The organism is Candidatus Pseudothioglobus sp. uisw_142, from assembly GCF_059512465.1.
This window is the reverse complement of record NZ_CM183452.1, coordinates 230,687-346,029: the sequence shown is the minus strand read 5'-3', so window position 1 is coordinate 346,029 and position 115,343 is coordinate 230,687. Positions and strand designations below refer to the sequence as shown.

The window sequence follows — 115,343 nt, the reverse complement described above, 5'->3', positions numbered from 1 at the left end:
CTTTTGAAGAGTTCTTCTTAAAATCAGATTTTGACTCCGACTTGCCCCTAAAGAGACTGAAAGTTTTTTTTGTCAACGAAATTAGTTTAATATTTTTTTTTCGAATAAGCTCAAGAAAAGCTCCTACAAAAGAAAAACTAACAAAAATATCATTTTTTACAATGCATTTTTTTAAAGTTTCTGACCTTACAAGATTCCAGCTACATCTGAGTTTAACATGATTATATTTTTTTTTCTTTAACTCAGCCAAATACATCAAATCATCAAAGCTTCCAACTGACCTTTGAATAATATCTTTAATTAAAATACGGTACTTAATTACTTCGACAGTATCTTTTAGGTTGGCATCTTTGTGTGCAAAAACTTCCCAATACAGGCTCTCAGACCATTCTGCTTTTCTATGAAAGAAAATAGAGAAATCATAATTACTTAATTTGCTATAGTTATGGCATCTATATTTACCTAAATTAGTTGGTTTATTCGAATTAGAGAATATTAATACCTCATAACCAAGAAATCTATGCATACTCAGAATAAATCTTTCAAATAAACCTTGATCAAATTCTGAAATTAATAATTTTTTATTTGAATAACTCATATGATATGAAATCAATTCAAGTCATCTTCAGAGCCAGATACTCTTCTTTTAGTAGCAGCATTACTAAAAACAAACTCTTTATTCATTCTGAATATAAGTGAAAAAATAATTCCAAAAAAAGAGGAATATAGTTATTGATTGTATTAGATTTAGGATTCATTTTGGCACTAATAATCTATTTACTTCTTTGATGAAATTCTATAGTAATTTTTAATCCTCTCTTTAAAGAAATTTTTGGACTCCAGTTAAGTAATTTATTTGCTTTTGAAATATCTGCATATAGCTTCATATTTTCTTCAATTCTATAGGGAATTTGACCAAATTTAGGAAATCCAGTTCCAATAATTTTCTGAATTAAACTCACAACTTCTTTCACTAAAACTGGCTTACCAGATGCAATATTTATAACCTCTCCATAAGCATTGTTATTGTTAAATGAAGAAAAAATGGCACTTACAAAATCGCTTACATAACAGAAATCCCTCAATTGTCCACCTTGTGAAACTGGAAATTCATTATCTGCTAAACATCCATTTATAATTTGAGGGATAAACCTCCCCTTATCTTGACCTGGACCATATACTAGGAAAGGACGCAGAATAACTGCTGGGAAGTTTTCTGTTCTATTTAACATTTGTAATAAATATGTTGCTGAAGTTTTTGCAGCAGAATATGGAGAAATAGGCAATTCTCTTTGATTTTCAGTTTGAGGCGCATTATTAGAGCCATACTCATCACTACTTCCAATTTGGATAAAACTTTTTAGTCCATTATGATTTGTACATTTAATTAGATTATATAAACCCATAAAGTGAACATCAAAAATTTTACCACCCTCTTTTGAAAAGCTAGAATGGTTTATGTATCCACCTAAATTGACAACATGATTAAAAAACTTGTTATGAAGAACATCTGAGAGCATTTTTAAATTAGTAATATCAGCAAACAAAAACTCAACATCCAAATTATTTTGATTTAACTTATTATTATTTAAGGAAAGAATTGTTACTTCATAGCCTCGAGAATATGCTTCATTAGCCAAATAAGAGCCTATAAATCCAGTACCTCCAACAACAAGAAGTTTTTTATTGGATTCCATTCAAGTTTTCCATGGCGCATCATTCGATTTCCAAAGTGACTCAAGATAATCACGATCCCTCTTAGTGTCCATACACTGCCAAAAACCATTATGTTGAAAAGACATGAGTTCTCCCATCTGAGACGCTCTCTCAAGAGGAGATTGCTCGAGAATAGTTGAGTCATCATCAATTAACTCAAAGAATTCAGGCTCAATTACAAAATATCCTCCATTTATCCAACCTTGAGATGTTTGAGGTTTTTCTTTAAACGAAGTCACTATATCACCATCTAGACTTAACTCTCCAAAGCGCGCACCAGGATGAACTGCTGAAACCGTCACCATCTTTCCATGGTTTTTATGAAACTTAATTAATAAATTAATATCTATATCTGCCAAGCCATCGCCATATGTGAGAAGGAAAGATTCATTACCAATATAGTCCTTCATTCTTTTGACTCTTCCTCCAGTCATTGAATTTAGCCCTGTATTGACGAGTGTAACATTCCAATCAATATTATCTTGGTTATGTTCTGTGATATTACCACTGGACAAATCAACTGTAAAATCAGAATTCAGAGTTTTATAGTTCAAAAAGAAATCTTTTATAATTTCAGCTTTGTATCCTAAGGCAACATAAAAATCATTATGATTAAAGCTAGCATAAGTATTCATAATATGCCATAAAATTGGTTTCCCACCAACTGTTACCATCGGTTTAGGTATAGATTTAGTATATTCACTTAATCGAGTTCCATAACCACCAGCCAAAATTATTACTTTCATATATTTTTTTCCCAATCAAAAAATATTTTTTCTATTTCCAATCTATCTACCTCTTTTGGATTATGCTCTATATTAGCAATGTTAAGCAAAGTTGAAGTATCCACAGAAAGTCCTTGAAAACCAAGCCAAATCATTGGTGGTATTGTTAACCTACAATAATTATTTCTCGAAATAATAATCTCTTGAAATTGCCTTAAGCCATTTCTATCATCAAATAAAACAAACTTTATTTCCCCTATTGGGACAACTATATTAAGAGTCATCTCCTTATGCCTCTTCCAAGCCTTAATTGAACCATTATGAACTTGGGAAAAATAAGCCTCACCAAATCCTGCAAACCCTATACTAGTTTCTTTCATTGCATGCATTACAAATCCACCAGGCGTATCAATCAAATTTAAAGGAGAAACAATAACACCTTTAATCATCTTTACTCCAAGAGAGATTCATTGATTTAGCTGATTTAATATATGATTGGACTTGACTAGATGAAAAGTCGAGCATTGATCGGTTTTTATTTTTATAGAACTCTACATACCAATCAACAGTCATTTTAACTGTCTCCTCAAAATTTAGAACAGAATGCCACTCTAAATCAAACAAAGCTTTATCACAATTTAACTTTAATAAGCCTGCTTCAGGGATATGCAAACTATTATCAGAAACATCATTCCATTTAACTTTATCCCAATATTTTGACATTTCATCAATTAATTTACTTACTGGATAGTTTTGATAGGATGAAGGGCCAAAATTATAGGCCTCTCCATGATTCTGATTACTCTTATATAAGTTTTCAGCTAAACATAAATATCCACTTAATGGTTCAAGAACATGTTGCCATGGTCTTGTAGCATGGGGGCTACGAATATCAACAGTTTGGCTTTTTGCCGATGCTTGCATACAATCTGGAACTATTCGATCAATCGCCCAATCACCACCACCTATAACATTTCCAGCACGTGTGATACCAACCCTAACATTTGAGTCTTGATTGTTAAAAAATGAATCTACATAACACCTAATCGCAAGTTCAGCCATACCTTTAGAAGCACTATATGGATCTTTTCCACCTAGTGGATCAGTCTCTCGATAACCCCATACCCACTCAACATTATCATATGCCTTATCACTGGTAATCATAATTGCAACGACATCTTTGTCTAAAGATCTCAAAGAATCGAGAAGATTAGCTGAGCCCAGTGCATTGATCGAAAAAGTTTCTAGAGGATTCAAGTATGAGTTTCGGACCAAAGCTTGTGCTGCCAAATGAAAAACAAAATCAGGCTGAATTCTTTGAACTAATCTAGAAAGTGATTCTGCATCTCGAACATCAAACCTGTGATCCTCAATATGACTTGATAAATTTGTTTCGATATAGTGAGATGGATTGGATGGAATATCCAATGAGACACCATAAATTTTGGCACCCAATTGATTTAGCCAAATTGAAAGCCAAGTCCCTTTAAAACCAGTATGGCCAGTTACTAAGATTTTTTTTCCTTTGAAACTCTTAAAAACTTGCATTTTCTTTAACTATTTTTTTAACTTTATTAGAATCAATATTGAGCCATTTACGCCATCTAGGTAGACTTGAATCAAGATAAAAGTAATTTTTATCTTGATCTGAGCCATTTTTATTTAGAGTATTGATGGCTTTAGCAAGACTCTTCGGATTGGTCACAAAGTATACACCTTTGAAATTTCTCAATGGACTCACATTTAAAGTTTTTCCATCTAAAAATGAAATAACTGGAAGATCTGCACAATAAGCTTCAACAGCAGTTGCTGTTACCAAACTAGTATAAACTATATCACTAATTTTCATCAATTCTTGAATTGGCTTGTAGGACAACTCACCACGTATACTTGGAAAATCCTTCATATCTATTGGACACGCTGGATGAGGTTTAATAATAAAACGAAATGATTGATCAATATCTGACATTGCTGTTGAAAGCAAATTAAACTGTTTATTTGTATTTTTTCTAAGATAATCTCCAGCTACAAGAACGACTTTTTCTTTAGTTCTTTTAAGCTCTTTTTTATTTTGACTTGCTAAAAAATTAGAAAGATAAAGAAAACGTAATGACTCCACTTCAATCAAATCTAATTTAGGATAACCACCAGATAAATACATTTGCTTAGATATATCACCATTTACTCCAACAAAATTTGGGAGCGGAATATTATTTGGACTTTTATTTTTATAACTTCGTTGATCAAGAAAATATCTCAAATCCCAATAATTAACTGCTGCATGTGGAAAGCCAATTAAATTCTTCTGATGCCCGGCTGATTGCCAAGCAGAAATAAAACCCAACTCCCATGATATATTTTCTTGCAAATAACAACCTCTTTTCTGCCTAGGTAACTCATACATTGCCTTTTCAAATAGATTAAAAAATAAAAGGTTACTTGTAGCAGGAATCCCCGTCATTGAGTCTTTGCAATCCTTATAGAATAATGGCCAGAGATAGCCACTTGTTAATTTAATATGACTTTTAACTAAACTATTTAATCTAAAGACCTTATAACAATCTCTTAAGGTGCTAGACACAACCTGAATGCTCAAAAATGATGCAAGCGTAACATGAACTTGATAACTTGGTTTTTTAGTATTAAGCTTTTGAATAAAAGCACGAGCTTTTTTTGCAGAAGGCAACACATTATCTTTTACGTATATATGAAGCCAATTTGAAGGATAAAGATTATCATCCAATAAATCAGTCAATGAAGTCCAATAGCGGCTTTCAAAACGACCTTCTTTCACTGCAAGTGGAACTAAATTAAAAAGGTAAGAAACAAATGTAGAAGTGGCATTTGTATTTCTCCATTCTTCAACACCAATACCTTTCAAAGCCCAATTAGAATATAGATAATGGATAAGCCATATAGGTGATTTAATAATATTTGGAAGCATTTGAAACAGATTTTTTATATTTTTTAAGTCAGACTTAGATGTTCGATTTATATGACATTCAAAGTCGACCTCTAATTTTTTAGCTAGTAAAGAAATTGATGTTGAGAGATCTTTATTAGAAGATATAAGCTTCAGTTTCTTATATTTCTTTGTTTTAAAAAAATGTTCCAAAGCCATTAATTTTATAATGTCATCAATTTGAGGTGATTTAGCATAATTATTTTTTTCTACAAAAAGAGTCATCCACCAAAAACTAAAGTTTTTACGAATTACCAATTTATCAATTATCCTTTGACCATTAACTTTTTTATTTCCAAGGTCATAAATTAGACTAAGATACTGATTCTTAAATCGCTCGGCATTTTCTTCGACTATTACAGGAAGAGAAAAAACACTGACTGACTCAGAATTTAAATAAATGCTCCAGTGCAATACATCGCATGAAGTATCTTCAGTTTTAGTCTCAAGATCAGATATAAGCAGTTCCAACTCAGAACTCATTGGGAGCTTTTATATTTAAGCTATTAATACTCATTCTTATTTGCAAAGACAATCTAAGGAGCTTGTGCGTTATCCAGACTATGAATTGCTGCCATACCCATCGCCAAAATTGCTTCTTCAGTGCTACCACCAATATGAGGTGTAACAATTACATTATCCATAAATGCAAAATCTGAATTTATAGGTGGCTCAACATTAAAAACATCAAGCGCTGCACCTGCAATCTTATTTTTAATTAATATTTGTTTCAAAGCATCTTCATCTATTAAGCCTCCTCTTGCAAGGTTAATTAAAATTGCATCCTTTTTCAGCATTAAAAGACGCTCTTTATTCAGAATATTAATAGTTGTTGTATCTAATGGTAAGTGGAGTGTTACTACATCAGATTGTTGCAGCAATTCTTCTAAATCAACTGGTCTTACATTATTTTTTTTGTAAAAATCTTGAAAATTTAAAATATCATGAACAAGAATATTACATTTAAAAGGTTTTAATAATTGAATTAAATCTTTCCCAACATGCCCACATCCAATAATACCAACTGTGCATTCTGACAATTGGCGACCTTTAACTTGATACCAATTACCATTTCTTACCTCGGCATTTGCAAATGCTACTCTATGAAGAAGATATATAGCAAATGAAATAACTAATTCAGAAACTGAGCGTTTATTTACACCTCCCTTCCATCCAAGTTTCACTTCAAATTTTTCCATTGCTTTTAAGTCAATCATATCTAACCCAACACCATACTTTCCAATCACTTTTAAATCGGGTAAGTTTGCTAAAATATTTTCATCAATAGTTTCTAGGGCAGTTATTGCTTTTTCATAGCCTTGCAAAAATTTAATAAGTGAGCTTCCCTTTAATGACAAACCTTCATCATTGAATTTAGCATCTGGATATCGTTTTATAACCTCATCACGAAGAATTGGATGCTTTGAAAAAGATCGAGAGGCAACAGCTAATGATTTCATTTTGCTTTTAATAATGACAGATTCAAAAGGTTATTACTAGCTATGACCTCTATTGGAAAATTATAATCTTGAATGCTATTGATAATGAATTCTCCTCCAGCTCCTTCAACTATTGCAATTCCAGCCGCTATATCCCAAATCATAATGTTTTTTTCATAGTATGCCTCAACTGAGCCTTGAGCTAGCTTGAGTAAAGATTGCGATGCAGAGCCTAACATTCTAACTTTATTGAAGCTTTCCATAATAAAAATCTGCTCTTGAATTGAAGTTGCATTAAAATCAAATCTAGATGGCAAACCTGTACACAAAACCCCTTTCTTTATATCTTTTATTAATGAAACATTTATCGGCACACCTGCAATAAAAGAACCAATATCTTTTCCACCCCAAGCTATTTCACAAGAAGGATATGATCCCAGTACCCAAAAATCGGTTTATTGCCGTCAAATAAAGCTACTGAAATAGAGCATTCATTAATACCTCGTAAAAAGTTTACAGTTCCATCAATTGGATCAATAATAAACCTTAAATTTGAGACATTTTTTGACTTCACTAGTCCAGTTTCTTCACTAATAATATCTAAGCCTGATATGGATAATTCATCTATCAATAGTTTCTCAATTATTAAATCAGCATCAGACTTTACTTCTCTTGGAACCTCAGTAGAAAATTTAAATTCTTTAACATTTTTTTTATCTAAGATAGATAATTTTTTAAGGCCTAGAGTAACTGCATTTTTTGATAATTCTAATAAATCCATACTAAATAAAATAATTATTTTTGATTATAGTATGAATAAATAATATGATCAAGAATCATATGGAGTATCCTCAACAAGTCCATATTCATTTTTTGGAGCATCTACATGAAAATTAATATCCGATAGTAATTTAAGCTTTCCACCATCAAAACCTGTAATACCTATGATCTTACATCCTAGATTTTGGGCATAGTCTACAGCTTTAATAATGTTTGGAGAGTCGCCACTACAAGAGATAGCAATAACTACATCTTTTGGCTTAATTAATCCTTTTAATTGCATAAAAAAAATATTTTCATAGCCAATATCATTTGCAATTGCCGTTACAACAGGACTATTATCTCCTAGGCTTAAAACATCAAAATTAATGATATCCCTTCTCCTAAGGCCTGATCCTAGGTCATTAACCATATGAGATGCAGTTGCAGAACTACCTCCATTTCCAATAATATAAATTCTTGATTTTTCGACTAAAGTTTGCTCAAGAGTATCAACAATATCACTTATGATATTAGGATTAATTTGATCTAAAATAATTTTTAGCCTATCTAGGTAATCTACTACAAAAGGTTTAATTTTCATATTCTAAAATTTCTAATTATTGATTAGGATTTTGAATGTCATACTTATCTCTCCAGTGTGAATCAGAATAATATATTTGAAAAACTAATTTCATTGTTTGAAGGGCATCGTCTGAGGTTCCACTGGCTATGCTCTTATCAGATACTATACAATTTACAAATTCATCAATCTCTGCACACCATGAAGGATCTTTATTGTATCTAGTTATGTGCTCCATGGGATCACCTAAATCATTATCTGGGTCAGCTTTCACAACTGTCAAAGTCTCAGCACCATAACTTTTAGTTCCAGATAATATCCCTCCTAAAATGACACTCCCTTTTTCAAGATTAATATCTAAATTAAACCTATGCCTCCATTGGGTGGCAGAGGAATGCATCATTGCAACAATCCCATTAGTAGTTTTCATTATAGCATAAGCATTATCCTCAACATTATATCCCCAATGTGTATTTGAAACGAAACTATGAATGTCTTCGAATTCTCCACAAAATAGTCTCATGAGATCAATCATATGTATACCCTGATCAAGAAGAACTCCACCACCAGATATTTCACGTTTAGTTCTCCAATCAGGCTGATTAAAGGTTATCAATTTAGCTTTACCATACACTCCACGAATATTAATTATCTTTCCTAATTCACCAGAATGAACTATTTTAAGAGCGTCTTTAACTGATAGGTGATAACGATGGTTAAAGCCATACATCAGCTTCAAATTTGGATTATTTTTTTCAACCTCTATCACTTTAACAATATCAGCTACATTTCTACCAGGAGGTTTTTCACAAAAGACATGAAGCCCTAGATTAAGTGCAGCAATGGTAACCTCAGGCGCAATATCATTTGTTAGGCATACAATTAGAATATCAAGATCCTCTTCAAGAAGCTTCCTATAGTTTTTGTAACCACGAATACCATCAACTATTGAAAATTCATCCAAAAATATTTGGTCACAAACTGCTACAATTTCTAAATATTTATTGTTATCAACACATTCTCTTCTTCGCTTACCAACTACACCATAGCCAGCTATACCTACCTTTAGTTTTTTAGAAATCATTTATGCCAAAAGCCCCGCAATAAGTCTCCAAACATGAAGTCATCCAAAGAGTTTTGAATATCAGAGACAACCTCATAGTCTAATTTCTTATCATTTATTCCAATTATTGTTGAAAGGTCTAGGCCATTTGTCTGAACTTTATGTAACTTTAGGCCTGACTGCTCATGAAGATCAACATACGCTTTATTTGAATATAATATGATATGTTGTTCTCCCTGTAATATTCTTAGAGGATCATTTCCAGTCTTTCTACAGTAGTCCACTAATAACGATTGAGAGTGAGGAACTTCTGAAACAAAAACACCAGAATTGTTTAATAATGAGTAGACTTTTTCCATGAATAATGATGGATTTGTCACATGTTCAATAACTCCCCAGGCCATAATTACATCAAACTTTTCATTTGATTTATAATTATAAAAGCTATCTTCAAATACATTAATATCTAATCCCTTTAGATGATCAATTGCAATAGGGTTTACTTCAATAGCCTCACATCTGTGACCATTATCTCTGAAAATAGATAGTACTTCTCCAATGCCTGCGCCAATATCTAAAATGCGTAAAGTTTCTTTCTGCTTTTGACTTACCAAATTTAAAGAGCTTATCACTTGTGAATATTTTGATTGCCCAATAAGTTCTTTTCGTTTATTAAAAAAAGGAATCATTGCCCTACTAAACATTTCAGAATAGTATTCATCAGAATACAATTCTTCCAAAGCTATATCATTTAATCTTGGACTTACATAAACACAATTACAATTTATACATGTATGATGCCAAAAGTTATTTAACTCAAAAGAATCTTTATTTTTTTTTGATTTGCAGTGAGGACAATCAACATCAACAACATATTCAGAGTTCAGAGTTCCATCTGAATTTTTATATCTTGAAAGAAGAATCTCCCAGCGTTTTTTTACATTGGCAAAGTTAGGTTTTACCTGCTCTGGAGTTGTAATATTATTTTTCATTTACTCTCCTTCTGAACCATGTAAACTGATGCATAAATATTATCTACTGGAGTAACTGCAGTCTTTGCTGGCTCCTGTGAGTATCCATAAAATGAAATTTTTTTTGCTCCATCACAAATTGATTTAATAATTTCTAAAGCCTCTCCTGAATTAATAAGATTATATGGAAGTACCTCTGAGTAGCCTTCATTACTTCCATTAATATTCATTGTAAAGTATGATTTATTCTTATCTTCAACTGTTTCTTGAGAGATTTCCCTTAAATCTAAAATTAAACTTGATTTAGTATGATTCCAGGCAACTTGAATAGTCTCTCTCCAAGACTCATGTAAATGAAGTATCCCTAAAACAAGCGACACATCAAAAATTCCAGTAACTTTTGAATAATCATTTTCTTTAACAATATGAAAAGTATGTTGTGGATATTTAGCTTTAGCCTTAGTTATCATATCCTCACTAATATCAACGCCTGTATAGGTAAAGTTTTTCAGATGCTCAGCAATAATACCTCCAAAACCGCCTTGTGCACATCCAATATCTAATATACTCATACCTTCTTTTAACTGGTCTTTTAAGAAAAACCATTCTGACGGATAAACATCTGACGTTGTTATACGGTGGCTATCAAAAAAACTCACGACATTAGGCTGATTCCATGATTCAGGATTATTGTTCATTATATTTTCTCCAATACGGGTCTTCTTTTATGTAGGCTTCTACTTTTTCAGCATCTTCAGGAGTATCGACTGCAAAAGAATCAACATAAGGGTAAATTGCCATCCTTTGCGTCAATCCATTATCATATAAACGATTACTATCACAAGCTTCAACTAACTCTAATGGTGATTCTGGAATTGAAGTAAATTTTTTTAAAAAACTCCATTGAAATCCAAAAATACCATAAATTCTTTTAGCATCTAGGTCTATTGTCCATTCTTTACAATATGGAATTGGGGCACGCGAAGTATATAGAATATCACCCTTAATATTATGAATAATTTTTAGCGTATTAGGGTCATAAAATTGCTCTTTATCATTAATTGGCATAGATAAAACAACCCCTTTTACATCTTGATCATCAATCATTGGCTTTACTGTTGCAGCAATCATATCTGGTCTAAGCATAGGTTCATCAGCCTGAACATTCAATACGATGTCATCCTCATTAACTTCAAAATCTATCTGTTCAATTGCTTCTGCAACCCTATCCAAAGCACGAACATGTTGATCAGATGTCATTACACATGGTATTTTTTTTGAGTCTGCAAATTCTTTAATTTCTTTATCGCAAGTAGCAACTATAAGTTCATCCCATTTTTCATACATATTTGCTCGGTGCCAAACATGCTCTAACATGGGCATGCCTGCAATATTATAAAGTGGCTTACCTGGAAACCGTCCAGAGCCCATACGGGCAGGAATTACACCAACAATTTTCCTCATTTTAACGTCCTGTATAAGTTAGAAATCTCTTCATTTATTTGCCCTAAGCGATATGATTCACCATCTTCACCAACTTTTTGCCAATTACTTTTTTCGTCTGAACGATAAAATGCATGTAATAATCGAATCGACTGAAGGCAGTCATAATAACTAACAGAATAAGAAGTTCCATTAGAAATTGAGGAATATATATCTTCGTACAACAATTTATGGCCCTCTCCATAAACACAATCAGAAAAATCTTCGCTGAATACTTCACAATCTTTAGGTTTTGGAGTGAATATTTGTAACTCGTTGACAGCTATACCTCCAATTTGAGCCAAACCTTTTGAACCAACAATAGAAATCGATGCTTCAAAATCATCAGGCCTGGCAGATGTTGTCACCTCAAGACTACCAACCGCATTATTTTCATATTTAAAACTAGAAACAATCGTATCCTCCACCTCAATCTCTGCACCTAATGTTCTCATAGTTGCATTTACCTGGCTTACCTCACCACCTAGGTATCTTAATAGGTCCACATGATGAATGCCTTGATTCGTTAAAGCACCTCCATCATGAGATAAAGTCCCTCTCCAGGGCGCCATATCATAATAGCGTTGAGGCCGACACCATCGAACACGAACACCAATTACTCTAATATTGCCTAACTCACCACTAATTAATGCTTTTTTAACACGCTTAACTGCAAGGTTATGTCTGTTTTGAAATATTGGGAAGATTTTCAAACCTAACTTTTCAGCAACTGAATAAGCCTCATTCAATTGAGATGGCTTCATAAATGTTGGTTTCTCAACAATAATATGTTTATTGTAAGTTTTCATTACATCCAAACTATGTTCAAAATGCATTCCAGATGGTGTAACAATTGCAACTATATCAATATCAATAACTTTTTTAAGCATTGTATGATAATTTGAGAATGCAGGAACCTTAAACTCGTCTCGATATTCATTGGCTTTTTTTATTTCTAAATCACAAACTGCTGCTAACTCAAGACCCTTAGTTTCTATAATAGCTCTACAATTATGCCCTGCAATTCTTCCACAGCCAATAACAGCAACTCTATAAACTTTCATTTTAATCTTGCTCCGTTTTTTTTATTACATTAGTAATAGACTCTATTATCGGCTTAAACTTTTCTTTAGTAGTTGTTGAAAATCGACTATAACCCTGTAAACAAGTATTATTGAAGTCTTTACGATAATAAACTTTTCCTTCTAAAATCTTATGAATATCTTCTGCATACTTTCCAAACCTTACATGTACAAAATTACCATAGCTTTCATAAGATGAAAGTCCTAATTCCTTCATAGAGTCCTGGAAAAAAATTTTACCTAAATTAATTCTATCTACAGATTTCAACATATCTTTTTCATGATCCATTAGTATTTCAATTGCCTTAGCAGAAACATTGCCTATCTCGTACATTGGTCTTTGTTTATGAAGTAAAGCTATTAACTCTTTATTTGCCAATGCATACCCTACTCTAAGGCCAGCTGCTCCCCATGCCTTGCTAAAACTTCTGACAACTACTAAATTCTCACACTCATAAATCCATGGTACAGCAGTCTCTTTATATAATGGATGATAAGCCTCATCTATAAGCATTAATGCCCCAATATTCGAAGCTGCATCAACAATTTTTCTTAGATCTAAATTGGAAAAAACTGTACCAGTAGGGCTATCAGGATTGGGCAAACAGACCATTTTTGGCTTTATTTCGTTGATTGCATTAATAACCCTATTAACTTGAAGAATAGGACCATCTTTAGATTTTTCATAATCTAGCCATTTGACTTTAGCACCATACACTTTCGAATAGACTTCATACATTGCAAAAGTAGGTCGGGATGCAATAATTCGATCTCCTGAATGAATGCAAGATTCAAAGCAAGCTCGAATAGCGCCATCAGAACCAGCAGTCAAAAGCACATTTTCTGGAAGCACTGCTGAAAATTTTGCAATTTTCCCATAAAGTATATCAAGCTCTGGATAGCTATATACAGCTTCAAATGAAATTTTTGACAAAGATTGTGAAACTATTTTATTCATTTCTGGATCAGCACACTCATTCTTATCCAGCCAATCCATATTAATCGATCTATGTTGTTGATTAATCCAGTTGGGTCGGTTTAAATCTTCACTTAAAATATCTTTTCGAATTATATTTAGGCGCTTAGACATAGAAACTTCTCAGATTCGATATATTTATTTTTCATAACTTTATATTTATTGGTATGTAATTTTCTATTGCTCTATGCTTTCATTCTCTGGTCTAAAGTTAATAAATTAGCAATTTATTTAACTCTAAAAAATCTTAACTTATAAATAACTCATCACCAAAAAGCTATAAAAAATTCTACTAGAAAAGCCAGGAGATTAAAAAAAATTAATGCTGCAATTATAATTTAATTAATGGTGCAAAAATCAAAAAAATCTTTTATAACATAAGAAATACTTAGAAGAAAATATACTTATCAAAAATTATATAACAATCATAATTGATGATGAAAATTTAGATTTTATTTATAAAACTACGAAATTCACTCAATGAACTATCGCTAACTCTTGAATATCTTTGACAGAATTTGAATCTTGCACTTTGAACCTGCTCAGAAAACCACCAAGAATCAATATTATCCCAAATTTCAGTAACTTTTTTTGCAGCGCTTTGAGGCGTCTTATGAAAAATACCAGCATCTTTAAGTAACTTAAAATATGGCATAGCATCTTGATCTAATTCCCAATATTTCTCGTCCCAAAAGATAATTGTTGGCATGTTCCATGAAAGAGTCTCAAGATAACTTGTTGCATTATATGTTGAAATACAAATCCTCGAATTCTTTAATAATTTTCTGATTGATTTATCCCCTGAATCTATTTTAATATCTGAAAATTCATTTTCCCATCGAAGCTTCTGATCCCATCCATTATCATTTTTTGCAAGTCTAACCAATATCTTTTGTTGCATTAAATGTGGAAGAGCCCTTATAAAATTAAACTGATCAGTGAAATATGAAATTAATTGACTTGAAATTGGAGCTGCATATAGATGGTAACTATAACGTGGTATTGTTAAACCAACCATGATAGCATCACCTTTTGGATTATATTTTAATTTATTGTTTAGGAGCTTTATATTTGCAAATGGCTTAATTTTAGAATTATTTGGATTGCTCCAGCCCCAAGAAAGAAAGTTATCTGAAATTTTAATCTGATGTTCTTCGAAAAAAGCAAATTTTGTCAAACCAAAATGACCCCCATGTTGTCCAATGATGAGTGACACATTATTTTCAGTTTTTTTGCAGCCCAAGCTTTAAATACTTCATCACCTAAATATGCATTACTAGTAAAGATAGCTTTAGGATTTACAGGCCATTTTAAATTATTAATATTTTGACCTAATAATGCATATCCCTCCAAGTAGGATATAGGTAAATGCTGAGGAATAAGCTGACAGGCAATTTTAATAAACTGATCTTCTGAGTTAATTCCCTCCATAACCCAATTTCTTTTATTCAAATCAACCTCTGGATAATCTATTTTTGGGCTAAACCATAATGAAGGAAATTGATTTAATTGAAGCTGTAATTTAAACTGAGTTAATAAAGGAATGTAGGATGAAATAAAAAAGTAGTCTTCCTTTCTTGTTAATAAGCTACTTAATTTAGATAGTAAAATTTTTAATTTATCTTTTAATTTACTATAAAAAGGTTTTTTGTTAGTCAATGAAGAATCACTTAACTCGACATTAACAGAATTAATATTCATTTTATTTTCAGAAATATTTTGAATTAACTGACCAAAAATAACCTCATTCCATTTGTCATCAATAAATAAACTTTCAAAGTCTTTCATATCTTCAGCAATAACGCTAGGATTGTTAGTTAAAATATAGCATGAATCAATATCAAATTCTTCAAAAGAAAGATTTAACGAACTCCAACGATCAAATAAGGCTTGCGTAAAATAACCGAGCCATGGTCCAATTAAAATTCTCCAATATCGTATTGAATAGTTTTTTTTATGAATTCTATTAAGTTGTTTCGATAAATCATTAAGAAGTACTTCATGAAGTTCTTGTAAGTAACTGTAATCATTTATTAATTTTTTCCTGTCATCCCAGTGATACTTTAATGTTTCTGAATCTAACTTAATCCAACTCTTCTTTCTAGAAAAACGCTTACACCATTCACCAAGAAAAAGAATGGGCTTATTTTTGGGCCATGTTCGCTCATCAGCTGTTGAAACGAGACAATATCTTTTAATCATAAAATTTCAAAATAAATTATTATTTATATTAGTAATACTAGTTATGCATTGAAAACTGTTAAGAATTTTAAATAAGGTATTAGTAGTAATTTTCATATTATATTTTGATAAATATTTTCATAGTGATTTAATAAATCATTTTATATTCTCAGGCTATTTTATTATGGATTAGATACTCCAAGGATTATCGTGTCAGTCTTACCAACTTGAGCTAACAATCTTTCATATTCAAAATTGAGCTCATCACTATCCAAATAGCTCCAGAGTTTATGACCTCCAGGCTTTCCTTTTGCCATCCAATACAAATGATTTGATATTGGATATCTTTGAATATGTTTTATCCAATTAAGCTTAAGTCCTGACTGTTTAACAAATTCAGTCATTGTTTTTTTATTAAATAGAAATAGATGCTGGGACCAATAGCTAAAATTTTGGAAGTCATTATTTTCATAAAGTGTAAGAAGTGCATCATTACTATTTGGAACCTCAATAATTATTTCACCCTGATCAGTTAGAAGTTTAGACAACTCTAGAATCACTCTTTTGGGATCTGGAAGATGTTCGAATACATGAAATGAAGTTATTACATCGTATCTTAATCCTTCTTTTTGTGCTTTTAAAATATTAGAAAAGACTTTAAGGCCACGTTCTTTAAATGAAGACTGTAAAGCAATTTCCAGTTCAACGCCTAAAGCTTTTTTAGCAGATTGTTTAGCTATTTCTATAAAACCACCTGCACCACAGCCAAAGTCAAGTAGTGCTTATTCTTAATTTTATCCTTAACAAATTTATAACGTCGATCATCATCTTCCTTGCATTCTTTAAGCCATTTTTTAATGTTTATTTCTTCTTCATGCATTCCAGATCCCTCATAATGTCCGTCTCTTATATGATTAGATGATGATAGATAAACAAGCTCACAATCTATGCATTCCAATATATCAATACTTGAATCATCGCGAACAGATCCAGATCGTTTAAAAAAATTTTCGCTATTACACAAATAACAACTCATATGAATCATCCTATATATTATTAATTCGTCTATTAAAAAAATAATCTTGCTAAGAAGCAATCTTAAAAAAATATTCACTAATAGCAGTCAAACAGCAATTATAAGTTTATTGGAACTTTTGAAACTCCTTATGGTGCACTATTATCTATGAATGTTAATTAATGATGCTTTATAATTGAAATAAAAAAATCTTTAGAGAATAATGCACAACAATATAAATTTCAATCATAAAACTATCCTAATAACAGGAGGTGCTGGTTTTATTGGAAGTAATCTTGCTTTTTATTTTCAAAAAAACTTCCCTGAATCGAAAATTATTATTTATGACTGTTTTAGGAGTGGTGAAACTTTTCCTAATGGAAATTTAAAAAGTTTTGGGCATTTCAAAAATTTGATTAACTTTAAGGGTGAAGTAATATGTGGAAATATTAATAATAGAAATGACCTAGACTTACTAAATGATTACAAGATTGATTACATTTTTCATCAAGCTGCAATTTCAGATACGCGTGTTTATGATCAAGAAATAGTCATCAAAACTAATGTGAACTCATTTATTGATTTATTAGAAATTGCGAAAAAAAATCATGCAATAATGGTTTATGCTAGTTCTGCAGCAACTTATGGCAACCAACCCTCGCCTCAAACGGTTGGTAAAGAATGCCCAGAAAACCCTTATGCCTTTAGTAAATATTTAATGGATCAAATTGCCTATCGATATATAACTGAAAATGCTGAAATGATAATTGTAGGTTTAAAATACTTTAATGTATATGGGTCACGTGAGTTTTACAAAGGTAAGACTTCATCACTAATAATTCAAATTGGGCATCAAATTTTGGACGGTAAAGCACCAAGGTTATTTGAAAGGTCAGATAAAATTTTTCGTGACTTTATTAATATTGAAGATGTTATTCAAGCAAATATTAAAGCTTGTAAACCAAAAGAAAATGGCATATATAATGTAGGTACTGGAATCCCAAGAACCTTCCAAGATATCTCTGATATCTTACAAAAAGAATTAGATACTGATTTAGGTAATGAATATATACCTAATCCATATAACGACTATCAAGTTCATACCCAAGCTAATATTATCAAAACACAAGTAAATCTTGGTTTCAGGCCAGCTGTGACTTTGGAACAAGGAATTAAAACATATATCCCCGAAATTAAAATCCTTCATGGCGAGTATTCTTCGTGATTCATTTAAAAGGTAAATCGCCAAATATACTAGTTATTGGTGATCTGATAGTTGATCAATATTTATGGGGCTCCTGTGAACGTATTTCACCTGAAGCACCTGTTCAGGTTGTCAATATCAATAACGAAAGTATATTGCTTGGTGGTGCAGGCAATGTAATAAACAATCTTCAGGCTCTTGGCGCTCGGGTAGAAATGATAAGTGTAGTTGGTGAGTGTGATATTTCTAATGAGCTCACAGGATTATTAGATGATATTGGTGTTGAAACTAAATATCTAATTAAACAACATGATCGGATTACCTCAAAAAAAAGCAGGGTTATTGCATCACAACAACAGGTCATGAGATACGATAGAGAAGGATCTGACGAAATCAGTAATAAATCTCAAAAAGAAATTTTAAATACCTTTAAAAATATTCTTAAAGATTTCGATATTATCTTATTATCAGATTATGGCAAAGGAGTTTTAACCAAAGAATTAACTAAATCTTTAATTTCTATTGCCAATGATATTGGTAAAAAAGTCTTAATTGATCCAAAAGGCTCAGATTATTCCAAGTATAAAGGGGCTTTTCTGCTTACCCCCAATATAAAAGAAGCTAGTGAAGCTACTAGAATACACATTAGTAATACTGCTAGTCTTACTGAAGCCATAATGCATTTAAAAGTTAAATGTGATTTAACTATTTCACTTATCACACTGAGTGACAAGGGAGTGGCTGTTTTCGATGATAAGTTTCGAATTCACCCTGCTTATACAAGAGAAGTTTTTGATGTCACTGGTGCAGGAGATACAGTTCTAGCATCCCTAGGATTTGCATTAGCCTGTGATTTAAATATCGATGAAGCAATAGAGTTTTCAAACAGTGCCGCAGGTGTCGTTGTTGGAAAGATTGGAAGTTCTACAGCAACTATAGATGAAATTATAGAGTATGAATTAAGCAATAATAAAACTGACGGAAAAAAACGCATTAAAACTACTTCTGAGGTAATTAAAATATGTGAAGAGCTAAAAAATAGAGGGAAAAGAATTGTATTCACAAATGGGTGCTTTGACCTCCTTCATGCTGGACATGTAAGGTATCTTGAAACTGCTAAAGATTTTGGAGATATTTTAATAATTGGACTCAATTCTGACAGATCAGTAACTGAACTTAAGGGGCTAACACGCCCTATTAATACAGAACAAGATAGAGCATACTTATTGTCAGCGCTGGCTGCAGTTGACTATGTCGTAATCTTTGATGAAGATACTCCCTTCAAATTAATAAAATCAATTAAACCTCATATTTTAGTTAAAGGAGGAGACTATAAAGGCAAAAAAGTAATAGGGGAGGAATTTGCTGATGAATTAAAATTAGTTGATTTTGTAGATGGCAAAAGCTCATCTCAGACTATTAATATAATTCAAAAAAACATTTAACTATGAATTTTATCAAATATCCTATAGATTTAAATATTCCAAAAGAACATGAGATTTTAATGGCAAAAAAAAATACTCTAGAGTCTCACTTTTTCAAACAAAATTGAATAAAAAAATATACCTTATCCGCTCAAATTCTACAAAATTTGGTGGAGCTGAAAATTATCTTTATAAGACTATCAAATGCTCTTAAAAGTAAAAAATTAGACCATGAAATAATTCACTCTGTTTTTCCAAAGTTCATCCCATCATGGGCTAGAGCATTATTATTTAATATGCAAGTAAGTTTTTCAAAAAAAGAAAAATTTTACTACTCTTTGGATCGTATAACTTGTCCAGACCTATATAGAGCTGGTGATGGGGTTCATAAAGTATTTATATCTATTGAAAAAAAATCAAAACTAAACTTACTTCATTCAGTTTATTTATATTTAGAGCGTAATTGCTTTAATAATTCTAAATATATAATTGCTAATTCGAATATGGTTAAAAAGCAAATTATAGATACTTATGATGTTAACTCTAATAAGATTAAAGTTATATACAATGGCATTGAATTAAAAAATCTCAATTATCCAAAATCTTTTAACAAGCTCTCTAAAGAATTCTCAATTAAGGAGAGTCACCCAGTTTTAATTTATGTGGGAAATGGATTTAAAAGAAAAGGTGTAGAAGAATTTTTAAAAATTTTTTCCAAACTTAAAACAAAACATATTAAAGCTTTCATAATTGGAAAAGATAAAAATATCAAATACTATAAAAAATTATCTAAAGAGTTAAAAATTCATAGTCAAGTTATTTTCACAGGTCCCAGACTTGATGTTGATGACTTTTATACAGTAGGCGACATCTTTCTCTTTCCAACACATTATGATCCATTTAACGTTATTCTAGAAGCCATGAATTTTGAAAATGTAGTCTTTACAACTAATTCTAATGGTGCAAGTGAAATTTTAGATAAAGATTATATAATGAGTAAACCATATGACACTAAAGTGATTTCATCAATTGATAATTTATTGGCTGATAAAGAAGCCTTAAATAAAGTAAAAATTTATAATAGAAATAAATCGCAGAAGTTCTCAATCAATAAAAATCTAGATAAAACTCTTAAATTAATAAATCAAATTGAATAACGATATTGAAAGAACTTTTAAAGTTTTAATTGAGCTTCCATCTTGGCTTGGAGATTCTGTTATGACAACTCCAGCTATTGAAAATATAATTAATTATTATAATAATATTGATATTACATTTATTGGATCATACTCTTCTATTGAAGTTTTTAGAAAGCATCCCAAGTCATCAAAAACAATTGTTCTTTCTTCAAAAATTAAATCTTTATATGTTTCATATACTGATCTTGGTTTTTTTGATGTTTATTTTTCTTTTAGAAGATCAATAAGAGCGAAACTTACCAAACTAACTATTAAGGCAGAAAAAAAATATCAATTCAATCATAAAAATTATCCTGATCGTCACCAAGTTGAAAAGTATGTAGACTTTGTGAATAATAGCCTTTCTTCAAATTATCCTGCTGGAAATCTAATTAATCACTTTGATACATCCAAGAACAAAAAGTCCTCTCGACTTTTAGGCATTAATCCAGGCGCATCATATGGGAGTGCTAAACGTTGGTATCCAGAACAGTTTGCAAAAATTGCAATAGCTCTATCTGATAAATTTGATATTATTATATTCGGAGGAGATGGAGAGCAAGATTTTGCCCTACAAATTGAAAATTTATTATTAAATAAAAATATTCATAACTATCGAAACCTTGCTGGGAAAACCTCTATCTCTGAATTAAATAATTATATTTCAGATTTAGATATTTTCATAACTGGTGATAGTGGTCCAATGCACTTAGCGGCAAGTCTTAAAGTGCCAACAATAGCAGTATTTGGCCCTACAAATTCTTTGGAAACTTCTCAATGGAAAAATGCAAAAAGTATAATCATTAAGAAGAAATTAGATTGCCAACCATGCATGAAAAGAATCTGCCCATTACATCATCATAATTGTATGAAACTAGTTGAGGCTGAGGAGATAATTAAATCTATCCCTCTTATTGTTCAAACTTAAGTTGAAAACAAACTTTGACAAAACGTTTAGACAGTATACAAATATTAATTTCAATAAATCAATCAATCAAATCTTTTATTAATTCACTCATTCTATATTGTGAAATTAATAAGCCTAATACAAACATTGATAATATAGCATGTTCATGATGAAGCGTAGTATTTACTAATCCTATTAAAAGATTCACCATTACAACGCCTATACTACTGACAACAATCCACTCATTTTCTTCTCTTTTATTTAATTTGATAATTATCCAAATAATATAAAACCAAAACCATACAAAAATAGAAAAAATTAAAATACCGCCACTTGTAAGATAGGAATAGAAAACATTATGTGGATGAGCAGATTTAAGATATAGATTGCTATCAAAAACTCCTTTGTCCGCAATTACATGAGGCTTAATATCATCCATCGTTATTTGACCAAAATTTCCAAACCCTACGCCAAGATATGGGTTTGCTTTATAAGCATAATAACTAAAGTTACGAATCTTAGACCTTTCGTCATCGTCCAGAATACTCTCTTGAGCTTGGATTCTTTCTAATGCCTCTGGTGGATTAAAAACAAATAAAATCCCTATAAATGTAACTAAACTAATAAAAACAATGGTTAAAGATATACTTTTTTTCTTTACCAAAAAATAAAACAAATCAATTAAACTAATTATTATCAGAAGGCCAAATGCAGCCCTACTATCAGTATCAATGATTGATAAAAGCAATGAAGTTGTTATTACAACTAAGGTAATTTTTTGGAATTTTTTTAAATTTTTTAAATTAAATAATAGCAAGGATAGAGAAATGGAGTAAGCTAAAACTAAAAATATAGCACTATGATTGAGATGTCCAACTGAGTGGAGCTCTTTCAATTCGCCTTGGCCAGATATATAACTATATACTAATGCAATAATAGTCCCAATTAAAGCTATTAAAGAAGCTTCAGTTAGCCTTTCTTTTGAAAAGTACGTTCTTGAAAGTACCCATGCTATTAATACAAATCTCAGAATATCCCTATAATTATCTCCAGAAAGCTGATGAGTTATTATTGCATTAATGCTTACTACTATATCTATCAAAATCCACAATAAAAATATAGAATCTATAACCCGCCATTTACCACCCCAGTATTTGTTTTTTTTACAATGGATAGCCCACGAAAGCACAAATAGTAATGCAAATAAGTTTTTAGGAACTTCAAAACTGGGCAAAAAAAACAACAGTCCTAGTAGAAATAAAAATCGAATATCAAATATAGCTAATTTACCCATACTTAAAAAAATCTAATATTAAAATAATTAAAACCTATTTATTACTAAACATGACCCTGTATTTAAAACTACTTCAGGAGTAGTTGTGCTAAAGAATGCTAGTAAATCTTTTTTTAATGCAAGTGCAATGTGCAAAGGACCTGAGTCAGCAGATACAATTAACTCATTTTTCTTTATTAATTTAATAAACTCTAAAGAAGATTGTGGAGTTTTTTCAAAACTGAATCTTTTACATCCAGATCTAAAGAATGACTTATCTGAAGATGCAATTATAATTTTAGGTTGATCATACATTCTTTGAAAATCTGTAATAATAATATCCAAGTGCTTAATTGATAAATTTCGCTTAGGATCTGTAGATTGAGGACATATTAAAATCTTTTGGTAATCATCTTTTAATTTCAGTTTTTTTATTGACCATTTCTTTTCAAATAGTCTTAAGTACTTTCTGACAACCTCATAATGATTAATTACTTCAGGCTTAGCGAAATCTTTGTAGAATAAAAATTTCTTACTAAAACTTATAAAAAAACAGCTGTCAAATCCACTTGACCATGGATTAAACCCAATATCAAACTTTCTTTTTTTTAAAATTTTAACAACTTTAATCATTTGAAATAAATTTCGCTTATTAAATGCTTTACATTCTATACCAGGGAGAAACGCAGTCACATATGGCTTCATTTGTCTAGGGCATAAAATTAAATAATCTTTTTTTGGATAACATTTAATAAACTCTTTGATAACCATCAAATTAATAATAGTATCTCCATAACGAGTAAAAATTGAAAAAAGAATTTTTCTTGATTTGTTAATATCACTTTCAGTTGGAGGGTTAGAAGTTATTTTTTTTGTTTTTTGTTTTAGATAGTAATTAATCATTACCAAATACCTTCTTTTTTCATGTCATTAATGCACTGCTTACAAGCCAAATCCCAGTCAACCAATGGAGTCATTACACCCTCTGTCATGTGTGTTGAAAGCCCTTTTATTGGTGAAACACACAGAGCTTTATTTTTAAAAAAGATTCGCCCATATACTTTTTCACTTAATTTTGAATCACTTGGTCGAATTGATGAAGCTTTAATGTGCTTTTCAAATTTTTTAATGCTACTAGATTGAAGTAATAAAGTATGAGTAGTGTTAGAAATCTGACGCCAATGGCAGTACTTAGACAAAAATATAAAAGAAAGTCGCTTCCATGGAGGCAAATAACGATCGGGATAGTCTGGAGGGTGAATAATGAGTGGAATTTTTGATAGGTCTCCTATAAGCCTATTGATGTAATTTTTCTTTTTCCCAGATGTTTTAGTGTATTGCTCTTTATTGTTAATAAATTCAGATAAGTGATGAAAAGCATATGACGTGTGTAAATAATCATCCTCACACATATAGACCCATTCATCATCTGGAATTCTGAGTGCTATTTCGATTTGTTTTTGTAGAGATTTCGCTGCACTCCCAAGATCATCATTATCAACAATTACATCTTCAAAGGTCTTAAAAAAATTGAGCAACTCTGATGATAAATCATCACCAATAATTGTAATCTGGTATCGGCTACCTTGAAGTGAACGATAAATACTATAAAAGGACACTTTGATAGCTTGTAATTTATTTAGGTTGAATGGCCTTTTAACTTTATGGACTGATTCAACCTTGTCACAAGCCCTGAGGAGAATATTATATTTAATACTCATATTTATAATTTAATCACTATCGCACTACCTGACTTATCTGGAATGATAATTGGTGTCTCCGGCTTATCAAGAAAAAATTCATCTAATGCTTGTCTTGAGCCAAAATATTCATTATTACAATCATGCACTATTAACACGCCACCCCTGACTATTCTTTTATAAAAATACTCTAAACCAGATATTTGTGGATTATATAAATCTGCATCAAGATGGACTAAAGCATAACTATAATTTGGGTTAATATTCTCAGCTGTTTCTGGGAAATAGCCAGGAAAGATTGAACTAGCTTTGAACTACCTATAAAATCTTTCACATTATCCAAAGAAGAGTTCCACCCCCCACTCTTTGCTCTGCTGTTCTCTTTTTCATGATTAATATCACGCTCATCAAAACCATCAAAAGTATCAAATAAAAGTAGCTCTCTATCAGGAAAAGCTTGATGGAAAAGCTTAGCAGTAGTTCCTTTAAAAACACCAACTTCTGCTATTAAGCCATCAATATTATTATTTTTAATATATTCAATTTGATTAAGTAAAAAATACAATCTAACCAGATCACCTTTATCATTACTGGGTGAGTTTTTTATCCAAAACTTATACAAAATATCCCAATTCTCAATCTTTTTTAGCTTAGTATGAAAATCAGGCTTGAAAGACAAGTATAAGTTTGTCTTTAAAGCTATATACTCAGAAAACCTTCTGATAAAAGAACTTATTAATTTATTAAAATGCATTTACTTAAATTACTTTATATTAAAAATAAGAGTACTTGCTCTAAATATAAAACAATATTTTTGTTCATATCTTTTTGGGCTAATTTTAAAAATCAGCCTTGCAGTTATCCCCATCAAACCTCCACCAAATGTCAGTTTTACGTTGTCAATTTTAATTCCTTTTCCAATATAATGAGATGCACTTTCTCTTTCAAAATGATCAAATGAGAAATATGAAAGGTGATGAATATGTGTTGGATCAATCCATGATTTTATTGAACTAAAGTGGGGTGTAATAATTCTAATAGTTGTATTTTTTTTAGATACTCGAACTAATTCTCTAATTATTTTAGGTATGTCATAAAAATGCTCTATAGCATTGTCCACAATGATGCCTGAAATTGAACTATCTTTAAATGGTAATTTTTCCTTTTCTAGATCACAGATATAATCTGCAGCAGCACATTGATACTTATCAATTCCATGATAACCTTCAATTTTTTTATTTCCACATCCAATATTTAATTTCATATTATTTCTTCAATTAAAGAAATTACTTCATTGACTTTAATTAATTTCATAGCCTCTTGCGTACGTTTTTTTTTCGGTTTATCATTTACAAAAAAGCCATTTTTTTGAATACTGAAGTGAATATCGTTATCTTGATAAGCTCCAAACTCTTTACTAGACGTTGGACTAAACAATGATAAAGTCTTAATCTGCATTGAAATTGCCAAATGTAGAATTCCTGTGTCATTTGTTACAAGAAGATTTAGACGTTTTAAAATGGCAGGAAGTTCGACAACTTCTGTTTTACCAACTAAATTATAAATATTTGAAGAATTAATAGCATTCTGAATTTTTAGCATCATCTTTGACTCTATTTTATTTGCCCCAAAAAATACTAAAAAATAGTTTTTACTAAGTAAAGAATAAGCTCAGTTTAATAACATTTTCTACTGGCCATATTTTATAATAATCTTGAGCGCCTATCTGTATTCCAATTATTTTCTTACCATAAGGGATATTTTTTGCAGGCTCTTGGTCATAAAAAAAATCAGAGATAGACATTTCAGTATCAATAATTTTTGGATTGAATGCCCTAACAAGATCAATTTTTTTTTCAATATTATGCTTATTTTTGATTTTTAACTCATTAAAAAAAAGTTCCTTATAAGGGTGGTTGATATTGTCAGAACATTTCAAAATATTTCTGGCTCCACTTAATAATGTGAAAAATATATCTTCTGGTCCATTTGAATGGAGCAACATAATAGTATGAATTTTAGTTACTCTGCATTTTAATATTATTAAAAATAAATTTAGATATCCGCCTGAGTATTTCCAAATTGAATCAACATATTTATAATGGATAAATAGACCTAAGAATTTTTTGTTTACTAAAAATATAATTTTTTGGTTTACAAAACTCTTACTTAAAGTCTTTATAGCTGGCGTAGATAAGATTGTATCCCCAAAACCAGTATTAGAGACAACTAAAACTGTGCCCAACGATTCATCGATTTGTTTTTTTCTTAGAGGAAATAATAATTTATTTACTGAATCTAACAATTTCATAAGGAATTCAATTTATTAGTATTTTGTAGATTTTTAAAATCTTTTGAGTCATAACAAATGATGAGAAATTTTTAATCATATGTTTTCTAGTTATGATTTCATTTTTTTTATCTATAAAGACTGACACACCATTAACTAAGGAATTAAAATTACCTTTTTCAACAAGTTGAAAATTATTATTGTGAATTAAATCTATTGTACTTCCAGCATTAGTTGCAACAACTTGTTTGTTCATAAACAGTCCTTGCATAACTGACTGAGGAACACCTTCTTTCGAGTCTGAACTTAAAACAAGTATATCGAGTGCGCATAGAAACTCAGGTGTATTACTAATATGGCCTAATAGCCTGACACTTGAATGTAAATTTAATTTATGAATTATCTTTTGTATGTTTTCTTTTTGTGGGCCATCTCCTGCAATCATAAAGACAAATTTTTTATCAGGATATTTTGCTTTCAATTGTTTAGCCATTTTTAAAAATAAATCATGGCGTTTAAATTGTCTCAAAACTGCAAGTATTCCAATAACAATTTCATTACCGTTCAAATTAAATTTTCTTCTACACTCTTCAATTTTATAGTTTGCTGGATTGTATAAAGACTCATCAATACCTGTAGGTATAGATAATATCTTATTTTCTTTAATGCGGTTATTTTTAATCATATCCAGTCTTACCTCTTCACCAGTAGTAAAGATATAATCAGCTAGTTCATTAATAAAATTTAATTTTAAAGGATTAATTTTCTGAGATAAATGACGAGTTCTAATAAATTTAATTCCAGAAAATTTTGCAGCTAACCCACCAACCCATGTGTCTTTTCCACTATGGGTATTAACAATATCAATAGAATTTAACTTAATAATCTTTTTAAGAGCTAGTAAAGTTTTTAAATCAGCATTGCCTCTAAATGGAAGTATAAAAACTTTAATATTACTTTCAAGAGCCTTCTTTCTGATGACACTCGATTCTTTACAAGCTAGAAAAACCTCAACACTACTTGAACGCATAGTGTTTATTTCATTGATAATCCTAATTTCTTGACCGCCCCAACCATCTGACCATTCAGTATGCAAAACTCTAATTAACTTGCTCATTTAACATATCCTTTATATTGCTTTTAATTTTTTCAAAATCTAAGCTCATTAAACAATCACTAACTTTACTTCCACTACAGCCATCTTTACCACAAGGCTGACAGGCTCTACTTTCAGAAAATACTCTATGCATTCCCATAACTTGATGACCGTTAATTTCTGTATATCCAGATTCAGTTTTAGTATTATCCCATGGACCCCAATGACATGCTCCACTAGGACCAAAAAAAGCTAACACAGGGATATTATTTGCTGCACTCACATGCATTATTGCTGTATCAACTCCAATAAACATCTTTGCTTTTTTATTTAAAGCTGCAGTTTGCTTTAATGAAAATTTGCCTGCAAAGTTAATTGGTTTTGATTGTGTAAGACTCAGAATATTATTTATTTTGTTAATTTCAAACTTGTCTTTAGAAGCTGTTAATACTATTTTTACTCCAAGTTCCAACTCACAATAATCAATTATTTTGGACATCGTTGAGTCAGAGATACATTTAAATAACCATCGAGAAACTGGATGGATATGAATAAAATTATCAACATTAAATAGCTTTTGATCAATAATTTTTTCATCCTCTTCACTCCAAAAAATTTCAACTGATCTATTGGAAATTGAAAGGTTCAAAGCCTTAAGTGGATCTAAGTTTTGCTCAACAGTATGCCTTAATTTTTGCTCAGGCATTTCATGAGTAATAGATTTCTTAAAAAAGAAGTTATTATTTTTATACCCTAGTCTCAAAGGAGCATTTGAAAACCAAGCAATTAAATTTCCACGATCACCATCAGTTAAATTAATTACAATGTCATAAGAGCTTTTTTTAAAGGATCTAATAAACTCAATCTCTTTCCAAATTCTTATAATTAATGGTAAAGATTTAATACTTACTCTATCATATGCGATAATTTGATTTAAATTTGGGTTGAGTAATAGCATTGACTCAGTTTCTTTATTGACTGTATAGTCAATTTGCGCTTCTGGATATATATTTTTTAAATTTGAAATTAATGGCGTTGTTAGCAAAACATCGCCGATATTACGAAACTTAACCAGAAGAATCTTCATATGTTTTATTTGTTATATTTCCAAAAAGTATATTTTGCATATACTTTTGCAATAATAAATCCATGCCAGCCATCTGTAAAACCTAGCTTAACTATGTATATTTTAAAAAATGTCCAGCAAGGGCTAAATATTGCCTTAAAAATGTTTCTCTTTTTATTGCTTAAATTTGAATATTTTTTTTGTTTTTCTATAAATTCTTCAACATTTTCATAAGCTAAATGAATCATGTGATTTTTTAATTTAGAGACTTTTCCATTTATTTCGACACTTTCATGAACTTCGACTTCATTAAATCTACCTTGAGATTTTTTATATAGCCTTAGACTATAATCTGGAAAAAGTCCGCATGTTTTAATAAATTTACCAAAGAAACAATTTAATCTTGGAACTAGGTAACCATCAGAAGATGGATTTTCAAGGATTCTTAATATCTCCATCTTTAGACTTGGAGTAATTCTCTCATCAGCGTCTAAAACAAAAACCCAATCATGAGTAGCTAGCCTTACTGCTAAATTTTTTTGTTTACCAAACCCCAGCCATTCTTGCTGTTCAACTCTTGCAGAAAGTTTAATAGCAATTGGTATTGTTTCATCAATTGAATAGCTGTCAAGCACTAAAACCTCTTGGGCAAAATTAGCAGATATTATTGCATCTTCAATAAAATTTTCTTCATTTTTTGTTATGATTACAACTGACAGTGCATTACTCATTTAATATATATTAATGTACAATATAATTTATTATACTCGCCCTGTTTTATGGCCATAAAAACTATTTTTCTTGACCGAGATGGTGTAATTAATAAAGAACTCAACTATCTTTACAAAATTCAAGACTTCGAATTTATTAAAGGGGTTTTTGATGCATGTGCTTTTTTTCAAAATTTAAATTACAGCATTATTATTATTTCCAATCAATCTGGAATTGGAAGAGGCCTCTACTCTGAAAAAGATTATCTAAAAATCAATCAATGGATGCTTAATGAATTCTCTTTAAAAAGTATCTCAATATTAGATACTTTTTATTGTCCGCATAAGCCCAATTCAAGTTGTAACTGCAGAAAGCCAAAGCCGGGTATGTTTTTAACAGCCCAAAAGAAATATGATATAGATATGAATCACTCATGGATGATTGGGGATAAAGAAACTGATATAGAGTCTGCCAATCTTGCAGGAATTAAAAATACTGTTTTAGTTAGAAGTGGTCATAAAATTGATGAAATGAATTCAAATTCAAAATTTATAATTGATTCGATTGAGCAATCTAAAGAAATTATTTTAACTTAAACACCATAATAATCTTTATACCATTCAACAAAGTTTGATACTCCTTTTTGAATTGACATTGATGGTTTATAATCAAAGTCTTTAACTAAATCTTCGACGTCAGCATAAGTATCAATGACATCTCCCGGCTGAAGTGGCATTAAATTAATATGGGCTTTAATCTTTAATGATTCCTCAATTGCTTTAATATAGTCAAGAAGTTCTACTGGTGAATTGTTGCCGATATTATAAATACGCCAGGGAGCGGAAGAGGAGCTTGGATCAGGTTTATTGCTATTCCATAACTTATTTGGAGTAGCAGGTTGATCTAAAACCCGAATAATTCCCTCTAAAATATCTTCAATATATGTAAAGTCTCTTCGATGCTTTCCATAATTAAATACTGAAATTTTTTTACCTGATATTATTGATTTTGTAAATTTTTGTAATGCCATATCAGGTCTATCCCATGGACCATATACAGTAAAAAATCTTAGGCCTGTTGTAGGCAAATTATATAGATGGCTATAGCTATGCGCCATAAGCTCATTAGCTTTTTTACTCGCTGCATATAAACTTACAGGATGATCGACATTATCATGAACTGAAAAAGGTACTTTCGTATTTGAACCATAAACAGAGCTACTTGATGCATATACTAGATGCTCAATATGATTATGCCTGCAGCCCTCAAGAATATTCGCAAATCCTAATATATTAGTATTCACATAAGCTAGAGGGTTATCAATTGAGTATCGAACCCCTGCTTGAGCAGCTAAATTAATAACACATTCAAATTGATTTTCATTGAATAGTAATTCAACTGATTCTTTATCTTGAATATCCATTCGAATATGTTTGTAATTTGGGTGTTTAAGGTGGCGATTAAGTCGAGCTTCTTTGAGTAAAGGATCATAATAATCATTATGATTATCAATTCCAATAACTTTATCACCTCTATCAAGTAATCTTATTGATAGTGCTGACCCAATAAAACCAGCTGAACCAGTAATTAAAACTTTCATAGAAACAAATTAATCATGGTTAAAAAGATCTCTTGTGTATATTTTTTCTTTTACATCTTTAATTTCATCACTCATTCGGTTTGCAATAATTACATCTGAAATTTGTTTAAAATCATCTAAATTTTTAATTACCTTTGAATTATAGAAACTTTTTTGAGCTAAAACTGGTTCATATACAACCACCTTGATGCCTTTTGCCTTTATTCGCTTCATGATCCCTTGAACTGAAGACTCTCTAAAATTATCAGAGTCAGTTTTCATAATTAGCCGAAAAACTCCTACAACTTTTGGATTTTTTTTGATAATTGAGTCAGCAATGAAATCTTTCCTAGTGGAGTTAGCATCCACAATTGCACTTATTAAACTATTAGGAATATTTTTATAGTTTGCTTTGAGTTGTTTTGAATCTTTAGGTAAACAATAACCGCCATATCCAAAAGATGGATTGTTGTAATAATTACCTATTCTTGGGTCTAAGCCAACTCCCTTAATAATTTCTTCAGAATTTAACTTATGCGATTCAGCAAAAGAATCAAGTTCATTAAAATATGCAATACGCATAGCTAAATAGGTATTTGAAAAAAGTTTAATAGCTTCTGCTTCTGAAGACTCAGTTAGCAAGACCTCAACATCTTTTTTTAAAACAACTTCTTTTAACAACTCTAAAAAAATTTTTGCTTTATTAGATTTTGAGCCAACGACTATTCGTGATGGATATAGGTTATCAAAAAGCGCCCTTCCTTCTCTCAAAAATTCAGGAGAAAATATGATATTGTTATGTTTTAGTTTTCTTTTAATGTTTTCTGTAAAGCCAACTGGAACAGTCGACTTAATAATTATCAAGGCATTAGGATTAATATTCTTTATATCTAAAATGAGAGACTCAACTGATTCTGTATCAAAGTAATTTGTATCTTCATCGTAATTAGTGGGTGTTGCTATAATCACATAGTCAGAATTGGAAAATGCTTTTCTTTTATCCACAGTTGCAGATAAATTTAGCTTTTTATTTAAAAGGTAGTCTTCAGCTATAGCATCAATAATAGGTGAAGTTTTATTGTTCAATTTATCAACTTTTTTGGAACTAACATCAAAAGCAATAACCTCATTCTTTTGAGACAAAAGAATTGCATTTGATAAACCAACATACCCTATTCCTGCTACGGTAATTCTCATGAATTAATATTTAATAAATTTTCTGACATTTTAACAATATCATTGACTCTTATATCCTTAATAGAAAAGTCTTTTTTATTTAACTTCCAATGATTAATCTTAGAGTGCGACTTTATGGCTAAGTTAGTATCAGTTTGAAACAACCTTTCTACTGGAGTTGGGCCAAAAATAATTACAGAGGGTATGTTAAGAGCCCATGAAATATAAGAAGGACCAGTATCATTCCCAATTAACAAACTTGAATGATTAACAACATACTTTAATTCATCTAAGTTTAACCTAGGCATACTTTTAATGTACTTTGATCGAGCCTCAATCCATTCTGCCTTTTTTCTCTCATCATCGGTCCCCCAAACAACTAAACATGGTTTTTTAAGGGCATTAGCAATTTTGATAAATTTTTCCTTAGGATAATTTCTACTGTTCCAAGTTGAGCCAACAACAAAAACTACATATGTACATTTAGGAACCGAAACCTTACTTTTAGAAAATAAATAAGCTTCTTTACTATTTAAATCATCAAGCGTAATTTTAATATTAAGTGCTTCAGAGGCTAATTTAGCATATCTTACAATAGTATTTTTATCATAACCAATATTAACCTTTTGGTTGTAAACTAATGAAGCAAATCCCTCTCTAGCCGAGTGCCAATCGAATCCAACTATTTTTTTAGTAGAAATACACCTAGCAACAATAGCAGTTTTAATCAATCCTTGAAAATCAATGACTAAATCATAATATCCAAACTTTTTTATTTTAGCTAATTCAAGTAATAGTAGCTTTAAAGACTTATTTTTTTTAATTTTTTGAAAATTTACAGTATGAATTTGATTTATATCTGGATTACCCTCTAGAATCCCTTTAAATCTTTTTTCTACTATCCAATCGATTTCTAAATTAGGTTGATATTTTTTTAAAAATTGTAAAACAACCATAGTGTGAATTATATCGCCAAGCGATGAAAGTTTAACAATTGCTATTTTCATTTAAACTATTTTACAATGGCATTCACTTTCATAGCACTTCATATTAAATTAAGGGTTTAATGATATAATTGCATTAGTTAAATTCTCTTTTAATTTTAAAAATATGGACCACCATTACAAGAAAATAAAGACAGCTAATTTCATTACAAATATTATTGATGAGGATCTTTTAAAAGGGAAATATTCTGAAGTTATAACTCGCTTTCCTCCTGAGCCAAATGGTTACCTTCATATTGGTCATGCAAAGTCAATATGTTTGAACTTTGGTATAGCATCGAGCTATGATGGGTTTTGTAATTTAAGATTTGATGACACTAACCCATCAAAAGAAGACATTGAATATGTTAATTCTATAAAAAAAGATGTGAATTGGTTGGGTTTTAGTTGGAAAAATGAAGTTAAATTTAGCTCTAGTTATTTTGATGTTTTCTATGAGTGTGCAAGAGAATTAATAAAAAAAGAATTAGCATACGTCTGTTTTTTGAGTCCTGAGAAAACACGTGAGTACCGAGGCACTCTCAAGCAACCTGGTAAAGATAGTCCATATAGAAATTCAAGTGCTAAAGAAAACTTTAAACTTTTTGAGAAAATGAAATTAGGTGAATTTAAGGAAGGTGAATGCGTTCTTAGAGCAAAAATTGACATGACCTCAAGCTTTATGTGCATGCGTGACCCCACTTTATATCGTATTCGCTTTGTATCACATCATCAAACTAAAGATGACTGGTGCATCTATCCAATGTATGATTTTGCTCACTGTCTTGGAGATGCAATTGAAGGAGTAACTCATTCCATCTGTACATTAGAATTCCAAGATAATCGAAGAATTTATAATTGGACTTTAGAAAATATAGATAAATTTAATAATGATAATAGACCTCATCAATATGAGTTTTCTCGCCTAAATCTTGAGTTCGCTACCACTTCAAAAAGAAAACTAAAACTTCTTGTTGATAATAATCATGTTTCAGGCTGGGATGATCCCAGAATGCCTACAATTTCTGGACTAAGAAGAAGAGGCTATACTCCAAAATCAATCAGAGATTTTTCAGAAAGAATAGGCGTTTCAAAAGTTAACAGCCTTACTGATATTTCGATTTTAGAGTCTTCAATTAGAGATGATTTAAATAAATTCGCACCTCGTGCAATGGCAGTAATTAATCCAATAAAAATAATTATTGAAAACTACCCTGAAGGAAAAATTGAATCTCTAGCTGCCCCAATTCATCCTCAAAACGAAGAAATGGGCACTAGGGAAATATTCTTTGGTCGAGAAATATATATTGATAAGCAAGACTTTAAAGAAGTATCACCAAATAATAAATATAAGCGCCTAGCTATTAATAAAGAAGTACGTCTTAGAAATTCATATATCATAAAGGCATCTCATTTTGATTGTGATCAAGAAGGAAATATAATTACTATTTACTGTACTTATGATCCAGAGACTTTAGGGAAAAATCCTATTGATGGACGAAAAGTTAAGGGCGTTATTCATTATGTTGAATCCAGTAAAGCTATTAGTGCTGAATTTAAAATTTATGACCGCCTATTCTTAAACTCAGATCCTTCTAAATTTGATGATATGTCTTCAGCCCTTAATCCAAACTCACTAGTTATAGAAAATGGTTACGTTGAGCACTCTCTTCAAAACGCAGAAGCAGAAAAAGCATACCAATTTGAACGAGAGGGTTACTTTTGTCGGGATAGCAAACTTGAGGGAATAGTATTTAATAAAACTGTTGGACTTAGAGATGCTTGGAATCAATAATCAATATCTTTAAGCCACTCTGAGACTTGTTTAAGTTCTGAATATTTTGTTAAATCAATCTGAAGAGGTGTGACAGATACGAAGTTGTTAGAAATGGCATGAAAGTCTGTACCTTCTCCATTATCAGCCTCTTTGCCATTTTCTCCAATCCAGTATAGAGATGGATCTTTTAAATCTTGAATGCTCGGCTCAGACTTATGCCGATTTCCTAAACGCGTGCTCTTAATTCCCTTAATTTCACCCATTTTAATATCAGGGACATTAACATTAATAATGGTATTTTGAGCAAGTGGTGCTTTATCAATTTGTGCAACAAGCAACTTAGCAATATCTCCAGCTGTCTCAAAGTGTTTACATTCCCAGCTAGCTAAAGATAATGCAATAGAAGGAAGTCCTAAAAATCGCCCCTCTATCGCTCCAGCAACTGTACCAGAATAAATAACATCATCTCCCAGATTAGCACCAAAATTAATACCAGTGACAACTAAGTCAATTGACTCTTTAATAAAACCACATAAAGCTAGATGTACGCAATCACTTGGAGTTGCATCAACCGCATAAACATTCTTTTCAATTTGAATTGGCTTTAATGGCTTACCTATAGTCAAAGAACTACTAGCAGCTGATTTATTTTCGCTAGGAGCAATAATTATAACTTCTGCAATTTCACTGAGTGATTTCGCAAGCTGAATAATTCCCTCAGCTTGATAACCGTCATCGTTACTTATAAGAATTCTCATTTATGAGATAGATAGGGTAATTTTATCTTTATTAACACCAACTTTAACTGTACCACCTTGACTTAGCTTCCCAAATAAAAGTTCATCAGCTAGTGGCTTACGAATCTCTTTTTCAATTAACCTTATCATTGGCCTAGCACCCATTTTAGAGTCATAACCATTTTCTGCAAACCATTTTCGGGCATTATCAGAAACAATTAAAGAGACATTTTTTTGCTCAAGAACATCTTCAAGCTCAAATATGAACTTATTAACCACATAAACAACTACATCTTCACTTAATGAATTAAAGTAGATAATTTCAGAAAGTCTATTTCTAAATTCAGGTGTAAAAGTTTTTTTAAGCTCACCCTCATAATCTAATGAATGATCTTGTTCATTAAATCCTATTGATGCTCTTTGAACATTTTGAGCACCGACATTAGATGTCATTACAAGAATAACATTACGGAAATCAACTTCACGCCCATTAGCATCAGTCAGCATTCCATGATCCATAACTTGCAAAAGAAGATTAAAAATATCTGGATGAGCTTTTTCTATTTCGTCGAGTAAAAGAACTGCGTAAGGATTTGAATTTACTGCCTCAGTTAAAAGTCCACCTTCATCATATCCAACATAACCTGGAGGTGAGCCAATTAGTTTTGAAATTGAATGTCTTTCCATATATTCAGACATATCAAAACGCAATAACTTAACACCCATTATTCTTGATAGTTGCTTACAAATTTCAGTTTTTCCAACACCAGTTGGCCCCGCAAATAAAAATGAGCCCATTGGTTGTTCAACTGGAGACAATCCTGATCGTGAAAGCTTAATAGCAGTTGATAATGAATCTACAGCATTGTCCTGTCCAAAAACACCAAGCTTTAAATCTTTCTCAAGATTCTGAAGTTGAGACTTATCATCACTGTTCACTTGTCTAGATGGAATACGCGCAAGTTTAGCTACAATATTTTCAATATCAGAAACTCCAATATTAATCTTACGTTTTGATTTAGGCATAATTTGTTGCAAAGCACCAACCTCATCAATAACATCAATTGCCTTATCTGGAAGACGCCTATCTCCCATATGTCGATGAGTTAGTTCAGCGGCAGAAGCAAGAGCGGCGGATGAGAATTTAACCTTATGATGAGATTGATAATACTTCTTTAAACCATGAAGAATCTTAATAGTGTCTTCTACAGAAGGCTCTTCAATATCAATCTTTTGAAAGCGCCTAGCAAGAGCATGATCTTTTTCAAAAACTTTTCTATACTCTTCATAAGTTGTGGAGCCAATACATTTAAGTGTGCCATCTGCCAATGCTGGTTTTAGCAAGTTAGAGGCATCCAAAGAACCTCCAGAGACACTTCCTGCACCGATGAGAGTATGAATTTCATCAATAAAAAGAACAGCATTTTTGTCTTTTTCAAGATCAGTTAAAACCGATTTAAGACGTTTTTCAAAGTCCCCTCTATATTTTGTACCTGCAATTAATACACCAACATCTAACGAATAAATTGTCGTTTGCTTTAGGACATCAGGAACCTGGCCATCAACGATTCTTTTAGCAAGCCCTTGAGCAATAGCGGTCTTTCCAACTCCGGCTTGTCCAACAAATAGAGGATTATTTTTTCTACGTCTCGACAAAACTTGGACTGTTCTCAAGACCTCTTCTTCCCTTCCAAGCAATGGATCAATTTCACCTAATCTAGCCTTTTCACAAAGATTGCTGGTAAAGGTTTCAAGTGAAGAAGGTTTTGATGACTTCTCAACTTCAACTTTTTTAGTTTCTTCAGGTGGAGTATCAGCTAATTGAGAAGAAATCCCTTCCATTACATCCAGCCTAGAAATATTATTTAGCTTAAGCATATATACAGCATGTGATTCTTTTTCAGAAAAAATACTAACAAAAACATTCATAGCATTGACAGAATTTTTTTGCGCAGATTGCGCTTGATAAACACTGCGCTGCAAAACCCTTTGAAAGCCAACTGTTGGAACAATATCAATTTCTGCATCTTCAGAAATAATAGGTGTATGAGAATCTATATACTGCTCGAGCTCTGCTCTCAGCTCATCAATATTTACTCTTTTCTCTCTTAGAAATGCAATTACCTCATCCATATTAAGAAGAGCCAATAAAAGATGCTCAACAGTAACAAACTCAAGGCGACGATTTCTCGCCTCAGTCATTACCATGTTTATTTCTTGCTGCAGACCTTGTTCAATCATAGAATATTATTTAACTTTAACTTTAAGCTCAATTTTAACATCTCTAAAACAAATTTGATTCAAAAAAAAATTCAGTTTATGTGGTTAATTATCTTTCTTAATTAACCTCAACCTACTTTCAAAATCTTCACGATTATGATAGCCACCGCAAAGTTGTCGATATCCAGTTAATGAAGATCGCGCATGAAGCACTCTCCAGTTATCAAAAGTTAAAACTTTACCAGGTTCCAACATAAACTGAAATTGGCGATTTTTATCATTAGCAAAATTATGAAAAACCTTGTAAGCCTCATAAAATTGATGCATTGATTTATTATCGAGTCTAAATGGCGCTCTGTCATGATTATTAAAACTGACTTGAACAACTTTTCCCTCATTATTTAGTCTAAATAAAGGCCTCTTAGCCTCTAAATATGTATCAGTCTTAATATATCTGCCAGGTATGTTGATCTTAGAGAGTATTTTAAAAAATTCAGGATATTCAATTCTCATTTTTTCAGCAATTGCAAGCCCATCCACTAACTGATTTTCACCACCAATTGAATTTTTCTTTAAACAGTGAAGTGTTTGCAGACCTGGAGCATCATGAACATAGGTTCCATCAGTATGAGGTTCAATTGAAAGCGATGTGAAGGCAGTATCGTCTGGGTCTTCAAGCTTATTATCCCAAACAGAGAAACCTCCAAAAATTGAATTTCTTACATAAGCCATTCTCTCCATTAGCTCTTTTGTTGCATTAGCTGTAGCTGGTGTTTCAGTTACCAAAACAAAGCCATTTGTTTTTATGTGATTAAGCCATTTGTTTAACCCTTCATCAGCTATAAACTCATCATAAGACATTTCTGGAAAAAATTTAATATCACTAGCTGAATTCCAATATGATTTATCACTTAAAGCTTGTGCAGATGGCGAACTGACTGTTGACATAGAATGAAGCAAATCAAACGAAATAAAGCTTTCAGTATTATCTGACCACTTAACAATTATAATTTTTTTATTTTGATCAATATCTGCCCTACTTATTGAATTATCTGGCGACTCGCTAAACACATCAATTTGGCGCTGCTTTGAGTCTGGATGAAGATCAATCTCATTCTCACTATGATCTCTTAACCAGAGCCACGGAAAACTGCTAATAGTACCATTATCCCAATAAATATTTAAACCATCATTCTTAGGTTTGATTGATTGAATTGACATAATAAAAACTCCTAAAAATTAATCTAAAACTAAGCTGCTACTTCCCTGAGAACTGACATTAGTGGCTGATCCATTTTACGAGAGTACTCAATAACCTGAGATACTTTAGTTTGGGCAACATCATACGAATATGTTCCACAAACTGCCTCACCATCAATATGTATTTTAAGCATTATTGCTTCTGCCGCTAGAAACTCTTTATGAAAAAACTTTCTTAACACTTCTACTACAAATTCCATCGAAGTATAGTCATCATTTAATAAAAGGACATCATAATAGTTAGGAAGCTTAAGCTTTTGATGTGAAGTCTTTATTTCAGCCTGTGACATTTTTTATCGAATTGATTTTTTTACCAATATAATAATTGCAATTAACATTAATACCAAAGGTGGAGCGAAAGAACTAATCAATGAGCTAATATCAAAACTCAATGCTATCGCCCCACCAATTCGAGATATAAGCTCAAATGACAAGCCAATTGAAACTCCAAAAAAAATTTTTCTACCAAGAGTTGCATCTCTAGTAGATCCAAATATAAATAACATAGCTAGCAAAATCATAGCAACAAGTGTTAATGGCTTTACAAGTCTTTTATTTAACTCCACCTCAAATATATTAGCCCTTAACTTATTATCTTTTAAAAATTGAATTTGCTTAATAATGCTGAAAGTTGAGAGATCTTTTGGTTCTTTTTCAAGACTATCAATTAAATCTTGATCAAAAGCAACTATCTTTTTGTATAAATTACGCTCTTTTGTATTAATATCTTCAAAAATATTCCTAGAATTTATGGAGAAAATATTTGTCAAATCCATTTCAAGTGTTTGACCATCAAATATTGCACTTTCAGACTCAACAATTCTCTCAACTTTATTAGAATTATTAACTTCAATAACTGTTATTCCATTAAATAAACTTCCATCAACATTATTTTCTACATTGATAAAGCTATCTCCATCCCTAATCCAAAATCCATCTTGGCTTTTTGACAAAGTATTTTGACCTAAAGCTTTAGCTCGTTGAATTTCAGCATAATTAGTTAGAATTGGTGCGATTGCTTCACCAATAACAATTACTACAGTTAAGAAAATAAGTGCATTTTTAAGAGTAACCCAAGTAATTTTCAAAATAGAAATACCTGAGGCCCTTAAAATAATCAACTGGCCAGTCGTTGCAAGATGCCCCATACCTAAAACACATCCAAGTAGTATTACTGGAGAGACTTGTTCATATGCCACTTCTGGCATCTGCAATATGATATATTTAATCGCTTCAAGAATCGTATAGTCAAGAGTTCCAACACTATTAAGCTCAGATAAAAAATTAAAAAAACCATAAATACTTAACCAAACTAAAAGAACAACTAGTGAATAAGTTAAAAGAGTTTTAGCAATGTAACGATCTTTAATTTTCATTAAAATAACAACTATAAATAAATAATTTTCAACTGCAAGTTTTCATTATGCCAAACATACATCATCATAAAATCCTAATTCTAGATTTTGGCTCTCAGTACACACAGTTAATTGCACGAAGGATAAGAGAGATTGGGGTATATTGCGAACTACTTCCTTATGATGTTAGTCCACATTTTATTGAAAAATTCAATCCCAGTGGAATTATTCTTTCTGGAGGTCCTGACTCTGTAAAAGATAAAAAATCAGCAAGAGCTCCCAAAATTGCATTTGATCTTGAAGTTCCCATTTTAGGAATTTGTTATGGCATGCAGACAATGGCGATTCAGTTAGGAGGAGATGCAAAAAGTGCAGAAAAAGCTGAGTTTGGTTTTGCCAAAATTCGTGCTAGAAATCACTCTAAACTCTTGACTGAAATAAATGATGAGACAAATTCTGATGGTAATGAATTTCTTAATGTCTGGATGAGTCATGGTATTGAAGTGACAAAGTTACCACCTGGATTTGAACTTATTGCATCCTCTGATAACTGCCCTATAGCTGGTTTTGCAAATCATGAAAAAAATTATTACGGACTTCAATTTCATCCTGAGGTCACTCATACAAAAAAAGGGATCCATATTCTTGAAAGATTTATTACTGATATTTGTCAATGTGAAAAAAAATGGACTACAGAGAGTATTATTGAAAATCTTATTAAAAAAATTAAAGTCCAAGTTGGTCAACAAAAAGTTCTATTAGCTCTTTCTGGTGGTGTTGACTCTTCTGTGGTAGCTGTTCTTCTTCAAAAAGCTATTGGCGATCAACTTACATGCGTTTTTGTTGATAATGGATTACTAAGGCTCAATGAAGGTGACGAAGTAATGAATACCTTTAGTGAAAACTTGGGAGTGAAAGTTATTAGAGCTAATGCTCAGAAGTATTTTTTTAATGCATTGTCAAATGAAAGCAACCCTGAACTTAAAAGAAAAATTATAGGGAATGCATTTGTTGAAATTTTTAAAGAAGAGTCTGAAAAATTAAAAAATGTTAATTTTCTAGCTCAAGGCACTATTTATCCTGATGTTATTGAATCAGCAGGTGCTGCATCAGGCAAGGCTAAAGTAATTAAATCTCATCATAATGTTGGTGGTCTTCCAGAAGACTTACAATTTGAGTTAGTTGAGCCACTCAAGGAGCTATTTAAGGATGAGGTAAGAGAAATAGGATTAAAGCTTGGCCTTCCTAAGAAAATGCTTTATCGCCATCCATTCCCTGGGCCAGGACTTGGTGTAAGAATTTTAGGGCCAATTAAAGAAGAGTTTGCTGAGATTCTCAGGAAAGCTGATCATATTTTTATGGAAGAACTCAATAATCAAAAGCTTTATGATGCAGTTGACCAAGCCTTTGCAGTCTTCCTTCCAGTTAAATCAGTAGGAGTTACTGGAGATGAAAGAAGATATGATTATGTTATAGCGCTTCGTGCTGTCCAAACAGTTGACTTTATGACTGCAAGATGGGCAAGACTTCCGTATGATTTTTTAGATCATGTTTCTAATCGCATTATGAATGAAATTTCTCGAGTCTCTAGAGTGGTCTATGATATTTCTGGTAAGCCTCCATCAACTATTGAGTGGGAATAATTTGAAAATCAATTTTTGGTTTATCACAACATTATATCCTTGAAATGTTATCAGCTTTTTTAACAGGCCTCTTTCTTGGACTTTCATTAATTGTTGCTATTGGAGCACAAAATGCTTATGTAATAAGATCAGGAATACTTAAAAATCATATATTTTATATAGCTTTATTTTGTGCAATTTCTGACAGTCTACTAATTATTCTTGGAATTGCAGGTATTTCATTTTTTTTAAAAGATTTTATTAATGAATTTTCAAACATAATTTTCGGTTTTTCTGCTGTATGGCTTTTTAGCTATGGATTATTAAGAATTCGCTCAGCATTAATTTACAATTCTATTACTGTTAATAATATCCCTAAACCAAGTAGTCTGCTAAAAGCAATCTCAATTGTAGCAGTTTTTACTTTTGCAAATCCTCATGTGTATCTTGATACAATGATTCTTATTGGATCAGTATCTCAACAATTCTTAGATATAAATAGAATTTACTTTGCAATTGGAGCTTGTACTGCTAGCTTTATTTGGTTTTTTACTATCGCCTATGGGGCTAAATTACTAGCTCCAATTATGCAAAAACCTTCGCACTGGAGAACTCTTGATCTATTGATAGCATTAATTATGTTTGTGATTGCTTTTAATCTTGCTTCGCAAGGTAATTGGATTTGAAAATATGTTTTGGAAAAATTAATCTATGAGTAAAGATGAAAAATGGATGCAAATTGCCTTAAATGAAGCTAATTTAGCTATGGAAGAAAATGAAATTCCAGTTGGTGCAGTCCTTGTTAAGAATGATAGATTAATTGCCCAATCGCACAATCAACCAATCAAAACAAATGATCCTACTGCTCATGCTGAAATCCAACTTCTCAGAAAAGCTGGTGTACAACAAAAAAATTATAGATTAATCGGGTCTACGATTTATGTAACTCTTGAACCATGTACTATGTGTTTTGGTGCAATGATTCACGCTCGCATTGAAAGAATTGTATTTGGTGCATCGGATTTTAAAACTGGAGTTTGCGGGTCATGCATTAACCTTAATAAAGAAAACTTTTTTAACCACAAGATTTCTATAACTGGTGGAGTTCTTGAAAACGAAAGCAGTGAGTTATTAAAATTATTTTTTAAATCAAGAAGAGATAACCAAAACTAACGTTTTAAACTGTATACATTCCACCATTAACATGGAGGGTTTGTCCAGTAATATAAGATCCGCCATCCCCTGCTAAAAATAAAACCGCATTTGCAACTTCATCAGCAGTTCCTAATCTTCCCATAGGTATCTGCGATGCTAAGGCTTCCTTTTGATCATTGGGCAAGTTATCTGTCATGTCAGTTTCAATAAACCCAGGCGCTATTGCATTCACAGTTATCCCCCTAACTCCAACTTCTCTTGCCAATGACTTTGTAAAGCCTATCATTCCTGCCTTAGCTGCTGCATAATTTGATTGTCCGGCATTTCCCATAGCTCCAACGACTGAAGTAATTGAAATAATTCTTCCTGAACGGTTTTTAATCATCCCTCTTAATACAGATTTTGACATCTTATATACTGAAGAAAGATTTGTGTCAATAATATCCTCCCATTCATCATCTTTCATTCTAAGAAGGATATTATCTCTGGTAATACCAGCATTATTAATCAGAATATCAATAGGCCCAAATTCTTCATTTACAGTCTTAACTAGACTAGCAATTTGTTCATTATCAGTTACATTTAGTTTTATACCTTTACCAGATATTTTTTTGTCAACAAAAACTTTTGAAATGTTTTCAGCGCCAGATTCAGTAGTCGCTGTTCCAATTACAGTTGCTCCATCTCTACCCAAAGTTAAAGCAATTGCTTTGCCAATACCTCTAGAAGCTCCAGTTACAAGAACTAATTTTCCATCAAGCATTTGATATCTCCTCGATTGTAGATTTTAATGAACCAACATCTATTATAGCTGAAGCACTTAAAGATTTATCAATACGCCTTGTAAGTCCTGTTAAAACCTTACCAGGTCCAACTTCAATCAGTTTCTCTACACCTGAATCTTTCATTTTATTTACAGATGAAGCCCAGAGAACTGGCATATGAAGCTGCTCCACTAACTTAGCCTTTATATCTTTTATATCTCCTGCATAATCTGCATCAACATTATGGATCACTTTAACATTTACAGCCTTAAGATCAACAAACTCTATATAAGTTTTAAATTTATCTGCGGCATCTTTCATTAGGGAACAATGAGATGGAACACTAACTGGAAGAACCAAAGCACGCTTCGCTCCAGCTTCTTTCATAAGTTCACAAGCATGGGCAACTGCATCTTTTTCACCAGCAATTACGACCTGGCCTGGAGAATTAAAGTTAACTGCTTCAACTACACCCTTCTCACTAGCTTTTTGACATATTTCAATAATTAGAGCATCTTCAAGTCCGAGTATTGCTGCCATTGAACCTGTCCCAGTTGGAACAGCAGCTTGCATTAACTCACCTCTTTTTCTAACTAATTGAATCGCATCATAAAAACTCATAGCACATGATGCTACTAATGCAGTGTATTCCCCTAAACTATGTCCAGCCATAGAAATAGGAGACAGGTTAGTCTCTTGTGACAACACTTTATAAGTTGCATACCCCGCAGCAAGCATAACAGGCTGGGTGTTTTCAGTAAGATTAAGCGCCTCTTGATCTTGATTTAGAATCTTCCAGAGATCAACACTAATAGAGTCACTTGCCTCCTGAAAAACTTCACCTACAACTGAAAAGTTGCTATGTAGATCAGACAACATTCCTAGAGATTGTGATCCTTGACCGGGAAAAACGATTGAATATTTCATAATGAATTAAATTATAAATGAGATTATTAATAAAAAAGCGCCTGAAGGCGCTTTTTTATTAATAAATATCTAACAATTATGCAGTTTGAATTGAGACATATTGACGATTAAATTTGCCTTTCTTTTCAAATTGGACTTTTCCATCAGCAACTGCAAATAATGTATCGTCTTTCCCTTTCTTGACATTAGTTCCAGGATGGAACTTTGTACCTCTTTGGCGAACAAGAATATTTCCTGCAAGAACTGCTTGACCACCAAAACGTTTAACACCAAGTCTTTTAGATACCGAATCTCTACCGTTATTAGTACTACCGCCAGCTTTTTTATGTGCCATAGATTACTCCTTATGCTTTAATTTTATCGATCTGTACTTCTGTGAACAACTGACGATGTCCTTGTTGCTTCATGGAGTGCTTACGACGTTTAAATTTTAGAATATGTACTTTTTTACCTTTACCCTGAGAAATGACTTTAGCTTCGACAGTTGCCTTTGCAACGAGCGGCGAACCGACCTTAACTTTGTCACCATCTGCAACCATCAACACCTCGTCAAAGGTAACTTTCTTTCCAGGCTCGACTTCAAGCTTTTCAATCTTTAGTGTTTCACCTTCAGATACTCGGTACTGCTTGCCACCTGTTTTAATTACTGCGTACATAACAAATCCTAATATGATTGTTAAAAAAAAGAATGAATTATACTTGAACACTGCTCTTAATGAAAGTAGTGTTAACTAAATAAGTTATAATTCCATCTTTTAAATTAACTGAGATTAAACATGATTATTTTAGAGACCAATATGGGTGAAATTCATATTACTGTTGATGCTGAAAAGGCACCAATTACTGCCAAAAACTTCATCGATTATGTTGAAGAAGGGTTCTTTGATGGCACTATTTTTCATAGAGTGATTCCAAACTTTATGATTCAAGGTGGTGGTATGACAGAAGACATGGTCCAAAAGACGACAAAAGCTACAATTGAGAATGAAGCAAAGAATGGCTTAAAGAATGTCAAATATAGTCTTGCTATGGCTAGAACAATGGCTCCACACTCTGCTAGTTCACAGTTTTTTATAAATACAAATGATAATCAGTTCCTAGATTTTCCTGGACAAGATGGCTGGGGATACTGCGTCTTTGGTGAGGTTATCGCTGGTCAAGATATCGTTGATAAGATTGAAAAAGTAGAAACAATCAACCTTGGAGGACATGCTGATGTCCCAGGCGAAGCTGTTATTATTACAAAGGCAACGATACAAGATTAATTTCATTGCGCTAGATAAATTCTAACGCTAATAAAATATGCTGAGTACATTAATCATTTCTGACCTCCATCTAACCAATGTTGAGCTGGATAAGGTCAAGCTGTTTGAAAATTTTTGTAATGAGCATGCCTCAAAAGTTGATCAACTTTTTATCTTAGGTGATCTTTTTAACTCTTGGATTGGGGATGATGTATCCCTATCAAGCTATAAAGTGATCACATCGATACTTAAAGATCTTTCAGAAAAAACAAATGTTTTTGTGATGGCTGGTAATCGTGATTTTTTACTATCAAAAAATTTTGAAAAAGAATCTGGTTGTCAGTTAATCAAAGAACCATTTGAACTCGAGCATAACTCAAAAAAATACCTTCTAATCCATGGAGATAGCCTTTGTACTGACGATATTAACTATCAAAAATTAAAAAAGGTTCTCAGAAGCCCTATCATTCAGTTCATTTTTTTAAATTTATCAAAAAATACTCGCCTTAAGTTAACAGGACAACTGCGAAAGAAAAGTATTGAGGCCCAGGCTTATAAATCTGAAAAAATTATGGATGTTAATCAAAATACAACCGATTTATTGATGTCCAAATACCCTGGCTATGATCTCATTCATGGGCATACGCACAGACAAAATACCCATAATGATTCCAATTACACTAGGCATGTTTTAGGTGACTGGTCGACTCAAAAAGGTAATGCAATAAAGTTAGATAACAAGCTAGAGTGGCTTGAAATCAATTGATCTCTCAAACAAATTACTTGAAATAACCTTCAGCTTAATCTCCTCTTCTAACTCAACTTTTGATTTGAATTTGACTTGAGCAATCATTGCAAGCTCAGGAATTAATACAGAAGCCTTCTGGCCTTTAACTTCAACAATGACGCCCTCTCCTTCCCATTGTTTATTTTGTTTGAAATAAACACACCTGAAGTGCTCAACACTCTGCCTAGTGGCTTTATTGATTTTTGAAACTGACGCATTGACCGCTTTAATTCGCTCTTTGATGTCAGTCTCATTTAGTAAATCATTCTTACTAATAAATCTAACTAATTGTTGCTGAACAAGCAAATCAAGATAACGCCTCATCGGGCTTGTTACCCTTAAATAAGCCTGTAAACCTAATCCTGAGTGTAACGAGTGCTTCACAGATAATTTAGATCTATTGAACCCTCTTGCAGCCTCAAAAGCTTTTGAAGGAGAAAGCTTATTAATATTATTAATAACTTTATCACTGAAATTTCCTGGCTCTTGCGATAGATATGGCATTGATATACTATTCTCAATTGAAAACTCTGCAATGACTCGCCCCGCAAGAATCATCATCTCTGAAACCAAATTTCTGCTCTCACTATCTTTTTGAGGAAAAATATGAACCTTACTATCTTTAAGCTTTATATCAGTATTTGGAAGATTGAGTTGGATCGCGCCATTACCATCTCTATAGGCTTTATGAGCTTTTGCGATTTCATTTAATGCTGCTAAAGTGCTATTTGAATTGATTTCCTCATCAGCTTCCTCATAGCTCATTTTTGTCACTTTAATTTGACTTAAGTAAATTTGTATATCATTGACTTCAAATTCATTGAGCAAGAACCCAATCGAAATAGCGTTTGATAAATGATTAGCTCCGAGTGAACAAGCCTCTGAAAGCATTGGGGGAAGCATGTGAAAAATTTGATCTGGAAGATAAAGATTAGATATCCTTTTCCTTGCGAAAATATCAAGCTCACTATCAATATCTACAAAACTTGCTACATCTGCAATATGAATCCAAACTCTGTCTCCATCGATACTGATTGCATCATCTGCATCACTGGAATAGCTATTATCAATTGCAAGACATGTCAGGTGGGTTAAATCTTTTCTGTCTACCTTGACTGCGTCAAACTCTAAATCTTCATCAGAATAAATTTTATTTCTCTGAGGGTAGGGATTATTGAGCTCTGACCAATAATTGATATTAAGAAGTAATAAGTGGGCATTTTCTGGTAAATTTTCGATTGATAAAGCACTCATTACCTTAGAGTGCTTTGACTGATTTAGGGCGACCTGCTCTACCTCATTAATCCAAAAAATATCATCATCATCAAATAAATTATTTTCTAGGTTTTTAATACACCTATTTAGGCTTTCTTGTTCTAGTGCTTTATCTTTTCTTTGATTCTTAATTGATTGAATTTGCTCTGGAGTTCTAAGAACCAATAAATCCTGATTCCAGTAAAAATATAAACTATCTTCACTCATCAAGTAAACATACCAGGCATTTTGTGGGGTAAAGTCATCGAAAAGCCATTCAGTAATCTCCTGAAGTGGCAATGACTCAGCATCCAAATCGAACAAAATTGAAGCATCTACATCAGGGCAATCTTGGTTGATTGTATTAAATTCAGGATGAATAAGACGAAAATCTTTCTCTCTTACTTTCTGGCTAGTGCCATCTGAAAAAGTGATCTCATATTTATGCGTTGTTGCAGAGACCACTTTTGCTGGTTTGCTTTTATATGCTACAAGTGCCCCTATTTTTGACAAGGATCTCTCCAATTTGAAGATTTAAACTATATAAGAAATTAACTAGGAATCAGTTTGCTTCTCTTTAATGTGCTTACTGAGCATTAATACTGTAATGATGATTAAAACTAAAGTAAGCCCTAAGGTACCAAACAATTTAAAGTTCACCCAAGATTCTTCTGAGCTTTGAGCTATTAAGCAAAGGCTTTCAAGCGGGCTCAGGCTACAGTCTAAATTCTTCAGATCTATCTTAGGATCAACTATTGAACCACTATTTAAGAATAGATTTCTCGCGCTGAGAGCTGTATTGACAAAAAAAGCGTTAATGATGGCAATAATAATAAATCCCAAACTCCAAAACCAAGTTAAATTAACCCATGTGTTTCTGGGCAACTGAAGCTCCTTTCCCATCATTCTTTCAAGTAAAGTTTTACTCCCTACATAGTTACTTCCAATCAAAACTAAAGCAAAAATTACATAGAGAACACTCACCTTCCACATTACAAATGCTGGATCTCTGAGAACGATACTAATCCCTCCAAAAACCACAAGAAGAGCAAAAGTGAGAACCTGTGATGTAACAAATTTTCCAGTTGTTACCCTTGAGTACATAATTTGAACAAATGTAGATGCAATCATTGCGTAAATTGCTGCATAAAGTCCATAGTACTTATAAACTATGAAAAATAGAACGATAGGGCCAAAATCTAATAGAAACTTCACTTCAATTTACTCCGCATGCTCTTTTGAGCAGTAATTTTTACCATTTTTAGTAACAACATCAGACTCAGGAACATGAGTATCACAAATGACACAGGCAACCATTTTTTGACCAGCGCCTTTTTGAGATGATCGATTTGAGTTTGAACCCTTTAACCTTTTAATAAGACTAAACCCAGTCCAGCCTAATAACAAAACCAATATTAATTTAATGATCAAAGAAATATCCTTAATAATTGCACTTTAAAATAGTAAATTTTACAGAATTATTTTGCACTCTGAAAGAAAGGCTATATTTATGAAAAGTGAAATTTACCAAAGTCAAACTGGATCTCAAATTAATCTCTACAGTCTTATTCCAAATAGTGAGGTAAGGGCGATCATACATATTTCTCATGGAATGGTTGAGCATGCCCTGAGGTACAAAAGGTTTGCAAATGAACTCTGTAAATCAGGCTATGCAGTCTACACTCATGATATGAGGGGTCATGGTCAGACACTAGCTCATGATGCGCCTCAAGGCGTATTTGCCAAGTTAAACGGCTTTGAGTTAATCCTAGAAGATCAAAATGAAATAGTAAAGCTGGCAAAAAAAAGACACCCTAATAAACCCGTCATTTGCTTTGGGCACTCTCTTGGCTCCATTATTAATTTGAATTTTGCTCTAAAATATCCTGAGCAAGTTAGTGCAATAGCTTGCTGGAATAGTGGAATTGAAACTGGTTTTTTGCCAAGAGCATCTAGAGTTATTCTATCTCTCGAATCAATTTTTAGGAAACCTCAACTACCAAGCCTCTTTGCTTGGAAGCTCTCTTTTGGGGCTTGGAATGCTAAATTTAAACCCAATCGAACTGAATTTGACTGGCTCTCACAAGATGAGAAAGAAGTTGACCTTTATATAGATGACCCCCTTTGCGGTTTTGAAGCATCCATATCAATGTGGAGGGATATCCTTGAGGGTGTTTTTTATGCAGGACATAAAAATAACCTAATAAGATTATCTAATAACCTTCCAGTTCATATTATTGGAGGTGCTGAAGACCCATGCACAAACAATGGAAGGGATATGATTAAACTTGCTACAAAACTTAAAAATCTGGGCATGAAAGATGTCACTAGTTCAATTTTAGAGGGCACTCGTCATGAAACTTTAAACGAAATCAATCGGGATCAAACTACCGCACAATTTATTGAATGGCTTAATGAAAGATTTTAAGATTTTGATAGTAGCTTCCATAACAAATGATAAAAATAATTAATATCGATAGTATATAATTTGCCGTTCTCCAAACATCTCTGCCCGGGTGGTGAAATTGGTAGACACACAGGACTTAAAATCCTGCGGAGGTTAAACTCCGTGCCGGTTCGATTCCGGCTCCGGGCACCATCTTTCTTACTTCTACAAAACCTTACCTGGATTCAAAATATTATTTGGATCAATAGATTTTTTTATCAAGTTCATTAATTCAAATTCAGACTTAGAGCTGTATTTTTTTAATTCCTCTTTTTTTGCAAGTCCAATACCATGTTCAGCGCTATGACTGCCATCAAGTTCATTAGTAATATCATAAAGGGATGTTTTTATTTCATCCTTAAGATGCAAAAATTCATTTATAGTCAATTCTTCAGGTTTAAACAAATAGTAATGAATATTTCCATCTCCTACATGTCCAAAGATGTAAGCTTTAGAATTTTTACAAAGGTCATTACATGCCTTAGTTGTTTTTTTAATTAATGCAGGCAGCATTGATATTGAGACAGATAAGTCAAAGGTAATAAAATCACCATTATTTTTAAGAAGTCCTGGTAGCGACTCACGCAAATTCCAAAACTGGGCAGCTTGAGTTTCATTTGAAGCAACAATAGCATCAATAACACTCCCATCTTCAATTGAACTTGAAATTGCATCCTCCAATAGCATCATTAAATTTTCATTTTTATAACTAGAAGAAAGCTCAATTAATGCATAGTGTTCAAAAAACCTATTAAAAATATTTTTAATTTGTAACTTGTTTAATAATAAGTCAATACAATTCTTATCAATATATTCAAATGCACTGATCCTATCTCCAGTTTTTTCTCTGAAACTCGCAAGAAGGTCAACTGTTGATTCAATATTTGGAATGGCTACAATTGAAGTGACTTTATTTATTGGAATTGGAAATAATTTAATCACTGCTTTAGTAATAATTCCTAATGTACCCTCTGAACCCAAAAATAATTGTTTAAGGTCATAACCTGTATTATCTTTTCTTAAGTTTTTGAGTGAATTAATGATTGAACCATCAGCCAAGACGACTTCAAGACCTAGAACAAGTTCTTTTGCATTACCATAACGAAGCACTCCAGTTCCACCAGCATTGGTTGCTAAATTTCCCCCAATTTGACAAGATCCTTCTGCTGCGAGGCTGAGTGGAAAGAATCGATCATCATTTAAGGCCGCATTTTGCACATTCGACAAAACACATCCTGCCTCAAGAGTCATAGTGTAATTAATTGGATCGGTATGAATGATTTTATTCATTTTTTCCAAAGATATGATAACTTCATTGCCTAGACTACTAGGAGTACTTCCTCCAACTAACCCTGTATTTCCGCCTTGAGGAACTATCGCAACATTATTTTCATTACATATCTTTAATATTTTTGAAACCACCTCGGTATTGCAAGGTTTTAAGATTAGCGGTGACAAACCATGAAATTGATTACGCCAGTCACTTAGATAGGAGTTCATATCATTAACATCATCAATAAAATTATCAATACCAACAATTGACTTTAACTGATCAAGAGTTTCATTAGAAATATTCGATTTATTCATAAATATTGTTTACATATACTTGGAATAACATAGCCTACAATTTTATACCTTTAATTAAAAACTTTCACTGATCAATATAAACGCAGAGTTTATTAAAAACCATAAAAAAATATGTTAATATTTTATTTGTCAACAATTAGTGTTGATAATTATCTTAATAACTTAAAGGGGAGTTAATATGAGTGATTCAGAGTTAATTTACGAACTCGAGGCAGATCCGCCAACTGCTGAAAAGTTCTTTGCCGCACTTCAACACGTGCTTGCAAGTTTTGTTGGTGTTATAACGCCGACCTTAATCATTGGTGGTGCACTTGGACTAGGTGAGCAAATACCTTATCTAATCAGTATGGCGCTGATGGTCTCAGGCGTTGGCACAATCATCCAAGCTAAAAAACCAATGAATGTTGGTGCTGGAATGATCTGTGTCCAGGGAACAAGCTTTGCGTTTCTTAGCTCAGTTCTTGCAGCCGGCTTTTTAGCGAAAGCACAAGGCGGTGGACCAGAGGAAATTCTTGCAATGATTATGGGTGTTTGTTTCTTGGGAGCATTTATAGAAATCGGCTTGAGCCAGTTTCTACCGCAACTCAGAAAACTCATCACACCAATCGTGACTGGAACAGTAATAACAATCATTGGAATCAGCCTCATCAAAGTTGGCTTGACTGATCTAGGTGGTGGACAGTGGTTACTAGATAATAAACCTGAGTTCTGGGGCTCATTATCTAAAATAGCACTTGGCTTTATAGTGATGATCTCAATCATTATTTTGAACCGCTCAAATAATCAATGGATCCGTTTATCTTCAATTGTTATTGGCTTAGTAATTGGATTTATTATTGCCTTAGTCATGGGAGAAGTAAATACAAGTCAAGTATTTGCTGTTCAAGAATCTATAAGCATCCCTATACCATTTAGGTATGGATTTGATTTTGATATTATTGCGTTCATACCTATTGCGCTAATATATGTCATTACAGCCATTGAATCTTCTGGTGATATAACTGCAAACTGCATGATATCCAAGCAAGATGTTAAAGGTGAGGGCTATATCAATCGAATCAAGAATGGTGTCCTAGGTGACGGAGTTAATTCTGCGATTGCTGCAGTTTTTAATACTTTTCCAAATACAACTTTCAGTCAAAATAATGGTGTGATTCATCTGACTGGTATTGCTAGTCGTCATGTAGGTGTGTGGATTGGTGGAATCTTAATACTAATGGGCTTATTTCCCCATGTAGGCTCAATATTAAGGGCACTTCCAGCGTCAGTTCTTGGCGGTGCAACTATCGTGATGTTTGGTACGGTCGCTATTGCGGGAATTAAAATTCTCTCAACAGTTGACATGAACCGTCGAAATATGTTGATCCTAGCCGTTTCATTTGGTATGGGCCTAGGTGTTCTCTTAGTGCCGCAATTTGCTGGCGCTTTAGCGAGCAATATTGGCGGTACATTCGGCAAGCTCATGGGCAGCATCTTTAGCTCGGCAATTACAACGGGTGGTTTAACTGTTTTAATTTTGAGCGCCATTATGGGCGAAAAGGTAGAAGACTAATAACTATTAGTTTTAAAAAGGCGGCTTATAGCCGCCTTTTTTTTATGAATGTTTAATTTATTTTGAAATTATTAAACTATCAATAAATTTTAGAATCAAAATAAATGCATTGCTTTTGTTCCAATATTGGAAACATTCACTCCAATCAATATGGTATATTTCGTTTTAGTGTTGAAGATTTTTGTTGAATTAAGCTCGATTTGCGCTTTACAAAAGGCTTTTATTAAAGTAAATTTGTAGCAAAAGTTTGATGTAATTTTAATCTCTTAAAACCATATAAAGGTGATCAATTTCATCTTGGTATTTTTTTTTTGTTAAAAAAGTGTTTATTTATGAGTAATACAGAACCGTTAGTAAAATTTGAAAACGTTCAAAAAAGTTATGATGGTGAGATACTAGTTGTCAAAGATTTCAACCTAGATGTTGCTCCAGGGGAGTTTGTCACTATGTTAGGACCATCAGGCTCTGGAAAGACGACCTGCCTGATGATGCTTGCAGGTTTCGAACCAACTACAAATGGAACAATTTACTTAAAAGATAAGCCGATCAATAATGTCCCTCCTCACAAAAGAGGCATTGGAATGGTGTTTCAAAACTATGCACTTTTCCCACACATGACGGTTGCTGAGAATTTGGCATTCCCACTAGAAGTTCGCAAAATGGGTAAAGCTGAGAGGGAAGCAAAGGTTAATCGTGCTCTTGATATGGTTCAGCTTGGTGATTTTGGTAATAGACGCCCAATGCAACTATCTGGAGGACAACAACAGCGTGTTGCAGTAGCAAGATCTCTCGTATTTGATCCCGATTTAGTTCTGATGGATGAGCCTTTAGGCGCCCTAGATAAAAATTTAAGAGAGCAAATGCAGTACGAAATTAAACATCTGCATGAGAGTCTTGGATTAACCGTAGTCTACGTTACCCATGATCAAACTGAAGCGCTTACGATGTCAAATCGAATCGCAGTATTTGATGATGGTGTCGTTTTACAGTGCTCTTCTCCAGAGGATCTTTATGAAAAACCTGAAAATGCTTTTGTAGCTAATTTTATTGGTGAAAATAATCGATTGATGGGAACTGTTGAATCCATTGATGGTGATAAGGCAACTGTTAAAACTGACTCAGGAGATATAGTTATAGCCTCAAAGGTTAACGTTAATAAGGCCGGTGACCGAGCTACCTTATCGTTAAGACCTGAAAGAATTATGGTTTCTCCTTCTAAAGGTAAAACCCCAAATACGTATTCAGCCAAGGTAGAAGAATTAATCTATCATGGTGACCATATTCGCACACGCTTTAGTGTGTGTGGACACGACGATTTTATCGTCAAAATTCCAAATTCAATTGATAATGTGACCCTCAAAGAAGGTAAACAAGTTGATATCGGTTGGATGTCGGAGGATTGTCTAGCTTTAGATGGATAAAGTCTAGATTTAACATAAGGAGAAATATAAATGAAAAATGTAATATCAAAAACTCTGGTTGCAAGTGCTATTTCAACAGCGATGTTGGCTGGTGCAGTTCAAGCAGATGTAACTTTGGTTTCTTGGGGTGGTGGCTATTCAGCTTCACAACAAAAAGCCTACGTTGATACTTATTCAAGTGGAAACGTTAACATGATCAGTTACAACGGTGGTCTGGGTGAAGTTCGTGCTCAAGTTGAATCAGGAAACGTTCAATGGGATATCGTTGACGTACTTCCATCTCAAGCTCGTACAGGTTGCGATGAAGGCCTATTTGAAGAGCTAGATAGAAGCATCTTCTTACCTGCACCTGATGGCACACCAATGGACGAAGACTTAATGGTTGACGTTCCAAATGACTGTGTTGTTCCGCAAATTTGGTGGTCATATGTTCCTTTCCACAAAGCGGATACGTTCTCTGGTGAGCAACCTTCTACTATCCAAGACTTCTTTGACGTAGAAAAGTTTCCAGGCAAGCGTGGTGTTCACACTTGGGCTAACGCTATCGTTGAGATGGCTTTGTATGCTGACGGTGTAGCAATTCCTGATATCTATGATGTACTAAGTACTCAAGAAGGACAGGATCGTGCTTTCAATAAACTTGATTCAATCAAAGACCACGTAGTATTTTGGTCTGCAGGCGCTAAGCCACTGGATCTAGTTAACTCTGGTGAGGTATCAATGTCACTAGCCTATAACGGACGTATCGGTGGTGCTGTTCTAAATGACGGTGCTGACTACGTTACTGTCTGGGATGGACAAGTTCTAGAAGAGGAATGGTTAGTGCTTATGAGTGGAGCTCCAAACAGAGCTGCAGCTCTTCACTTCCTAGTACATGCTTCAAGTACTCAGGCACAAGCAGATCAAGCTAAATGGATCAACTATGGTCCTATGCGTCCATCTGCACTTCCAGTTATGCAAGCCGGTGAGCCATGGTTCAATACTGGTGTAAATATCATGGAGCATATGCCTAATACAGATGAGCATATGAAAGGTGGTATCCTTGCTAACCCAGATTGGTGGGCAGACAATGGTCAAGCAGTAAACGACCGTTATGCAGCATGGATGGCTAATTAATTAGCTAACCCGAATACGAGTTTATATATTTAACCTCGTTGAAAACAGGTCAGTTTTTTACTGGCCTGTTTTTCTTAAAACTTAACTATAAATTTTGTACGTATTGGTGTTTATATGAGTGATAATTCCACTATAGATTCTCAGGGTCAGTTACTGACGAATGATGGTGTACCCCTCAAAGAAAGTTTAAGAAAGTCCCTGCGTCGTTCTAAAATTCGCTCGTTCCTTCTTCTATTACCCCCTCTTCTATTCCTATTAATTATGTTTGTTACGCCAATAGGATCCCTACTATCAAGAAGTATTGATGATATAAACATAAATAAAGTACTCCCTCAAACATTTGCTCAGTATGAATTATGGGAAGACAAATCTATAATTCCTAGTGAAGAAATGTTTGCTGCAGTCATAAATGACATCAGAATCACTCACAAATTAAAAAACAGTGAAGGAAAAAATATTGGTAAGAATCTTCTGGGTCAATCCGGCACTCGGATGACTTATGAATTTTCTGGTTGGCGAAGCTTATTATTAAAGACTGTCAAAGAAGCTATAAAAGTTGACAAGAGATCCAAAGAAGAAATCAAGCCCTATAAATGGGAAGCACCTTACAAAGAAAAAATGATCAAGAGAGATAAACGCTGGGGTAAGGTTGAATTCTGGCAGTCACTCGGTGCAATGAAAGACCCTTATACTATGGGATATTATCTTAATGCAGTCGACTTAAGATATGATGCAAATAAAAATATTATCGAAAAGAAAGAGCATTTAAAGATTTATAAAACGATTTGGATGAGAACGCTTCAAGTCAGCTTAATGGTAACCATTTTTTGTTTACTTCTTGCCTATCCAGTTTCGTATTTACTTGCTACACTCCCAATGCGAACATCAAATCTTCTGATGATTTGTGTTTTGATGCCTTTTTGGACATCACTACTCGTCAGAATTGTTGCTTGGATGATTATGCTTCAGCAAAATGGTGTTGTAAATGATACGCTTATCACTATCCTTCCATGCTTTGAGGGCATGGTCAATCTTCCATTTTTTGGAGAAACTAATATTGATCTTTGCTTTAGTGATGAAGATCGAATTCCTATGATGTATAACTTTACTGGAACCATTATAGTAATGACGCAGGTACTTCTGCCATTTATGATTCTTCCAATTTATAGCGTGATGAGGGGAATCCCTCCAAGCTATATGAAGGCAGCTCAAAACCTTGGGGCAACCCCTACCAGGGCTTTTATTCGTGTTTATATGCCTCAATCGGTTCCAGGTATTGGTGCTGGATGCATATTAGTCTTTATTGTTGCGATTGGCTACTATATAACTCCAGAGTTAGTCGGTGGAAAAGATGGCCTGATGATAGGTAACTTTGTTGCCCGAGAAATGCAGACAACACTGAATTGGGGTCTTGCAGCTGCTATGGGAGCACTTCTTCTTGCTGCAGTTTTGATTCTATATTGGGCTTATGATCGACTAATTGGAATTGATAATTTAAAAATGGGTTAACTATGAAATTTCCTTCTTACATAACGCCTCGAGAAAAACTTTGGTTCTATACTTATAGGACATTTTGTGGGTTGGTACTATTTTTCCTTGTAGCGCCTCTCATTGTTGTCATTCCGCTCTCATTTACGAATTCTGTTTTTTTACAATTTGTGCCAGAAATGAAAATCTTTAGTTTTGACACTTGGTCTTTTAATTTTGAAGGTTATGGAACTCGATGGTATAAGGAGCTACTTGGCATTTGCAGTGCAAACTCAGGAACAACGGTGTGTACAGATCGGTGGATGATTGGTTTTAAAAATAGTGCTATCATTGCTGTGTTCGCCACCTTCTTTGCAAGCGTATTAGGTACACTTGGAGCGCTTGGTTTATCTAATCGACATATGCCTTTTAACCGTTTAATCATGGCGCTCATGATCTCTCCAATGATTGTTCCTCTAATCATTACTGCTGCGGGTACTTTTTTCTTTTTTGCTAAAGTAAACCTCGTTGCTACGCTTCCAGGACTGATTATTGCGCATACGATCTTGGGCATACCTTTCGTAGTAATAACGGTTACAGCTTCACTTGCCGGTTTTGATAATAATCTAATGCGAGCAGCTTCTAATTTAGGTGGCTCACCACTTCGAAATTTTTTCAAGATACAAGCTCCACTCATTGCACCAGGTGTTATATCAGGCGCCCTCTTTGCATTTATTACTTCCTTTGATGAGGTGGTCATTGTGCTCTTTGTAGGTGGTCCAGATCAATACACGCTCCCGAGACAAATGTGGTCTGGAATTCGTAATGAAATCAGCCCTACAATTCTTGCTGCAGCGACTATTCTAGTCATATTTTCTATTTTATTACTTTCAACACTTGAGATGCTTCGTCGCCGATCAGAAAGAATAAGAGGTATCACACCGCACTAACATTTGCTTTCTTGCAATGAGTAATTTGCTTTAATGTATAGTTTGTTAGATGAACTCCAAGGAAATTGTTAATAATCGTGAAAGACTTCTTGTCTTAGCTGCCTGCCTTTTAATTACTTTTTGTATGGGGACTGTCCATGCTTTCAGTACACTCATACAAAATATTGAAATGCAGACAAATGTTGGCCGAATGGCCTCTAGTCTAGTCTATTCAACTGCCCTTATTAATGTGACACTGGCTGTTTACGTTGGTCATATTCTTTATCGTAAATTTTCACCTCAAGTGCTCATATTTTTCATAGCAATCCTGCCAATCATTGGGCTATTGATTTCAAATTCAGAAAGCTGGATAGGCTGGATTATTGGATATGGTATTTTCTTTGGCTTCTCCAGTGGTTTAGGATATGGACTTTCCTTATATATCGTCTCTTCAGTTACTGAGAATGAGAAATTGGGTTTTGCATTAGGATTAGTTACTGCTTCATATGCATTCGGCGCTGTCATCTTTTCAATGCTATACCCTTTCTTATTTGATCATTTAGGTTTTAAGGATGGATATATTTGTGGATTGTTGATTCTTTCATCCATTGTTTTTATTGGTTTAGTATTGTTTTCAACTTCAAGAGTGAAGTTAATACAAGAATCATCAACAAGTCAACAAAAAGACTTCAATGAAGTCAAAATATTAAAACTCTGGCTAGGTTATTTTTTAGGAGTATTCGCAGGCCTGATGATCATTGGGCATGCAGTCCCAATGATAAGCTCTTTTGGGGGCTCAACATCGACTTCCATTACAGCCATCACCTTAATGACTCTTGGAAGTGGGATTGCGGGTATTTATGCAGGCTGGTTAGTCGATCGATTTGGCTGTAAGCGCCCTCTGCTTGCTATACTTCTGATTAATACTGGAGCTATACTGGCTCTTTCAATAATGACAAATATTAGTCTATTATTAATACTATTAGTTCTAATAGCGTCATTATATGGAGCAGTTATTGCAATATATCCAACACTTGTCAGTCACATTGTAGGAAGCAACCTTTCAGCAGCAGTTTATGGAAGAGTATTTACAGCATGGGGTACTGCAGGTCTAATATCACCCTCTCTTGCTGGATGGCTCTTTGAAAAAAATAACAATTATGATGCATCAATTATATTTACCTTGAGTATTTCTATTGTTGCTATACTGATTATTTGGACTATGAAATATAGCGTTAAGGATTAAATGAAATGCTTTGAAAGAGGCCACCAAAAAATTATGATCCAGAATATAATTAAACTTATTTATTTCAATAATTGATCATCATGAAAAAACATATTATTTCAACTGACAAAGCCCCTGCTGCGATAGGTATTTACTCGCAAGCAGTTGCTATTAACGGCGGAACAACAATTTATCTTTCGGGACAAATTCCTCTTATTCCAGAGACAATGGAAATTGTTGAAGGAGGCATTGAAGAACAAATTCATCAAGTTTTCAAAAATCTTAAAGCCTTGTGTGAAGCATCAAAAGGAAGTCTAAGTGATATCGTTAAATTGAACATTTTTTTAACAGATCTAAGTAATTTTGCCGCTTTGAATGAGATTATGGAAACTTATTTCTCTGAGCCTTATCCTGCAAGAGCAGCGATTGGAGTGAAAGAACTCCCTAAAGGTGTTGGTGTAGAAATGGATGGCGTTATGGTTATTAGTTCGGACTCTTACAGCTTCTAAATTTATGCCTTCAATCTCTGATCCAATCATCTCGATTAAAGGATTAGGGAAGAAAACCTCTGACAGATTAAATCAGCTAGGAATCCATACCCTTGAGCATTTAGTTTTTCATCTCCCTAACCGTTATCAAGATAAGACATCAATCACGCCTCTTTCAAATGCAAGCATAAATGCTGAGATATTAGTTGAACTGAATATTGATCGAATTGAGGTTGTTCCCTCTAGAAATAGACAACTTCTTTGCTACCTGTCTGATAATCAAAACCAGAGATTACTTTTACGGTTTTTTCATTTTACCCAATATCAAAAACAGGCCTTTGTTCGTGGGGAAACTATACAGTGTTTTGGGGAAGTCAAAATGGGCCGTCAAGGCCTAGAAATGCATCATCCAGAATATCGCATTGTTTCACAAAATCAAACCCCTCTCTTAGAGCCAACCCTCACCCCAATTTACCCTCTATGCTCAGGAGTTAGTCAAAATAAAATGAAGCAATGGGTTAATCAATCCCTTGAAGTTTTAAAAATGAGTGTGCTTGATGATTATTTTGAAACAATAACTCACCAGTCAATGCCAAATCTAAAGGATTCTCTACTTCTTCTTCACCATCCTGATAAAAATGAAAACTTGATGCAGATTGAAGCCTTTAAACATATCTCTCAGCAGCGCTTAATTATTGAAGAGTTGGCAACCCATCAGCTTAGTCTATTAAAAACTAAGAAAGCTAGAAAAAGCAAAACAACTAATAAATTTAAAATCAAAAATAATTTACATAATAACCTCTTAATTTCCCTTAATTTTGATTTAACTGAGGCACAATCCCGCTGCATCAGAGAAATTCATGAAGATCTATCAAATACTGAGCCTATGCTTAGACTCCTTCAGGGAGATGTAGGGTCAGGTAAAACTATTGTTGCAGTTTTTAGCCTGATTCAAGCTGTTGAGAATAATTTCCAGACTGCAGTGATGGCCCCAACTGAAATCCTAGCTCGTCAACATCTTCAAAATTTTACTGAATACTTGAATCCTTTAAGTATTCAAATTGCATTTCTTTCTGGCTCTCAAAATACCCAGGAAAGAAGAGAGCAACTCGAGCTGATTGAAAGTGGCAAAGCAAAAGTTATTATCGGCACTCATGCTTTATTTCAAGAAAGTGTCAATTTTAAAAATTTATCTTTAGTCATTATTGATGAGCAACATAAATTTGGCGTTCATCAAAGGCTTTCGCTTTCTCAAAAAGCCAACAAAACACCACATCAACTTGTTATGACTGCAACCCCTATCCCAAGGTCACTCACAATGAGTGCTTATGCTGACCTAGATACATCAGTTATAGATGAGTTACCTCCAGGTCGTCAATTAGTGGAGACAGTTGCCTTAAGTAACTCTAGAAGAGATGAGCTCATTGAAAAAATTAGAAAAATATCAGATGATGGCCGTCAAATCTACTGGGTCTGCACGCTAATAGAAGAATCAGAGGCTCTTAGGGCAGAATCTGCAGAAAAAACATTTGACTACCTATCCTCAAATCTTCAAGAATTAAAAGTTGTTATGATTCATGGCAGATTAACTAAATCAGAAAAAGAAGTCATAATGAAAGACTTTGAACAAGGAGAAATAAATCTGCTTGTTGCCACCACTGTGATTGAAGTTGGCGTTAATGTTCCTAATGCAAGCCTAATGATCGTTGAAAATTCAGAGCGTCTTGGTCTAGCTCAGCTGCATCAACTTAGGGGTCGTGTTGGAAGGGGCTCAGAGAAGAGTATATGTATTTTGATGTATCAATCGCCACTGAGTGAGGGTGCTAAAAAGAGACTCGAAGTTCTGCGTCAAAGTAATGATGGTTTTATGATTGCTCAAAAAGATCTTGAGCTTCGTGGTCCTGGGGAGATTCTTGGAACTCAACAAACTGGTATAGCATCAATGAAGATTGCTAATATAGTTAGGGATGCCTACCTATTGAAAGAGGCTGGGTACTATTCTGCCAAAATGCTAGAGGCGAGCGAACAAAACCAAAGCGAGCTTATCAATCGATGGATTGATGAAGAAAAAACACACTATTTTGATGCTTAAATAATTTTAGAATTTTATAAAATATAAGACTCTTGTAAAATATCTACCATATGTTTAATCCAGACAAATTTAAATGGCGGGTTTTTGACCCTAAAGAAAACATACCTGAAGATGTCAGCAGATGGTTGCTAGATAGTCAATCCTTAACGCATAAATTAAAAGAAAAGTACGATGACTTTAGAGTAAACGTTCTTTCACAAGAACAAAACAGTCCATATGAATGTGAATTAAAGCTTCTGGGCTCAACAACTAATCTAACAATTATTGTTAGAGAGGTTGAGCTCCTAGGATCCGAAAGACCGGTTGTAAATGCACGCTCACTTATTCCTTTAACAGATGATACAAAAGATATTTTAAAAATTGGCTCTAGGCCTCTAGGGGAAATTTTATTTAATGATCCAGAAATTAAACGTGGTCATCTTGAGGTAGGAAGTTTTAATAATTCATGGGCCAGGCGCTCAACGTTTACAATTAGCAAAACAAATTTACTTGTAACAGAGATTTTTTTGGAGTCATTATATGCGTGATAATTTATTTAACGCTAATATCGATATTGCTGATTTTCGTTTTGATAAAGAGGTTGTTGAGGTTTTTGATGATATGGTTAGAAGGTCAGTTCCTGGCTATGATTCGATGATTCAAATGATTGGCCTTATTGCTAGAATGTATGGTCAAGATAATACAAATTATTACGATCTAGGATCATCTACAGGCGCTATTTCACTGGCAATAGCTCTAAATAATAAGCATCAAAAAAATACATTTTTTGCGATCGATAACTCAGAAGAGATGGTCAGTAAATGTAAACAGAACCTAGAAAGTAAAATTGATAATTTACAAGCAACCTGTGCTGACATTAACCAAATTCATATAGAAAATGCGTCAATAGTCGCTTTAAACTTAACACTTCAGTTTATTGATGTTAAGGATCGCTCTAATCTAATCAAGAAAATTTATGAGGGATTAAACCCTGGTGGGGTGTTAATCATAAGTGAAAAAATTCATTTTGAGGATAAAGAAACCCAAGATCAAATTACAAATCTTCATATTGATTTTAAAAAAGAGAATGGGTACAGTGAATTAGAAATTGCCAATAAACGACAAGCTATTGAAAATGTTCTTATCACTGATACAAAGGCAATACATATTGAACGCCTTAAAGATTCTGGTTTTAAAGACACTAGCTGCTTCTTTCAGTGCCTTAACTTTGTTTCTTTTTTATCTGTAAAATAATTAAAGTTAATTTAGCCTTAAAGCGCGGTACTCCATGTTATTAATGATCGACAACTACGACTCATTTACCTACAACTTAGTTCAATATTTCGGTGAACTCGGTCAAGACGTTGTTGTCCACAGAAATGATCAACTCTCAGTGAGTGAGATTCAGAAATTAAACCCACAATATATTGTTATTTCACCAGGCCCTTGTACACCTAACGAAGCAGGAATTTCATTGGAATTAATTGAAAAGCTGGCTGGCAAATATCCAATACTTGGAGTTTGCTTAGGATTCCAAGCAATAGTTCAATCCTTTGGTGGAAAAATTATTGGTGCCCAGAAAATTATGCATGGAAAGGTATCGCCAATTCATCACACCTCAAAAAGCGTCTTTAAAGGTTTAAAAAATCCACTCAACGCAACTCGATATCACTCCCTTGTTGCTGAAAAAGAGTCTTTACCAGATTGCTTTGAGGTGACCGCATGGACTAATAAAGAATCTGGCGAAATTGAGGAAATAATGGGGGTTAGACATACCAGCTATCCAATTGAAGGGGTTCAATTTCATCCTGAGTCAATTCTCACTGAACATGGACACCAAATGCTTAATACTTTTTTACAGGATAATCAATAACAATGGAATTTATTCAATTTTTACAGGGTGAGTTATTACTCACAGGAACTTTATTTGCACTCATTATATTACTCATAGTAAATTTTTATAGTGAGAAATTTAGAAAGTATGAGGTAGTTGATACTAATGGAGCTGTTTCTTTAATGGATGATGATGAGCTCCTTATTTTAGATGTCAGAGAAGAAAAAGAACGTAATGCTGGATTTATTTCAAATGATATTAATATTCCTATGGGACAGGTTAAAGGAAAAATTGACTCCCTGGAAAAATCAAAAAATATCCTTGTCTATTGTAAGAGTGGAACGCGATCTGATCGTATTGCAGACCTTCTCTCCAAAAGTGACTTTCAGAAAGTTTACAGTCTTAAAGGCGGGTTTAATTCATGGCTTAAAGCTGAGCTTCCCATCGACAAGTAATCACAATGAACAATTCCCTCACTATTATTGGAGCAGGCGCATGGGGAAGCGCTCTTGCTATTGCTCTAAGTCATAAATTTGATAAGATATTTCTATTGACGAAAGATAAAGCCAGTAGCGATGTACTAGGTAAACAACATTCAGCCCTATCAAAGCCATACAATCAAAACATTTTTATTGGCTACAGCTACGAGGTCATTAATCACTCAAAGGCTGTTCTAATTGCAACACCCAGCTCTGCATTTGGCAGTGTTCTTAAGAATATTAAAGATAACGTAAATGATATACCGATAGCCTGGGTCACTAAAGGCTTTGATCCTGAAACGGCAAATCTGCTTCATGAAACCTTTAATCACTATTTGACAGGGCATCATCCATGCGTCATCTCAGGACCAACTTTTGCCGCTGAAATTGTTGAAAAAAAGCCAGCAGCAATCGTTGTTGCCTCGAAAGATAAAAAAACAAGGAATTATTGGTCAGATATTATTCAAACAGAGACCCTTCGCGCCTATACAAATTCAGATATTGTGGGTGTTCAGGTTGGCGGGTCTGTTAAGAACATTTTGGCAATTGCAGCAGGGATTGCTAGTGGGCTTGGTTTCGGTGCTAACACGCAAGCTGCATTGATTACAAGAGGCCTAGCTGAAATGACGAGGCTGGGCGTTGCATTGGGAGCAGATAAAGTTACCTTTCAAGGGCTATCAGGTCTTGGCGATCTAGTTCTGACCTGCTCAGATGATTTGTCTAGAAACCGACGATTTGGAAAAGAACTCGCTAACAACATTTCTACAGATGATGCACTCAAAAATATTAATGCTACTGTTGAAGGGTTTAAAGCACTTAAACTTGTCCTGAAGGTAGCTAGAAGTAATCAAATTGAGATGCCTATTTGTGAACAAGTTCTTCTCGTTACTGAAGGAAAGACAGCGCCTAAAGAGGCAGTTACTGAGCTCCTTCTGAGAAAGCCAAGTCAAGAATAAAAAGTTAAAAAAAATCCTATTCTTAATTATGGGCTTAACTGCTAAAACAACAAACAACTCAAATCAGATTCAAAAGCAAGATTTACGAATTCTTCTGCAGTTGTCTTCTTTTATAAAGCCTTATAAAAAAATTGCAGTTGTTGCTTTTATTGCTCTCATCATCACTTCTCTGTCCTTCCTCTTACTTGGCCAAGGAATAAAACTCTTCATTGATGAGGGCATCTATACTCTCAGCAGTAACGAGATGTTAGTTATTTTTCTTGTTCTCTTAACTCTCGTTATCGGAACTTTTATCAGATTTTATTTTGTATCATGGATTGGTGAGAGAATTAGTAATGATGTTCGCCTTGCCGTTTTTAATCATCTGCTCACGCTTCACCCTCATTACTTTGAAGTCAATCGAAGTGGTGAAATTAATGCTCGCTTAACAACGGACACTACCCTCCTTCAATCCATCTTTGGATTTTCAATTTCAATGGCATTAAGTAGTGTACTTTTATTTATTGGTGGATTGATAATGATGATTATTACCAATATAAAACTGGCTTTAATTGTATTAATAAGTGTCCCAGTCATTCTTCTCCCAATGGCTATATATGGTCGTCGCCTCAGAACCCTTTCAAGGAAAAGTCAAGACACCGTTGCAGATATTGGCACCTATGCGGGTGAGATTGTTCAAAATATTAAGATCGTGCAAAGCTTTACTAGAGAACCTGAAGAGTCAAATGCATTTAGTGTTGAGGTTGAAAGGGCTTTTTCTGCTGCCAAAAGACGAATCTTACAAAGCTCTTTACTGATAGCCGCTGCTATGATTATAGTCTTTACTGGCTTAGGAGCAATGATCTGGTTTGGCGCCAAAGATGTAATAAACGGGGAAATATCAGCTGGCGAGCTAGCATCATTTGTTTTTTATGCAATTATGGTGGCAAGATCTGTAGCCGTTATATCTGAGATTTATGGTCAGCTTCAAAGGGCTGCAGGAGCTACAGAGAGACTGCTTGAACTATTATCTGAAAAACCACAGATTACGCCTCCTGCTCAACCCAAAAAACTAGAAAAAGGAACTCTTTCATTAAGCTTTAATAATGTTAGTTTTAGTTATCCCTCAAGACCAAAGGAGGTTGCCTTAAATCAACTAAATTTTAAAGTTAATAAAGGTGAGACTGTCGCAATTGTTGGTCTTTCAGGCGCTGGAAAAACAACAATATTTGAATTACTCCAGAGGTTTTATGACCCCTCTCAAGGAAGCATTGAGGTTGGTGATATAGATTTAATAAATCTTGATCCAATGAATCTTCGTATGAATATTGGTGTGGTTCCTCAGCAGCCAACACTCTTCTCTGCAGATGTAACTCATAATATTAGTTATGGCAACCCCTCAGCTAGCAAAAATCAAATAAAGCAGGCGGCAAAAGAGGCATTTGTATTGAACTTCATTGAGCAACTGCCTGAGGGGTTTAATAGTTATTTAGGTGAGCAAGGTGTTCGCTTATCTGGCGGACAACGCCAACGTATTGCAATTGCTCGAGCCATGCTCAAAGACCCATCAATCTTACTTCTAGATGAGGCTACAAGTGCTTTAGATGCTGATAGTGAGCAAAAGGTCCAAAATGCACTAAAGAAGCTAATGGAAGGTAGAACCACACTAATCATTGCCCACAGGCTGGCAACAATTATGCATGCAGATCGTATTTTACTTATTGATCAGGGGCAACTTATTGCAGAAGGGAATCATCAGCAACTCTTAGCCAGCTCTGATCTATACAAGAGGCTTTGTGAGCTCCAATTTAATCATTAAATTAACTAGTTTAAAGTAAGCTAATTTCTTAAGAATATTTTTTAACAATTAGAATAACTTACTCTATTTTTTAAAGGATAATATGCATCAAATTTCAATAGTTAGTTGATTAACAAATGGTCAATAAATATAGAAATATCTTTAAAAATCTGAAGTCTCTTTTTCTTCTACTGTCTTTGTTCACAATTAGTTCTCTTGTGTCTTCGGCATCTCTCTCTTCATTCAAACCTAGTTTTGATTCAATTGAAAGTACTACTGTTAGGAAAGAAGTTTTTTTTAATTATCTTCTTCCAGCAATTCAAAAGAAAAATAATGAGATCATAGAAATAAGAATTGCTATCTCTAATGATGAGCTAAGCAATGCTCAATTAGATGATTTAGCAAAGAAATATCGCTTAAGTAAGCCTGCCTCTAAAGAAGAATTATTAAAAGTTATTGACATACTTCCACCCTCACTTGTCCTCGCTCAAGCAGCGAATGAATCTAACTGGGGAAGATCAAGATTCGCCAAGGAATTTAATAACTATTTTGGTATCTGGTGCTTTTCCAAAGGCTGTGGCGTTGTGCCAATGAAACGAGCAGAAGATGCAACCCATGAAGTGGCAAGTTTTAACTCATTAGATGATTGTATCGATTATTATGTATTAAATATCAATAGAAGCTATGCTTATGAAGACCTTCGTTCAATTAGACAAAATCAGCGCGAACAATATCAGCCAATCACAGGAATTATTTTAGCTGAAGGTCTTGGCAACTATGCTTTCCCCGGTAACGAATATATTGAATCAATTAAGTCAGTCATAAACTTTAATCAACTCCAGAGACATGACTTTTTAAACTAGTTAGAGCTCTAATAGACATATAAAAAAACCCGCTTAGAGCGGGTTTTTTTTGAATCAGTTTTTGCCTCAAGATTAACGTTTTGAGTACTGCTCACTCTTACGCGCTTTCTTCTTACCAACCTTCTTACGTTCAACAACACGTGCATCACGAGTCACGAGTCCAGCACTTCTTAGATCAGAACGAGTAGCCTCATCATAAGCCATCAATGCTCTAGTAACCCCAAGTCTAATTGCACCCGCTTGACCGGTGTCACCACCACCTCTAACCATAATGTTGAAATCAAATTTATTATGCATTTCAACAACATCAAGAGGTTGATTGATAATCATTGAAGATGTCTCTCTACCAAAATACTCAGCCATTGGCTTTTTGTTAACAGTGAAAACACCCTTACCTTTTGTCATATAAACTCTTGCAACTGATGTCTTTCTTCTTCCAGTTGCGTAAAAAACTTCTTTTTCTGCCATATTAATAAGCCTTAAATATCTAAAAGTTGCGGCTGTTGCGCTGCATGAGTATGTTCACCGCCTGCAAAAACCTTCATTTTTCTTGCCATTTCTCTTCCAAGTGGACCTTTAGGAAGCATTCCTTTAACTGCTTTCTGAATAACTTCTTCAGGCTTCTTAGCGAGTAACTCCTTAAATGGTACCGACTTTAAATTACCCACATATCCAGTATGATGATGATACATTTTGTCATTATATTTGTTACCAGTAACCGCAACCTTAGACGCGTTTACAATCACAATGTAATCTCCTGTATCAACATGAGGTGTGTATTCTGGTTTATGCTTACCGCGCAGTCGAGAGGCAACTTCAGTGGCAAGACGACCCAGTGTTTTGCCGTCCGCATCAACTAAAAACCAATCTCTTTTTACCTCATCTGCTTTCGCACTAAATGTTTTCATAACTCTATTATCTTCGTCAGATTAGAACAAGCGGACTATTATAATCACTTTTTATTCTTAATGTAAGTTTTCATATTGCAAATACTTCAAATATCTAGCAATCAATATGAGGCAGAATTCTAATTATTTTGTCATCAAATCCATTTCTTTTTTATATAGTTTAGTTTCTACATCCATTAATCCAAGCAATGTATGAAATACACTGTCATGTGATTGAGGAAGTTCAGCATTTTTTCTTAACTTTTCTTTGTTAAAAACCCCAGACAATGATTCATCTAACCACATAAAAGCTGGAACATCTATCTGCTCATTAGGTGCCATAAAATATGGCATTCCATGTAAATATAGCCCCCCTTCTCCTAGTGATTCACCATGGTCACTGACATAAAACATAGCGGTGTCTGATTCTTGTGAATTGCTTCCAAGAAGCTCTATGACCTTCGAGAGAAAATAGTCAGTGTACAGAATTGTATTATCGTAAGAATTACTGATCTGCGCATTGGAGCATTCATTTAATTGATTTGTTTTACAGATTGGCTTGAATACCTCAAATTCTTCTGGATATCTCTTATAGTAGGCTGGTCCATGACTACCCATAGTATGTAACACGATTAATGTGTCTCTTTTATTTTGTTCATTAATGTAATTCTGTAAATTAATCAACATTCCTTCATCCCTGCATTCTGGATTACAGATAGGATTATTTTCAGAGGATCGATAGTCTTTGAATTCAATTCGATCTGCAACGCTTTTTGAACTAGAGTTATTCTCTAACCAGATTACGCTCGCTCCAGCCTGACTGATTAGGTCGAGCACATTACTCATATTTTTTCCTTTGGCATGAGAATAATTACCACGTTCAAGGATTGAAAACATACATGGAACTGACAGCGCTGTATCAGTGCCACACGATGTCATTTCTTTAAATGAGATAATATCCTCTTGCTCAAGATAGGGATTCGTTTTTCGATCATAGCCATTAATTGACATACGATCCCTTCGAGCAGTTTCTCCAATGACAAATATGACTAATCGTCTTTTATCTGACTTTTTATTAATTTTGGCATCTAAGCCAATTTCCTTAAATGGCTTAGCACTTGTCTCTATTTGAGAGTTAATAAACTTTACTGAAGAGTACAAATAATAAGTTGGAGTGATATAGAGTCTTAAATCTCGATTTTCTCTAGCAAAAGATGTGTAATGCTTAGAAAAAGATAAAACAACAATGACAAAAACAACAATCAGTGCCAACAACATCTTAACTCTTTGCCATAATTGAGTTTTAATTGAAGATTTGACAAGTTGGATTTTCCATACATAAGTTGATGGAATTAGGCCCAATAGGCAGAAATAAATTAATGATTTAATGCTGACAAGATCGCTAAATTCACTTGTATCAGTCTCAAAAGTATTGGTGATCATATTATGATCAAAAACTACGCCAAAGTTATTGGTACTGTAAGTCAAAACTGCAGAGATAAGCAGTAAAAGGATTAAAATCGGTTTTAGTGACCATCTAAAACACAACACTATAAGCAATGCAGATAGAAAAGTGAATAAAAATAAAAATAAAGATCCTACAAATAACCAGTTTTCAGATAGTGGATAAATCTGCAATGTTTTTTCTAAAAATGTAAAATTACCCGTTAAAGTTAGAAATGCTGCAACTAACAATACTAGATTAACTTCAGATAATTTTTTAGAGAAAAGCGGCATTTATTTTGATTAAAAAATTTTATTATATTATCCATTAGATCACAAAGGAAGTAATGCTTAACTCACACATACACTTAGATTTTGATAACGTTAATTCACCATCAAGCTCAACAACTGGGGTTATTATCCCTTCCACTGGGAAAGATAACTGGGATAGCGTCATTGCATGCTGTCATTCCAATGACAATAGTTATTTTGCCCTTGGGATTCATCCATGGTTTGTAAAAGATCATCAAATGATTGATTTGCATGACCTTGAAGTTCGAATTGAAGAGGAAAAGCCTATTGCAGTCGGAGAATGCGGATTAGATTATGCAAAGGTAAAAGATCAAAACACGCAACGATTTTTCTTTGACGAGCAAGTTGCTTTAGCGACAAGGTTTGACTTGCCATTAATCATTCACTCAGTTCATGCTACGGAAGACGTCACTGACTTACTTAAGTCATATTCAAAATCACGAGGCGTAATCCATGCCTATTCTGGAAGCCTCCAACAAGCTGAAAATTTACTAAAAATCAATTTTTCATTTGGATTTGGAGCCTCTCTTACCAATCCTCATGCATACAAGCTGCATGATATCGTTAAATTCCTACCCATCGAATCGATAGTCATTGAAACAGATGACAGGAAAAATCCCGATGAATTGATTCAAGTTGCCGAAAGAGTAGCAAGAATAAAAAAAATAACCGTTGATCAAGTCATAGAACAATGCGATCAAAATACTTTTAATATTTTTAAGATTAGTTAATGGCTGGAAGTTGTGCTCGAACTGAAATATTAGTGGGTCAGCTGGGTTTAGCTCAATTGGCTGAATCACATGTCGTTATTGCTGGACTTGGTGGAGTCGGTGGAGCTTGCGCAGAATCTCTTTGTAGAGCAGGAATTGGTGAATTAACCCTAATTGATTTTGATACAGTATCCAAAACAGATCTGAATCGTCAGCTTATTGCACTTCATTCGACTTTAGGTGAGTCAAAAGTTAATGTCCTTGCGCAAAGATTAAGAGATATTAATCCGGATACTATTATTAATGAAAAAAACCTGTTTATTGATAGTCAAGAAGCTGAAGTAATTGCCTCTGATTCCGATTTGAACTTTGTTGCAGATTGTATTGATGCTATTGCCTGCAAAACAAATTTAATTGATGCTTGTAATCGTTCAGATATGCCAATAATATCTAGCATGGGAGCAGGTGGAAGACTTGATCCAACGAAAGTCACAATTTCAAGAATGGATAAAACAGAGTATTGTGGCCTGGCTAGAGAATTAAGAAGACAACTTAGAAATAAACACGCCTCATTAAAGTTTCCAGTGGTTCACTCTACGGAAGTACAAATTAAGGCTCTTCCTCATCAGGCAGTTAATGAAACTGATCTATCGCCGCCAGGGAGGCCAAGAGCGGTAAATGGAGCTATATCTTATATGCCCAATATTTTTGGTTTAATGATGGCAGGACACATTATTCAAACTATACTAAGGTCATGAGTAAATTTAAAATAAACATGTCATGGTGAGAACTGAAAGCCCAATTTGTGACTTCAATTTACCTGCAGTTGATTTCAAACTAAAGGGAGTAGATGGAAAGTACTATGACTTAAATTCGCTAAAAGGACCAAATGGCTTATTGATTATGTTTATCTGTAATCATTGCCCTTATGTGAAATCTATTATTAAACGAATAATCAGAGATACGAATGAGCTTAAGAAACTTGGTGTAAATAGTGTTGGTATTATGTCAAATAATCCAAATGAGTATGAAGAAGACTCGTTTGAGAATATGAAAAAAATTTCAACAGATCTATTTTTTTCCTTCCCCTATCTAATTGATGAAACACAAGAAGTTGCAAAGTCTTACGGTGCTGTCTGTACCCCAGACTTTTTTGGATACAACAAAGATCTTGGATTACAATATCGGGGAAGACTTGATGAATCCAGAAAAGAGTCTGTCACAGATGCAAAACGAGAGCTATTTGAGGCAATGAAGACTATTGCTGAGACTGAAAAAGGACCAGTTGATCAAATTCCTTCTATGGGCTGCTCAATTAAATGGTTTGATTAATAATACTTTTTAATTCATTTACCATTACTAGTGACCTCATCTTCATGTGAAGAGTTAAATCAAGGTATAATACCGCCCTTTATTTTCACTGCCCTCTCATATCATGTCTGAGCATGCATCAAGCATTACATTTAACAGTTTTGGCCTATCTAAAGAAATCATTAAAGTACTTGATGACGTAGGATATGAAACACCCTCTGCAATTCAAGAGCAATGCATACCTCATCTTCTTGATGGCCATGATGTCATTGGTCAAGCTCAAACTGGAACAGGTAAGACAGCAGCCTTTTCTCTTCCTCTCATTGACAGAATAGATATAAGTAATAATCAAGTTCAACTTTTGGTGCTAGCTCCTACTAGGGAGCTCGCTATTCAAGTTTCTGAGGCAATCCAAACATACTCAAGACATCTTAAAGGTTTTCATGTTCTTCCGATATATGGAGGACAGTCATATGATGTTCAACTAAGGCCCTTAAAAAGAGGAGTCCATGCAGTGGTAGGTACTCCAGGTAGAGTCATGGATCATCTAAAAAGAGGAACTCTTAAGCTAAATTCACTCAAGGCACTCGTCTTAGATGAGGCAGATGAAATGTTAAGAATGGGCTTTATTGATGATGTCAAATGGGTCATGGAAAAGCTACCTAAAGAGCGCCAAATTGCTCTTTTTTCAGCAACAATGCCAGATGTTATTAGACGGGTTGCTGAAAAATTTCTTAACAATCCTAAAATAGTAAAAGTAAAAACAAAGACTGCTACGGCAATGACAATTAGCCAAAGATACTGGCTGGTTGGTGGAGTTCATAAACTTGATGCGCTAACGCGAATTTTAGAAGTTGAGTCATTTGATGCTCTTCTTATATTTGTTAGAACAAAAACTGCAACTGTAGATTTGGCAGAAAAATTATCAGCTCGAGGATTTACTGCTGAAGCAATCAATGGTGATATTGCTCAGAACCAAAGAGAGAGAATTATTCAGCAACTCAAAAATGGCAAAATTGATATATTAATTGCAACGGATGTTGCAGCTAGAGGGCTAGATGTAGAGAGAATTTCTCATGTAGTAAATTATGATATACCTCAAGATCCTGAATCATATGTTCATAGGATAGGAAGAACTGGAAGAGCTGGAAGAGAAGGGAAAGCGATTCTTTTTGTAGCACCACGTGAGAGAAGAATGCTTAAGACGATTGAAAGAATTACACGTCAGCCGATTGATCCCATGATGCTCCCTTCAGCAAAAATTATCAATGAACAAAGAGTCATTAACTTTAAACAAAGAATTACTAATACCCTGGAAAATCAAGATTTAACTATTTTTGAAGAACTCGTCTCAAGCTATCAAGCAGAGCATGAAGTTGACGCATTTAAGATTGCTTCATCTCTAGCGCTAATGGCGCAAGGGACTGAGCCGCTTCTTCTTAATGAGAAAGAGATTAATCAACCTAAATTTGACTCAGATAATAAAAATAAAATTTCAATTTCGATTAAGGCTGATCCTCTTAAAGATAATCCCTCTATTCAAATGCGAAGATATAGAATATCAGTTGGACGAAAAGACAATATCAAACCTGGAAATATTCTAGGTGCAATAGCAAATGAGGCAGAGATTAGTAGCGCTTTTATTGGAGCTATTCAAATTTTCCAAGATTTCTCAACGGTTGATTTACCTGATGAGATGCCAAAAGAAACGCTTGCTATTTTGAAAAACACAAGAGTCTATGATAAGAAACTAAATATAGAGGAGCTTTCAGAAAAAAATAACAGTACAGCACCTCGTGAATCAAAAAGTCATTTCAAAAGAGAGCACTCAAAAAGAAAAGGAAATGGCAAGCCGCGCTCAAATAGAGATAAGAAATTTTCAAGAAGCAGGTCTAGAAAATAGCCTCAAAATACTGCTACTATCAAATTAATATACATTTTTGAATTTTTAGGTTAAAATTGCAAATGCTGGTTAAAATTCAGCTGATTTTTATGTTGTGTTGTTGCTTCATTGTATGACGGTTTCACAGTAATTTGGGTTGGTTGCATCTTTTCCATGTTTTATTTTTTTTTAGGAGACTGCATGTCTACAACAACAGGACGCGTCAAATGGTTTGACGCAAAAAAAGGTTTTGGTTTTATTGAACAAGAAAGTGGTGATGATGTATTTGTTCACTTCAGAGCTATTCAAGGTGATGGTTACAAATCACTAGAGGAAGGCCAAGAAGTAGAATTCGAACTTGAAGATGGCGCTAAAGGCCCTCAAGCTGCTAACGTAGTAGCGAAATAATTTAAGAATTATTTTATAAAAACCCAGCCTCAGTGCTGGGTTTTTAAATTAACGTTCCGTATTAAACTGTTTTTTGGTTTTTTTTAAAACCTAAAGAAAAAACAGTTTTAATTTAAATCTCTTATTGATTTTAAATTTAGCTTTGTACGTCTTATTTTTTTAAGGTGGACTCTTTGATTAATCAAGCCATGCCTGTTAAAAATCTCTTGTTACATATATAATTACTGTAAACACAGGAATACATGAAGACATTTTACTGGTACGATTACGAAACCTTTGGCCTTTCGCCAAAAGTCCAAAGAATTGCTCAATTTGCAGGAATAAGAACAGATGAAAATCTAAATGTTCTAGACGAGCATATGTTTTACTGTAAACCCACTCATGACTCTCTTCCAGCTCCTGAAGCTTGCGCAGTTACAGGTATCACACCTCAGCTGTGTGAAAAAAAAGGCTTTATTGAGCATGAGTTTATAAAGAAAATTCATGATGAATTCTCTAAACCTGGTACCTGCATTGTTGGATACAACTCAATTGCATTTGATGATGAATATACAAGGCACACTCTTTTCAGAAACTTCTTAGATCCTTACTCTTGGCATTGGCAAAATGGCAATGCAAGATGGGACATACTTAATGTGGCAAGATTTTGCTATGCACATAAAGAAGAGGGAAGCCTTAATTGGGTTAAAAATGAAAGAAATAGACCTATCTTTAAACTTGATAGGCTAGCTCCTGCTAATCACATTGAACATACTAATGCTCACGATGCAATGGCTGATGTTAGAGCTACTATTGGTATTGCAAGGATTATCAAAGATACGCAGCCAAAGTTTTTTAATTACGCGTTAAGCCTCAATGATAAAAAAGAAGTCGCTCAACTGGTAAAGCCTCTACACCCTATGCTTTTAACATCTTCATCTTTTGGCTATAAGTCATCATTTACAAGACTCGTTACTTCAATTTGTAATCATCCTGAATACAATGATCGTTCGATTGTCTTTAATTTGAATCAAGACCCTGAGATTTTTTTAGAGCTTGAGTCTGAAGAATTAAAAACATTAACGTTTTCCAAAAAATCAGGCCTACCTAAAGGCATTGAAAAACTTGATCTCAGTGAGTTGGTCTATAACAAAAGCCCAATGTTTGTATGTAGTCCAAACTCAGATAACTTTAAACTATCCCCAATTTTGATTGAGAAATTTGAATTAAACTTAGACAAGTGTCTGAAAAATTTACGATTTATTCAGCAGAATAGCCAAAGTATTGAAGATAAAGTGCGTGCAATTTACAGAAACGACTCTGATAGGGAGCCAAGCAGAGATGTTGATCAGTCACTATATGATGGTTTTATAAGTAATAATGATCGACAAATTTGCAATGAGATTCAAAATTTATCACCAACTCAACTATCTGAATTTGTCCCAGAATTTGAAGATAGAAGACTGACCAAGTTATTTTTACATTTTAAAGCAAGAAATTATCCTCAGCTACTTAATGAATTTGAACAAGAACAGTGGTTTGAAATAGTTCAATCCAGAATTCAGAGTGGTGCAAATGGATTTCTTTCAATTGATAGCTTTGAAAGAAGCATAGAAAGCCTCAGAGAGACTCAGCCTAGAAGGGAAAACCTTTGGAAAGAGCTAGAAGACTATGCACAATCATTTATCTAAGAGCAAGAGCTAGTTATTGATAAATATGTAAAAATTAAGTATAATATTTGGCCATAGTTTAATCAATAATAAGGTTCAAATGAACGCAGAAACAAGAAGTGAAATGTTTGGTAGACTTTTAAAGCAAATACCAAATCCTACAACTGAACTAAACTACTCAACATCGTTTGAACTTCTAGTTGCTGTTACACTATCAGCTCAAGCTACTGATAAGAGCGTTAATCAAGTCACTGATATCTTATTTCCTCTTGCAAATACACCCGAAACTATATTTGAGCTGGGTGAAGATACCTTAAGAGAAACAATCAAGTCTATTGGTTTATTTAATTCAAAAGCTAAGCATATCATTCAAACTTGCAGGATATTGATTGATAAATATAACTCTGAAGTTCCAGAAACTAGAAAGGAACTTGAAGCTTTACCAGGTGTAGGCAGAAAAACCGCAAATGTAGTTCTAAATACTGCATTTGGTCAACCTACTATTGCAGTAGATACGCACATATATAGAGTAGCCAACAGAACGGCAATCGCATCTGGGAAAACTGTTCTAGAAGTTGAAAAGAAACTCATTAAATTCATACCCGATGAATTTAAAGTTCCAGCACACCACCTTATGATTCTTCATGGCAGATACGTATGTAAGGCAAGATCACCGCACTGTCCTGATTGTACCTTGCTAGATTTGTGTGAATATGAAGAGAAAAATATTTAAAGCATATTAAGTGTTTACTTCTGACAGATCTAAACAACGACAATATCTAAAACAAGCCTGGGAAAAATACACGAGTCAGGAACAACTAGAGCCATTGGAACTTCAATTATCAAAGATAGTTGAACAGCATCCAGAATATCAAAACTTAATCAAGAACTTAGATTCAGAGTATTTTCCTGAGCAAGGCATCACCAACCCCTTTCTTCATATTAACCTTCATTTGACCCTTCAGGATCAAATTACAATGGACCAACCAAAAGGAATCAAGGAAATTCATAGTCAACTTTTACTAAAAATCAAAGATGCGCACGAAGTAGAACATATGATGATGGAACATATAGCAGAAATGATTTTCAATGCTCAAAAAAATAATGCTGCTTTTGATCTTGATGGTTACATTCAGGCTCTAAAGCAGCTTTAAAAAATTTATAGATTAATAGCCTAGATTTAGACCACTAATAACGCTTATAAATTAAGCCCACTCAACAAAATTTCTGAGTAATTGAAGGCCATCACTTTGTGACTTTTCAGGATGAAATTGAACCGCAAATATTTTATCAATAGCTACTGCAGAAGCAAATAATTGACCATACTCTGTTGCCCCCACCACGCAAGAAGTGTCAGTCGGATTAACGTAATAACTATGGACACTATAAAAACGGCTATTATTATCAATTTTGTACCAAAGTGGATGATTTTTTACTTGATTAACGTTATTCCAACCCATATGTGGTATTTTTAAATCTTTATTATTAAATTTAACGACATCACCTGGTACTATTGAAAGACCATTTGTACCATTATTTTCTTCACTATAACCAAATAATAACTGAAGTCCAAGACAAATTCCTAGAAATGGTTTCGATTCAGAAGATAATTTTATTTCACTTATAAGATCATTGGACTCAAGTGCTCTCATGCAGGAGCCCATAGCTCCTTGACCTGGAAAAACAACTCTATCTGAGTCTCGAATAACTTTTGGATCATTTGTCAGAATACACTCATCATTTGGAGCAACATATTCTAATGCTTTTTGAACAGAACGGACATTTCCCATTCCGTAGTCAACAATTGCAATTGTTTGCATGTTGCCCTTCCTAGTTACCTTCTAGAGTGAACCCTTTGTTGAGGGAATTATATTTGATTGCCTTTCATCTGGAGTTGTAGCCATTCGAAGTGCCCTTCCAAATGCCTTAAAAACTGTTTCAGCTTGATGATGCGAATTAATTCCCTTTAAATTATCAATATGAAGAGTGACCAATGAATGATTAACAAACCCTTGAAAAAATTCTCTAATAAGATCAAGATCAAATGAACCCACTCTATCCCTTGTGAACTTAACACCTAGATCTAATCCTGGCCTCCCTGATAGGTCTACAACCACTCTTGATAACGCCTCATCAAGAGGAACATATGCGTGACCATATCGAGTTAGGCCTTTTTTATCACCTACTGCCTCAAAAAAAGCCTGCCCAAGGGTTATTCCAATATCTTCAACAGTATGATGATCATCAATTTCATTATCTCCTTTACAGTCAATGGTCAGGTCCATTAATCCGTGACGAGCAATTTGATCTAACATATGATCCAAGAATGGAACACCTGTTTCAATTTTAGAATTTCCGACGCCATAAAGCTCAAGGCTTATTTTGATGTCAGTTTCGTTTGTTTTGCGCTCTTTAATAATCATGATTTGATTTTATCTTATGAAATATAGTCTCTGATGAGTATTTCAGCTATTTGAATTGTGTTCAGAGCCGCTCCTTTCCTAATATTATCGGAAACAACCCACATATTTAACCCATTTTCAAAACTAATATCTTCTCTTATCCTGCTGACATAAGTTGCATCATTATTAGTTGCTTCAGAAAATGGAGTTGCGTAACCACCATCCTCTCTTTGATCCATCACTACCACGCCTTCAGCTTTTTCAAGTAAATTCCTAGCATCATCTGCACTAATTTTCTCTTTAGTTTCTATATGAACAGCCTCAGAATGACCATATACAACTGGAATTCTTACAGCCGTTGGATTAACGAGAATACTTTCATCCTCAAAGATTTTTTGTGTCTCCCAGACCATTTTCATCTCTTCTCTTGTGTATCCATTTTCTTGAAAAGTATCTATATGGGGTATAGCATTGAATGCTATTTGCTTAGGATATACTTCCACTTCAACATCATTACCATTGAGTAAGTTAGCAGTTTGAGAGGTGAGCTCTGTAATTGCTTCTTTGCCACTGCCTGAAACCGCCTGATATGTTGCCACATTAATTCTTGAGATGCCTACAGCATCATATATTGGCTTAAGAGCAACCAACATCTGAATCGTTGAACAATTGGGATTAGCAATAATATTGCGATTTGTATAGTTAGCGATTGCATGAGGATTTACTTCCGGAACTACTAAAGGGATTTGCTCGTCCCTTCTAAAATGTGAAGTATTATCAATCACGATACAGCCTTGTTCAGCTGCAATGGGGGCATATTTTTCCGAAATACTTCCTCCAGCTGAAAACAATCCAATCTGGACCTTTGAAAAATCAAAAGTTTCAAGATCTTCAACCACCCATGACTTACCTTGGCAAGAGACCTTACTTCCAGCTGATCTTTTTGAGGCTAAAGGATAAAGATTTTCAATAGGAAAGTTTCTCTGATCAAGAATTGAGATTAGAGTTTCACCAACTGCACCAGTTGCTCCAACAATAGCTACGTTATATTTTTGACTCATAATGTTCTAAGGCTTTAAAAAGACTTTAGATTATAAAGTACTAGACCTAATATTCATAAATATATACAACACTTTCGGCTTTTTATTGCCTGAAATCAAGAAAATACTCTTATTTTTAATAAAATCAAGGGAGTCTCCATTGCAATTTACCATCATTAAACGAAGCTGTGTATAACTCAAACCAAGACTCATGATCCATTTTTACATTCATAGCATCTGAAATTTTCGCTATCCTATTTAGATTATTTGTCCCCATTACAGGACAAATCCTTGCTGGGTGAGCCAATAACCAAGCAACTGCAACTGCTGCTATATCAACATTTTGATTAACGGCTATCTTTTTTAAGGCCTTACCAAGTATTCCTTTATCCTTCATCAGTTTGCCGCCTCCAAGAGGTGACCAAGCCATAATTGTTGTTGCTTGCTCCTGATGAAAAGCCAGATCTCCATTTGTAAAAGAGTCAGTTGCAGCTAAGGACATTTCAATTTGATTAGTAACTAGGTGACTTTTCATGGCTGACTGCAGAAGAGTGAAGTCCCAAGACTTAAAGTTTGAGACACCAACTTCTTTAACTTTCCCGGACTTTATAATATCATCTAAAGCCTTTCCAGTCTCATGATGATCCAAAAAAGGATCTTGGCGATGAATTAATAGTAGATCTAGATAATCTGTAGCCATATTCTTTAAAGATGCGTCAACAGAATTAAAAATATGCTCCCTTGAGGTGTCATAATGACTCACAGATACACCAGCATATCGATCAGAGGGGTTGACTATGCCACATTTAGAGACAATCTCAATCTTATGCCTTAACGATGGATTAGCTTTCAAAACCTCTCCAAATAATGCTTCAGCTGAATATAAACCATATACAGCAGCCTGATCAAATGAAGTTATCCCCTGACCCAGGCAAAGGTTAACTTTATCAGTAATATGTTTTGATGAGGTATTGATGTCGTCAGCTAAACGCCACATTCCATAAATTATTCTACTAATGCTAGAAGAACTAGATAAATTTACACGCTCCATGGAGGCTCCAAATGATAATGTAACTAGACAGAGTTATCGACATCAATAAATTGATGTTGCAATTTAAATTTAGCACTGAGATGATTGCATAGTGACTGAACTCCATATCTTTCAGTTGCATGGTGTCCAGCTGAGATAAAGGCAATACCATTCTCTTTAGCTGCTGCAGGAGTTCTTTCAGAAACCTCACCACTTAAATATAAGTCAACCTTGAGTTTTATAGCCTCATCTATGAAGCCTTGTGCTCCACCAGTGCACCAAGCAATCTTGTTTACTGATTCTTTCATTTCACCAAATAACTGGGGCGTCCTTCCCAGCTCTTTCTCAATTAAACTAGAAAAACTCTTTAAATCAGTTTTTAATTCACCCTGCCAAAGGTAACTATCCTCAACTGGCCTCATTTTTTTTATTCCAAGGATTCTACCTAATTCAACATTATTTCCAACTTCAGGATGGTCATCTAATGGAAGGTGGTAACCAAATAGATTGATATTATTATTCATAAGCAAGGCAATCTTCTTACGCTTCGCCCCCGTTATTAAATTAGATTCGTTATCCCAAAAAATACCATGGTGGACAAAAATAGCATCCGCATTTTCTTCAATCGCAAGCTCAATAAAATCTAAATTGGCACTAACACCACTTATAATTTTATCAATAGTGTCAGATCCTTCAATTTGGAGTCCATTGGGGCCATAATCCTTAAAATTTTTAACACATAAGAATTTATTACAATAATTATCTAACTCTTCTCTATGAACCATAGTAATTCCTGATTGCATCTATAAGGATATTATTCTCAACCGGTTCACTAACACTAATACGAATAAAATCTGATAACTTAGAGCCTTTGGGAAAACCTTTAATCAATATCCCATTCTCTTTAAGAGCAGTATGCAGAGAATGTGCATCCTCAGAATGAACAAGAATAAAATTGGTTTGTGAAGGGTAGACTTTAAATTTTGAAAACAATGAAAGCTCATGAGCAAGGCGCCTTCTTTCTTCAATAATTATTTGTGCATTATTTATTATTCGTTGCTTATCCTGGAGTAAAAAATTGGCACTAGTTTGTGTCAGGGCATTAATGTTGTAAGGAAGTCTCAACTTGTTTAATTGTGCTATTGTTTCTTGATCTCCAATTAAGAGGCCCAGCCTAAGTCCAGCAAAACCAATTTTTGAAATGGTCCTTAAAACTAGTAAGTTAGGGAAATTTGAAATTTCAGATAAAAAACTTTTGTCTGAATATGCATAGTAAGCCTCATCGAGAATAACCATACTGTTAGTTGATTTAATGATTTCAATAATAGCATCATAATCAAAGCAATTACCTGTTGGGTTATTTGGGTAAGCAATAAAAATTATCTTTGGCTTCTCTCTTTCGATAATTAAAAGTGCATCACTTAAGTTGATATCAAAGTTAGAGTCTAATTGAACCCCAAAGTACTCTAAATTAACATACTTTGACACAAGCTCATACATCACAAAACTTGGCTCAAAGCTCATTATCAAATCATCTTTACTGCATGCAAGTGCCAGAAGCTGAATCAGCTCATCTGAGCCATTCCCAAGGAGAATACCAAATTCATCAGGTATATCCATAAGGGATCTAAGGGTATCTTTAAGTGGACTTGGATCAGCTTCAGGATATCTATTTACCTCAGACTGCTCAATGCATTTTAAGAATTCAACTTTCAAATCTTCAGGAACGCCAAAAGGACTCTCCATTGCATCTAACTTAATCATATCCTTTGAAACAGGCACATGATAAGCGTCGATATTTTTTATATCAGATCTTAGCCATTGTTCGATAAAGGTCATATTAGTTTAGATGAAGTTCTATTTGGATGAAATTGCATTTTACCAAGCTTTTTTGCGTTTAATAGACATTGATAAGTATACTGAAGTGCCTTATTGCAAGCCACATCAACATCATCACCGCTTGCAATTAACGCTGAAATTGCACTTGAAAGGGTGCAGCCTGAACCGTGAAATTTGTGTGGTAATTTATCGTAAATAAACTTTTTAATTAGCTTAGCTTCATGATAGAGGCGATGCTCAATTTCAGCCTCTGAACTGTCAGAAGTGGTTACAAGAATCCACGGGCAGTTAAGGCTCGCGACTGCCGCCTGTTCATCTAAACCAGGAGCAAGAGCATTAAGCTCTGCTAGATTAGGTGTTAGCACCAAACAAAGAGGGAAAAGATGAGCTTTCATAGCCTCCATGATCTCAATGGAACTTAAATTTTCATTGGTTCCAGAAATTAAAATAGGATCAAGAACAATATTGAGTTGTTTTCTAATTTTTATCAGATTAGAAATAGCAATAATCTGACTTGATGACCCCAAAAGGCCAATTTTGACTGTATTAAAGTGAATGTCCTCATCAATTAACTTAAATTGATGCTCCAAAAGATCATTTTTTGTAACTTCTAATGATTCTACTTTTTGAGTATTTTGAGCAGTTAGTAGAGTAATGATTGGAAGCGGAGTCAGTCCAAATTGATTGATAGTCTCTATATCTGCAGCAATCCCAGCAGCACCTGATGGATCTAAGCCCGAAAGTACTAAAACTGAATCGGCTTTAGGCCTATCCATGTATTATTGGGTTTCTTTTTGAATTAAATAATCGATTACTTCAAAAATTCTCTCTTCACTCCCAGCGCTTGTAGCATTAACCATATATTTTCCATTTACAATAAATGCAGGAACTCCAGTAATACGGTATTTATATGTACTAGCTTTTGCTTTATTCACTGCAACCTTAACTGGAAATGATTCCCAAACTTTATTTGCTTTGGCTTCATCTACTCCATTTATAGCAAGCCATGTCACGAAGTCTTGTTGAGTCTTGAGTTTTAATTTCTGAATATGAATCGCATCGAACAATGCTGAGTGTAATCGGTCAAGTTCACCCAATTCCTCTAAAACATAATAAAAAGTAGAGCCATACTCCCACCCAGGGAAAACAGCAGGCTGAAGAACCAATTGAGCTGAACTATCCATAGTCTGCATCCATTCTTCAAGCATAGGATGAACAGAGAAACAATGAGGACAAAAATACCAAAACAACTCTCTAACCTCAATTTGATCTCCAGTTTGAGTTTCAACAGGTTTATCTAGAACAACATAATTCTTTCCAGCAACAAACTCAGCCTGAGTAGTGTTAGTAAAAAAAACAAAAACTGATAGAACAATTAGTGATGTTAGTGCTGTTATTTTTTTCATGTTATTGGTCATTTTAATTTTAAAAATAAATTATAGATAAATTCGGTTTATAACACTCATTATTTATATGAATAATTATCTTTTAGATATCGAATTTAAATAAGGTTAATTATATAGTTTATCAATATTATACTTGTGCAAATCAAAATCCTGATTACTCTGGAAATCTTTCCAAAGGCTTGAATAAAGAACCTTTTTTTCAGGATGTATTCCTTCAGGATTCAGTTCAAAAAGTGGTGCTAAGACAAATGCATACTTAAGAATGTCCTTTCGAGGTATATTTAATTTTTCATCAATTAAGTCATCATACAAAACAAGATCAAGGTCAATAATCCGCGAAGAAAATTTTGGGAGCTCTCGATTCCTTCCAAGCGAGTCTTCAATTTGATGCAAAAAATGTATCACTTCAGAAGCACTTTTATTGGTTTCAACATTGACCCCAACATTATAAAAATCACTGCCCTCAAAACCCTCAGAAGGACTCTCAAAAATTGAAGAAATAGTAATTTTAGTAAAGAAAGGTTGGAGCTGATCTAGTGCTAAACGAATATTTTTTCGTCTATCTTGGTTTGATCCAATATTAAGATGCAGCAGGCTCATTAACTCTTTGACCTCTCAATAATTACTCCCACTCCCTCAGCACCCGTAATTGCCTCCCCTTTATTAAGCTTTAATTTGACCCATTGAACATTAAACTCATTTAGAATGATCTGGCAGATTCGCTCAGCCAAGGTTTCAACAAGTTCAAATTTTGACTCACGAACAAAACCGGCAACGCGCTTGCAGACGTTTTTATAGTTAAGGGCTTGATCGATATGATCAGTTTCTGCTGCCGCAGCTATATCAGATGACATCTCTATATCTAGAACAATATCTTGACGAATTTTCTTTTCCCAGTCATAAATACCTATTACCGTATCAACTTTAAGTCCTTGCACAAAAACAATATCCATAATCTTTATATAAATTAATTAAAAACTATCATGATACCTTTGTGACATACACTAATAACCACAATAAATTCCTTTCATTGATATAATTCGCGGGTAATTAAAAATTTCGTTCTAAACAGTGACAGGAGAATTTATTGTTATATTTTTTAATTGGTAGCTACTTACTTGGATCAATCTCAAGTGCCATAATTATATGTAAGATTTGCAATCTACCGGACCCAAGAACCAAAGGTTCTGGCAACCCAGGAGCTACCAATGTTCTGCGAATTGGTGGTAAAAAACTTGCAGCATTTGTTCTAATTTTTGATGGACTTAAAGGCGCAATACCAGTCATGCTTGCTCATTATTTTGGACTAACCCTATTTGAATTAACAATTATTCTTCTTAGCGCTTTCCTTGGACATGTTTTCCCAATTTATTATCGATTTAAAGGTGGCAAAGGAGTGGCAACATACCTTGGAGGTCTTATAGGGTTGAATTTTTTTGTAGGATTAACATTTTCGATTATATGGCTAATCGTTGCCAAAGTAATGAAAGTATCTTCCATCGCAGCCTTAACTGCAACGCTGCTCTCTCCAATTTATTTTTATTTCATAACCACTCATGATGTGAGAGCAACTACGGTTATTTTTCTAATCAATCTTTTTATCTACTTTACTCATCGTGAAAATATTAGAAGAATTATGAATGGTGAAGAGGGTGTAATTGGCTCCTAGTTACTGGAATGAGTAGATTTTCGTAAAGCATCTAGGTCGTATCCAAGGGCGCCTACCAATGTCACTAAGTTTGAGTAATCCTCTTGAGAAATCGTTGGCGTTCGAGCCATAATCCATACATAGTCACGATTGTTGCGCCCAATAATGGTTTGTTGGTAGTCATCATCTAAATACACAATTCTATAATCCGCCCTTATTGGCCAGATAAACTGCATACCCCAAATCGCATTAGTGCGCTTATCTTCAATAAAGCCACGAGGTCGATATATTTTTTCTGGCCCATTCAAACCCCCTTTATTGAAAGTAAAGGTCGTTGCAATACTCCCATCACTAGATAATTGATAGGTTTCAACGGGATTGAATGCATCCTTTTCAAGAAAAGTCGGGATAGTTGCAATGACATACCAATCTCCCATAAATCGTTCAAGATCTACATAGTCCACCACAGGCATTGGCTTCACTGAGCCATCATCTAATATTGGGCTACTAGCAAACCCATTTAAACTGATAGAGGTGAAAAAAATTAGGAGTAGTTTTTTCATAAAGAGTATTTCATAATGAGTAAATTTTGATTCTACTTGATATCAAGTTTTTAATGACTATTTTTAGATACATACCTAATACACATTTTTTTTATTAAGCTAAGTCTGATCTTGCTTGTTGACTTGTATTTGCCAAAGTCTTGCATATTGGCCATTAAGATCTAGCAACTGCTGATGCATACCTTGTTCAACAATAGTTCCATTACCAAGGACAATAATTTGATCAGCGTCCACAATGGTAGAAAGGCGATGAGCAATCACCAATGTTGTGTGTTTATGTGAAAAACTCGCTAACGCCTTTTGCACCATTTTCTCTGAATATGAATCAAGCGCCGAGGTAGCTTCATCAAAAATCAAAATTGATGGATTTTTTAACAGCACACGAGCAATTGCTAGACGCTGCTTTTCACCACCTGAGAGCTTTAAACCTCTCTCACCAACCAGAGTGTCATAACCTTGCGGCAAGGAGTCAATAAAGTTATCAATAAAACTGAGCTTTGCTGCCTCCTTAACTTCAACTTCAGTTGCACCTGCACGACCATAAGCAATATTGTAATAAATGCTTTCATTAAACATTACAGGGTCTTGAGGTACGACACCTATTGACGCGCGGACTGAATCTTGGGTGCATTGTTTAATGTCCTGCTGGTCAATATGTATCTCACCGCTAGAAATATCATAAAAACGAAAGAGAAGCTTAGCAAGTGTTGACTTGCCAGCACCAGAAGGGCCAACAATTGCTACTTTTTGGCCTGGTTTAAGAACAAAATTAATATTACTCAAAACCTCGTTCTTACCTAAGTAAGCAAAAGAGACGTTATCAAATTTAACCTCACCCTGAGTGACATTAAGCTCTGATGCATTAGCAATATCAGTGACTTTTGAGGAGCGATCCAATAGGTCAAACATATTATTCATATCAATGAAATTATGTTTAATTTGACGGTAAATAATACCCAAACCACCAAGTGGAATAAAGAGCTGTAAGAGGAGTGCTTGAATCATAATAAGGTCACCCAAGCTAAGGTTTTTTTCAACTACACCTTGTGCTGCCATAATCAAAACAATGGTCACGCCGATAGCAATTACCGCACCTTGAACAAAATTAAGCGCTGTCATCGAGGTAAAGCTTTTAGTAGCAAGATCTTCCCATCGCTGCATCGTCTCACCATAACGATCGACTTCAAATTTTTCTTGATTGAAGTATTTGACAGTTTCGTAATTAATCAAACTATCAACAGCATTGGTATTGGCTTCGGATTGCATATCATTCATTTGATAGCGATACTTCATTCGCCAAGTAGTAATAGCCATTGTTAACGCAACATAAAACAATACTGTCAATAAAGAGACACCAGCAAAAAGCAGGTCGTAATTTAGCCACATAATACCAATTACTAAGCATATCTCAAACAAAGAAGGCAGAATGTTAAAGACAAAAATGGAGAGTAAGGTTGAGACACTTAGAGTTCCCCGATCAATATCACGGGTTATACCGCCAATGCGTCGATCCAAATGAAAGGATAAATCCAAAGTATGTAAATGCCTGAATACGCCAAGTGCAATTAAATTCATTGCGTGATAACGAACTTTGGCAAAAATGGCATCACGAAGCTCATTAAATAATGAACTTGCTAGTCTTAAAAGGCCATAAGCTAGCAACATGCCAAGTGGCAATACCAATATTATATTCGTCTGATCTAGGCTATCAACGATTTCTTTTAGTGCAAGTGGAACTGCGACATTAGCCAATTTCGCCAACATTAAAAAACTAACAGCCCAAATAACACGGGCTCGCATTTTAAGTAAATACGGCAATAGCTTTTTTAAAACCTTTATATCTCTAGTTTTAAAATCGTACGCCTTAGTTTGATTACTGCTTGAATTCATCGAAGATGAATAATACTTTATTACTTAGTTTTAAATATAGTAATTCACTATTCCATATGTATATAACCCAGTAAAAATTATATTAATCCATTTCAATTGTTTTTCAGTATGAAGCCAGGCACAGTAAACCCAGATTAAACAAAATGGAAGTCCAATAAACATCGTGTAAGGATACAAGTCATTGATAATGGCAATTGTACTTAGGATGCCGAGGAATAGTGCGAACCACTTCAACTGTTGTTCATATTTAGCAAGTCGCATCAAAGAAATTCCTAGAAAAAATAGGATTATATGCCAACTTTGACCAAAGTCCAAATCTAGTTTGATATATGCAAAAGTATCATTCTTTCTTTATTTAAAATGGGGAAGATGGACAAAAGAATTAACACAATAGGAAAAAGTAAAATTTGGTTTTTCTCTATAGCACTTTTACTTTCAGTGATAGGCATTAATACTTCTGCAAATGAAGTAACCAATTCAACAAAACGTGTTCCAGCTGAGTGGGAGAATCAAGAGGCAATTTGGATGCAATGGCCTGGTTATTGGGAAAAAGAATATGAACCAACCTTTGCGAAGATATCTGCGATTATTTCTCGATATGAAAAACTACACATTTTATATAATTCTAAAAAAAATTATACAGAGGCGCATAATGCGATAAATAGCATAGGAGCAAACCCTCAAAATAATAATATCCAATGGCATGCAGTGCCTAATGACAACGCATGGATGAGAGATAATGGGCCTATTTATATTTTAGAAGATAATGAATTAAGAATTCAAAATTGGAATTTTAATGCATGGGGAGGAGCATTTGGCTCAGATATCCCTTTTAGCTTAGATAATACGGTCCCAGACAAAGTTGGAGCAATACTTGATATGCCTGTTGATTACATAAATATAGTTCATGAGCGTGGCAACCTAGAGTTTAACGGATTAGATACAGTTATTTTAAATTGGAGCACTATAGGCGATCCAAGTAGAAATTTGAACTATAGCAAACAACAGGCTGAAATTGATCTGAAGAAACACTTTGGTGTAACAAATGTGATCTTCATTGAAGGTATTCCAGATGGAGACCTTACCAAAGGACACATTGATGGTATTGCACGGTTTATTGGGGTAGGAACTGTTGTTGTAGTTCAATGTACATCTCGATCTTTATGTCAACCAGATAGTAAAGATGCTGAGATTTATAATAATGCAGCAAAAATAATAGAGAAAGCAGGACTTATTGTAATTAGAGAGCCCATTGAGGGCTTTGTAGAATATAAAAATCAGAAATTTGATACAAATTACATGAACTGGTTAGTTGGTAACGGATTTGTAATTGTGCCTGGCTTTGGGAATCTTGAAACAGATATTTCAGCTAAATCTCGTATCGAGAATTACTTTCCAAATCGTGACGTGTATTTAATTGAAATGTTAAGTTCTTGGGCAGCTGGCGGGGGAGTTCACTGCCATACAAATGATCAGCCTGCTAATCCTCAGAAGGCTCTGAAGAATATTCTCTAATAGTAAAACTCTATTGTTGAGACTGAAACATCAGATGTGAAATTACGGCCATAAGCAGCAATAGCAAAGCTTCTTATATTTTTAGCATCTAACTTTGAAGAATTGTAACGCTTGCGTTCAAATTTATTAAATGGCAAGTCAATCATTTTCCAATTAGGATCAGCTTGGAAGGTTGCAGAATAAAAGTCTCCATAATAAGCCATATCATTTGTTAATATATGGATATCGTAAGTTTCACCATTGCCTCTTACATTGAGGCGAACTCCCTGAAGATTTTTGCCATCTTTTTCAGAATTTGCAAATGAAATTCCTGTGCGTAATTGAATAACACCGCCATAATTCCTTGTACTTACATTGCCTGTAAGTCTTGCATAAAACATTTCTCCATCTTGCTCAAGAGTAACTTTACCAACAGAAACACCGCCCATCACTTGATCACTAATGTATTGCCAGTACTTTCCACTGTCTGAATTAAATGGATATGAGAGGTCTTCAACAGCAATCGCTTTTGAGTTAATAGTAAACATAACTATTAAGAATAAAAAATAACTTATTTTTGAAATTTTTAAAGACTTTTTAAACATATAAGATAATAGTTAGATTATTGCTTTCATTACAAACTAATTACAAACTTTTGTGGATATCTTATGAGGACCGGGTTTGCGAGGTGCTATATTACTCTGTCTTAATACTTACACCACGATTAAGCATTAAATTTGCAGCGAAAGCTAATACAATTATCATAACTCCAGGGATCAAAAAAGCCTTCCATAGCTCTACAGAACTTACACCTAAAAAACCTAATCTGAAAGAATCCATCATATAGAAGATGGGATTAAATGCTGACAAGCTCTGCCAAAAACTAGGCAAAATATCGATACTATAGAACATTCCACTGAGATAAGTCAGTGGCAGTAAAACAAAGTTTGGAATGATAGAAATATCGTCAAAGGTCTTCGCATAAACTGCATTGATAAAGCCGGCCAATGCAAACATTATTGATGTTAAAAAGAAAGTGACTACAATTATCAAAAAGTTATGAATTTGAATTTCAACAAAAAAAGAAATTGTAAATGTTACAGCTGCTCCAACACAAAGTCCTCTAGCGATACCGCCACTCACAAAGCCTAATAATATTACCCAATTTGGTGTGGTTGATACAAGCAATTCTTCAAAGCTATTATTGTATTTTGTCATAAAGAATGAGGACACTGTATTTGCATATGATTGCATGATTACTGTCATCAGGATGATTCCAGGAACGATGAAATCAAGATAATCAATCCCTCTCATTTGACCAATTCTGGACCCCATCAGTCCACCAAAAATTAGAAGGTATAGTGAGGTTGTTATAACTGGTGGCACTATTGTTTGAACCCAGATTCTAGAAAACCTCAGTATCTCCTTAATAACAATAGTTTTAAATGCAATCCACATAAATATTTAACTAGTAAGTGATAAAAAGAGTGACTCTAAACGATTTTGAGAGCTTCTCAAATGTAAAACATTTATATTTTGAGCTAATAGTGCTGAAATGACATCAGAGATTGTTGTGCCTTCACCTTGAGAAACTTGTAATGTATTTTCATCTATGACTTCACAATCGCAGTTTTTTATTTGAATACTCTCAGGTAATTTTTCAATTGTATCAATGATAATGACTTGCCTCTTAGCTTTTGATAGGAGTTTTTTCATATTAGACTGCTCAACTAATACACCATTATTAAGAATCGCAATATTTCGGCACAAGGACTCCGCCTCCTCCAAATAATGAGTAGTCAATATGATTGTCATACCCTCTTTATTGAGCTGCGTAAGATAATGCCACATCGATTGTCGAATCTCGACATCAACTCCAGCTGTTGGCTCATCTAAAATTAAAATTTTAGGTTTATGCATTAAAGCTCTTGCAAGCATTAAACGCCTTTTCATTCCTCCCGATAGGGATTGAGCAACATCAAAACGCCTATCCCATAGTTCCATTTTTTTTAAAAGAATTTCAGCCTGAATTTTAGCCTCTTTCCTAGGAATTCCAAAGTAACCACCCTGGTTAATTAGGATCTCGATATTTGGCTCATGAGGATTAAAATTAAACTCTTGAGGCATTAGCCCAATCATTTGCTTAATTTCATTCACATGCTTTTTTTGATTCAAGCCATCGATGATCACTTCTCCTGAAGTGCTCTTCAATAATCCTGAAATAATTCCGATTGCTGTTGTTTTGCCAGCACCATTGGAGCCTAATAATGCAAAAAAGTCACCCTTCTCTACCTTTAGATTGATACCTTTCAAAGCTTCAAGTTTATTGGAATATGTTTTAGCTAGGTTATCAGTAGAAAGAGCAAGAGACATAAATTAATAACTAGAGTTAAAAAAAGAAGAGGAAATGTGGATTATTTATCGTTTTATAGTTTAAATTAATTTTAACATTAATCGCCTTTCATAGAGTAAATTTGGGATAATTGCGTTGTTCAAATATAAAGCTATTTAATAGTACATATGCCTACCCAAAAAAATGTAGAGTTACCTGATATTGGTGATTTTGATGCCGTAGATATTATCGAAGTACTGGTAAAGGTTGGAGATGTTGTAAATGAAAATGACAGCATCGTCACCCTTGAGACTGATAAAGCTACAATGGAAATTCCGGCACCCTTTTCTGGAAAGGTGACTAGCCTTGAAATAAAGGTTGGAGATAAGGTAGCTAAAGGTGATCTCATACTTATCCTAGAAATTGACTCAGCTTCTGCAGATCAAGCTGATGATTCAGTTGAAGAATCAAAAACATCAAAATTAGATAGTGATCAAAACCTTAATTTAGCTTTATCTCAAAAAAATGTAGAGTTACCTGATATTGGTGATTTTGATGCCGTAGATATTATCGAAGTACTGGTAAAGGTTGGAGATGTTGTAAATGAAAATGACAGCATCGTCACCCTTGAGACTGATAAAGCTACAATGGAAATTCCGGCACCCTTTTCTGGAAAGGTGACTAGCCTTGAAATAAAGGTTGGAGATAAGGTAGCTAAAGGTGATCTCATACTTATCCTAGAAATTGACTCAGCTTCTGCAGATCAAGCTGATGATTCAGTGGAAGAACCTAAGAAACCTGATAATAAAATCAATGATGATAATGAGCCAACTATCACGAAGACCGTATCACAAGATCATACAAAACAAACTGAGGAAGTTTCACTGAAAACTGATTCAAATTCGCATGCGTCGCCCTCAATCAGAAAACTAGCTAGAGAGCTTGGAGTTAGTTTATCCAGAATTAATGGAACAGGAAAAAAAGGTAGGATTCTTGAGGAAGATCTAAAATCCTTTGTAAAAGATCTTGTCACTCATGGGACTTCAAATGAACATGTTGAAACCATTCCTTTATCCAGGATTAAGAAATTATCTGGCAAACATCTTTCTAATTGCTGGAACACAATTCCACATGTCACTCAATTTGATGAAGTAAATATTGATCAATTAGAAAAATTTCGTAAGCATCAAAAAGAAAAAAATATCAAATTAAGTCCTCTAGTTTTTATCATGAAGGCAATTGTTCAAGTATTAAAGCGCCACCCTAACTTCAATGCCTCTTTGGATGAAGGTGGTGAAAACCTCATACTTAAAAAGTACTTCAATCTAGGAATAGCGGTAGACACCCCTAATGGACTCCTAGTTCCAGTTGTTAAGGATGTTAATAAAAAATCACTGATTGAGCTTTCAGAGGAGCTTGCAGATATTTCTTTGAAAGCTAGGGAAGGCAAACTAGATTCAAGTGAAATGAAGGGGGCTGGTTTCACGATATCCAGTTTAGGTGGGATTGGTGGCACACAATTCACGCCGATCATCAACTCCCCAGAGGTTGCAATTTTAGGTGTATCAAGAACTCAAATTAAACCAATTTGGAATGGTAGCACTTTTGAACCAACAGCAATGATTCCATTGGCACTCTCTTATGACCATAGGGTCATTGATGGCGCTGAAGGAGCAAGGTTTATGGCTGAACTAAATCAAGTCTTAAGTAATATTATGGAGATGTTATTATGATTAAAACTCAAGTTTTAGTTATTGGATCTGGTCCTGGCGGATATACTGCAGCGTTTAGAGCTGCAGACTTAGGAAAAGAAGTGACCCTAATTGAGCGCTATGAATCATTAGGCGGAGTTTGTCTCAATGTAGGCTGCATTCCATCCAAAACTCTTCTTCATACGGCTGAAGTAATTAACGAAAGTAAGCATGCAAGTGAACTTGGGATCACTTTTTCAAAACCTAAAATTGATCTTGAAGGTGTTAAGAAAAATAAAGACGGCATAGTGAATAAACTTACAGGTGGAATCCATGCACTTGCCAAAGCAAGAAAAGTAAAAGTGATTAATGGATATGCCAAATTTTTATCTAAAAATCAAGTTAGTCTGGATGGAAGTGATGAAGTTATTGAGTTTGAACAGTGCATTATCTCTGTAGGATCTAGGGTTACTAAGTTCCCAATGTTCCCTTTTGATGATGAAAGAGTGATGGATTCGACTGATGCACTTCTTTTGGATGACGTACCGAAACGAATGCTAATAGTTGGTGGTGGGATTATTGGCCTTGAGATGGCCACAATTTATGATGCTCTTGGTACTGAAATTACGATTGTTGAACTCGGAGGTCAAATCATTCCTGCTGCTGATAAAGATATTGTTAATCCACTCTTTAAGAAAGCTAAGAAAAATTATGCAAATATCTTTTTAAACACTAAAGTTACTTCAATGGAGCCCCTAAAGAAAGGCATTAAAGTCCTATTTGAAGGTAAAGATGCACCTGAGTCAGATACTTTTGATAAGGTTTTAGTTGCAGTTGGAAGAACACCAAATGGAATGTTAATTGACGCTGAGAAAGCTGGAGTCAATATTAATGACAATGGCTTCATTGGAACAAATAAACAAATGAAAACTAATATTGACAACATCTACGCAATTGGAGATGTTGTCGGCCAACCAATGCTTGCCCATAAGGCAGTTCATGAAGCTAAAGTTGCTGCTGAAGTTATCTGTGGTGAAAAGTCTGGTTTTGATGCGCTTACTATTCCTTCTGTTGCTTATACAGACCCAGAAGTTGCATGGACTGGCAAAACTGAAAAGGAGCTCAAAGAAGCTGGAATAGAATTTGAAAAAGGAGTTTTTCCATGGGCTGCTTCTGGAAGAAGTCTGAGCATTGGAAGAACTGAGGGAGTATCAAAAAGCCTTTTTGATTCTAAATCAGGTAAGATTCTCGGCATGGGAATATGTGGATCAAATGCAGGTGACTTAATTGCAGAGGCGAGTCTAGCAATTGAAATGGGCTGTGATATGAGTGATATTGCTTTAACGATTCATGCTCACCCAACATTATCAGAAACGACTGCTTTTGCAGCAGAAATGGCTGAAGGAACAATTACTGACTTAATGCCACCAAGGAAAAGAAAGTAGGTTAATTATGGATATTAAAGAAGCAAGAAAAAATGTAATTGAGCAACAAATAAGACCTTGGGGCGGTTTAAATGTAAGAGCAAATCAAGCGCTTTCAGATATTCCACGGGAGAACTTTGTGCCAGAGGAATATCAAAAACTCGTATTTGCAGATATTGAAATACCTCTTAATGAGTTAGATAAGATGTTTTCTCCAAAAATAGAAGGAAGAATTTTAGATAGTATAAATCTTCAAGGCAATGAAGACATTTTAGAGGTTGGGACTGGAAGTGGCTACTTAACATCGGTGCTAGCAAAACTATCAAACTCTGTGACAAGTATAGAAATAGAATATGACTTACATGTCAAAGCAAAAGAAAATATAGATAAACTCAAGATAATCAATATCAACCTAATTAATGATACTTTTAATAGTTCAAACTTTAAAGAGGCGCAGTTTGATGCAATTATTATTGGGTCTGCTCTTCCCAATATTGAAGATGAATTAAAAAAACTGTTAAAAGTGGGTGGAAAATTATTTGTTGTCTTAGGCTCTAAAAATCAGATGCACGCCACTCTTATTTCAAGAGAAACTGAACTTATTTGGAACTCTAAATCTCTTTTTGAGACTCATCTAGAATTCATGAAAGGTCATGAGCCACCTAAAAAATTCTCTTTTTGATTTGGAATAGGCAGGCATGCTTACTTCAATTTTAAATTTTTTAACTAGGAAGCCTATCTGGTCATTATTGGCATTTTTAGTGATCATTGGTTCATCATTTTTTCAGATACAACACTTTTCCCTTGATGCTTCATCAGAATCATTATCTTTAGATGGAGATAATAATCTAGAACTTTACTTTGATACTCAAGAGACCTTTGGCTCAGATGAGTCTTTAGTCATCAGCTATACAGCTAAAAAAGGAACAGTTCTTTCAAAAGAACAACTGACTTACCTAAGTTCACTAAGGGGTGACTTATTAGCTATAAATGGAGTTAGTTCAGTCATATCAATTTTAGATGTCTCACTTTTTCAATCACCGCCACTCTCATTAGTTGAACTAGCAAGTGATGTTTACACTATTGATAACGGAAAAGCAGACCAAAACTTAGTTGCTAAAGAGTTTAAAACCAGCCCCCTTTACGCTAATAATATTGTCAGTGCTGATTTAAAAACCACAGCCTTATTAATCCCTCTAGCAACTGAGGATCCACGTGAAATAATGAATGACGATTCATTAAAGCAATTAATAGGAGAGATTCGCACCACAATGGGTCAATATCAAAATAACGCAAAACTATACTTGGGCGGGGTCCCGATGATTAGAAATGATGTGATTGATTTCATAAAGAGTGATTTAATTATATTTAGTCTTGCAGTAATCCTAGCTATGTCATTAATGCTTTCACTCTTTTTTCATAAAGTTAGATGGGTATTAATTCCAATTGCGATAAGTATCATTGGTGCCTTATTTATGACTGGATTGATTAGCGCTATAGGCTGGAAGGTGACAGTGATTTCTGCTAATTTCTTTTCACTCCTTTTGGTCATGACTCTTTCAGTTATCATTCATCTAGTTGTTCGATATAGAGAAATCTTAAATCAACAGACAGGAATGAGTAATGATGAAATCACTCGAAGAACTCTAAATGAAATGTTGAGGCCATGCCTCTATACTGTAGTCACAACGATAGCTGCATTTGCTTCACTCACCGCAAGCAATGTTCAGCCTGTAATAGATTTTGGCTTAATGATGAGTATTGGCGTAACGGTTGCTTTTGTATTATCATTTGTCGGCTTTGCATTAGTCATGACCCTCTTTCCAACTTCTCAAACATCACACAAAACTGAAAAATTTTATGTACTTCAAAAGTTAGCCATTGCTACAGACAAAGGTGGTAAAAATATAATTTTAGGAATCGCACTAGTCAGTGCTATTGGAATTTTTGGCCTAAGTAAACTCTCTGTAGAAAATAGCTTCATCAATTACTTTAAAAAAGATACTGAAATCTATCAGGGGCTAAATTTCATTGACAAAGAGTTGGGAGGTACGATTCCACTTGAAATTGTATTTAATGATTTGGCAAGTGCTTACTGGGCAGATTCAGGCCTAAGAGAGGACTTCCATGATGTTCATCAATATCTTGACGGCATCCCCAGTATCGGAAAAGTTTTATCCATTGACACCTTTATGCAAGTCCTCAAAGAATCAAATGATGGAAAAGCGCCTAATGGGTTTTTACTTATGCTTGGCAAAAACAATATGCCTGAGTTTGCAAAATCACAAGTTTTAAAGCCTCATATTTCAGACGAAACTGATCAAATCAGGATCGTTGCTAGAATCAAGGAAACAACCACCGACTTAGATAGGAATCAATTAATCATTGATGTCAAAAAAGAATTAGTTGAAAGCTTTTACTTCAGTGAGGATGAGTTTTATTTCACTGGAACGTTTTCACTCTATAACAATCTTCTTCAAAGTTTATTTTCTTCACAAGTTAAAACTATTTTTACAGTTTTTACAATCATTTTTATGCTTTTCTTGATTGTATTTAGGTCAGTTTCTATTGCTCTAATAGCAGTAATTCCAAACATAATGCCGTCTTTAATAATTCTTGGATTAATGGGCTTAGCAAGAATACCCCTGGATATAATGACAATCACAATCGCAGCCATTGCTATTGGGATCGGTATTGACAATGCAATACACTATATTAGTAGATTTAAATCAGAACTTTTGGTTGATGCTGATTTTGAAGCTTCGATGTATAGAGCACATAACTCTATTGGTGTTTCTATGTTTTATACGGCAGCAACGGTTGCTATAGGATTTCTGGTTTTAATATTATCAAACTTTATCCCAAGCATATATTTTGGAATATTTATGGCAATTGCAATGCTCAGTGCAGTATTTGTTAATCTTACTTTATTACCCAAATTGCTAATATTTTTTAAACCAGAAATGAATTAAAAAAATCCTTAAAATAAAAAACCCCACCTCGAATAAGAGTGTGGGGTTAGTCTACTATTAAAAGGAGAAATAAGTTAAATATAGTAGTGTTTAACTTGCGGGAAATTATATATAAAAAATATTTTAATATTTTTTAATTTTGTGTCTTTTTGTGACAATAAACTATGGCTAAAAAATATCAATTCGATGTTCTCATAATAGGCTCTGGAGCTGCTGGATTAATGAGTGCTGTTCAGCTCTCAAGTAGCACCTCAATAGCGGTGATTGCTAAAGATAAAATATTGGAAGGCTCTTCGTATTATGCCCAAGGTGGAATTTCAGCTGTACTAGATCCAGAAGATAATTTTGATTCACATATTGAAGACACTGTTAACACCGGCTTTAACCTCGGCAACGAAAAGAGTATCAGGTATATGGTAGAGCAAGCCCCCCAGGCTATTAAAGATCTTGAAAGCACTGGTGTTCAATTTTCTCACATCAATAATAGCTATGATCTCACAACTGAGGGTGGTCACAGCTCAAAAAGAGTGGCCCATGTTGCCGATAAAACGGGTCAGTCAATCCAAGTCAACCTTCTTGCCAAGGTAAGGCAAAAAAATAACATAGAGCTTTTTGAAGAATATGTTGCTGTCGACCTTGTTGTTAAAGATAAAAATTGTTATGGCGCATATGTGTTTGATAAAAACTCGAAGGAGGTAGTGACCTTTAGTTCAAACAAAACTATTCTTGCAACTGGTGGCGCCTCAAAATCTTATTTGTACACTTCAAACCCAGATACTTCAACTGGAGATGGTATAGCGATGGCTTACAGAGCAGGATGCGAGATTTCCAACATGGAATTTACCCAATTTCATCCTACATGTCTTTTTCATCCGCATGCCAAATCTTTTTTAATATCAGAGACTCTTAGAGGTGAGGGTGCAAAACTTCTTTTGCCTGATGGTCAGGAGTTTATGCATAAATACGACGATCGACTTGAGCTAGCACCTCGTGATATCGTTGCAAGAGCAATCGATAATGAGATGAAGGTTAATGGCTATGATTGTGTCTATCTAGACTTCTCATTTAAAGATAAAGAGTGGATTAAATCTAGATTTCCAACAATCACTCAGCGCTGCAAAGAGCTTGGTATTGATATATCTAAAGAAGCTCTCCCAGTTGTTCCTGCTGCACATTACACTTGTGGTGGCATTAATACAAACATAGATGCACAAAGCAGCATAAACAATCTTTATGCCGTTGGTGAAGTCGCACATACTGGAGTGCATGGTGCAAATAGAATGGCAAGTAACTCCTTGCTTGAGTGCGTAGTGTTTGCTAAATCCTGTGCCAATCATATTAACGGTAGTGAATTTGAAAATTCACAAACTAAAATTGAAAAATGGGACGACTCAAGAGTTGCACCCTCTAAAGAAAAAGTAGTAATTGCTCATTTATGGCATGAAATAAGACTCATCATGTGGAACTTTGTTGGCATCGTCAGAAGTAATAATCGACTGAACTCCGCATATCTAAAAATTCAGCAAATTAATAAAGAAGTTGATGAGTATTATCGTATTTATACTGTAACCGAGGATTTAATTGAACTAAGAAACTTAGCTCAAACTTCTAAAATTATTGTAGAATCTGCACTGTCTAGAAAAGAGAGTAGAGGATTGCACTATAACCAAGATTATCCAAATAAAATGAGCAAAATTCAAAACACAGTAATGACTAAGTCATGATATTAGAAATTCTCAAATACCCTGATAAGCGCTTAAGAACTGTTGCAAAGCCAGTTGAGAATGTTAACAGTGAGATAAAAAAGCAAGTTAAAGATATGTTTGAAACTATGTATGATGCGCCAGGAATTGGTCTTGCAGCAACTCAAGTTAACTTTCATCAGCGCCTTATAGTTGTTGATGTATCAGAAGAGTGTAATGAGCCAATCTGCCTTATTAACCCTGAGATTATTGAAAAAAATGGTGAAATTGAATGGGAAGAGGGTTGCCTTTCAGTACCAAATTATTATGAGAGTGTTAAAAGAGCTAATGAAATTAAAGTCAGTGCCCTGAATGAACTAGGCCAATCATTCGAGATTGAAGCAAGTGAGATGCTTGCTGTTTGTATTCAGCATGAAATGGATCATTTAAATGGAATATTGTTTGTGGACCATTTATCAAAACTAAAGCAGAAGAGACTTAAAAAGAAAGCGGAAAAGCAAACAAAAAAGCTTTAAGTTAATATCTTTATGAATATCGGTTCACATAAACTAACTTCGAAAGTACTGCTTGCACCCATGGCAGGCACAAGTGACAAACCCTTTAGAATGATATGCAGGGATCAAGGTGCTGGCCTTACAACATCTGAAATGGTGGTAATTCAAAATCATCTATTAAATTCAAATAAATCAAAACACCGCTTGGATTTTAGCTCGGAACAACTGCCTATCAGCATTCAAATTGCTGGATCAGAGGCACAAGAATTAGCAAATTCTGCAATTAAAGCATTAGAATTTGGGGCAGATATTATTGATATCAATATGGGATGTCCAGCAAAAAAAGTATGCAATAAAGCAGCTGGATCCGCTCTAATGCAAAATGAAGAATTGGTAGAAGATATTTTAAAGGCTGTAGTAAATGCTGTTGAAGTTCCTGTCACTCTCAAAATGAGAACAGGGTGGGATGAGGAAAATAAAAATGCACCAACAATTGCAAAGATTGCAGAAGATAATGGCATCAAAATGCTTGCAATACATGGCAGAACAAGATCACAGAAATACAATGGTGATGCTGAATTTGATACAGTCAAAAAAATTGCAAGCCAAGTATCAATTCCAGTTGTAGCAAATGGAGATATTGATTCGCCAAAAAGAGCTAAAGATATATTAGACTTCACTGGTGCAGATGCGGTGATGCTTGGAAGAGCCACGCAAGGAAACCCCTGGTTGATTAATCAAGTTAATCAATTTCTGACATCTGGTGAAACAGAAGAAGAGCCAACATTAGAGAAAAAAATTCCATTGATTTTGGGTCATATTTCACAAATTCATGATTTTTATGGTCATAAAATGGGTACACAACTATCCAGAAAGCATATTTTTTGGTATTCTATGCACCTTGACCAAGAAAAAGGCCTAGCCTTTTGGCCAAGCATTAACAGAGTGTCAGATCACTCTGAACAATATTCGAAATTTCATGAATTTTTGTATTCAATATGAAACAAAGGGGTTTACAGGATTGCATTAAAGAAAATCTTGAGAAGTATTTCTCAGACTTGAACGGTGAATCATCTAATGGTGTTTTTAAGATGGTTACGCAACAAGCTGAGTCAGCAACTATTAAGTATGTTCTTGATAAAGTCAATCAAAATCAAAGTGAGGCAGCCAGAATACTTGGTATAAACCGTGCTACCTTAAAGAAAAAAGCAAGCCTTTATAACCTCTAAGAGTTTATAATTTAATTCTTAAAAATATCTACACCTCTTAATCCTAAAATGCCTATAAAAAGAGCCTTAATCAGCGTTTCAGATAAAACTGGAATAGCTGAATTTGCAAAAGGCCTCTCGTTATTAAATATAGAAATTTTATCTACAGGCGGCACAGCAAAACTTCTTAGGGATAACAACATTCCTGTAACTGAAGTATCTGACTACACTGGCTATCCTGAAATGATGGCTGGTCGCGTCAAAACTCTTAATCCAAAGATTCATGGTGGAATTTTAGCTAGAAGAGGAAAAGATGAAGAGGTGATGTCACAGAATCAAATTAAACCAATCGATCTAGTGGTTGTCAATTTATACCCATTTCAAAAAACCATCCAAAATCCAAACTGCACTGAGGAAGATGCTATTGAGAATATTGATATTGGTGGCCCTGCTATGCTTCGATCAAGCGCTAAAAATCATATCTCAGTCACTGTGATTGTTGATAGTTCTGATTATCAATTGGTACTCGATGAAATAACTAATAGGGGTGATACAACTCATGAAATGAGAAAGTCATTAGCTCTCAAAACCTTTGAACATACAGCACAATATGATGGCGCTATTGCAAATTATCTTGGCAGAATGAATGATGGCTTTTCAAATACATTAAATCTTCAATTGATCAAATCACAAACTATGCGCTATGGTGAAAATCCTCATCAAAATGCTGCATTTTATAAAGAATCAAATCTCAATGAGGCATCGGTATCATCTAGTCAACAAATCCAAGGCAAGCCTCTTTCATTTAATAATCTTGCCGATGCGGATGCTGCTTTAGAGTGTGTCAGGGATTTTGAAGAACCTAGCTGTGTCATTATTAAACACGCAAATCCTTGCGGTGTTGCAACGAGAGAAAATATCTTCCAAGCTTATCAAAGCGCCTACCTTACAGACCCTACCTCTGCATTTGGAGGGATTATTGCTTTTAACCGTGAGTTAGATAAAGAAACTGCTGGGTGCATAATCAACCAACAGTTTGTAGAGGTCATCATTGCCCCAAAGATTGCTTATAGTGCAAGATCTATTTTATTAAAAAAGGAAAATATTAGAGTTCTTGAGTGTGGTGATCTAGAAAAAACACAACCAGCTTTTGACTATAAAAAAATATCTGGTGGCCTGCTCATTCAAGATAAAGACCTGACCTTATTAAATCCATCTGATATGAATTGCGTAACCTCTTTAAGTCCGACTGAATCTCAGATGAAGGATTTATTATTTGCATGGAAAGTTGCAAAGTACGTTAAGTCAAATGCAATCGTCTACGCAAAAGATCAAATGACCATAGGTGTTGGGGCAGGTCAGATGTCTAGAGTTTATTCAGCGAAGATTGCCAGCATTAAAGCATCCGATGAAAACTTAGAGGTAAAAGGTTCTGTCATGGCATCAGATGCATTCTTCCCATTCCGTGATGGTATAGATGCAGCAGCTCAAGTGGGCATCAATGCAATTATTCATCCAGGAGGATCAATGCGCGATAAGGAAGTAATCTCAGCAGCGAATGAGCATGGCATTGCTATGGTATTTACAGGAATGCGACATTTTAAACACTAGAAAGTTAGCTTTAGTGTAGAAACTTTTTAATATCTGAGTGATAGGCAGCTCAAACCACCGTCAAGTTTTTTGTATTCAGAAACGTCAACCTCTATAACGTTATACCCAGTGCTAATTATTTTCCCTTTGGCAAGTGGGTATCCAGTTGGAATAAGAACATTATCGTTTACCCAAATACAATTTGCAGCATAACTCTCTTCTTCAGGTATATCAATGTGATCAAATCTTGAAAAAATAGGGTCATTTTTGAATTCACCACATATAACCAATTGGTTGTTTTCGAGATAAGAAAGACCAGTCTTAAGATGGAGCACTTCTTTGAGATTTACAGTGGATCCTGTATAGCCATATTTATTAAGAATCCCAATAATTTGCTCAGCGCCTTGAATATTTGTTCGAGCTGATAATCCAATATAATAATGATTATCAACCATCATGATATCACCCGCCTCTATAGTTCCAGGAGCCTCAACACGCTCAGCATTATCAAATTGATCCCTTAAAACGGTTTCAATTTGTTCAACCTCGCCTCTTCTGGACTCGGCGCCTGGACGGGTAAAAATGGCACATTTTGGGGTTATGAGAGCTACATCTTCTACAAAAGTCGAGTCAGGATAATCCTCACAAGATTCCAATACATGAACCTCAAGGCCGCATGACTGAAGAGCCTTGATATAGGCCTTATGCTGAGTGATAGCCTTTTGATAATCTGGAGAGCCTAGGTGTTTGGAATCAGTGAGGCCATCAATTAAACTTTTTCCAGGAGTTCTAACAATTGCCTTAGAAAACATAAGCTAAACCTTTAAAAATTACTTTAGGATTCCTTTAACTAACTCTACCCAGTAGCTGCTTCCGAGTGGAAGAATTTCATCATTGAAATCATACTGAGTATTATGAAGCATACAGCCACCTTCAGGACCATCTTCTGGAACAAGTCCGTTACCAATCCAAATATATGCACCTTCAGATGCATTAAGCAAGAATGAGAAATCTTCAGAGCCCATACTAGGCTTCTCATTTCTTAAAACATTTGCACTACCTACAACCACTTCAGCAGCACTAGCACAGAGCTTAGCATGCTTTGGAGTATTCACAGTTGCAGGGTAATTTGGAACTGAGCTGAATGATGCTGTTGCCCCCATAGACTGACTAATTCCTTCAGCAATAGTCTTAATTTTTTTCTTCACATCATCCCCAACCTCAGACTTAAAGTATCTCAGTGAGCCTGTTAAATTCATTTCATTCGGAATGACGTTAGATACAAATCCTGCATCAACCATAGTAACACTCACCACTGCAGAATCTAGTGGTGCAACATTTCTTGAAACAACACTTTGAATCGCTGTAATGATTTGAGCTCCTATAACAATTGGATCAACACATTGGTCTGGCATAGCGGCATGACCACCCTTGCCTTTAATTGTAATTTTGAGTGTTTCATTTGCAGCCATTACTGCAGTATCATGAACGGCAAACTGACCTTCCGCCATACCTGGCCAATTATGCATCCCATAAACTGCCTCACAAGGAAATTTTTCAAATATACCTTCTTCAACCATAACACGGCCACCACCTCCACCTTCCTCTGCAGGCTGAAAAATAAAATGAACAGTACCAGAAAAATCATTATTCTCTTTTAAATAAACAGCAGCCCCGAGAAGCATTGTCGAATGGCCATCATGCCCACAAGCGTGCATCTTTCCGTCATGAATAGATTTATGACTAAACTCATTCCTCTCTTGAATTGGAAGAGCGTCCATATCAGCACGCAGTCCAATAGCCTTGCCTTTTTTTGTTCCATGAACAGTAGCAACTATTCCTGTGACTGCAAGACCGCGATGCATTTCAATATTATTAGATTCTAAAACAGAAGCTATAAAGTCACTAGTCATCTCCTCTTTAAAACTAAGTTCTGGATGTTTATGAATATAGTGACGCCAAGTCACCATTTGTTCGTGAAGTTCAGATTTTGTTTTAATGAGAGACATAGTTAGGACCTCAAACTTTCGTTAGCAGGATCAAATGGTGACTCTTCTATAACAACTGACTTATATTTCTCACCTAGTATTTCAATTTCAAGTTCAGTTCCAATTGAAGTTAGATCTTTCTTGACAAGGCCTAACGCTAGCGACTTACCACAGCGCCAACCAAAACCTCCTGAGGTTGCTCTTCCCACAACTTCACCATTCTTATAAATAGCCTCAGAGCCTCGAGCATCTGCATCAACAACACCCTGCACTTCCATAGTTACAAAACCGTTTGAAGCACCTCGGTCTTGCCAATCTTTCAAGGCTTTTTTACCAATAAAATCATTTTCTTTATCCAGCCTAACAAAACGATCTAATCCAGATTCATAGGCAGAATATTCAATTGACATTTCTCTAGGAATGAGACGATACGATTTTTCAAGACGCATACTATCCATTGCACGAATTCCAAAAGGTTTGATATCAAATTCAGCACCAGCCTCCATTGCTTGATCGAAGATATAATTTTGCATCTCAATTGGATGATGCAGCTCCCAACCTAATTCGCCAACAAAGTTAACACGAAGAGCTTCAGCAGATGCATATCCAACATTGATTTTTCTCCCAGTTAGCCACTTGAAGTTTTCATTTGATAGATCTGTATCCGTAAGCTTTTGAAGAACATCTCGAGACCTTGGTCCAGCCAATACAAGAACACCTGTTTGTGTTGTAACTCTTTGAATGCTGACAGATCCATCTTTAGGAGCAAGTTTGAATAAATAATCATGGTCATGTGTTTCAAACGCACCAGCGGAAACTAAATAATAGCTTTGAGGTCCAGTTTTATAAACTGTAAATTCTGATCTGACTCCACCATTCAAAGATAGCATATGAACCAGACTAATCCTGCCGATAGTTTGAGGCATCTTATTAGCAAAGATATATTCCAACCATTCCTCTGCACCAGGCCCCTTAACAATACACTTCGCAAAGGCTGACATATCAAGAAGACCTACGTTCTCATTGACATGCTTACACTCATTTCCAACATGTTCAAAGTAGTTGGAGCGGCGAAATGAATTCTTTTCAACAATGCGTCCATCATCTAGTGCTTTAGAGTGGTTTTTGTTAAGAATAACCTTGGAAGGATCTGCCTGATTTAAATCTTCAGCAGTGAGTGAATAATCTAAACTTGGCATAAACCAGTTTGGACGCTCCCAACCATAAACAGATCCAAAAACCGCACCCAAGTCTTTCATTCGATCATAGCATGGTGCAGTTTTGAGAGGTCTCGCCGCACTCCTCTCTTCATCAGGATAGTGAGTAGTAAAAACATTTGCGTATGCCTCTTCATTCTTTTCTTTCAAATATCCACGAGTGGCATAGGGCCCAAATCGACGCGGATCCACACCCATCATATCAACGGTTGGCTCACCATCAACCATCCACTCTGCAAGCTGCCAACCAGCACCACCAGCAGCAGTTATTCCAAAACTATGTCCCTCATTCAACCAGAAATTTTTAAGTCCTGGAGCAGGACCAACAATTGGGTTGCCATCTGGCGTATACGCAATAGCGCCATTATAAATTTCTTTAATTCCAACCTCGCCAAAAGCTGGAACCCGATTTATACAAGCATCAATATGTGGCATTAAGCGGTCAAGTTCACCATTAAACAACTCATACTTTGAGTCGTCACTTGGGCCATCAACATAACATGCAGGCGCTCCTTTTTCATAGATACCTAAGATCATTCCCCCAGCCTCTTCACGAAGGTAATAAGCCGCATCAGATTCACGAAGTACAGCCATTTCAGGTAGGCCTTTTTTCTTTCTTTCTAAAATGTCAGGATGTGGCTCTGTTACCAGGAACTGATGCTCAACAGGTATTACAGGTACATCGAGACCCACCATTTCACCTGTTTTTCTTGCGAAGCTTCCGGTACATGAGACAATATGTTCACAAGCAATATCACCTTGATCAGTCTTGACTACCCATGTATGATCTTTTTGCTGTTCTAAATCAGTTACGATCGTGTTTTCATAGATTTCAGCGCCACGATTTCTAGCGCCTTTGCACAATGCTTGAGTTAAGTCTGCTGGCTGAATATAGCCATCATCTGGATGCTGAATTGCGCCAAGCAGGCCTTCAGTATTACATAAAGGCCAAACCTCTTTAACTTCGTCTGGAGTTAAAAATTTAACATCAACACCTACGGTACTTCCAACACCAGAATAGTATTTATATTCATCCATTCGATCCTGGCAATTTGCTAAGCGGATGTTTGATACGACACTAAAGCCAACATTCATACCCGTTTCTTTTTCAAGATCATGATAAAAATCGACTGAATACTGATGCAGCTTCCCCACTGAGTAGCTCATATTAAATAGAGGCAATAATCCAGCAGCATGCCAAGTTGAACCAGAAGTTAAGTCTTTACGTTCTACTAATACAACATCAGTCCAACCTTTTTTAGCCAAATGATAAAGTGTCCCAGCGCCCACAACACCGCCACCAATTACAACTACTTGTGCTTTATTTTTCATACCTTCCTCAATACAAATTCTAACTTCGAAAAACGTGAATTATATACCTAAATTATAGCAATTACATCAATAAGTTAATGGTAGAATTTTTTGAAATTTATTGGGATAATTATATGTTGTTTTTTTGGAGAATAAAATGAAGCTAACTGTTATTAAATGGCGTGATATACCTACACAGGTGATGATAAAAAAAAGCAGGAGGGAGGTTGAAAAACTTCAGCTAGATAATCGCTTTATGGAGGCTGTTGACTCTGCTGCAACGTTAGGTGACTCTACAGATGCAGATGCATACCTTACAGATTGGCACAATGAGGTCACTGAAATTGCAGACGGAGATTTAAAAGAGCCAGTCGAGACAAAGGCGGCTGAACTTGAGGCAACGTTTACAGATGAAGTGCTTTTAAGTTATGTAAATAACGCAGGTTATAAGCCTTAAATTAGCTTGTATATCTGCCATGTAAAAATTTCAAGGTTTCTCTAACTTTAACCTCTTTTAGGAGGTATCTGATAATGGTATCTGGGGAATCCAGCAATTCAGCATAGTCGAGTTCGGCGGGTTTTTTTGAAACTTTATTATTAAATACCACAGAGATCGTTGCCCAGTGTCTACTTAACTTGTAGAAGCCAAGCTTCTCCTCTAGCTGGGCCAACTTATCACTCAAATACACATCGTCATTTAGTAGCAGTCTCTTTGAGTCAATATTGACAACACCATTAACATGACTTGCAGCCTTATGCTCCAATGCGAACTCTATCAGAACCATACTTTCACGATGGGCAATAGCAACAACCTCTTTCTTTTTAGATATGTCATGGTGTATCAAAGTACCTTCTGAATCATTAAAGGTGTTTTTAGCAATAATTGGTGTTTGAGTTTTTAATGACGCTTTGATTGCTCTTGGATGAATCACTCTAGATCCCTCATCAGCCATTGCAAGCATCTGATTAACACTAATAGATTCTAAGTAGCTAGAACCCTCAACCTGTCTTGGATCGCAATTAGCTATACCATCCACATCAGAAAAAATTTCAACTTTTTCAGCTCCCAATGCAGATGCGAGTGCTACAGCTGAAGTATCACTCCCCCCTCTTCCAAGAGTGCGAATATCACCCTTATCATTGACACCTTGAAAACCTGCCACTACCGCGATGAAACCATTATCAAGAGCTTCAACAATTCGAGCAGGATTAATATCTAAAATTTCAGCATTGCCTGCATTGTCATCTGTAAGAATTCCAGATTGCCTTCCATTAAATGACTCGGCAGGCATTCCATTGTGACTCAAAAGGTGAGAAAAATAAGCAGAACTTAACGTTTCTCCAACGCTCATCACTAGGTCCAACTCTCTTGGATTAATATTGTGACCCACATCTCTAAGAAGGGCAACAAGGGTATCCGTGGCATATGGCTCACCTTTTCGTCCCATAGCAGAAACAACAACCACAATTCTCTCTCCAGACTCGTGGTAGTTCTTAATATGCTTTAAAGCATAAGAGCGACAATCCTCATCTCTAAGACTTGTGCCTCCAAATTTCATTACTATAGGTGCCAATTTCTTCACCATTAAGTTGTAAAAAAGGCGCCATTATAGCCTTTGCAAGCTTACATAGCAAATTTGAATAGAAGCAGAGAAGTTTAAAATTTAAGAAAGAAATCTAAATATTGAATGTTTGTTTTAATCCGTCAAGAATAAAGTCAACAGAAACCATTATCAGCAAGATTCCCATTAACCTTTCAATAGCAATTAATGCCCTGTTACCTAGTTTTCTTCCCAATGCCTCTGATGAGATTAATATAATCCCAGTTATTAAACAAGCAACAAATACAACAAAAGTCCACTCAACCCACCTATTTGGCTCTTGTGCCATAAACAGTATTACTGCTGCTATCGCTGATGGACCAGCTAGCATTGGGACGGCAAGCGGCACAATTAAAGGCTCAGTATTCTCATTGTGACTAAAGATAGGTTTTGTTCCAGGGAAAATCATTCTAATGGCAATAATAAATAATATTATTCCACCAGTAATACCAAGCGAAGACTGATCTATATCTAACAACTGAAGAATATATCTTCCAACAAACATAAAAAATAACAAAATGACTAGGGCAATTAATAATTCACGAACAATGATGATTCTTCGTCTCTCAATTGGTATATTTTTAAGGATACTAAGAAATACAGGCACGTTTCCAATAGGGTCCATGATAATAATTAATAATAAAATTGCAGCTAATACAGTCACTTGAGGGTTTTTTTATAAGAAATGGAACTGGCATTTTATAGGAATAGATTTTTAACAAAATAGTAAAATGAAATTATCAAATTATCTGTTCCTAAAAATTTAAGCAAATAAAAGAAGAAATATCATTGCAATTCAATCCTCTAAGGGTGATAATTTATCTATCTGTTGTGTTCGTGCTTGATTTATTTCCCTGAGCCGATTAAGTATAGAAAAGGAGATGAGATTGGTTACTTTTGTGTATGCCCACCTTGAAGTGGGAAACCTACGGTAAACATCGAACTTCCGCCTTGAACCAGAATGGTTCAGGACCATGTCAACACGGCACAATGGACCCTCTAATCTAATTCTAAATAACCATTCTTTGCATTTTTTGCACTGCTAAAATTAGTACATATTTAAATAAATTGCTGAATGAAAGAACTTCGAAAAAAACTAAGAATAATTAGAAAGTCAATCGATACGCCAACTCGAAAAAAGCAAGGTAAAAAACTCCTGTATCAATGCCAAAAAAATGCCATCTTCAGAAATGCGAAACATATTGCAATTTTCACACCTAATGATGGTGAAATCGAAACTATTGACACCATAAATTTTCTAACGCATCAGGGTTATTATGTATATTTACCGATTCTTGTTGGGGAAAAACTTAAGTTTGCAAAGATTGGTAAACTATTTAGAAAGAATAGATTTGGTATAGATGAGCCAATCTTTAGTCCTCTTGTTGGCGCTCATAAGATGGAGCTTATTCTGATGCCTCTCGTCGGATTTGATGCAAATAAAAATCGACTTGGAATGGGGGGAGGATTCTATGATAAAACTCTGAGCTTTCATACCAAATTAAAGAATTTTAGAGTACCAAAATTATTTGGATTAGCATTTGATGCTCAAGAGGTGAGTCGTCTTTCTTCTCAGCCCTGGGATGTTCCAGTCGATGGAATAGTCACTCCAACGCGATTTATATGTTAACTATTTTTATTCACTTTTCCTAAGGCTTGTCTTTGAAAAAAAGATTTTAGGATGGGAGTTTCATCTATTAAATTCATTCCATAACCCCTAAGCCATCTTATTGATTCGTTATTCTCTTTGTAAATCCAGTCCAGTCCTGTCATGGTCTTTGACATCATTTCATTGTCTAGCCTTCTTGCTCTTGCATACTTCCGAAGGACAATAAAATCGCCCAGTGGTTTGTCAATATTTTCGGATAACTGTTTACTGAGCTCGATGACATCAGAAAAGCCCAGATTTGCACCTTGGCCAGCCAGTGGATGAATATTGTGAGCAGCATCACCAATCAATGCTAAATTTTCAAGAACGTACTCTTTTGCACTTCTTGAGACCAAAGGAAAACTTTTCTTACTACTTTGAAGTTCCAAAAATCCAAATTGATACTCTGATGCCTCAGATAACATTTTATTGAATATGCTTATTGTTTTTGTTTCAAGCTCATTAGCAAGTGTCTCTTTACAGGACCAAACAATCGAAGCCTGATTTTCTGATAGAGGCAATATGGCAAGAATACTATCTGATAAAAATCTTTGCCATGTGGTATCCATCAAAGGCTTTTCACTTACAATATTTGCAATAATTGCTTTTTGTTGATAATCATGCTCGGTGACTTGAATCTCTGCCAAATCTCTTACTTTTGATTGAGGTCCATCTGCCCCGATCAAAAGGTTACATGAGTAACTTTCACCATTGTCTAGATCTAATGTATAACCTGAGTCTGTTTTTGTTAATTCAGTTAGCTTTGCATTAATCATGGTGACTTTAGATTGATCAACCGCATTAAAAAGGGCAGCTTGAATGAGATCATTCTCTACAATGTGACCTAAGTATTCAATGCCTTCATCTTTTGCATAGAAATTAAGATGGCCATGTGAGTTTTGATCCCACACTTTGGTGACACTAAACCCTTTTTTTCTTTTTATCTTATCCCAGACATTGATTGAACATAAAAAATCTTGGGTAGATGGTGTAATAGCGCTAACCCGGGTATGAAATGAGTCATTTATTGTTGGATTACAATTATTTGGGTCAATAATTGCAATACTTAATTCCATTTTTTTTGATAGTTCAACCACTAATGAGAGTCCAATCATGCCACCACCAACTATGATGACATCAAACTCTTTCAATTACCCTTCCCCAGCAATTGTCATTTCACTTATCAAGGTAGTGCCTACTTTTAGATTGCTTCTTAGATCAAAATCATTACCAACATAGGTAATGTTTTTAAGCATATCCTTTAAGTTTCCAGCTATTGTGATGCCAGAGACTGGGTATTGAATCTCTCCATTTTCTACCCAAAAACCGCTTGCACCTCGAGAATAATCACCTGTTGTTGCATTGACACCATGCCCCATCAAGTCTGTAACAATGAGGCCTTTTTTCATTTCTTTGGTTAGCTCAGCAAGCCCACCATCATAATTAGAATTAACTCTACAATTACTCACTCCTCCGGCATTTGCGGTGGTTTTTAAACCAAGTTGATTGGCAGAATATTGGCCCATCATGTAAGTTGAAACTATGCCATTTTCTACAAAAAACTGCTTAGATTTTAATACACCGTCTAGGTCAAATGCTCTTGCTCCAAGTGTTTTAGCTTTTAATGGATCCTCAAATATACTGATCGATTCATTCAAAACAACCTTACCTAATGAGTCAAGAAGAAAAGAGGTTTTCTTGAATTGTCTTGAACCACTGAGAGCACCAAGCAATTGAGAGAATAAACCTGAGGACTGTCTTGGTACAAAAATAACAGGACACTTCTGAGATTTTAAATTTCTTGAGCCAAGTTTTTGTTGTGCTAAGCTTGCTGCCTTTTGACCTATTTTAGAAGGGCTTATTAAATCATTTGAGTCTAATGCAATTGAATACTCATAAGCAGTCTGCATTTCTGCATCTCTTTTAGCAATCAAAGAGCAGTGAAGAGAATGTCTGGTATTTTTTATACTTGTAACTAATCCATTTGAATTTGCATAATAAGTTTCACCCTCATAACTTGATAATTCAGCACCATCAGAGTTATCAATTTCATTCTGCTCAAGTGCAATTTGTTCACATTCTGTGGCAATTTCTATACTCTGCTTAGCTTCCAATTTCCATGGATGATAAAGATCCAAATCAGGTGCATCCCAAGCCATCTTATCTTTTGGTGCTAAACCATTAAATGGATCCCCTTGAGTGTATTTAGCAATCATACAAGCAGAATCAATAGCCTTTTTTAAGCTTTCTTTACTAAGATCAACACTGGTCGCTTGACCTTTATTCTTTCCAAAATAGACACTGACATCAAAACTTGTGTCCAAGTGATATTGAAGTGTTTCTACATTTGACAATCTTACTGCTGTTGAAACTCCTGAGCTCTTACCAATAGAAAACTCAAAATCGCTCGCTTTATTCTGCTTAATTAGGTCAATAACTAATTGCGTTGTCTGTTCTAGTGAATTCATAATGCTGGATTATACTAACTGACTGATATTAAATGAAGCCTCAATGATTGCTTTTTTCATTCTTTCGCCTTGCGATCACTCAGCTTATGTTGAACTTCAAGAAGGTGTAGCCTGCGGTTGTCTGTTTTTAAAACTTTGAATTGGAATCCATGAAGACTGATTTCACTCATTTGTTCAGGCAAGTAACTAAAGCCAGAGATAACTAATCCAGCAACAGTATCATAATCATCACTAGCAATGCTGGAATTAAAAAACTCGTTAAATTCTGTCAATGTTGTGTTGGCTTGAAGCAAATAACGACCATCGCCATAATCTATAATGTTGTCTTCCTCTTTATCATGTTCGTCTTCAATTTCTCCAACAATTTGCTCTATGACATCCTCTAAAGTTACCAATCCAGCTATTTCACCATACTCATCAAGTACTATTGCCATATGTGATTTATTTTGTTGAAACTCACGCAGTAAAGCTCCCAATGGCTTACTTTCAGGGACAGATAAAGCGTCTCGAAGATACTCTCTGTAGTTAAATTCTTCCTCTTGGTTCTTTGCAAAATGTGACAGCAAATCTTTAGCTAAAACAACACCTAAAATTGAGTCTTGCTCTTCGTTATGAATTGGAAATCTTGAGTGAGACGATGCCACCATAACCTGGAGGAGATTTTTTGTAGTTGACTCGGAATCAATCATGATCATCTTTGATCGTGGAACCATGACATCGCGCACTTTTAAACTTTCAACCTGTAATGCTCCCTCAATAACTGACCTACTGTAAGGGTCAATTACGAGATTCTCTTCAGCCTCCTCTAAGGCCTGCATTAGTTGTGCTCTTGGTTTTAAAGCTTTAGGAAAAAACTTATCAAATAACTTAAAAAATGATCTACTCGGAGGTTTGTCGTCGCTCATAAAATTATTAAATGTGTTATGGG

Annotated in this window: 118 protein-coding genes, 1 tRNA gene, 1 other RNA gene and 2 pseudogenes (1 of these 122 cut by a window edge); 50 read left to right on the top strand and 72 right to left on the bottom strand. The window is 34.4% G+C overall.

Annotated features, from left to right (window positions below; translation table 11 throughout):
• The 18 genes and pseudogenes from AC5YGB_RS01780 to AC5YGB_RS01695 form a co-directional block, all read right to left on the bottom strand.
• Window positions 1-256 carry the beginning of a hypothetical protein gene (locus tag AC5YGB_RS01780; protein WP_496137574.1) on the bottom strand. 1,241 nt of this gene lie to the left of the window's left edge, so 256 of the gene's 1,497 nt are visible here — the first part of the coding sequence; its start codon is at window positions 254-256; the stop codon falls past the left edge of the window.
• A gap of 517 nt (window positions 257-773) precedes the next feature.
• Window positions 774-1,697: an NAD-dependent epimerase/dehydratase family protein gene (locus AC5YGB_RS01775; protein ID WP_496137573.1), complete on the bottom strand. Its 924-nt coding sequence runs from the start codon at window positions 1,695-1,697 to the stop codon at window positions 774-776.
• Window positions 1,698-2,462 carry a glucose-1-phosphate cytidylyltransferase gene (gene rfbF, locus AC5YGB_RS01770; protein ID WP_496137572.1) on the bottom strand — a complete coding sequence of 255 codons (765 nt, stop codon included), beginning with the start codon at window positions 2,460-2,462 and terminating at the stop codon, window positions 1,698-1,700. It abuts the gene before it with no gap.
• Window positions 2,459-2,890: a cupin domain-containing protein gene (locus tag AC5YGB_RS01765; RefSeq protein WP_496137571.1), complete on the bottom strand. Its 432-nt coding sequence runs from the start codon at window positions 2,888-2,890 to the stop codon at window positions 2,459-2,461. Before AC5YGB_RS01765 ends, rfbF begins: the two co-directional genes overlap by 4 nt.
• Window positions 2,883-3,989: a CDP-glucose 4,6-dehydratase gene (gene rfbG / locus AC5YGB_RS01760; protein WP_496137570.1), complete on the bottom strand. Its 1,107-nt coding sequence runs from the start codon at window positions 3,987-3,989 to the stop codon at window positions 2,883-2,885. Before rfbG ends, AC5YGB_RS01765 begins: the two co-directional genes overlap by 8 nt.
• Window positions 3,976-5,886 carry a TIGR04326 family surface carbohydrate biosynthesis protein gene (locus AC5YGB_RS01755; protein WP_496137569.1) on the bottom strand — a complete coding sequence of 637 codons (1,911 nt, stop codon included), beginning with the start codon at window positions 5,884-5,886 and terminating at the stop codon, window positions 3,976-3,978. Before AC5YGB_RS01755 ends, rfbG begins: the two co-directional genes overlap by 14 nt.
• A gap of 53 nt (window positions 5,887-5,939) precedes the next feature.
• On the bottom strand, window positions 5,940-6,863 hold the full coding sequence (locus tag AC5YGB_RS01750) for an NAD(P)-dependent oxidoreductase (RefSeq protein ID WP_496137568.1): 924 nt from the start codon (window positions 6,861-6,863) through the stop codon (window positions 5,940-5,942).
• Complete coding sequence (locus tag AC5YGB_RS01745; protein WP_496138001.1) at window positions 6,860-7,258, bottom strand: inositol monophosphatase family protein; 399 nt, start codon at window positions 7,256-7,258, stop codon at window positions 6,860-6,862. Before AC5YGB_RS01745 ends, AC5YGB_RS01750 begins: the two co-directional genes overlap by 4 nt.
• Entirely contained in the window at window positions 7,255-7,623 is a 369-nt protein-coding gene (locus AC5YGB_RS01740) for an inositol monophosphatase family protein (protein ID WP_496137567.1), read from the bottom strand. The genes AC5YGB_RS01745 and AC5YGB_RS01740 overlap by 4 nt, the downstream gene beginning before the upstream one ends.
• Window positions 7,624-7,671: 48 nt before the next feature.
• Window positions 7,672-8,205, bottom strand: a complete 534-nt coding sequence (locus AC5YGB_RS01735; protein WP_496137566.1) for an SIS domain-containing protein — start codon at window positions 8,203-8,205, stop codon at window positions 7,672-7,674.
• A gap of 16 nt (window positions 8,206-8,221) precedes the next feature.
• Window positions 8,222-9,268 carry a Gfo/Idh/MocA family protein gene (locus AC5YGB_RS01730; protein ID WP_496137565.1) on the bottom strand — a complete coding sequence of 349 codons (1,047 nt, stop codon included), beginning with the start codon at window positions 9,266-9,268 and terminating at the stop codon, window positions 8,222-8,224.
• Window positions 9,265-10,239 carry a methyltransferase domain-containing protein gene (locus AC5YGB_RS01725; RefSeq protein ID WP_496137564.1) on the bottom strand — a complete coding sequence of 325 codons (975 nt, stop codon included), beginning with the start codon at window positions 10,237-10,239 and terminating at the stop codon, window positions 9,265-9,267. Before AC5YGB_RS01725 ends, AC5YGB_RS01730 begins: the two co-directional genes overlap by 4 nt.
• Window positions 10,236-10,916 carry a methyltransferase gene (locus AC5YGB_RS01720; RefSeq protein ID WP_496137563.1) on the bottom strand — a complete coding sequence of 227 codons (681 nt, stop codon included), beginning with the start codon at window positions 10,914-10,916 and terminating at the stop codon, window positions 10,236-10,238. Before AC5YGB_RS01720 ends, AC5YGB_RS01725 begins: the two co-directional genes overlap by 4 nt.
• Window positions 10,906-11,682 (bottom strand): 3-deoxy-manno-octulosonate cytidylyltransferase, encoded by a 777-nt coding sequence (locus AC5YGB_RS01715; RefSeq protein ID WP_496137562.1) that lies wholly within the window; start codon window positions 11,680-11,682, stop codon window positions 10,906-10,908. The genes AC5YGB_RS01720 and AC5YGB_RS01715 overlap by 11 nt, the downstream gene beginning before the upstream one ends.
• The gene (locus tag AC5YGB_RS01710; RefSeq protein ID WP_496137561.1) at window positions 11,679-12,764 is read right to left on the bottom strand and encodes a Gfo/Idh/MocA family protein; all 1,086 of its coding nucleotides are present in this window, start codon (window positions 12,762-12,764) and stop codon (window positions 11,679-11,681) included. The genes AC5YGB_RS01715 and AC5YGB_RS01710 overlap by 4 nt, the downstream gene beginning before the upstream one ends.
• 1 nt (window position 12,765) lies before the next feature.
• Window positions 12,766-13,872, bottom strand: coding sequence for an aminotransferase class I/II-fold pyridoxal phosphate-dependent enzyme (locus tag AC5YGB_RS01705; RefSeq protein ID WP_496137560.1), 1,107 nt, complete (start codon window positions 13,870-13,872; stop codon window positions 12,766-12,768).
• A 331-nt stretch (window positions 13,873-14,203) separates the two neighbouring features.
• Window positions 14,204-15,960: pseudogene (locus AC5YGB_RS01700) on the bottom strand (LIC12162 family transferase).
• A 161-nt stretch (window positions 15,961-16,121) separates the two neighbouring features.
• Window positions 16,122-16,975: pseudogene (locus tag AC5YGB_RS01695) on the bottom strand (class I SAM-dependent methyltransferase).
• A 202-nt stretch (window positions 16,976-17,177) separates the two neighbouring features.
• On the opposite strand from AC5YGB_RS01695, the gene rfaD reads away from it, so the two are divergent.
• From rfaD to AC5YGB_RS01675, 4 genes are all read left to right on the top strand, one after another.
• Window positions 17,178-18,179, top strand: coding sequence for an ADP-glyceromanno-heptose 6-epimerase (gene rfaD / locus AC5YGB_RS01690; protein WP_496137559.1), 1,002 nt, complete (start codon window positions 17,178-17,180; stop codon window positions 18,177-18,179).
• Window positions 18,176-19,603 carry a D-glycero-beta-D-manno-heptose-7-phosphate kinase gene (gene rfaE1, locus AC5YGB_RS01685; RefSeq protein ID WP_496137558.1) on the top strand — a complete coding sequence of 476 codons (1,428 nt, stop codon included), beginning with the start codon at window positions 18,176-18,178 and terminating at the stop codon, window positions 19,601-19,603. Before rfaD ends, rfaE1 begins: the two co-directional genes overlap by 4 nt.
• Before the next feature lie 149 nt (window positions 19,604-19,752).
• The gene (locus tag AC5YGB_RS01680) at window positions 19,753-20,739 is read left to right on the top strand and encodes a glycosyltransferase (protein ID WP_496137557.1); all 987 of its coding nucleotides are present in this window, start codon (window positions 19,753-19,755) and stop codon (window positions 20,737-20,739) included.
• Window positions 20,732-21,688 carry a glycosyltransferase family 9 protein gene (locus AC5YGB_RS01675; protein WP_496137556.1) on the top strand — a complete coding sequence of 319 codons (957 nt, stop codon included), beginning with the start codon at window positions 20,732-20,734 and terminating at the stop codon, window positions 21,686-21,688. Before AC5YGB_RS01680 ends, AC5YGB_RS01675 begins: the two co-directional genes overlap by 8 nt.
• A 58-nt stretch (window positions 21,689-21,746) precedes the next feature.
• Here AC5YGB_RS01675 and AC5YGB_RS01670 read toward each other — a convergent pair whose 3' ends face one another.
• Genes AC5YGB_RS01670 through AC5YGB_RS01620 form a run of 11 tightly spaced genes read right to left on the bottom strand, consistent with a single transcriptional unit; the run spans window position 21,747 to window position 29,823 of the window.
• The gene (locus AC5YGB_RS01670; RefSeq protein WP_496137555.1) at window positions 21,747-22,961 is read right to left on the bottom strand and encodes an O-antigen ligase family protein; all 1,215 of its coding nucleotides are present in this window, start codon (window positions 22,959-22,961) and stop codon (window positions 21,747-21,749) included.
• Window positions 22,962-22,988: 27 nt separating this feature from the next.
• Window positions 22,989-23,843, bottom strand: a complete 855-nt coding sequence (locus AC5YGB_RS01665; RefSeq protein ID WP_496137554.1) for a glycosyltransferase family 9 protein — start codon at window positions 23,841-23,843, stop codon at window positions 22,989-22,991.
• On the bottom strand, window positions 23,843-24,661 hold the full coding sequence (locus tag AC5YGB_RS01660; protein ID WP_496137553.1) for a hypothetical protein: 819 nt from the start codon (window positions 24,659-24,661) through the stop codon (window positions 23,843-23,845). The genes AC5YGB_RS01665 and AC5YGB_RS01660 overlap by 1 nt, the downstream gene beginning before the upstream one ends.
• Window positions 24,662-24,663: 2 nt before the next feature.
• On the bottom strand, window positions 24,664-24,903 hold the full coding sequence (locus tag AC5YGB_RS01655; RefSeq protein ID WP_496138000.1) for a TylF/MycF/NovP-related O-methyltransferase: 240 nt from the start codon (window positions 24,901-24,903) through the stop codon (window positions 24,664-24,666).
• On the bottom strand, window positions 24,876-25,394 hold the full coding sequence (locus tag AC5YGB_RS01650; RefSeq protein WP_496137552.1) for a TylF/MycF/NovP-related O-methyltransferase: 519 nt from the start codon (window positions 25,392-25,394) through the stop codon (window positions 24,876-24,878). Before AC5YGB_RS01650 ends, AC5YGB_RS01655 begins: the two co-directional genes overlap by 28 nt.
• Window positions 25,395-25,403: 9 nt before the next feature.
• Window positions 25,404-25,904, bottom strand: a complete 501-nt coding sequence (locus AC5YGB_RS01645) for a methyltransferase domain-containing protein (protein ID WP_496137551.1) — start codon at window positions 25,902-25,904, stop codon at window positions 25,404-25,406.
• Complete coding sequence (locus AC5YGB_RS01640) at window positions 25,901-26,245, bottom strand: glycosyltransferase family 9 protein (protein ID WP_496137550.1); 345 nt, start codon at window positions 26,243-26,245, stop codon at window positions 25,901-25,903. Before AC5YGB_RS01640 ends, AC5YGB_RS01645 begins: the two co-directional genes overlap by 4 nt.
• Window positions 26,246-26,294: 49 nt before the next feature.
• A complete protein-coding gene (locus AC5YGB_RS01635) occupies window positions 26,295-26,951 on the bottom strand; it encodes a glycosyltransferase family 9 protein (RefSeq protein ID WP_496137549.1) in 657 nt (218 codons plus the stop codon).
• 7 nt (window positions 26,952-26,958) lie between these two features.
• A complete protein-coding gene (locus tag AC5YGB_RS01630; RefSeq protein WP_496137548.1) occupies window positions 26,959-28,047 on the bottom strand; it encodes a glycosyltransferase in 1,089 nt (362 codons plus the stop codon).
• Window positions 28,031-29,113 (bottom strand): putative lipopolysaccharide heptosyltransferase III, encoded by a 1,083-nt coding sequence (gene rfaQ, locus AC5YGB_RS01625; RefSeq protein ID WP_496137547.1) that lies wholly within the window; start codon window positions 29,111-29,113, stop codon window positions 28,031-28,033. The genes AC5YGB_RS01630 and rfaQ overlap by 17 nt, the downstream gene beginning before the upstream one ends.
• A 5-nt stretch (window positions 29,114-29,118) precedes the next feature.
• Entirely contained in the window at window positions 29,119-29,823 is a 705-nt protein-coding gene (locus tag AC5YGB_RS01620; protein ID WP_496137546.1) for a glycosyltransferase, read from the bottom strand.
• 48 nt (window positions 29,824-29,871) lie between these two features.
• Between AC5YGB_RS01620 and gmhB the strand changes: the two genes are divergently transcribed.
• Window positions 29,872-30,399, top strand: coding sequence for a D-glycero-beta-D-manno-heptose 1,7-bisphosphate 7-phosphatase (gene gmhB / locus AC5YGB_RS01615; protein WP_496137545.1), 528 nt, complete (start codon window positions 29,872-29,874; stop codon window positions 30,397-30,399).
• On the opposite strand, the gene AC5YGB_RS01610 is transcribed toward gmhB, so the two are convergent.
• From AC5YGB_RS01610 to waaC, 3 genes are read right to left on the bottom strand one after another with little or no spacing between them, the layout of a single operon-like run.
• The gene (locus AC5YGB_RS01610) at window positions 30,396-31,403 is read right to left on the bottom strand and encodes a GDP-mannose 4,6-dehydratase (protein WP_496137544.1); all 1,008 of its coding nucleotides are present in this window, start codon (window positions 31,401-31,403) and stop codon (window positions 30,396-30,398) included. The genes gmhB and AC5YGB_RS01610 overlap by 4 nt on opposite strands.
• 9 nt (window positions 31,404-31,412) lie before the next feature.
• Complete coding sequence (locus AC5YGB_RS01605) at window positions 31,413-32,579, bottom strand: nucleotide sugar dehydrogenase (protein WP_496137543.1); 1,167 nt, start codon at window positions 32,577-32,579, stop codon at window positions 31,413-31,415.
• Complete coding sequence (gene waaC / locus AC5YGB_RS01600) at window positions 32,576-33,565, bottom strand: lipopolysaccharide heptosyltransferase I (protein ID WP_496137542.1); 990 nt, start codon at window positions 33,563-33,565, stop codon at window positions 32,576-32,578. The genes AC5YGB_RS01605 and waaC overlap by 4 nt, the downstream gene beginning before the upstream one ends.
• A 103-nt stretch (window positions 33,566-33,668) precedes the next feature.
• Between waaC and AC5YGB_RS01595 the strand changes: the two genes are divergently transcribed.
• Window positions 33,669-35,336 carry a glutamine--tRNA ligase/YqeY domain fusion protein gene (locus tag AC5YGB_RS01595; protein WP_496137541.1) on the top strand — a complete coding sequence of 556 codons (1,668 nt, stop codon included), beginning with the start codon at window positions 33,669-33,671 and terminating at the stop codon, window positions 35,334-35,336.
• On the opposite strand, the gene surE is transcribed toward AC5YGB_RS01595, so the two are convergent.
• The 5 genes from surE to lptG form a co-directional block, all read right to left on the bottom strand.
• Window positions 35,330-36,076, bottom strand: coding sequence for a 5'/3'-nucleotidase SurE (gene surE, locus AC5YGB_RS01590; protein WP_496137539.1), 747 nt, complete (start codon window positions 36,074-36,076; stop codon window positions 35,330-35,332). The genes AC5YGB_RS01595 and surE overlap by 7 nt on opposite strands.
• Window positions 36,077-38,296, bottom strand: coding sequence for an ATP-dependent Clp protease ATP-binding subunit ClpA (gene clpA / locus AC5YGB_RS01585; RefSeq protein ID WP_496137538.1), 2,220 nt, complete (start codon window positions 38,294-38,296; stop codon window positions 36,077-36,079).
• An 84-nt stretch (window positions 38,297-38,380) separates the two neighbouring features.
• Complete coding sequence (locus tag AC5YGB_RS01580) at window positions 38,381-39,496, bottom strand: trimethyllysine dioxygenase (protein ID WP_496137537.1); 1,116 nt, start codon at window positions 39,494-39,496, stop codon at window positions 38,381-38,383.
• A 29-nt stretch (window positions 39,497-39,525) separates the two neighbouring features.
• The gene (clpS, locus tag AC5YGB_RS01575) at window positions 39,526-39,825 is read right to left on the bottom strand and encodes an ATP-dependent Clp protease adapter ClpS (RefSeq protein ID WP_496137536.1); all 300 of its coding nucleotides are present in this window, start codon (window positions 39,823-39,825) and stop codon (window positions 39,526-39,528) included.
• Window positions 39,826-39,828: 3 nt separating this feature from the next.
• Window positions 39,829-40,911 carry an LPS export ABC transporter permease LptG gene (gene lptG / locus AC5YGB_RS01570; RefSeq protein ID WP_496137535.1) on the bottom strand — a complete coding sequence of 361 codons (1,083 nt, stop codon included), beginning with the start codon at window positions 40,909-40,911 and terminating at the stop codon, window positions 39,829-39,831.
• A 47-nt stretch (window positions 40,912-40,958) separates the two neighbouring features.
• Between lptG and guaA the strand changes: the two genes are divergently transcribed.
• From guaA to tadA, 3 genes are read left to right on the top strand one after another with little or no spacing between them, the layout of a single operon-like run.
• A complete protein-coding gene (gene guaA / locus AC5YGB_RS01565) occupies window positions 40,959-42,533 on the top strand; it encodes a glutamine-hydrolyzing GMP synthase (RefSeq protein WP_496137534.1) in 1,575 nt (524 codons plus the stop codon).
• 44 nt (window positions 42,534-42,577) lie between these two features.
• Window positions 42,578-43,198 (top strand): LysE family transporter, encoded by a 621-nt coding sequence (locus AC5YGB_RS01560; protein WP_496137533.1) that lies wholly within the window; start codon window positions 42,578-42,580, stop codon window positions 43,196-43,198.
• A 25-nt stretch (window positions 43,199-43,223) separates the two neighbouring features.
• The gene (gene tadA, locus AC5YGB_RS01555; protein ID WP_496137532.1) at window positions 43,224-43,685 is read left to right on the top strand and encodes a tRNA adenosine(34) deaminase TadA; all 462 of its coding nucleotides are present in this window, start codon (window positions 43,224-43,226) and stop codon (window positions 43,683-43,685) included.
• A 4-nt stretch (window positions 43,686-43,689) separates the two neighbouring features.
• Here the strand turns inward: tadA and fabG are convergent, their stop codons facing one another.
• The 4 genes from fabG to rplU form a co-directional block, all read right to left on the bottom strand.
• Window positions 43,690-44,430, bottom strand: coding sequence for a 3-oxoacyl-ACP reductase FabG (gene fabG, locus AC5YGB_RS01550; RefSeq protein ID WP_496137531.1), 741 nt, complete (start codon window positions 44,428-44,430; stop codon window positions 43,690-43,692).
• Window positions 44,423-45,358, bottom strand: coding sequence for an ACP S-malonyltransferase (gene fabD / locus AC5YGB_RS01545; protein ID WP_496137530.1), 936 nt, complete (start codon window positions 45,356-45,358; stop codon window positions 44,423-44,425). The genes fabG and fabD overlap by 8 nt, the downstream gene beginning before the upstream one ends.
• Before the next feature lie 76 nt (window positions 45,359-45,434).
• Window positions 45,435-45,692 carry a 50S ribosomal protein L27 gene (gene rpmA / locus AC5YGB_RS01540; RefSeq protein ID WP_020024764.1) on the bottom strand — a complete coding sequence of 86 codons (258 nt, stop codon included), beginning with the start codon at window positions 45,690-45,692 and terminating at the stop codon, window positions 45,435-45,437.
• Window positions 45,693-45,702: 10 nt separating this feature from the next.
• On the bottom strand, window positions 45,703-46,014 hold the full coding sequence (rplU, locus tag AC5YGB_RS01535; protein ID WP_020028509.1) for a 50S ribosomal protein L21: 312 nt from the start codon (window positions 46,012-46,014) through the stop codon (window positions 45,703-45,705).
• Window positions 46,015-46,134: 120 nt separating this feature from the next.
• Here rplU and AC5YGB_RS01530 point away from each other — a divergent pair, with 120 nt between their 5' ends.
• Window positions 46,135-46,623 carry a peptidylprolyl isomerase gene (locus tag AC5YGB_RS01530; protein ID WP_496137529.1) on the top strand — a complete coding sequence of 163 codons (489 nt, stop codon included), beginning with the start codon at window positions 46,135-46,137 and terminating at the stop codon, window positions 46,621-46,623.
• Between the two features lie 37 nt (window positions 46,624-46,660).
• Window positions 46,661-47,368 (top strand): UDP-2,3-diacylglucosamine diphosphatase, encoded by a 708-nt coding sequence (locus AC5YGB_RS01525; RefSeq protein ID WP_496137528.1) that lies wholly within the window; start codon window positions 46,661-46,663, stop codon window positions 47,366-47,368.
• Here AC5YGB_RS01525 and AC5YGB_RS01520 read toward each other — a convergent pair.
• Genes AC5YGB_RS01520 through AC5YGB_RS01510 form a run of 3 tightly spaced genes read right to left on the bottom strand, consistent with a single transcriptional unit; the run spans window position 47,345 to window position 50,074 of the window.
• The gene (locus tag AC5YGB_RS01520) at window positions 47,345-49,156 is read right to left on the bottom strand and encodes an RNB domain-containing ribonuclease (RefSeq protein ID WP_496137527.1); all 1,812 of its coding nucleotides are present in this window, start codon (window positions 49,154-49,156) and stop codon (window positions 47,345-47,347) included. The genes AC5YGB_RS01525 and AC5YGB_RS01520 overlap by 24 nt on opposite strands.
• Before the next feature lie 42 nt (window positions 49,157-49,198).
• Window positions 49,199-49,858, bottom strand: coding sequence for a septation protein IspZ (locus AC5YGB_RS01515; RefSeq protein ID WP_496137526.1), 660 nt, complete (start codon window positions 49,856-49,858; stop codon window positions 49,199-49,201).
• A gap of 6 nt (window positions 49,859-49,864) precedes the next feature.
• A complete protein-coding gene (locus AC5YGB_RS01510) occupies window positions 49,865-50,074 on the bottom strand; it encodes a PP0621 family protein (protein ID WP_496137525.1) in 210 nt (69 codons plus the stop codon).
• A 79-nt stretch (window positions 50,075-50,153) separates the two neighbouring features.
• Between AC5YGB_RS01510 and AC5YGB_RS01505 the strand changes: the two genes are divergently transcribed.
• Together AC5YGB_RS01505 and AC5YGB_RS01500 are read left to right on the top strand one after the other, a co-directional pair.
• Complete coding sequence (locus tag AC5YGB_RS01505; protein ID WP_496137524.1) at window positions 50,154-51,071, top strand: alpha/beta fold hydrolase; 918 nt, start codon at window positions 50,154-50,156, stop codon at window positions 51,069-51,071.
• Between the two features lie 82 nt (window positions 51,072-51,153).
• Window positions 51,154-51,242: transfer RNA gene (locus tag AC5YGB_RS01500), tRNA-Leu, on the top strand.
• Window positions 51,243-51,254: 12 nt separating this feature from the next.
• Here AC5YGB_RS01500 and AC5YGB_RS01495 read toward each other — a convergent pair.
• On the bottom strand, window positions 51,255-52,676 hold the full coding sequence (locus AC5YGB_RS01495; RefSeq protein ID WP_496137523.1) for an FAD-linked oxidase C-terminal domain-containing protein: 1,422 nt from the start codon (window positions 52,674-52,676) through the stop codon (window positions 51,255-51,257).
• Between the two features lie 178 nt (window positions 52,677-52,854).
• On the opposite strand from AC5YGB_RS01495, the gene AC5YGB_RS01490 reads away from it, so the two are divergent.
• The 15 genes from AC5YGB_RS01490 (at window position 52,855) to AC5YGB_RS01420 (ending at window position 68,854) form a co-directional block, all read left to right on the top strand.
• Window positions 52,855-54,228, top strand: a complete 1,374-nt coding sequence (locus AC5YGB_RS01490; protein ID WP_496137522.1) for a solute carrier family 23 protein — start codon at window positions 52,855-52,857, stop codon at window positions 54,226-54,228.
• Between the two features lie 332 nt (window positions 54,229-54,560).
• On the top strand, window positions 54,561-55,649 hold the full coding sequence (locus tag AC5YGB_RS01485; RefSeq protein ID WP_065353723.1) for an ABC transporter ATP-binding protein: 1,089 nt from the start codon (window positions 54,561-54,563) through the stop codon (window positions 55,647-55,649).
• A gap of 30 nt (window positions 55,650-55,679) precedes the next feature.
• A complete protein-coding gene (locus AC5YGB_RS01480) occupies window positions 55,680-56,765 on the top strand; it encodes an extracellular solute-binding protein (RefSeq protein ID WP_496137521.1) in 1,086 nt (361 codons plus the stop codon).
• A 114-nt stretch (window positions 56,766-56,879) separates the two neighbouring features.
• Entirely contained in the window at window positions 56,880-58,274 is a 1,395-nt protein-coding gene (locus AC5YGB_RS01475; RefSeq protein WP_496137520.1) for an ABC transporter permease subunit, read from the top strand.
• A gap of 2 nt (window positions 58,275-58,276) precedes the next feature.
• Window positions 58,277-59,182, top strand: coding sequence for an ABC transporter permease subunit (locus AC5YGB_RS01470; RefSeq protein WP_496137519.1), 906 nt, complete (start codon window positions 58,277-58,279; stop codon window positions 59,180-59,182).
• Between the two features lie 49 nt (window positions 59,183-59,231).
• Window positions 59,232-60,407 (top strand): MFS transporter, encoded by a 1,176-nt coding sequence (locus AC5YGB_RS01465; protein ID WP_496137518.1) that lies wholly within the window; start codon window positions 59,232-59,234, stop codon window positions 60,405-60,407.
• A gap of 80 nt (window positions 60,408-60,487) precedes the next feature.
• The gene (gene ridA / locus AC5YGB_RS01460; RefSeq protein ID WP_496137517.1) at window positions 60,488-60,895 is read left to right on the top strand and encodes a deaminase RidA; all 408 of its coding nucleotides are present in this window, start codon (window positions 60,488-60,490) and stop codon (window positions 60,893-60,895) included.
• A 4-nt stretch (window positions 60,896-60,899) separates the two neighbouring features.
• Window positions 60,900-62,966 (top strand): ATP-dependent DNA helicase RecG, encoded by a 2,067-nt coding sequence (recG, locus tag AC5YGB_RS01455; protein WP_496137516.1) that lies wholly within the window; start codon window positions 60,900-60,902, stop codon window positions 62,964-62,966.
• Window positions 62,967-63,016: 50 nt separating this feature from the next.
• Window positions 63,017-63,493, top strand: coding sequence for a chorismate lyase (locus AC5YGB_RS01450; RefSeq protein WP_496137514.1), 477 nt, complete (start codon window positions 63,017-63,019; stop codon window positions 63,491-63,493).
• A complete protein-coding gene (gene cmoA / locus AC5YGB_RS01445) occupies window positions 63,486-64,199 on the top strand; it encodes a carboxy-S-adenosyl-L-methionine synthase CmoA (protein ID WP_496137513.1) in 714 nt (237 codons plus the stop codon). Before AC5YGB_RS01450 ends, cmoA begins: the two co-directional genes overlap by 8 nt.
• 34 nt (window positions 64,200-64,233) lie before the next feature.
• The gene (locus AC5YGB_RS01440) at window positions 64,234-64,818 is read left to right on the top strand and encodes a glutamine amidotransferase-related protein (RefSeq protein ID WP_496137511.1); all 585 of its coding nucleotides are present in this window, start codon (window positions 64,234-64,236) and stop codon (window positions 64,816-64,818) included.
• Window positions 64,819-64,820: 2 nt separating this feature from the next.
• The gene (locus tag AC5YGB_RS01435; RefSeq protein ID WP_496137510.1) at window positions 64,821-65,234 is read left to right on the top strand and encodes a rhodanese-like domain-containing protein; all 414 of its coding nucleotides are present in this window, start codon (window positions 64,821-64,823) and stop codon (window positions 65,232-65,234) included.
• Window positions 65,235-65,239: 5 nt separating this feature from the next.
• Entirely contained in the window at window positions 65,240-66,214 is a 975-nt protein-coding gene (locus AC5YGB_RS01430) for an NAD(P)H-dependent glycerol-3-phosphate dehydrogenase (protein WP_496137509.1), read from the top strand.
• A 28-nt stretch (window positions 66,215-66,242) separates the two neighbouring features.
• A complete protein-coding gene (locus AC5YGB_RS01425; protein WP_496137508.1) occupies window positions 66,243-68,012 on the top strand; it encodes an ABC transporter transmembrane domain-containing protein in 1,770 nt (589 codons plus the stop codon).
• A 197-nt stretch (window positions 68,013-68,209) separates the two neighbouring features.
• Window positions 68,210-68,854, top strand: coding sequence for a glucosaminidase domain-containing protein (locus tag AC5YGB_RS01420; RefSeq protein ID WP_496137507.1), 645 nt, complete (start codon window positions 68,210-68,212; stop codon window positions 68,852-68,854).
• Between the two features lie 72 nt (window positions 68,855-68,926).
• On the opposite strand, the gene rpsI is transcribed toward AC5YGB_RS01420, so the two are convergent.
• From rpsI to AC5YGB_RS01405, 3 genes are all read right to left on the bottom strand, one after another.
• Window positions 68,927-69,322, bottom strand: a complete 396-nt coding sequence (gene rpsI, locus AC5YGB_RS01415) for a 30S ribosomal protein S9 (RefSeq protein WP_020024741.1) — start codon at window positions 69,320-69,322, stop codon at window positions 68,927-68,929.
• Between the two features lie 11 nt (window positions 69,323-69,333).
• Complete coding sequence (rplM, locus tag AC5YGB_RS01410; RefSeq protein WP_020028489.1) at window positions 69,334-69,762, bottom strand: 50S ribosomal protein L13; 429 nt, start codon at window positions 69,760-69,762, stop codon at window positions 69,334-69,336.
• Window positions 69,763-69,885: 123 nt separating this feature from the next.
• The gene (locus AC5YGB_RS01405; protein ID WP_496137506.1) at window positions 69,886-71,478 is read right to left on the bottom strand and encodes a phosphoethanolamine--lipid A transferase; all 1,593 of its coding nucleotides are present in this window, start codon (window positions 71,476-71,478) and stop codon (window positions 69,886-69,888) included.
• 53 nt (window positions 71,479-71,531) lie between these two features.
• Here AC5YGB_RS01405 and AC5YGB_RS01400 point away from each other — a divergent pair, with 53 nt between their 5' ends.
• The 8 genes from AC5YGB_RS01400 to AC5YGB_RS01365 all read left to right on the top strand — a co-directional run bounded on the left by AC5YGB_RS01400 (window position 71,532) and on the right by AC5YGB_RS01365 (window position 78,610).
• Complete coding sequence (locus AC5YGB_RS01400) at window positions 71,532-72,227, top strand: TatD family hydrolase (protein WP_496137505.1); 696 nt, start codon at window positions 71,532-71,534, stop codon at window positions 72,225-72,227.
• Window positions 72,227-72,964: a ThiF family adenylyltransferase gene (locus AC5YGB_RS01395; protein WP_496137504.1), complete on the top strand. Its 738-nt coding sequence runs from the start codon at window positions 72,227-72,229 to the stop codon at window positions 72,962-72,964. The genes AC5YGB_RS01400 and AC5YGB_RS01395 overlap by 1 nt, the downstream gene beginning before the upstream one ends.
• Before the next feature lie 22 nt (window positions 72,965-72,986).
• On the top strand, window positions 72,987-73,538 hold the full coding sequence (locus AC5YGB_RS01390) for a thioredoxin family protein (RefSeq protein WP_020024736.1): 552 nt from the start codon (window positions 72,987-72,989) through the stop codon (window positions 73,536-73,538).
• Window positions 73,539-73,641: 103 nt separating this feature from the next.
• Window positions 73,642-75,420, top strand: a complete 1,779-nt coding sequence (locus AC5YGB_RS01385) for a DEAD/DEAH box helicase (protein WP_020025628.1) — start codon at window positions 73,642-73,644, stop codon at window positions 75,418-75,420.
• Window positions 75,421-75,600: 180 nt separating this feature from the next.
• The gene (locus AC5YGB_RS01380; protein ID WP_020024734.1) at window positions 75,601-75,807 is read left to right on the top strand and encodes a cold-shock protein; all 207 of its coding nucleotides are present in this window, start codon (window positions 75,601-75,603) and stop codon (window positions 75,805-75,807) included.
• A gap of 242 nt (window positions 75,808-76,049) precedes the next feature.
• Entirely contained in the window at window positions 76,050-77,477 is a 1,428-nt protein-coding gene (gene sbcB, locus AC5YGB_RS01375) for an exodeoxyribonuclease I (protein WP_496137503.1), read from the top strand.
• 79 nt (window positions 77,478-77,556) lie between these two features.
• Window positions 77,557-78,189 carry an endonuclease III gene (gene nth, locus AC5YGB_RS01370; protein ID WP_020024732.1) on the top strand — a complete coding sequence of 211 codons (633 nt, stop codon included), beginning with the start codon at window positions 77,557-77,559 and terminating at the stop codon, window positions 78,187-78,189.
• 10 nt (window positions 78,190-78,199) lie between these two features.
• On the top strand, window positions 78,200-78,610 hold the full coding sequence (locus AC5YGB_RS01365) for a DUF1841 family protein (RefSeq protein WP_020025626.1): 411 nt from the start codon (window positions 78,200-78,202) through the stop codon (window positions 78,608-78,610).
• A gap of 51 nt (window positions 78,611-78,661) precedes the next feature.
• Here AC5YGB_RS01365 and hisH read toward each other — a convergent pair whose 3' ends face one another.
• The 10 genes from hisH to folB form a co-directional block, all read right to left on the bottom strand.
• The gene (gene hisH / locus AC5YGB_RS01360; protein WP_496137502.1) at window positions 78,662-79,276 is read right to left on the bottom strand and encodes an imidazole glycerol phosphate synthase subunit HisH; all 615 of its coding nucleotides are present in this window, start codon (window positions 79,274-79,276) and stop codon (window positions 78,662-78,664) included.
• Window positions 79,277-79,297: 21 nt separating this feature from the next.
• Window positions 79,298-79,879 carry an imidazoleglycerol-phosphate dehydratase HisB gene (hisB, locus tag AC5YGB_RS01355; protein ID WP_020024729.1) on the bottom strand — a complete coding sequence of 194 codons (582 nt, stop codon included), beginning with the start codon at window positions 79,877-79,879 and terminating at the stop codon, window positions 79,298-79,300.
• Between the two features lie 14 nt (window positions 79,880-79,893).
• Window positions 79,894-80,919, bottom strand: a complete 1,026-nt coding sequence (locus tag AC5YGB_RS01350; RefSeq protein ID WP_496137501.1) for an aspartate-semialdehyde dehydrogenase — start codon at window positions 80,917-80,919, stop codon at window positions 79,894-79,896.
• 124 nt (window positions 80,920-81,043) lie between these two features.
• A complete protein-coding gene (locus AC5YGB_RS01345; RefSeq protein WP_496137500.1) occupies window positions 81,044-81,949 on the bottom strand; it encodes an aldo/keto reductase in 906 nt (301 codons plus the stop codon).
• 23 nt (window positions 81,950-81,972) lie between these two features.
• A complete protein-coding gene (locus AC5YGB_RS01340) occupies window positions 81,973-82,731 on the bottom strand; it encodes a Nif3-like dinuclear metal center hexameric protein (protein ID WP_496137499.1) in 759 nt (252 codons plus the stop codon).
• Entirely contained in the window at window positions 82,703-83,767 is a 1,065-nt protein-coding gene (gene hisC / locus AC5YGB_RS01335; RefSeq protein WP_496137498.1) for a histidinol-phosphate transaminase, read from the bottom strand. Before hisC ends, AC5YGB_RS01340 begins: the two co-directional genes overlap by 29 nt.
• Window positions 83,764-84,543, bottom strand: a complete 780-nt coding sequence (gene thiD, locus AC5YGB_RS01330; protein ID WP_496137497.1) for a bifunctional hydroxymethylpyrimidine kinase/phosphomethylpyrimidine kinase — start codon at window positions 84,541-84,543, stop codon at window positions 83,764-83,766. Before thiD ends, hisC begins: the two co-directional genes overlap by 4 nt.
• A gap of 3 nt (window positions 84,544-84,546) precedes the next feature.
• Complete coding sequence (locus AC5YGB_RS01325; RefSeq protein ID WP_496137496.1) at window positions 84,547-85,173, bottom strand: DsbA family protein; 627 nt, start codon at window positions 85,171-85,173, stop codon at window positions 84,547-84,549.
• Between the two features lie 105 nt (window positions 85,174-85,278).
• Complete coding sequence (folK, locus tag AC5YGB_RS01320) at window positions 85,279-85,773, bottom strand: 2-amino-4-hydroxy-6-hydroxymethyldihydropteridine diphosphokinase (protein WP_020027326.1); 495 nt, start codon at window positions 85,771-85,773, stop codon at window positions 85,279-85,281.
• Window positions 85,773-86,126: a dihydroneopterin aldolase gene (gene folB, locus AC5YGB_RS01315; protein ID WP_020027327.1), complete on the bottom strand. Its 354-nt coding sequence runs from the start codon at window positions 86,124-86,126 to the stop codon at window positions 85,773-85,775. Before folB ends, folK begins: the two co-directional genes overlap by 1 nt.
• A 134-nt stretch (window positions 86,127-86,260) precedes the next feature.
• Here folB and plsY point away from each other — a divergent pair, with 134 nt between their 5' ends.
• Window positions 86,261-86,842 (top strand): glycerol-3-phosphate 1-O-acyltransferase PlsY, encoded by a 582-nt coding sequence (plsY, locus tag AC5YGB_RS01310; protein ID WP_496137495.1) that lies wholly within the window; start codon window positions 86,261-86,263, stop codon window positions 86,840-86,842.
• Here plsY and AC5YGB_RS01305 read toward each other — a convergent pair.
• The 3 genes from AC5YGB_RS01305 to AC5YGB_RS01295 all read right to left on the bottom strand — a co-directional run bounded on the left by AC5YGB_RS01305 (window position 86,839) and on the right by AC5YGB_RS01295 (window position 89,535).
• A complete protein-coding gene (locus AC5YGB_RS01305) occupies window positions 86,839-87,384 on the bottom strand; it encodes a lipocalin family protein (protein ID WP_496137494.1) in 546 nt (181 codons plus the stop codon). The genes plsY and AC5YGB_RS01305 overlap by 4 nt on opposite strands.
• 99 nt (window positions 87,385-87,483) lie before the next feature.
• Window positions 87,484-89,274 carry an ATP-binding cassette domain-containing protein gene (locus AC5YGB_RS01300; protein ID WP_496137493.1) on the bottom strand — a complete coding sequence of 597 codons (1,791 nt, stop codon included), beginning with the start codon at window positions 89,272-89,274 and terminating at the stop codon, window positions 87,484-87,486.
• A 30-nt stretch (window positions 89,275-89,304) separates the two neighbouring features.
• Entirely contained in the window at window positions 89,305-89,535 is a 231-nt protein-coding gene (locus AC5YGB_RS01295) for a peptidase (protein ID WP_496137492.1), read from the bottom strand.
• A 108-nt stretch (window positions 89,536-89,643) separates the two neighbouring features.
• Here AC5YGB_RS01295 and AC5YGB_RS01290 point away from each other — a divergent pair, with 108 nt between their 5' ends.
• Window positions 89,644-90,789, top strand: a complete 1,146-nt coding sequence (locus tag AC5YGB_RS01290) for an agmatine deiminase family protein (RefSeq protein ID WP_496137491.1) — start codon at window positions 89,644-89,646, stop codon at window positions 90,787-90,789.
• Here AC5YGB_RS01290 and AC5YGB_RS01285 read toward each other — a convergent pair.
• From AC5YGB_RS01285 to AC5YGB_RS01275, 3 genes are all read right to left on the bottom strand, one after another.
• Window positions 90,786-91,373 carry a CIA30 family protein gene (locus AC5YGB_RS01285; RefSeq protein WP_496137490.1) on the bottom strand — a complete coding sequence of 196 codons (588 nt, stop codon included), beginning with the start codon at window positions 91,371-91,373 and terminating at the stop codon, window positions 90,786-90,788. The two genes, AC5YGB_RS01290 and AC5YGB_RS01285, sit on opposite strands and share 4 nt — an antisense overlap.
• Before the next feature lie 91 nt (window positions 91,374-91,464).
• On the bottom strand, window positions 91,465-92,226 hold the full coding sequence (locus tag AC5YGB_RS01280; RefSeq protein WP_496137489.1) for an ABC transporter permease: 762 nt from the start codon (window positions 92,224-92,226) through the stop codon (window positions 91,465-91,467).
• A 6-nt stretch (window positions 92,227-92,232) separates the two neighbouring features.
• Window positions 92,233-93,141: an ATP-binding cassette domain-containing protein gene (locus AC5YGB_RS01275; RefSeq protein ID WP_496137488.1), complete on the bottom strand. Its 909-nt coding sequence runs from the start codon at window positions 93,139-93,141 to the stop codon at window positions 92,233-92,235.
• A 147-nt stretch (window positions 93,142-93,288) separates the two neighbouring features.
• Between AC5YGB_RS01275 and AC5YGB_RS01270 the strand changes: the two genes are divergently transcribed.
• From AC5YGB_RS01270 to purH, 9 genes are all read left to right on the top strand, one after another.
• Entirely contained in the window at window positions 93,289-94,833 is a 1,545-nt protein-coding gene (locus AC5YGB_RS01270) for a 2-oxo acid dehydrogenase subunit E2 (RefSeq protein WP_496137487.1), read from the top strand.
• Window positions 94,830-96,236 carry a dihydrolipoyl dehydrogenase gene (gene lpdA, locus AC5YGB_RS01265; protein ID WP_496137486.1) on the top strand — a complete coding sequence of 469 codons (1,407 nt, stop codon included), beginning with the start codon at window positions 94,830-94,832 and terminating at the stop codon, window positions 96,234-96,236. Before AC5YGB_RS01270 ends, lpdA begins: the two co-directional genes overlap by 4 nt.
• A 7-nt stretch (window positions 96,237-96,243) precedes the next feature.
• Complete coding sequence (locus AC5YGB_RS01260; protein WP_020025135.1) at window positions 96,244-96,897, top strand: rRNA adenine N-6-methyltransferase family protein; 654 nt, start codon at window positions 96,244-96,246, stop codon at window positions 96,895-96,897.
• A gap of 16 nt (window positions 96,898-96,913) precedes the next feature.
• Window positions 96,914-99,187, top strand: a complete 2,274-nt coding sequence (locus AC5YGB_RS01255) for an MMPL family transporter (RefSeq protein ID WP_496137485.1) — start codon at window positions 96,914-96,916, stop codon at window positions 99,185-99,187.
• A 164-nt stretch (window positions 99,188-99,351) separates the two neighbouring features.
• Window positions 99,352-100,911 (top strand): L-aspartate oxidase, encoded by a 1,560-nt coding sequence (gene nadB / locus AC5YGB_RS01250; protein ID WP_496137484.1) that lies wholly within the window; start codon window positions 99,352-99,354, stop codon window positions 100,909-100,911.
• Entirely contained in the window at window positions 100,908-101,405 is a 498-nt protein-coding gene (gene def, locus AC5YGB_RS01245) for a peptide deformylase (protein ID WP_065353748.1), read from the top strand. The genes nadB and def overlap by 4 nt, the downstream gene beginning before the upstream one ends.
• 12 nt (window positions 101,406-101,417) lie before the next feature.
• The gene (gene dusB / locus AC5YGB_RS01240) at window positions 101,418-102,386 is read left to right on the top strand and encodes a tRNA dihydrouridine synthase DusB (RefSeq protein WP_496137483.1); all 969 of its coding nucleotides are present in this window, start codon (window positions 101,418-101,420) and stop codon (window positions 102,384-102,386) included.
• The gene (locus tag AC5YGB_RS01235; protein ID WP_020027342.1) at window positions 102,383-102,613 is read left to right on the top strand and encodes a helix-turn-helix domain-containing protein; all 231 of its coding nucleotides are present in this window, start codon (window positions 102,383-102,385) and stop codon (window positions 102,611-102,613) included. The genes dusB and AC5YGB_RS01235 overlap by 4 nt, the downstream gene beginning before the upstream one ends.
• Window positions 102,614-102,661: 48 nt before the next feature.
• Window positions 102,662-104,203 carry a bifunctional phosphoribosylaminoimidazolecarboxamide formyltransferase/IMP cyclohydrolase gene (purH, locus tag AC5YGB_RS01230; RefSeq protein ID WP_496137482.1) on the top strand — a complete coding sequence of 514 codons (1,542 nt, stop codon included), beginning with the start codon at window positions 102,662-102,664 and terminating at the stop codon, window positions 104,201-104,203.
• Window positions 104,204-104,229: 26 nt separating this feature from the next.
• Here purH and AC5YGB_RS01225 read toward each other — a convergent pair whose 3' ends face one another.
• Genes AC5YGB_RS01225 through AC5YGB_RS01215 form a run of 3 tightly spaced genes read right to left on the bottom strand, consistent with a single transcriptional unit; the run spans window position 104,230 to window position 108,719 of the window.
• Window positions 104,230-104,994 carry an arginine deiminase family protein gene (locus tag AC5YGB_RS01225; RefSeq protein ID WP_496137481.1) on the bottom strand — a complete coding sequence of 255 codons (765 nt, stop codon included), beginning with the start codon at window positions 104,992-104,994 and terminating at the stop codon, window positions 104,230-104,232.
• A gap of 18 nt (window positions 104,995-105,012) precedes the next feature.
• A complete protein-coding gene (locus tag AC5YGB_RS01220; RefSeq protein ID WP_496137480.1) occupies window positions 105,013-106,191 on the bottom strand; it encodes an amidohydrolase in 1,179 nt (392 codons plus the stop codon).
• 2 nt (window positions 106,192-106,193) lie between these two features.
• Window positions 106,194-108,719: an FAD-dependent oxidoreductase gene (locus tag AC5YGB_RS01215; RefSeq protein WP_496137479.1), complete on the bottom strand. Its 2,526-nt coding sequence runs from the start codon at window positions 108,717-108,719 to the stop codon at window positions 106,194-106,196.
• A gap of 136 nt (window positions 108,720-108,855) precedes the next feature.
• Here AC5YGB_RS01215 and AC5YGB_RS01210 point away from each other — a divergent pair, with 136 nt between their 5' ends.
• Complete coding sequence (locus AC5YGB_RS01210) at window positions 108,856-109,155, top strand: virulence factor (RefSeq protein WP_496137478.1); 300 nt, start codon at window positions 108,856-108,858, stop codon at window positions 109,153-109,155.
• A 1-nt stretch (window position 109,156) separates the two neighbouring features.
• On the opposite strand, the gene AC5YGB_RS01205 is transcribed toward AC5YGB_RS01210, so the two are convergent.
• Both AC5YGB_RS01205 and AC5YGB_RS01200 read right to left on the bottom strand, forming a co-directional pair.
• The gene (locus tag AC5YGB_RS01205; RefSeq protein ID WP_496137477.1) at window positions 109,157-110,284 is read right to left on the bottom strand and encodes an amino acid kinase family protein; all 1,128 of its coding nucleotides are present in this window, start codon (window positions 110,282-110,284) and stop codon (window positions 109,157-109,159) included.
• 91 nt (window positions 110,285-110,375) lie between these two features.
• Window positions 110,376-110,924 (bottom strand): MarC family protein, encoded by a 549-nt coding sequence (locus AC5YGB_RS01200; protein ID WP_065353753.1) that lies wholly within the window; start codon window positions 110,922-110,924, stop codon window positions 110,376-110,378.
• A gap of 195 nt (window positions 110,925-111,119) precedes the next feature.
• Between AC5YGB_RS01200 and ssrS the strand changes: the two genes are divergently transcribed.
• Both ssrS and AC5YGB_RS01190 read left to right on the top strand, forming a co-directional pair.
• A non-coding RNA gene (gene ssrS / locus AC5YGB_RS01195) (6S RNA) lies at window positions 111,120-111,300 on the top strand.
• A 74-nt stretch (window positions 111,301-111,374) separates the two neighbouring features.
• Window positions 111,375-111,929 (top strand): 5-formyltetrahydrofolate cyclo-ligase, encoded by a 555-nt coding sequence (locus tag AC5YGB_RS01190; protein WP_496137476.1) that lies wholly within the window; start codon window positions 111,375-111,377, stop codon window positions 111,927-111,929.
• Here the strand turns inward: AC5YGB_RS01190 and AC5YGB_RS01185 are convergent.
• The 3 genes from AC5YGB_RS01185 to AC5YGB_RS01175 are packed head-to-tail and all read right to left on the bottom strand — an operon-like array spanning window position 111,926 to window position 115,320.
• Window positions 111,926-113,098 (bottom strand): FAD-dependent monooxygenase, encoded by a 1,173-nt coding sequence (locus tag AC5YGB_RS01185; protein ID WP_496137475.1) that lies wholly within the window; start codon window positions 113,096-113,098, stop codon window positions 111,926-111,928. The two genes, AC5YGB_RS01190 and AC5YGB_RS01185, sit on opposite strands and share 4 nt — an antisense overlap.
• Window positions 113,099-114,415 carry a metalloprotease PmbA gene (pmbA, locus tag AC5YGB_RS01180; protein WP_496137474.1) on the bottom strand — a complete coding sequence of 439 codons (1,317 nt, stop codon included), beginning with the start codon at window positions 114,413-114,415 and terminating at the stop codon, window positions 113,099-113,101.
• Between the two features lie 56 nt (window positions 114,416-114,471).
• Complete coding sequence (locus AC5YGB_RS01175; protein WP_496137473.1) at window positions 114,472-115,320, bottom strand: transporter associated domain-containing protein; 849 nt, start codon at window positions 115,318-115,320, stop codon at window positions 114,472-114,474.
• Window positions 115,321-115,343: the final 23 nt, after the last annotated feature.

Bases quoted from the DNA above. Each gene is read 5' to 3' on its own strand.
- AC5YGB_RS01775 (WP_496137573.1), bottom strand. From the start codon at position 1,697: ATGGAATCCAATAAAAAACTTCTTGTTGTTGGAGGTACTGGATTTATA.
- rfbF (WP_496137572.1), bottom strand. From the start codon at position 2,462: ATGAAAGTAATAATTTTGGCTGGTGGTTATGGAACTCGATTAAGTGAA.
- AC5YGB_RS01765 (WP_496137571.1), bottom strand. From the start codon at position 2,890: ATGATTAAAGGTGTTATTGTTTCTCCTTTAAATTTGATTGATACGCCT.
- rfbG (WP_496137570.1), bottom strand. From the start codon at position 3,989: ATGCAAGTTTTTAAGAGTTTCAAAGGAAAAAAAATCTTAGTAACTGGC.
- AC5YGB_RS01755 (WP_496137569.1), bottom strand. From the start codon at position 5,886: ATGAGTTCTGAGTTGGAACTGCTTATATCTGATCTTGAGACTAAAACT.
- AC5YGB_RS01750 (WP_496137568.1), bottom strand. From the start codon at position 6,863: ATGAAATCATTAGCTGTTGCCTCTCGATCTTTTTCAAAGCATCCAATT.
- AC5YGB_RS01740 (WP_496137567.1), bottom strand. From the start codon at position 7,623: ATGGATTTATTAGAATTATCAAAAAATGCAGTTACTCTAGGCCTTAAA.
- AC5YGB_RS01735 (WP_496137566.1), bottom strand. From the start codon at position 8,205: ATGAAAATTAAACCTTTTGTAGTAGATTACCTAGATAGGCTAAAAATT.
- AC5YGB_RS01730 (WP_496137565.1), bottom strand. From the start codon at position 9,268: ATGATTTCTAAAAAACTAAAGGTAGGTATAGCTGGCTATGGTGTAGTT.
- AC5YGB_RS01725 (WP_496137564.1), bottom strand. From the start codon at position 10,239: ATGAAAAATAATATTACAACTCCAGAGCAGGTAAAACCTAACTTTGCC.
- AC5YGB_RS01720 (WP_496137563.1), bottom strand. From the start codon at position 10,916: ATGAACAATAATCCTGAATCATGGAATCAGCCTAATGTCGTGAGTTTT.
- AC5YGB_RS01715 (WP_496137562.1), bottom strand. From the start codon at position 11,682: ATGAGGAAAATTGTTGGTGTAATTCCTGCCCGTATGGGCTCTGGACGG.
- AC5YGB_RS01710 (WP_496137561.1), bottom strand. From the start codon at position 12,764: ATGAAAGTTTATAGAGTTGCTGTTATTGGCTGTGGAAGAATTGCAGGG.
- AC5YGB_RS01705 (WP_496137560.1), bottom strand. From the start codon at position 13,872: ATGTCTAAGCGCCTAAATATAATTCGAAAAGATATTTTAAGTGAAGAT.
- rfaD (WP_496137559.1), top strand. From the start codon at position 17,178: ATGCACAACAATATAAATTTCAATCATAAAACTATCCTAATAACAGGA.
- AC5YGB_RS01670 (WP_496137555.1), bottom strand. From the start codon at position 22,961: ATGGGTAAATTAGCTATATTTGATATTCGATTTTTATTTCTACTAGGA.
- AC5YGB_RS01665 (WP_496137554.1), bottom strand. From the start codon at position 23,843: ATGATTAATTACTATCTAAAACAAAAAACAAAAAAAATAACTTCTAAC.
- AC5YGB_RS01660 (WP_496137553.1), bottom strand. From the start codon at position 24,661: ATGAGTATTAAATATAATATTCTCCTCAGGGCTTGTGACAAGGTTGAA.
- AC5YGB_RS01650 (WP_496137552.1), bottom strand. From the start codon at position 25,394: ATGCATTTTAATAAATTAATAAGTTCTTTTATCAGAAGGTTTTCTGAG.
- AC5YGB_RS01645 (WP_496137551.1), bottom strand. From the start codon at position 25,904: ATGAAATTAAATATTGGATGTGGAAATAAAAAAATTGAAGGTTATCAT.
- AC5YGB_RS01640 (WP_496137550.1), bottom strand. From the start codon at position 26,245: ATGATGCTAAAAATTCAGAATGCTATTAATTCTTCAAATATTTATAAT.
- AC5YGB_RS01635 (WP_496137549.1), bottom strand. From the start codon at position 26,951: ATGAAATTGTTAGATTCAGTAAATAAATTATTATTTCCTCTAAGAAAA.
- AC5YGB_RS01630 (WP_496137548.1), bottom strand. From the start codon at position 28,047: ATGAGCAAGTTAATTAGAGTTTTGCATACTGAATGGTCAGATGGTTGG.
- rfaQ (WP_496137547.1), bottom strand. From the start codon at position 29,113: ATGAAGATTCTTCTGGTTAAGTTTCGTAATATCGGCGATGTTTTGCTA.
- AC5YGB_RS01620 (WP_496137546.1), bottom strand. From the start codon at position 29,823: ATGAGTAATGCACTGTCAGTTGTAATCATAACAAAAAATGAAGAAAAT.
- gmhB (WP_496137545.1), top strand. From the start codon at position 29,872: ATGGCCATAAAAACTATTTTTCTTGACCGAGATGGTGTAATTAATAAA.
- AC5YGB_RS01610 (WP_496137544.1), bottom strand. From the start codon at position 31,403: ATGAAAGTTTTAATTACTGGTTCAGCTGGTTTTATTGGGTCAGCACTA.
- AC5YGB_RS01605 (WP_496137543.1), bottom strand. From the start codon at position 32,579: ATGAGAATTACCGTAGCAGGAATAGGGTATGTTGGTTTATCAAATGCA.
- waaC (WP_496137542.1), bottom strand. From the start codon at position 33,565: ATGAAAATAGCAATTGTTAAACTTTCATCGCTTGGCGATATAATTCAC.
- AC5YGB_RS01595 (WP_496137541.1), top strand. From the start codon at position 33,669: ATGGACCACCATTACAAGAAAATAAAGACAGCTAATTTCATTACAAAT.
- surE (WP_496137539.1), bottom strand. From the start codon at position 36,076: ATGAGAATTCTTATAAGTAACGATGACGGTTATCAAGCTGAGGGAATT.
- clpA (WP_496137538.1), bottom strand. From the start codon at position 38,296: ATGATTGAACAAGGTCTGCAGCAAGAAATAAACATGGTAATGACTGAG.
- AC5YGB_RS01580 (WP_496137537.1), bottom strand. From the start codon at position 39,496: ATGTCAATTCAATCAATCAAACCTAAGAATGATGGTTTAAATATTTAT.
- clpS (WP_496137536.1), bottom strand. From the start codon at position 39,825: ATGTCACAGGCTGAAATAAAGACTTCACATCAAAAGCTTAAGCTTCCT.
- lptG (WP_496137535.1), bottom strand. From the start codon at position 40,911: ATGAAAATTAAAGATCGTTACATTGCTAAAACTCTTTTAACTTATTCA.
- guaA (WP_496137534.1), top strand. From the start codon at position 40,959: ATGCCAAACATACATCATCATAAAATCCTAATTCTAGATTTTGGCTCT.
- AC5YGB_RS01560 (WP_496137533.1), top strand. From the start codon at position 42,578: ATGTTATCAGCTTTTTTAACAGGCCTCTTTCTTGGACTTTCATTAATT.
- tadA (WP_496137532.1), top strand. From the start codon at position 43,224: ATGAGTAAAGATGAAAAATGGATGCAAATTGCCTTAAATGAAGCTAAT.
- fabG (WP_496137531.1), bottom strand. From the start codon at position 44,430: ATGCTTGATGGAAAATTAGTTCTTGTAACTGGAGCTTCTAGAGGTATT.
- fabD (WP_496137530.1), bottom strand. From the start codon at position 45,358: ATGAAATATTCAATCGTTTTTCCCGGTCAAGGATCACAATCTCTAGGA.
- rpmA (WP_020024764.1), bottom strand. From the start codon at position 45,692: ATGGCACATAAAAAAGCTGGCGGTAGTACTAATAACGGTAGAGATTCG.
- rplU (WP_020028509.1), bottom strand. From the start codon at position 46,014: ATGTACGCAGTAATTAAAACAGGTGGCAAGCAGTACCGAGTATCTGAA.
- AC5YGB_RS01530 (WP_496137529.1), top strand. From the start codon at position 46,135: ATGATTATTTTAGAGACCAATATGGGTGAAATTCATATTACTGTTGAT.
- AC5YGB_RS01525 (WP_496137528.1), top strand. From the start codon at position 46,661: ATGCTGAGTACATTAATCATTTCTGACCTCCATCTAACCAATGTTGAG.
- AC5YGB_RS01505 (WP_496137524.1), top strand. From the start codon at position 50,154: ATGAAAAGTGAAATTTACCAAAGTCAAACTGGATCTCAAATTAATCTC.
- AC5YGB_RS01495 (WP_496137523.1), bottom strand. From the start codon at position 52,676: ATGAATAAATCGAATATTTCTAATGAAACTCTTGATCAGTTAAAGTCA.
- AC5YGB_RS01490 (WP_496137522.1), top strand. From the start codon at position 52,855: ATGAGTGATTCAGAGTTAATTTACGAACTCGAGGCAGATCCGCCAACT.
- AC5YGB_RS01485 (WP_065353723.1), top strand. From the start codon at position 54,561: ATGAGTAATACAGAACCGTTAGTAAAATTTGAAAACGTTCAAAAAAGT.
- AC5YGB_RS01480 (WP_496137521.1), top strand. From the start codon at position 55,680: ATGAAAAATGTAATATCAAAAACTCTGGTTGCAAGTGCTATTTCAACA.
- AC5YGB_RS01475 (WP_496137520.1), top strand. From the start codon at position 56,880: ATGAGTGATAATTCCACTATAGATTCTCAGGGTCAGTTACTGACGAAT.
- AC5YGB_RS01470 (WP_496137519.1), top strand. From the start codon at position 58,277: ATGAAATTTCCTTCTTACATAACGCCTCGAGAAAAACTTTGGTTCTAT.
- AC5YGB_RS01465 (WP_496137518.1), top strand. From the start codon at position 59,232: ATGAACTCCAAGGAAATTGTTAATAATCGTGAAAGACTTCTTGTCTTA.
- ridA (WP_496137517.1), top strand. From the start codon at position 60,488: ATGAAAAAACATATTATTTCAACTGACAAAGCCCCTGCTGCGATAGGT.
- recG (WP_496137516.1), top strand. From the start codon at position 60,900: ATGCCTTCAATCTCTGATCCAATCATCTCGATTAAAGGATTAGGGAAG.
- AC5YGB_RS01450 (WP_496137514.1), top strand. From the start codon at position 63,017: ATGTTTAATCCAGACAAATTTAAATGGCGGGTTTTTGACCCTAAAGAA.
- cmoA (WP_496137513.1), top strand. From the start codon at position 63,486: ATGCGTGATAATTTATTTAACGCTAATATCGATATTGCTGATTTTCGT.
- AC5YGB_RS01440 (WP_496137511.1), top strand. From the start codon at position 64,234: ATGTTATTAATGATCGACAACTACGACTCATTTACCTACAACTTAGTT.
- AC5YGB_RS01435 (WP_496137510.1), top strand. From the start codon at position 64,821: ATGGAATTTATTCAATTTTTACAGGGTGAGTTATTACTCACAGGAACT.
- AC5YGB_RS01430 (WP_496137509.1), top strand. From the start codon at position 65,240: ATGAACAATTCCCTCACTATTATTGGAGCAGGCGCATGGGGAAGCGCT.
- AC5YGB_RS01425 (WP_496137508.1), top strand. From the start codon at position 66,243: ATGGGCTTAACTGCTAAAACAACAAACAACTCAAATCAGATTCAAAAG.
- rpsI (WP_020024741.1), bottom strand. From the start codon at position 69,322: ATGGCAGAAAAAGAAGTTTTTTACGCAACTGGAAGAAGAAAGACATCA.
- rplM (WP_020028489.1), bottom strand. From the start codon at position 69,762: ATGAAAACATTTAGTGCGAAAGCAGATGAGGTAAAAAGAGATTGGTTT.
- AC5YGB_RS01405 (WP_496137506.1), bottom strand. From the start codon at position 71,478: ATGCCGCTTTTCTCTAAAAAATTATCTGAAGTTAATCTAGTATTGTTA.
- AC5YGB_RS01400 (WP_496137505.1), top strand. From the start codon at position 71,532: ATGCTTAACTCACACATACACTTAGATTTTGATAACGTTAATTCACCA.
- AC5YGB_RS01395 (WP_496137504.1), top strand. From the start codon at position 72,227: ATGGCTGGAAGTTGTGCTCGAACTGAAATATTAGTGGGTCAGCTGGGT.
- AC5YGB_RS01390 (WP_020024736.1), top strand. From the start codon at position 72,987: ATGGTGAGAACTGAAAGCCCAATTTGTGACTTCAATTTACCTGCAGTT.
- AC5YGB_RS01385 (WP_020025628.1), top strand. From the start codon at position 73,642: ATGTCTGAGCATGCATCAAGCATTACATTTAACAGTTTTGGCCTATCT.
- AC5YGB_RS01380 (WP_020024734.1), top strand. From the start codon at position 75,601: ATGTCTACAACAACAGGACGCGTCAAATGGTTTGACGCAAAAAAAGGT.
- sbcB (WP_496137503.1), top strand. From the start codon at position 76,050: ATGAAGACATTTTACTGGTACGATTACGAAACCTTTGGCCTTTCGCCA.
- nth (WP_020024732.1), top strand. From the start codon at position 77,557: ATGAACGCAGAAACAAGAAGTGAAATGTTTGGTAGACTTTTAAAGCAA.
- hisH (WP_496137502.1), bottom strand. From the start codon at position 79,276: ATGCAAACAATTGCAATTGTTGACTACGGAATGGGAAATGTCCGTTCT.
- hisB (WP_020024729.1), bottom strand. From the start codon at position 79,879: ATGATTATTAAAGAGCGCAAAACAAACGAAACTGACATCAAAATAAGC.
- AC5YGB_RS01350 (WP_496137501.1), bottom strand. From the start codon at position 80,919: ATGAGTCAAAAATATAACGTAGCTATTGTTGGAGCAACTGGTGCAGTT.
- AC5YGB_RS01345 (WP_496137500.1), bottom strand. From the start codon at position 81,949: ATGGAGCGTGTAAATTTATCTAGTTCTTCTAGCATTAGTAGAATAATT.
- AC5YGB_RS01340 (WP_496137499.1), bottom strand. From the start codon at position 82,731: ATGCAATCAGGAATTACTATGGTTCATAGAGAAGAGTTAGATAATTAT.
- hisC (WP_496137498.1), bottom strand. From the start codon at position 83,767: ATGACCTTTATCGAACAATGGCTAAGATCTGATATAAAAAATATCGAC.
- thiD (WP_496137497.1), bottom strand. From the start codon at position 84,543: ATGGATAGGCCTAAAGCCGATTCAGTTTTAGTACTTTCGGGCTTAGAT.
- AC5YGB_RS01325 (WP_496137496.1), bottom strand. From the start codon at position 85,173: ATGAAAAAAATAACAGCACTAACATCACTAATTGTTCTATCAGTTTTT.
- folK (WP_020027326.1), bottom strand. From the start codon at position 85,773: ATGAGCCTGCTGCATCTTAATATTGGATCAAACCAAGATAGACGAAAA.
- folB (WP_020027327.1), bottom strand. From the start codon at position 86,126: ATGGATATTGTTTTTGTGCAAGGACTTAAAGTTGATACGGTAATAGGT.
- AC5YGB_RS01305 (WP_496137494.1), bottom strand. From the start codon at position 87,384: ATGAAAAAACTACTCCTAATTTTTTTCACCTCTATCAGTTTAAATGGG.
- AC5YGB_RS01300 (WP_496137493.1), bottom strand. From the start codon at position 89,274: ATGAATTCAAGCAGTAATCAAACTAAGGCGTACGATTTTAAAACTAGA.
- AC5YGB_RS01295 (WP_496137492.1), bottom strand. From the start codon at position 89,535: ATGCGACTTGCTAAATATGAACAACAGTTGAAGTGGTTCGCACTATTC.
- AC5YGB_RS01290 (WP_496137491.1), top strand. From the start codon at position 89,644: ATGGACAAAAGAATTAACACAATAGGAAAAAGTAAAATTTGGTTTTTC.
- AC5YGB_RS01285 (WP_496137490.1), bottom strand. From the start codon at position 91,373: ATGTTTAAAAAGTCTTTAAAAATTTCAAAAATAAGTTATTTTTTATTC.
- AC5YGB_RS01280 (WP_496137489.1), bottom strand. From the start codon at position 92,226: ATGTGGATTGCATTTAAAACTATTGTTATTAAGGAGATACTGAGGTTT.
- AC5YGB_RS01275 (WP_496137488.1), bottom strand. From the start codon at position 93,141: ATGTCTCTTGCTCTTTCTACTGATAACCTAGCTAAAACATATTCCAAT.
- AC5YGB_RS01270 (WP_496137487.1), top strand. From the start codon at position 93,289: ATGCCTACCCAAAAAAATGTAGAGTTACCTGATATTGGTGATTTTGAT.
- lpdA (WP_496137486.1), top strand. From the start codon at position 94,830: ATGATTAAAACTCAAGTTTTAGTTATTGGATCTGGTCCTGGCGGATAT.
- AC5YGB_RS01260 (WP_020025135.1), top strand. From the start codon at position 96,244: ATGGATATTAAAGAAGCAAGAAAAAATGTAATTGAGCAACAAATAAGA.
- AC5YGB_RS01255 (WP_496137485.1), top strand. From the start codon at position 96,914: ATGCTTACTTCAATTTTAAATTTTTTAACTAGGAAGCCTATCTGGTCA.
- nadB (WP_496137484.1), top strand. From the start codon at position 99,352: ATGGCTAAAAAATATCAATTCGATGTTCTCATAATAGGCTCTGGAGCT.
- def (WP_065353748.1), top strand. From the start codon at position 100,908: ATGATATTAGAAATTCTCAAATACCCTGATAAGCGCTTAAGAACTGTT.
- dusB (WP_496137483.1), top strand. From the start codon at position 101,418: ATGAATATCGGTTCACATAAACTAACTTCGAAAGTACTGCTTGCACCC.
- AC5YGB_RS01235 (WP_020027342.1), top strand. From the start codon at position 102,383: ATGAAACAAAGGGGTTTACAGGATTGCATTAAAGAAAATCTTGAGAAG.
- purH (WP_496137482.1), top strand. From the start codon at position 102,662: ATGCCTATAAAAAGAGCCTTAATCAGCGTTTCAGATAAAACTGGAATA.
- AC5YGB_RS01225 (WP_496137481.1), bottom strand. From the start codon at position 104,994: ATGTTTTCTAAGGCAATTGTTAGAACTCCTGGAAAAAGTTTAATTGAT.
- AC5YGB_RS01220 (WP_496137480.1), bottom strand. From the start codon at position 106,191: ATGTCTCTCATTAAAACAAAATCTGAACTTCACGAACAAATGGTGACT.
- AC5YGB_RS01215 (WP_496137479.1), bottom strand. From the start codon at position 108,719: ATGAAAAATAAAGCACAAGTAGTTGTAATTGGTGGCGGTGTTGTGGGC.
- AC5YGB_RS01210 (WP_496137478.1), top strand. From the start codon at position 108,856: ATGAAGCTAACTGTTATTAAATGGCGTGATATACCTACACAGGTGATG.
- AC5YGB_RS01205 (WP_496137477.1), bottom strand. From the start codon at position 110,284: ATGGTGAAGAAATTGGCACCTATAGTAATGAAATTTGGAGGCACAAGT.
- AC5YGB_RS01200 (WP_065353753.1), bottom strand. From the start codon at position 110,924: ATGGACCCTATTGGAAACGTGCCTGTATTTCTTAGTATCCTTAAAAAT.
- AC5YGB_RS01190 (WP_496137476.1), top strand. From the start codon at position 111,375: ATGAAAGAACTTCGAAAAAAACTAAGAATAATTAGAAAGTCAATCGAT.
- pmbA (WP_496137474.1), bottom strand. From the start codon at position 114,415: ATGAATTCACTAGAACAGACAACGCAATTAGTTATTGACCTAATTAAG.
- AC5YGB_RS01175 (WP_496137473.1), bottom strand. From the start codon at position 115,320: ATGAGCGACGACAAACCTCCGAGTAGATCATTTTTTAAGTTATTTGAT.